General features: G+C 39.8%; 99 protein-coding genes and 1 tRNA gene (2 of these 100 only partly in view). 56 read left to right on the top strand and 44 right to left on the bottom strand.

The features are described from left to right. The 4 genes from lpxK to kdsB all read left to right on the top strand — a co-directional run. Positions 1-146: the 3' end of a tetraacyldisaccharide 4'-kinase gene (gene lpxK / locus JI723_RS13735; protein WP_272580920.1), read on the top strand. 853 nt of this gene lie to the left of the window's left edge; only the last 146 of its 999 coding nucleotides appear in the window; its start codon lies beyond the left edge, outside the window; the stop codon is at positions 144-146. A 379-nt stretch (positions 147-525) separates the two neighbouring features. Continuing rightward, complete coding sequence (locus JI723_RS13730; RefSeq protein ID WP_070924890.1) at positions 526-741, top strand: cold-shock protein; 216 nt, start codon at positions 526-528, stop codon at positions 739-741. Positions 742-884: 143 nt separating this feature from the next. Further along, positions 885-1,064, top strand: coding sequence for a Trm112 family protein (locus JI723_RS13725; RefSeq protein WP_070924889.1), 180 nt, complete (start codon positions 885-887; stop codon positions 1,062-1,064). Between the two features lie 5 nt (positions 1,065-1,069). Beyond that, positions 1,070-1,813 (top strand): 3-deoxy-manno-octulosonate cytidylyltransferase, encoded by a 744-nt coding sequence (gene kdsB, locus JI723_RS13720; protein WP_272580919.1) that lies wholly within the window; start codon positions 1,070-1,072, stop codon positions 1,811-1,813. Positions 1,814-1,901: 88 nt separating this feature from the next. Here kdsB and elyC read toward each other — a convergent pair whose 3' ends face one another. Continuing rightward, the gene (gene elyC, locus JI723_RS13715) at positions 1,902-2,729 is read right to left on the bottom strand and encodes an envelope biogenesis factor ElyC (RefSeq protein WP_272580918.1); all 828 of its coding nucleotides are present in this window, start codon (positions 2,727-2,729) and stop codon (positions 1,902-1,904) included. A 365-nt stretch (positions 2,730-3,094) separates the two neighbouring features. Here elyC and cmoM point away from each other — a divergent pair, with 365 nt between their 5' ends. The 9 genes from cmoM (at position 3,095) to JI723_RS13670 (ending at position 17,139) form a co-directional block, all read left to right on the top strand. Further along, positions 3,095-3,883: a tRNA uridine 5-oxyacetic acid(34) methyltransferase CmoM gene (gene cmoM / locus JI723_RS13710; RefSeq protein ID WP_070924886.1), complete on the top strand. Its 789-nt coding sequence runs from the start codon at positions 3,095-3,097 to the stop codon at positions 3,881-3,883. Further along, positions 3,880-5,205 (top strand): chromosome partition protein MukF, encoded by a 1,326-nt coding sequence (gene mukF, locus JI723_RS13705; protein ID WP_070924885.1) that lies wholly within the window; start codon positions 3,880-3,882, stop codon positions 5,203-5,205. Before cmoM ends, mukF begins: the two co-directional genes overlap by 4 nt. Continuing rightward, a complete protein-coding gene (gene mukE, locus JI723_RS13700) occupies positions 5,186-5,914 on the top strand; it encodes a chromosome partition protein MukE (protein WP_336193299.1) in 729 nt (242 codons plus the stop codon). Before mukF ends, mukE begins: the two co-directional genes overlap by 20 nt. Next, entirely contained in the window at positions 5,911-10,356 is a 4,446-nt protein-coding gene (gene mukB / locus JI723_RS13695; protein ID WP_272580917.1) for a chromosome partition protein MukB, read from the top strand. Before mukE ends, mukB begins: the two co-directional genes overlap by 4 nt. A 253-nt stretch (positions 10,357-10,609) precedes the next feature. Next, a complete protein-coding gene (gene aphA, locus JI723_RS13690) occupies positions 10,610-11,323 on the top strand; it encodes an acid phosphatase AphA (protein WP_070924882.1) in 714 nt (237 codons plus the stop codon). A 661-nt stretch (positions 11,324-11,984) separates the two neighbouring features. After that, a complete protein-coding gene (locus JI723_RS13685; RefSeq protein WP_337979461.1) occupies positions 11,985-12,854 on the top strand; it encodes a YadA C-terminal domain-containing protein in 870 nt (289 codons plus the stop codon). Between the two features lie 447 nt (positions 12,855-13,301). After that, positions 13,302-15,032: a L,D-transpeptidase gene (gene ldtD / locus JI723_RS13680; RefSeq protein WP_337979460.1), complete on the top strand. Its 1,731-nt coding sequence runs from the start codon at positions 13,302-13,304 to the stop codon at positions 15,030-15,032. A 566-nt stretch (positions 15,033-15,598) separates the two neighbouring features. Further along, positions 15,599-16,147 (top strand): peptidoglycan L,D-endopeptidase MepK, encoded by a 549-nt coding sequence (gene mepK / locus JI723_RS13675; protein WP_140180710.1) that lies wholly within the window; start codon positions 15,599-15,601, stop codon positions 16,145-16,147. A gap of 344 nt (positions 16,148-16,491) precedes the next feature. Continuing rightward, positions 16,492-17,139 carry an MBL fold metallo-hydrolase gene (locus tag JI723_RS13670; RefSeq protein ID WP_272580914.1) on the top strand — a complete coding sequence of 216 codons (648 nt, stop codon included), beginning with the start codon at positions 16,492-16,494 and terminating at the stop codon, positions 17,137-17,139. Positions 17,140-17,341: 202 nt separating this feature from the next. Here JI723_RS13670 and JI723_RS13665 read toward each other — a convergent pair whose 3' ends face one another. Then, positions 17,342-18,532, bottom strand: a complete 1,191-nt coding sequence (locus JI723_RS13665; protein ID WP_070924879.1) for an amino acid aminotransferase — start codon at positions 18,530-18,532, stop codon at positions 17,342-17,344. 507 nt (positions 18,533-19,039) lie between these two features. On the opposite strand from JI723_RS13665, the gene JI723_RS13660 reads away from it, so the two are divergent. Next, on the top strand, positions 19,040-20,083 hold the full coding sequence (locus JI723_RS13660; RefSeq protein WP_337979459.1) for a poly(ethylene terephthalate) hydrolase family protein: 1,044 nt from the start codon (positions 19,040-19,042) through the stop codon (positions 20,081-20,083). Between the two features lie 168 nt (positions 20,084-20,251). Here the strand turns inward: JI723_RS13660 and JI723_RS13655 are convergent, their stop codons facing one another. The 3 genes from JI723_RS13655 to pncB all read right to left on the bottom strand — a co-directional run bounded on the left by JI723_RS13655 (position 20,252) and on the right by pncB (position 24,851). Continuing rightward, positions 20,252-21,388, bottom strand: coding sequence for a porin (locus JI723_RS13655; RefSeq protein ID WP_315968970.1), 1,137 nt, complete (start codon positions 21,386-21,388; stop codon positions 20,252-20,254). 530 nt (positions 21,389-21,918) lie between these two features. Beyond that, positions 21,919-23,319, bottom strand: coding sequence for an asparagine--tRNA ligase (asnS, locus tag JI723_RS13650; RefSeq protein ID WP_272580912.1), 1,401 nt, complete (start codon positions 23,317-23,319; stop codon positions 21,919-21,921). A 317-nt stretch (positions 23,320-23,636) separates the two neighbouring features. Further along, entirely contained in the window at positions 23,637-24,851 is a 1,215-nt protein-coding gene (gene pncB / locus JI723_RS13645; protein WP_272580911.1) for a nicotinate phosphoribosyltransferase, read from the bottom strand. Between the two features lie 518 nt (positions 24,852-25,369). Between pncB and pepN the strand changes: the two genes are divergently transcribed. The 3 genes from pepN to JI723_RS13630 all read left to right on the top strand — a co-directional run bounded on the left by pepN (position 25,370) and on the right by JI723_RS13630 (position 30,115). Further along, positions 25,370-27,988 carry an aminopeptidase N gene (pepN, locus tag JI723_RS13640; RefSeq protein WP_337979458.1) on the top strand — a complete coding sequence of 873 codons (2,619 nt, stop codon included), beginning with the start codon at positions 25,370-25,372 and terminating at the stop codon, positions 27,986-27,988. Between the two features lie 294 nt (positions 27,989-28,282). After that, positions 28,283-29,293 (top strand): quinone-dependent dihydroorotate dehydrogenase, encoded by a 1,011-nt coding sequence (pyrD, locus tag JI723_RS13635; protein ID WP_140180873.1) that lies wholly within the window; start codon positions 28,283-28,285, stop codon positions 29,291-29,293. Between the two features lie 276 nt (positions 29,294-29,569). Further along, the gene (locus tag JI723_RS13630) at positions 29,570-30,115 is read left to right on the top strand and encodes a cell division protein ZapC (RefSeq protein ID WP_272580909.1); all 546 of its coding nucleotides are present in this window, start codon (positions 29,570-29,572) and stop codon (positions 30,113-30,115) included. Positions 30,116-30,209: 94 nt separating this feature from the next. On the opposite strand, the gene JI723_RS13625 is transcribed toward JI723_RS13630, so the two are convergent. Then, on the bottom strand, positions 30,210-31,322 hold the full coding sequence (locus JI723_RS13625; protein ID WP_070924874.1) for a YcbX family protein: 1,113 nt from the start codon (positions 31,320-31,322) through the stop codon (positions 30,210-30,212). 99 nt (positions 31,323-31,421) lie between these two features. Here JI723_RS13625 and rlmKL point away from each other — a divergent pair, with 99 nt between their 5' ends. The 6 genes from rlmKL (at position 31,422) to rmf (ending at position 39,679) form a co-directional block, all read left to right on the top strand. Beyond that, positions 31,422-33,530, top strand: a complete 2,109-nt coding sequence (rlmKL, locus tag JI723_RS13620) for a bifunctional 23S rRNA (guanine(2069)-N(7))-methyltransferase RlmK/23S rRNA (guanine(2445)-N(2))-methyltransferase RlmL (RefSeq protein WP_272580908.1) — start codon at positions 31,422-31,424, stop codon at positions 33,528-33,530. 12 nt (positions 33,531-33,542) lie between these two features. Further along, positions 33,543-35,450 (top strand): ABC transporter ATP-binding protein, encoded by a 1,908-nt coding sequence (locus JI723_RS13615; protein WP_272580907.1) that lies wholly within the window; start codon positions 33,543-33,545, stop codon positions 35,448-35,450. 34 nt (positions 35,451-35,484) lie between these two features. Further along, positions 35,485-36,759 carry a membrane integrity-associated transporter subunit PqiA gene (gene pqiA, locus JI723_RS13610; protein ID WP_140180697.1) on the top strand — a complete coding sequence of 425 codons (1,275 nt, stop codon included), beginning with the start codon at positions 35,485-35,487 and terminating at the stop codon, positions 36,757-36,759. After that, positions 36,756-38,405 carry an intermembrane transport protein PqiB gene (gene pqiB / locus JI723_RS13605; protein WP_140180695.1) on the top strand — a complete coding sequence of 550 codons (1,650 nt, stop codon included), beginning with the start codon at positions 36,756-36,758 and terminating at the stop codon, positions 38,403-38,405. Before pqiA ends, pqiB begins: the two co-directional genes overlap by 4 nt. Next, positions 38,405-38,962 (top strand): membrane integrity-associated transporter subunit PqiC, encoded by a 558-nt coding sequence (pqiC, locus tag JI723_RS13600; protein WP_070924871.1) that lies wholly within the window; start codon positions 38,405-38,407, stop codon positions 38,960-38,962. The genes pqiB and pqiC overlap by 1 nt, the downstream gene beginning before the upstream one ends. 546 nt (positions 38,963-39,508) lie before the next feature. After that, positions 39,509-39,679: a ribosome modulation factor gene (gene rmf / locus JI723_RS13595; protein ID WP_070924870.1), complete on the top strand. Its 171-nt coding sequence runs from the start codon at positions 39,509-39,511 to the stop codon at positions 39,677-39,679. 141 nt (positions 39,680-39,820) lie between these two features. Here rmf and fabA read toward each other — a convergent pair whose 3' ends face one another. From fabA to JI723_RS13580, 3 genes are all read right to left on the bottom strand, one after another. Next, on the bottom strand, positions 39,821-40,339 hold the full coding sequence (gene fabA / locus JI723_RS13590) for a bifunctional 3-hydroxydecanoyl-ACP dehydratase/trans-2-decenoyl-ACP isomerase (RefSeq protein ID WP_070924869.1): 519 nt from the start codon (positions 40,337-40,339) through the stop codon (positions 39,821-39,823). Between the two features lie 86 nt (positions 40,340-40,425). Next, positions 40,426-42,162 (bottom strand): Lon protease family protein, encoded by a 1,737-nt coding sequence (locus JI723_RS13585; protein ID WP_272580906.1) that lies wholly within the window; start codon positions 42,160-42,162, stop codon positions 40,426-40,428. A 181-nt stretch (positions 42,163-42,343) separates the two neighbouring features. Next, on the bottom strand, positions 42,344-42,520 hold the full coding sequence (locus tag JI723_RS13580; protein WP_081335818.1) for a GhoT/OrtT family toxin: 177 nt from the start codon (positions 42,518-42,520) through the stop codon (positions 42,344-42,346). A 164-nt stretch (positions 42,521-42,684) separates the two neighbouring features. On the opposite strand from JI723_RS13580, the gene matP reads away from it, so the two are divergent. Then, on the top strand, positions 42,685-43,143 hold the full coding sequence (gene matP, locus JI723_RS13575) for a macrodomain Ter protein MatP (RefSeq protein ID WP_070924867.1): 459 nt from the start codon (positions 42,685-42,687) through the stop codon (positions 43,141-43,143). Positions 43,144-43,445: 302 nt separating this feature from the next. On the opposite strand, the gene ompA is transcribed toward matP, so the two are convergent. Next, positions 43,446-44,519: a porin OmpA gene (ompA, locus tag JI723_RS13570; RefSeq protein ID WP_319067539.1), complete on the bottom strand. Its 1,074-nt coding sequence runs from the start codon at positions 44,517-44,519 to the stop codon at positions 43,446-43,448. A 355-nt stretch (positions 44,520-44,874) separates the two neighbouring features. Then, positions 44,875-45,396, bottom strand: a complete 522-nt coding sequence (gene sulA, locus JI723_RS13565) for an SOS-induced cell division inhibitor SulA (RefSeq protein ID WP_272580904.1) — start codon at positions 45,394-45,396, stop codon at positions 44,875-44,877. Between the two features lie 230 nt (positions 45,397-45,626). On the opposite strand from sulA, the gene JI723_RS13560 reads away from it, so the two are divergent. Further along, positions 45,627-46,229 carry a TfoX/Sxy family DNA transformation protein gene (locus JI723_RS13560; protein ID WP_318706611.1) on the top strand — a complete coding sequence of 201 codons (603 nt, stop codon included), beginning with the start codon at positions 45,627-45,629 and terminating at the stop codon, positions 46,227-46,229. A gap of 84 nt (positions 46,230-46,313) precedes the next feature. Here the strand turns inward: JI723_RS13560 and yccS are convergent, their stop codons facing one another. Beyond that, a complete protein-coding gene (yccS, locus tag JI723_RS13555; RefSeq protein ID WP_272580903.1) occupies positions 46,314-48,491 on the bottom strand; it encodes a YccS family putative transporter in 2,178 nt (725 codons plus the stop codon). Between the two features lie 122 nt (positions 48,492-48,613). Between yccS and helD the strand changes: the two genes are divergently transcribed. Continuing rightward, positions 48,614-50,668: a DNA helicase IV gene (gene helD / locus JI723_RS13550; RefSeq protein WP_319067536.1), complete on the top strand. Its 2,055-nt coding sequence runs from the start codon at positions 48,614-48,616 to the stop codon at positions 50,666-50,668. Between the two features lie 38 nt (positions 50,669-50,706). Here helD and JI723_RS13545 read toward each other — a convergent pair whose 3' ends face one another. Next, positions 50,707-51,165, bottom strand: coding sequence for a methylglyoxal synthase (locus JI723_RS13545; RefSeq protein WP_070924861.1), 459 nt, complete (start codon positions 51,163-51,165; stop codon positions 50,707-50,709). A gap of 100 nt (positions 51,166-51,265) precedes the next feature. Between JI723_RS13545 and JI723_RS13540 the strand changes: the two genes are divergently transcribed. Continuing rightward, a complete protein-coding gene (locus tag JI723_RS13540; RefSeq protein ID WP_272580901.1) occupies positions 51,266-51,679 on the top strand; it encodes a CoA-binding protein in 414 nt (137 codons plus the stop codon). Between the two features lie 54 nt (positions 51,680-51,733). On the opposite strand, the gene hspQ is transcribed toward JI723_RS13540, so the two are convergent. Next, on the bottom strand, positions 51,734-52,057 hold the full coding sequence (gene hspQ, locus JI723_RS13535) for a heat shock protein HspQ (protein ID WP_175442433.1): 324 nt from the start codon (positions 52,055-52,057) through the stop codon (positions 51,734-51,736). Positions 52,058-52,276: 219 nt separating this feature from the next. Between hspQ and JI723_RS13530 the strand changes: the two genes are divergently transcribed. Next, the gene (locus JI723_RS13530) at positions 52,277-52,558 is read left to right on the top strand and encodes an acylphosphatase (RefSeq protein ID WP_070924859.1); all 282 of its coding nucleotides are present in this window, start codon (positions 52,277-52,279) and stop codon (positions 52,556-52,558) included. 11 nt (positions 52,559-52,569) lie between these two features. Here JI723_RS13530 and tusE read toward each other — a convergent pair whose 3' ends face one another. Continuing rightward, on the bottom strand, positions 52,570-52,899 hold the full coding sequence (gene tusE / locus JI723_RS13525) for a sulfurtransferase TusE (protein WP_070924858.1): 330 nt from the start codon (positions 52,897-52,899) through the stop codon (positions 52,570-52,572). 182 nt (positions 52,900-53,081) lie between these two features. On the opposite strand from tusE, the gene JI723_RS13520 reads away from it, so the two are divergent. The 3 genes from JI723_RS13520 (at position 53,082) to JI723_RS13510 (ending at position 54,325) form a co-directional block, all read left to right on the top strand. Further along, positions 53,082-53,169, top strand: a tRNA-Ser gene (locus JI723_RS13520). A 245-nt stretch (positions 53,170-53,414) separates the two neighbouring features. Then, positions 53,415-53,663 carry a ProQ/FINO family protein gene (locus JI723_RS13515; RefSeq protein ID WP_272580900.1) on the top strand — a complete coding sequence of 83 codons (249 nt, stop codon included), beginning with the start codon at positions 53,415-53,417 and terminating at the stop codon, positions 53,661-53,663. A gap of 77 nt (positions 53,664-53,740) precedes the next feature. Beyond that, positions 53,741-54,325 carry a YcxB family protein gene (locus tag JI723_RS13510; protein ID WP_272580899.1) on the top strand — a complete coding sequence of 195 codons (585 nt, stop codon included), beginning with the start codon at positions 53,741-53,743 and terminating at the stop codon, positions 54,323-54,325. Positions 54,326-54,457: 132 nt separating this feature from the next. Here the strand turns inward: JI723_RS13510 and JI723_RS13505 are convergent, their stop codons facing one another. Further along, a complete protein-coding gene (locus JI723_RS13505; protein WP_319067535.1) occupies positions 54,458-54,679 on the bottom strand; it encodes a hypothetical protein in 222 nt (73 codons plus the stop codon). 1,146 nt (positions 54,680-55,825) lie between these two features. Here JI723_RS13505 and JI723_RS13500 point away from each other — a divergent pair. The 3 genes from JI723_RS13500 to JI723_RS13490 all read left to right on the top strand — a co-directional run bounded on the left by JI723_RS13500 (position 55,826) and on the right by JI723_RS13490 (position 59,532). Further along, on the top strand, positions 55,826-56,857 hold the full coding sequence (locus JI723_RS13500) for a methyltransferase (protein WP_337979457.1): 1,032 nt from the start codon (positions 55,826-55,828) through the stop codon (positions 56,855-56,857). Between the two features lie 128 nt (positions 56,858-56,985). After that, on the top strand, positions 56,986-57,717 hold the full coding sequence (locus tag JI723_RS13495) for an SDR family oxidoreductase (protein WP_272580897.1): 732 nt from the start codon (positions 56,986-56,988) through the stop codon (positions 57,715-57,717). A 138-nt stretch (positions 57,718-57,855) separates the two neighbouring features. Continuing rightward, positions 57,856-59,532 carry an alpha-keto acid decarboxylase family protein gene (locus JI723_RS13490; protein ID WP_272580896.1) on the top strand — a complete coding sequence of 559 codons (1,677 nt, stop codon included), beginning with the start codon at positions 57,856-57,858 and terminating at the stop codon, positions 59,530-59,532. 215 nt (positions 59,533-59,747) lie between these two features. On the opposite strand, the gene JI723_RS13485 is transcribed toward JI723_RS13490, so the two are convergent. Then, positions 59,748-60,641, bottom strand: a complete 894-nt coding sequence (locus tag JI723_RS13485) for a hypothetical protein (RefSeq protein WP_337979456.1) — start codon at positions 60,639-60,641, stop codon at positions 59,748-59,750. 562 nt (positions 60,642-61,203) lie between these two features. Between JI723_RS13485 and JI723_RS13480 the strand changes: the two genes are divergently transcribed. After that, complete coding sequence (locus JI723_RS13480; RefSeq protein WP_272580894.1) at positions 61,204-61,743, top strand: hypothetical protein; 540 nt, start codon at positions 61,204-61,206, stop codon at positions 61,741-61,743. 71 nt (positions 61,744-61,814) lie between these two features. On the opposite strand, the gene JI723_RS13475 is transcribed toward JI723_RS13480, so the two are convergent. After that, positions 61,815-62,702, bottom strand: coding sequence for a PhzF family phenazine biosynthesis protein (locus tag JI723_RS13475; protein WP_272580893.1), 888 nt, complete (start codon positions 62,700-62,702; stop codon positions 61,815-61,817). A 253-nt stretch (positions 62,703-62,955) separates the two neighbouring features. Continuing rightward, positions 62,956-63,309 carry a MerR family transcriptional regulator gene (locus JI723_RS13470; protein ID WP_272580892.1) on the bottom strand — a complete coding sequence of 118 codons (354 nt, stop codon included), beginning with the start codon at positions 63,307-63,309 and terminating at the stop codon, positions 62,956-62,958. Positions 63,310-63,384: 75 nt separating this feature from the next. Between JI723_RS13470 and JI723_RS13465 the strand changes: the two genes are divergently transcribed. The 4 genes from JI723_RS13465 (at position 63,385) to JI723_RS13450 (ending at position 67,581) form a co-directional block, all read left to right on the top strand. Further along, positions 63,385-64,167 (top strand): SDR family NAD(P)-dependent oxidoreductase, encoded by a 783-nt coding sequence (locus tag JI723_RS13465; RefSeq protein ID WP_272580891.1) that lies wholly within the window; start codon positions 63,385-63,387, stop codon positions 64,165-64,167. A 191-nt stretch (positions 64,168-64,358) separates the two neighbouring features. After that, on the top strand, positions 64,359-65,288 hold the full coding sequence (locus tag JI723_RS13460; RefSeq protein WP_070925098.1) for a Dyp-type peroxidase: 930 nt from the start codon (positions 64,359-64,361) through the stop codon (positions 65,286-65,288). Positions 65,289-65,661: 373 nt separating this feature from the next. Further along, complete coding sequence (locus JI723_RS13455) at positions 65,662-67,038, top strand: alanine/glycine:cation symporter family protein (protein ID WP_070924849.1); 1,377 nt, start codon at positions 65,662-65,664, stop codon at positions 67,036-67,038. 177 nt (positions 67,039-67,215) lie between these two features. Next, the gene (locus tag JI723_RS13450) at positions 67,216-67,581 is read left to right on the top strand and encodes a hypothetical protein (protein ID WP_272580890.1); all 366 of its coding nucleotides are present in this window, start codon (positions 67,216-67,218) and stop codon (positions 67,579-67,581) included. 147 nt (positions 67,582-67,728) lie between these two features. On the opposite strand, the gene JI723_RS13445 is transcribed toward JI723_RS13450, so the two are convergent. After that, positions 67,729-68,358 carry a TetR/AcrR family transcriptional regulator C-terminal domain-containing protein gene (locus tag JI723_RS13445; RefSeq protein WP_337979455.1) on the bottom strand — a complete coding sequence of 210 codons (630 nt, stop codon included), beginning with the start codon at positions 68,356-68,358 and terminating at the stop codon, positions 67,729-67,731. Positions 68,359-68,497: 139 nt separating this feature from the next. Between JI723_RS13445 and JI723_RS13440 the strand changes: the two genes are divergently transcribed. Together JI723_RS13440 and JI723_RS13435 are read left to right on the top strand one after the other, a co-directional pair. Then, the gene (locus tag JI723_RS13440) at positions 68,498-69,580 is read left to right on the top strand and encodes an HlyD family secretion protein (RefSeq protein WP_272580888.1); all 1,083 of its coding nucleotides are present in this window, start codon (positions 68,498-68,500) and stop codon (positions 69,578-69,580) included. A gap of 1 nt (position 69,581) precedes the next feature. Next, positions 69,582-71,096, top strand: coding sequence for an MFS transporter (locus JI723_RS13435; RefSeq protein ID WP_337979454.1), 1,515 nt, complete (start codon positions 69,582-69,584; stop codon positions 71,094-71,096). A gap of 40 nt (positions 71,097-71,136) precedes the next feature. Here the strand turns inward: JI723_RS13435 and JI723_RS13430 are convergent, their stop codons facing one another. Continuing rightward, positions 71,137-72,957: an FUSC family protein gene (locus tag JI723_RS13430; RefSeq protein WP_337979453.1), complete on the bottom strand. Its 1,821-nt coding sequence runs from the start codon at positions 72,955-72,957 to the stop codon at positions 71,137-71,139. A 109-nt stretch (positions 72,958-73,066) separates the two neighbouring features. Here JI723_RS13430 and JI723_RS13425 point away from each other — a divergent pair, with 109 nt between their 5' ends. Then, entirely contained in the window at positions 73,067-73,537 is a 471-nt protein-coding gene (locus JI723_RS13425) for a MarR family winged helix-turn-helix transcriptional regulator (RefSeq protein WP_337979452.1), read from the top strand. Positions 73,538-73,610: 73 nt separating this feature from the next. On the opposite strand, the gene JI723_RS13420 is transcribed toward JI723_RS13425, so the two are convergent. The 5 genes from JI723_RS13420 to JI723_RS13400 form a co-directional block, all read right to left on the bottom strand. Next, positions 73,611-74,615, bottom strand: a complete 1,005-nt coding sequence (locus tag JI723_RS13420) for a substrate-binding domain-containing protein (protein WP_272580884.1) — start codon at positions 74,613-74,615, stop codon at positions 73,611-73,613. Between the two features lie 39 nt (positions 74,616-74,654). Beyond that, positions 74,655-75,662 carry an ABC transporter permease gene (locus tag JI723_RS13415; protein WP_349481051.1) on the bottom strand — a complete coding sequence of 336 codons (1,008 nt, stop codon included), beginning with the start codon at positions 75,660-75,662 and terminating at the stop codon, positions 74,655-74,657. A gap of 75 nt (positions 75,663-75,737) precedes the next feature. Beyond that, positions 75,738-77,240 carry a sugar ABC transporter ATP-binding protein gene (locus JI723_RS13410; protein ID WP_070924841.1) on the bottom strand — a complete coding sequence of 501 codons (1,503 nt, stop codon included), beginning with the start codon at positions 77,238-77,240 and terminating at the stop codon, positions 75,738-75,740. Beyond that, positions 77,237-78,748, bottom strand: coding sequence for a xylulokinase (gene xylB, locus JI723_RS13405; protein ID WP_272580883.1), 1,512 nt, complete (start codon positions 78,746-78,748; stop codon positions 77,237-77,239). Before xylB ends, JI723_RS13410 begins: the two co-directional genes overlap by 4 nt. Before the next feature lie 3 nt (positions 78,749-78,751). Then, on the bottom strand, positions 78,752-79,789 hold the full coding sequence (locus JI723_RS13400) for an NAD(P)-dependent alcohol dehydrogenase (RefSeq protein WP_070924839.1): 1,038 nt from the start codon (positions 79,787-79,789) through the stop codon (positions 78,752-78,754). A gap of 212 nt (positions 79,790-80,001) precedes the next feature. Here JI723_RS13400 and JI723_RS13395 point away from each other — a divergent pair, with 212 nt between their 5' ends. From JI723_RS13395 to JI723_RS13385, 3 genes are all read left to right on the top strand, one after another. Further along, entirely contained in the window at positions 80,002-80,550 is a 549-nt protein-coding gene (locus JI723_RS13395) for a D-lyxose/D-mannose family sugar isomerase (RefSeq protein WP_272580881.1), read from the top strand. Positions 80,551-80,630: 80 nt separating this feature from the next. Continuing rightward, complete coding sequence (locus JI723_RS13390) at positions 80,631-81,659, top strand: LacI family DNA-binding transcriptional regulator (RefSeq protein ID WP_180737848.1); 1,029 nt, start codon at positions 80,631-80,633, stop codon at positions 81,657-81,659. 427 nt (positions 81,660-82,086) lie between these two features. After that, a complete protein-coding gene (locus JI723_RS13385) occupies positions 82,087-82,623 on the top strand; it encodes a GNAT family N-acetyltransferase (protein WP_337979451.1) in 537 nt (178 codons plus the stop codon). A gap of 46 nt (positions 82,624-82,669) precedes the next feature. Here JI723_RS13385 and JI723_RS13380 read toward each other — a convergent pair whose 3' ends face one another. Then, complete coding sequence (locus tag JI723_RS13380; RefSeq protein ID WP_140187150.1) at positions 82,670-83,110, bottom strand: PACE efflux transporter; 441 nt, start codon at positions 83,108-83,110, stop codon at positions 82,670-82,672. A 97-nt stretch (positions 83,111-83,207) separates the two neighbouring features. Here JI723_RS13380 and JI723_RS13375 point away from each other — a divergent pair, with 97 nt between their 5' ends. From JI723_RS13375 to JI723_RS13350, 6 genes are all read left to right on the top strand, one after another. After that, entirely contained in the window at positions 83,208-84,098 is an 891-nt protein-coding gene (locus tag JI723_RS13375; RefSeq protein ID WP_319067524.1) for a LysR family transcriptional regulator, read from the top strand. A 29-nt stretch (positions 84,099-84,127) separates the two neighbouring features. Then, positions 84,128-84,451 (top strand): YnfA family protein, encoded by a 324-nt coding sequence (locus JI723_RS13370; protein ID WP_272580877.1) that lies wholly within the window; start codon positions 84,128-84,130, stop codon positions 84,449-84,451. A 553-nt stretch (positions 84,452-85,004) separates the two neighbouring features. Then, positions 85,005-88,052, top strand: coding sequence for a formate dehydrogenase-N subunit alpha (gene fdnG, locus JI723_RS13365; protein WP_272580876.1), 3,048 nt, complete (start codon positions 85,005-85,007; stop codon positions 88,050-88,052). 12 nt (positions 88,053-88,064) lie between these two features. Then, a complete protein-coding gene (gene fdxH / locus JI723_RS13360; RefSeq protein ID WP_272580875.1) occupies positions 88,065-88,946 on the top strand; it encodes a formate dehydrogenase subunit beta in 882 nt (293 codons plus the stop codon). Further along, positions 88,939-89,598: a formate dehydrogenase-N subunit gamma gene (gene fdnI, locus JI723_RS13355; RefSeq protein ID WP_140182599.1), complete on the top strand. Its 660-nt coding sequence runs from the start codon at positions 88,939-88,941 to the stop codon at positions 89,596-89,598. Before fdxH ends, fdnI begins: the two co-directional genes overlap by 8 nt. Positions 89,599-89,789: 191 nt before the next feature. Then, positions 89,790-90,248, top strand: coding sequence for a YbaK/EbsC family protein (locus JI723_RS13350; RefSeq protein WP_070924830.1), 459 nt, complete (start codon positions 89,790-89,792; stop codon positions 90,246-90,248). A gap of 69 nt (positions 90,249-90,317) precedes the next feature. Here JI723_RS13350 and JI723_RS13345 read toward each other — a convergent pair whose 3' ends face one another. Together JI723_RS13345 and JI723_RS13340 are read right to left on the bottom strand one after the other, a co-directional pair. Beyond that, the gene (locus tag JI723_RS13345) at positions 90,318-90,872 is read right to left on the bottom strand and encodes a GNAT family N-acetyltransferase (protein WP_180355078.1); all 555 of its coding nucleotides are present in this window, start codon (positions 90,870-90,872) and stop codon (positions 90,318-90,320) included. Positions 90,873-90,880: 8 nt separating this feature from the next. Continuing rightward, positions 90,881-91,324 (bottom strand): GNAT family N-acetyltransferase, encoded by a 444-nt coding sequence (locus JI723_RS13340; protein WP_070924829.1) that lies wholly within the window; start codon positions 91,322-91,324, stop codon positions 90,881-90,883. 284 nt (positions 91,325-91,608) lie between these two features. On the opposite strand from JI723_RS13340, the gene agp reads away from it, so the two are divergent. Further along, positions 91,609-92,862, top strand: coding sequence for a bifunctional glucose-1-phosphatase/inositol phosphatase (gene agp / locus JI723_RS13335; protein WP_070924828.1), 1,254 nt, complete (start codon positions 91,609-91,611; stop codon positions 92,860-92,862). Between the two features lie 457 nt (positions 92,863-93,319). Here the strand turns inward: agp and JI723_RS13330 are convergent, their stop codons facing one another. From JI723_RS13330 to ttrS, 13 genes are all read right to left on the bottom strand, one after another. Further along, positions 93,320-93,757, bottom strand: a complete 438-nt coding sequence (locus JI723_RS13330; protein ID WP_272580874.1) for a universal stress protein — start codon at positions 93,755-93,757, stop codon at positions 93,320-93,322. Between the two features lie 307 nt (positions 93,758-94,064). After that, positions 94,065-94,631, bottom strand: coding sequence for a tetratricopeptide repeat protein (locus JI723_RS13325; protein WP_070924826.1), 567 nt, complete (start codon positions 94,629-94,631; stop codon positions 94,065-94,067). A 526-nt stretch (positions 94,632-95,157) separates the two neighbouring features. After that, the gene (locus JI723_RS13320) at positions 95,158-95,643 is read right to left on the bottom strand and encodes an AmiS/UreI family transporter (protein ID WP_140182595.1); all 486 of its coding nucleotides are present in this window, start codon (positions 95,641-95,643) and stop codon (positions 95,158-95,160) included. 3 nt (positions 95,644-95,646) lie between these two features. Beyond that, the gene (locus JI723_RS13315) at positions 95,647-96,669 is read right to left on the bottom strand and encodes an AAA family ATPase (protein ID WP_337979450.1); all 1,023 of its coding nucleotides are present in this window, start codon (positions 96,667-96,669) and stop codon (positions 95,647-95,649) included. Between the two features lie 77 nt (positions 96,670-96,746). Beyond that, on the bottom strand, positions 96,747-97,793 hold the full coding sequence (locus tag JI723_RS13310) for an aliphatic amidase (RefSeq protein ID WP_272580871.1): 1,047 nt from the start codon (positions 97,791-97,793) through the stop codon (positions 96,747-96,749). A gap of 532 nt (positions 97,794-98,325) precedes the next feature. Continuing rightward, a complete protein-coding gene (locus JI723_RS13305; RefSeq protein ID WP_337979449.1) occupies positions 98,326-98,781 on the bottom strand; it encodes a DUF1097 domain-containing protein in 456 nt (151 codons plus the stop codon). A gap of 190 nt (positions 98,782-98,971) precedes the next feature. Next, complete coding sequence (locus JI723_RS13300; protein WP_070924823.1) at positions 98,972-99,382, bottom strand: acyl-CoA thioesterase; 411 nt, start codon at positions 99,380-99,382, stop codon at positions 98,972-98,974. A gap of 146 nt (positions 99,383-99,528) precedes the next feature. Beyond that, positions 99,529-100,323 (bottom strand): PhzF family phenazine biosynthesis protein, encoded by a 795-nt coding sequence (locus tag JI723_RS13295; RefSeq protein ID WP_272580965.1) that lies wholly within the window; start codon positions 100,321-100,323, stop codon positions 99,529-99,531. 249 nt (positions 100,324-100,572) lie between these two features. After that, positions 100,573-102,105 (bottom strand): peptide MFS transporter, encoded by a 1,533-nt coding sequence (locus JI723_RS13290; RefSeq protein WP_070924821.1) that lies wholly within the window; start codon positions 102,103-102,105, stop codon positions 100,573-100,575. A gap of 402 nt (positions 102,106-102,507) precedes the next feature. After that, positions 102,508-103,728 carry a multidrug efflux MFS transporter MdtG gene (mdtG, locus tag JI723_RS13285; RefSeq protein WP_140182589.1) on the bottom strand — a complete coding sequence of 407 codons (1,221 nt, stop codon included), beginning with the start codon at positions 103,726-103,728 and terminating at the stop codon, positions 102,508-102,510. A 62-nt stretch (positions 103,729-103,790) separates the two neighbouring features. Then, positions 103,791-104,735, bottom strand: a complete 945-nt coding sequence (locus JI723_RS13280) for a Kdo(2)-lipid IV(A) acyltransferase (RefSeq protein ID WP_272580869.1) — start codon at positions 104,733-104,735, stop codon at positions 103,791-103,793. Positions 104,736-104,868: 133 nt separating this feature from the next. Then, positions 104,869-105,465 (bottom strand): tetrathionate respiration response regulator TtrR, encoded by a 597-nt coding sequence (ttrR, locus tag JI723_RS13275; RefSeq protein ID WP_070924818.1) that lies wholly within the window; start codon positions 105,463-105,465, stop codon positions 104,869-104,871. 57 nt (positions 105,466-105,522) lie between these two features. Further along, positions 105,523-107,256 (bottom strand): tetrathionate respiration histidine kinase TtrS, encoded by a 1,734-nt coding sequence (gene ttrS / locus JI723_RS13270; protein ID WP_337979448.1) that lies wholly within the window; start codon positions 107,254-107,256, stop codon positions 105,523-105,525. A gap of 239 nt (positions 107,257-107,495) precedes the next feature. Here ttrS and ttrB point away from each other — a divergent pair, with 239 nt between their 5' ends. From ttrB to ttrA, 3 genes are read left to right on the top strand one after another with little or no spacing between them, the layout of a single operon-like run. Then, positions 107,496-108,233: a tetrathionate reductase subunit TtrB gene (ttrB, locus tag JI723_RS13265; RefSeq protein ID WP_337979447.1), complete on the top strand. Its 738-nt coding sequence runs from the start codon at positions 107,496-107,498 to the stop codon at positions 108,231-108,233. Further along, positions 108,233-109,261 carry a tetrathionate reductase subunit TtrC gene (gene ttrC / locus JI723_RS13260; RefSeq protein WP_180355077.1) on the top strand — a complete coding sequence of 343 codons (1,029 nt, stop codon included), beginning with the start codon at positions 108,233-108,235 and terminating at the stop codon, positions 109,259-109,261. The genes ttrB and ttrC overlap by 1 nt, the downstream gene beginning before the upstream one ends. Continuing rightward, positions 109,254-112,340 carry a tetrathionate reductase subunit TtrA gene (gene ttrA, locus JI723_RS13255; protein WP_319067520.1) on the top strand — a complete coding sequence of 1,029 codons (3,087 nt, stop codon included), beginning with the start codon at positions 109,254-109,256 and terminating at the stop codon, positions 112,338-112,340. The genes ttrC and ttrA overlap by 8 nt, the downstream gene beginning before the upstream one ends. Before the next feature lie 266 nt (positions 112,341-112,606). On the opposite strand, the gene JI723_RS13250 is transcribed toward ttrA, so the two are convergent. Both JI723_RS13250 and JI723_RS13245 read right to left on the bottom strand, forming a co-directional pair. Beyond that, on the bottom strand, positions 112,607-113,635 hold the full coding sequence (locus tag JI723_RS13250; RefSeq protein ID WP_337979446.1) for a nickel/cobalt transporter: 1,029 nt from the start codon (positions 113,633-113,635) through the stop codon (positions 112,607-112,609). Then, positions 113,626-114,264 carry a DUF1007 family protein gene (locus JI723_RS13245; protein WP_337979445.1) on the bottom strand — a complete coding sequence of 213 codons (639 nt, stop codon included), beginning with the start codon at positions 114,262-114,264 and terminating at the stop codon, positions 113,626-113,628. Before JI723_RS13245 ends, JI723_RS13250 begins: the two co-directional genes overlap by 10 nt. Before the next feature lie 431 nt (positions 114,265-114,695). Between JI723_RS13245 and trhO the strand changes: the two genes are divergently transcribed. Then, positions 114,696-115,343 carry the 5' portion of an oxygen-dependent tRNA uridine(34) hydroxylase TrhO gene (gene trhO, locus JI723_RS13240; RefSeq protein WP_070924808.1) on the top strand. 399 nt of this gene lie beyond the right edge of the window, so the window shows 648 of its 1,047 coding nt (coding positions 1-648); the start codon lies at positions 114,696-114,698; the stop codon falls past the right edge of the window.

Raw genomic sequence — 115,343 nt, 5'->3', positions numbered from 1 at the left:
AAAAAGATGCGGTCAAATGCCGCTCTTTTGCACAAGCTAATTGGTGGTACCTTCCTGTCGCAGCTTCTTTTGATCCTATAGGTGAAAAGCAGATTTTAAGTGAAATAAAAAATATTATAGTTAATAGCAAAAAAACTTGCCCCTAATCGTTTACTGTGATAATAATATCGCCAACGTGATGTAGATCCACTTATTATGTATATAGATGTAACTCATTAATAAGTGATACATCTACTGAGTTAAGTTCACGGCCTACTTGTTAAGTTAATCCTCACATTTCTGCGTTTACTCATCAGTTTTGTCATCTAAGTGTCAAAAAATACTGTTAAGTTACAGAGAGTCACTAGTGTGTGGAAGGTCGTTAATGAATGTGTGTAATTAAGTGATTGCACATCAAAATGGTAAAAGTTTACTTACTCTTAAAACGTTTTAATAAATCGGCAATTTATCATGGGGTAACGAATATAAGAGTACTAGTACAACAATAAATAGAATTATTGTTCTTAGAACAAAAGGAGTTTTAATATGAATTTTCAATTACATATGGGTCGTGTTAAATGGTTTGATGCAAATGAAGGTTATGGGTTTATTTCGCCAATGAATGGCGGTGATGATATCTTTGTTACTCGAAAATCAATTGCAAATAAAAAAATCAAATCATTATCTGAAGGCCAAAACGTCGAGTTTTCTGTTACTCGCAATTCTGATGGTATAACGGCTGCTGACGTTATTGCTTATTAATTAAATAGTTAACAGTAATACTTCTCCTGCACCTATCCTCTCAATTCTATGCAGGAGATGTGATCCAAAAAGATTAAAGTTAACGGTGATATCGGCTTGTGTTATCCTGACCCGAAGTGAGTTAAATCCATTTGGGAGAAAACATGGATCACCGTTTACTTGAAATCATTGCTTGTCCTATCTGTCACGGTAAGTTGAGTTACAATAAAGAAAACCTCGAACTTATCTGCAAATTTGATCATCTTGCATATCCTATCCGTGATGGCATTCCTGTTCTACTTGAAACCGAGGCTCGTCAAATCTCATTAGATGAAGGGCAGTAATCATTATGTTTACTGTTATTATTCCTGCTCGTTATGCATCAACGCGTTTACCTGGCAAACCTCTGGCTGATATCCATGGGAAGCCGATGGTCGTTCGAGTGATGGAACAAGCGATTAAATCAGGGGCATCGCGGGTAATTGTTGCGACAGATCACCCTGATGTTGCTAATGCGGTTATTGAAGCGGGTGGTGAAGCTTGTATGACAAATCCTAACCATCAATCGGGTACTGAGCGTTTAGCGGAAGTAATTGATACTTATGGTTTTGCTGATGATGAAATCATCGTTAACGTACAAGGGGATGAGCCATTAATTCCACCTGAAATTATTAGCCAAGTTGCTCATAATCTTCAAGGTAGTAAAGCTCAAATGGGGACGCTTGCTGTACCTATTCATGATGCATATGAAGCATTCAATCCGAATGCAGTAAAAGTAGTGACCGATCACGAGGGTTATGCCTTATATTTTTCTCGTGCAACCATACCTTGGGATAGAGATCGTTTTGCTACTACTCAAAATACAATTGGTGATCACTTCTTACGTCATATTGGAATTTATGCTTACCGCGCAGGTTTTATTCGTCGCTATATTACTTGGCAAGCGAGTCCATTAGAAAAAATCGAGATGCTAGAGCAGCTGAGAGTGCTGTGGTATGGAGAGAAAATTCATGTGGCCGTTGCTGAAAAAACGCCGGGTGCAGGTGTCGATACACCTGAAGACCTTGAAGTGGTGAGACAGCAATTTAAATAATACATATTCATCGTACTTCAAGTTACAGTGTAGTGTAGCGCTAAGATTGAAAAAAGTGTGACTCAGTTTTTGAGTCACACTTTTTTATTTATTCAGCCTCGATAGTTTCTGGGGTTAATATAGGGGCTTCAAGTGGTTGAGTGTTATCTGGTTTTAAGTAAAACCAAATAGAACCGATCAATTCATACCAAGCGCGTTCACTGTGGCTGAAGTAATATGCCGAGGGAATGTATTTTTCCCATGGATTAAGCGAACTTTTAATTGCGAGCTGGTTGGCTGGTGCAGGTATTGGTTCCATACCTCTTGCCGTAAACATGGTGACTGCTCTAGGCAAGTGGTTGGCAGATGTTACGAGTAAAAAAGGTTCTTTACCGATAATTTTTTCAACTTCAAACGCTTCTTCTTGAGTATCTTTTGGTTCAGTTAAAGCGATAGTATCTTCTGCCGGCACACCAAGTGATTGAGCGACCATAGCTGCTACCTCAGCACTGCTAATCGCGCTACTCGCTTTACCTCCTGTAAAAATCAGTTTGCTACCAGGATGTTTTAAATACAATCGTATCCCTTCCGTCACACGAGGTAAGCTGTTATTGAGTAAATTAGAGCTTGGGCTCCAATCAGGGTTATAAGTGAAACCACCACCAAGCACGACAATATAGTGAATGTTTTCGGGGGGATTGGTCGTAATCAACTCATAGCGTTTATCAAACTGTCCTTCAACGGGGCTAAGTAAACGGTCAGAGATTGGCTGAAGCCCTAATAGCGCAATCACAATGAAGCTGAATGTCACGCAGGTTTTCCCCACTTTTTGCCAGCGAGTGAACCATAACAATAAGATGCCAATAAACCCTAAAATGAGCAGAAGAGGGAGTGGCATCAATAATGCACCAAGGTATTTTTTTAAAAGAAATAACATAAGTGGGCCTATTTTTTAGATTTATCGTCAATTTATTGTTCAGTTTACGCTATGGTATGCCAAAATAAGGCTATTATCTGTTATCATTGAGGTTTAGTTGACTTCAGCGCCTTGGATGATGTTGATACTCATCATACTTCAAGTTGCAGGGCTTTGAGTTAAGGTATGGTGACTACGCTTACCTGCAACTCTCATTATTTAGAGCTTAAGCTTAATTTTAGCTGAATTTACCTTAAATCGTATTCTGAATTTGATCTTATTTGATTGGCTATCAAAGCGACAAGATAGATACAGTCTGATTTTAGGGAGTAAGCATGAATTTAACCGACAAAGAATAGTCTATTTTTAGGATCACCGGACAATACATGGTAGACCGCAATTTTGATGATATTGCTGATAAATTTGCAAAAAACATCTATGGAACGACAAAAGGCAAAATCCGCGAAGCTGTTGTTTGGCAGGATCTCACACACTTAATTAGCCAGCAATTTCATGGGCAAACATTACGCATATTGGATGCAGGTGGTGGTGAAGGGCATTTTTCACGCAAACTTGCCGCATTAGGGCACCAAGTCATACTTTGCGATTTATCTGAAGAAATGCTGGAACGTGCAAGTGAACTTGCCGAAGCCCAAGGGATTAGCGAAAATATGCGCTTTATTCACTGCGCTGTACAGGACATCGGGCAATATATTGACCAACCTGTTGATTTAGTCCTTTTCCATGCGGTGTTAGAATGGATTAGCGATCAAAAATATGCAATTGAACGGTTGGTCGATATAATTAAGCCTCAAGGCGTATTTTCTGTCATGTTCTATAATGCTAATGGTCTAGTGATGCGAAATGCTATTTTAGGTAATTTTCACCTTGCTACGCCGCATATTCAACGCCGCCGTAAGCGATCATTATCGCCGCAAAATCCACTATTGCCGCAGCAAGTTGATGAATGGTTATCAGATTGCAAAATGGATATTATTGGTAAAAGTGGAGTGAGAGTATTTCATGATTACCTGCAAAGTAGGCAGTTACAGCAAAAAGACTTTCCTGCATTGCTTGAATTAGAACAACAATATTGTCGTCAGGAACCCTATATTAGCATGGGGCGTTATATTCATGTCATGGCGCGAAAACCGATAATAAAGGACGATTTATGAGTGATTTTTCCCAGACCGTCCCTGAACTCGTGTCTTGGGCACGAAAAAATGATTTTTCGATCTCATTGCCAGCAGAGCGTTTAGCTTTTTTGTTGGCGGTTGCAGTATTAAACAGTGAACGTGTTAATGGTGAAATGAGTGAAGGGGAACTGATTGATGCATTCCGTGAAGTTTGCAAAGGATTTGAGCAAACGACGGAGTCTTTATCTGTTAGAGCGAATAACGCTATTAATGATATGGTTCGCCAGAAAATATTTAACCGCTTTACGAGTGAAATTGCGGAAGGCAATGCTATTTACCGATTAACATCGCTAGGCATTGGGATCAGCGACTATTATATTCGTCAGCGTGAGTTTTCGACGTTAAGATTATCAATGCAGCTATCAATTGTGGCGGGAGAGCTACAAAGATCAGCAGAAGCTGCGGAAGAAGGTGGTGATGAGTTTTATTGGCACCGCTTTGTTTTTGCACCATTAAAATATTCTGTCGCGGAAATTTTTGATAGCATCGATCTGACTCAGCGTGTGATGGATGAACAACAAAATGGTGTGAAAGAAGACATTGCGGCGTTATTAAATCAGGACTGGCAGGCTGCGATTGCCAACTGTGAGCAATTACTTTCAGAAACATCCGGTACCTTGCGGGAGCTACAAGATACATTAGAAGCTGCCGGCGATAAGCTACAGGCCAATTTATTACGTATTCAAGAAGCGAATATGAATGCGCCTGAGTTCTCCGATAGAGTAGATCGACTGGTTTATGATTTACAGAACAAACTAGACCGTATTATTAGCTGGGGACAGCAATCTATCGACTTATGGATTGGCTACGATCGCCACGTGCATAAATTTATTCGTACAGCGATAGATATGGACAAAAATCGGATTTTCTCTCAGCGCCTTCGCCAATCAGTTCAACAATATCTTGATCACCCATGGGCACTGACGTATGCCAATGCAGAACGTTTATTTGATATGCGTGATGAAGAGTTAACCTTGAATGATGAAGAAGTGATGGGAGAGCTACCACCTGAACTTGAATTTGAAGAGTTCAGTGAGGTTAATGATCGACTTGCAGAGTTGATGGAATCCGAATTGGCATTCTATAAACAACAAAAACAGCCATTAGATGTCGCGCGAGTGGTAGAAGAATACTTGAAACAGTATCCACAGAAACGTCACTTTGATGTTACGCGTATTATCATTGATCAGGCAGTTAAATTAGGTATCGCAGAGGCTGATTTGGCGGGGTTACCGTCAGAGTGGCAAGCAATTAATGATCACGGAGCCAAGGTGCAGGCACATGTCATCGACAAATATTGAACAATTTATGCCAGTTAAACTGGTACAGGCATTGGCCAACCCGATATTTCCAGAGCTAGATAGCCAATTGCGTTCAGGGCGTCACATTAGCATTGATGATCTTGATAACCACGCATTCTTAATGGATTTTCAAGAGCCATTGGAACAATTCTACGCGCGTTATAACGTTGAACTGATCCGAGCGCCAGAAGGTTTCTTTTATTTACGCCCTCGTTCAACCACATTGATCCCGCGTTCAGTGCTTTCTGAGCTGGATATGATGGTGGGTAAAATTCTTTGCTACCTCTATTTAAGCCCTGAACGATTAGCTAACCAAGGTATCTTTACGGCTCAAGAGTTGTTTGAAGAGCTGTTATCGTTAGCAGATGAAAGCAAGTTATTAAAATTTGTTAACCAGCGTTCAACAGGTTCTGACTTAGATAAACAAAAATTACAAGAAAAACTAAGAACGTCATTAAACCGTTTACGCCGTTTAGGTATGGTGCACTTTATTCAAAATGACACTAACAGATTTGTGATTTCTGAATCTGTATTCCGTTTTGGCGCTGATGTTCGAAGTGGTGATAACGTACAAGAAGCTCAATTACGCATGATCCGTGATGGTGAAGCCATTTCCCTCGAAGAGGGGTTATCCTTACAGGATAACGACGATGAAGAAACAGATGATAACCAAGACGCGGCCGAAAGTGATGAGGATGAACAAGTATGATTGAACGCGGTAAATTTCGCTCACTGACGCTGATTAACTGGAATGGTTTTTTTGCGCGTACTTTTGACTTAGATGAATTAGTCACCACCCTATCAGGGGGAAATGGTGCGGGCAAATCAACGACCATGGCAGCATTTATTACCGCCATGATCCCTGACTTGACGCTATTACATTTTCGTAACACCACTGAAGCAGGAGCGACATCAGGGTCACGTGATAAAGGTTTGCATGGTAAGTTACGTCCTGGTGTGTGTTATGCCATTTTGGATGTACTGAACTCAAAACATCAACGTGTAATAGTGGGTGTTAGGCTGCAACAGGTCGCAGGACGTGATAAAAAAGTTGATATCAAACCGTTCATGATCCAAGGCGTACCAATTGCCACTGTCCCCACAGAAATACTGACTGAAGTTTTTGAAGGTCGACAAGCAAAAGTTATTCCGCTTAATGACTTAAAAGAACGAATGGAAGCTCAAGAGGGGATCCACTTTAAACAATTCAATTCTATCACTGACTATCATTCAGTATTGTTTGAATTAGGGGTGCTACCAAAACGTTTACGTTCAGCAAGCGATCGTAGTAAATATTACCGTTTGATTGAGGCATCACTTTACGGTGGTATTTCGAGTGCGATCACACGTTCATTACGTGATTACTTATTGCCTGAAAACAGTGGGGTACGTAAAGCTTTCCAAGATATGGAAGCGGCATTACGTGAAAACCGACTGACATTAGAAGCTATCCGTGTCACTCAGTCGGATCGCGACTTATTCAAACACTTAATTAGCCAAGCAACTGATTATGTTTCGGCTGATTACATGCGTCATTCTAATGAGCGGCGCATTCATCTTGATTCTGCGATGGCTGCGCGTAGCGAACTATTTGCTAGTCGCAAACAGCTACGCCAAGAGCAAGTTCGCAGTGTTGAAATTGCTCGTGAATTGAATGAACAAAATAGCTCATCATCTGACTTAGAAGCTGATTACCAAGCTGCGAGTGACCATTTAAATTTGGTGCAAACAGCACTTCGTCAACAAGAAAAAATCGATCGCTATCAGGCAGATATTGAAGAATTAACCTACCGCCTTGAAGAACAATCGGAAGTGGTTGCCGAGGCGACAGAACGTCAAGAAGAATTGGAAGCACGCTCAGAAGCTGCGGAAATTGAAGTTGATGAGCTAAAAAGCCAGCTGGCGGATTACCAGCAAGCACTGGATGTGCAGCAAACTCGTGCAATCCAGTATCAGCAAGCCTTACAAGCGTTGACGCGTGCACGTGAACTATGCCAATTACCTGAATTGTCTATCGATAATGCTGATGAATGGTTAGAAACTTTCGAAGCACGTGAGCAGCAAGCGACAGAAACTTTACTGTCGTTAGAGCAAAAAATGAGTGTTGCGGATGCCGCTCATAGCCAATTTGAACAGGCTTATCAACTAGTTAGAAATATGATTGGTGAAGTCAGCCGTAGCGATGCTTATCAACAAGCGAGGGCATTACTACGAGATTCGGCGTCACAACAACATTTAGCTGATCGTGTGCAGCCATTGCGTATGCAGCTTTCCGAGCTACAACAACGCTTAGATAGCCAGCAAAATGCAGAGCGTTTGTTAAGTGAATTCTGTAAGCGCCACAATAAGAGTTATGAACCTGATGAGCTGGATGCCTTGATGGCAGAGCTTGAAGCTCAACAAGAAGAGCTAAGTGTTGGTGTCAGCGACAGTGGCGAACGTCGCATGCAAATGCGTCAAGAGCTTGAACAAATTCGTCAACGCATTCAAGTACTCACCTCTAAAGCCCCCGCTTGGTTAATGGCACAAGAGGCATTAACCCAGCTGAATGAGCAAGCGAATGAAACTTTTGAGTCAAGTAGCGCTGTCACCGAACATATGCAGCAATTACTTGAACAAGAAAGGGAAATTACGGTTGAGCGTGATGAAGTCGCTGCTCAGCGACGTGAGTTAGAAAAGCAGATCGAACGTCTCAGCCAACCAAGTGGTGCTGAGGATGGCCGAATGCTGGCGCTAGCTGAACGACTAGGCGGTGTTTTATTGTCTGAGATTTATGATGACATCACCATTGACGATGCTCCGTATTTCTCGGCACTCTATGGACCTGCGCGCAATGGTATCGTCGTTCAAGATCTATCTGCTGTACGTAACCAATTAGAAACACTGCAAGATTGTCCTGAAGATGTCTACTTCATTGAAGGAGATCCATCTTCTTTCGATGATAGTGTCTTTGATGCTGAAGAATTTGAAAATGCGGTTTTAGTTCGTTCATCTGATAGGCAATGGCGTTTTTCTCGCTATCCAGAAGTGCCATTATTTGGTCGTGCTGCACGTGAAACACATCTTGACTCATTGACATTGGAACGCGATAGCCTAGCCGAGCGTTATGCGACATTATCGTTTGATGTCCAAAAAATTCAACGTTCGCATCAAGCGTTTAGTCGTTTTATCGGGCAGCACATTTCAGTGGCATTTGAAACGGATCCTGAAGCGGAAATTCGCACACTCAATCAAAAGCGTACTGAACTAGAACGTAGCTTGGCGCAGTTTGAAGAGCAAACTCAGCAACAACGTCAACAGTATGCACAAGGTAAGGAAAGCTTATCTGCGCTTAATCGTTTGATCCCATTAGTTGGCTTATTAATGGATGAAACGCTGGTAGACCGTGCTGATGAAATTCGTGATGAATTATCTGATGCTGAAGAAGCGGCGCATTTCCTTAACAAACATGGTCAATCACTGGCTAAATTAGAGCCAATCGTGACGGTGTTGTTGAGCGATCCTGAGCAACATGACCAGCTACGTCAAGATTACGAAACGGCAAAACATACCCAACAAACGGCTAAGCAACAGGCGTTTGCTTTAGTTGAAGTGGTTCAGCGTCGTGCTCACTTCAGTTACAGTGATTCAACGGGGATGGTTAATGAAAATGCTGACCTCAATGAAAAATTACGTCAGCGTTTGGAACAAGCAGAAGGTGAACGAAGCCGCGCTCGTGAACAGTTACGTCAGCAGCAATCGCAATCAGCGCAATTTAATCAAGTTTTAGCATCTCTACGCAGTTCATTTGATACTAAACAAGAGATGTTAAAAGAGCTCGAAGCCGAAATGCAGGATATTGGTGTTAAAGCAGATCCTGAGGCACAAGAAAGAGCACGCGTTCGTCGCGATGAGTTGCATCAATCAGTGATGGCAAATCGTAGCCGCATCAACCAATTGGAAAAACAACTTACCTTGTGTGAAGCAGAAATGGATAACCTGCAAAAACGCATTCGTAAGCTAGAAAAAGACTATTACTTGCTGCGCGAACAAGTTGTTTCGGCGAAAGCGGAATGGTGTGCGGTAATGCGTTTGGTGAAAGACAACGGTGTTGAACGTCGCTTACATCGTCGTGAGTTAGCTTACACCGATGGTGATAGTTTACGTTCCATGTCGGATAAAGCATTAGGTGCTTTGCGTTTAGCGGTTGCTGATAATGAACACTTACGAGATGTGCTGCGTTTATCGGAAGATCCAAAACGTCCAGAGCGCAAAATTCAATTCTTTATTGCTGTCTATCAACATCTGCGTGAACGTATCCGTCAAGATATCATTCGTACTGATGACCCGATTGATGCTATTGAGCAGATGGAAATTGAGTTAGCACGTTTAACGGAAGAGTTGACGGCTCGTGAACAAAAACTGGCCATTAGCTCGAAGAGTGTCGCGAATATTATTCGCAAAACGATCCAACGTGAGCAAAACCGTATTCGCATGTTGAACCAAGGCTTACAGGCGGTAGCATTTGGTCAAGTAAAAGGGGTGCGACTCAATGTTAATATTCGTGAAAGCCACTCTTTACTGTTAACTGTATTATCAGAAGAAAGTGAACTACATCAAGATCTGTTTACTAGCCAACGCTTAACCTTCTCTGAAGCTATGGCTAAGCTGTATCAACGTTTGAACCCACAAGTCGATGTGGGGCAACGTTTGCCGCAGACTATCGGTGAAGAATTACTAGACTATCGTAACTACCTTGAACTTGAAGTTGAGGTAAACCGTGGTTCCGATGGTTGGTTGAAAGCGGAAAGTGGTGCCTTGTCAACAGGGGAAGCTATCGGTACAGGTATGTCAATACTTGTAATGGTTGTACAAAGTTGGGAAGAAGAATCACGTCGCTTGCGTGCTAAAGATATCATACCTTGTCGTTTATTGTTCCTCGATGAAGCTGCGCGTTTGGATGCGAAGTCGATCGCTACTCTATTTGAACTGTGTGATCGTTTAGAAATGCAATTGATTATTGCTGCGCCCGAAAACATTAGCCCAGAGAAAGGTACCACCTATAAATTGGTTCGTAAGGTATTTGAGAATCGAGAGCATGTACATGTTGTTGGTTTAAAAGGATTTGGTCAAGAAGTAATCAATCAGCAACAGCCATCAGCGCAAGAGTAACCAGCTAACTCTTTCAGGCAAAGTTAAAACGGTGCTAAGCATAAATTAGCACCGTTTTTTTATTCTTATACTAACTGTAATTAATGAGTGACTGACTAAATAGACTATCAATATGAGATATTAGTCTCATTTTTATGATAATAAAGACATTACTATTTATTTTCTTGTGATGCATAACAAAAAATGATGCGAGATGTCTCTATAGTTTGCTTTTCGATTGCTCACTAGTTAATCAATTAATTAAGGATCACACATGAAAAAAACGACACTGACTTTAAGTGCCATTGCTTTGGTGCTCAGCTTTACCGCAACATCACAGGCAAAAGTATTAATGCCAGAAGTCGTCAGTTCTGGGGTTACAGTAGCTCAACTTGCTGAGCAGAAACCCGTTCACTGGGTTTCTATTGAGCAAATTAAAAATAGTCTTGAAGGTCAAGCTCCGATGGCAGTGGGTTTTGATATTGATGACACCGTATTGTTTTCTAGCCCAGGTTTTTACCGTGGTAAGCTAGAGTATTCACCAAATGATTTTAGCTATCTAAAAAATATTGAATTTTGGGAAAAAATGAATAATGAGTGGGATAAATTCAGTATGCCTAAACAAGTGGGTATTGATTTAGTCCAAATGCATTTAAAACGTGGTGATACCGTTTACTTTATTACTGGGCGTACTAAAACGAAAACAGAAACCGTCACCAAATATGTTCAAGAAGGGCTGGGGATCCCTGCGGATAAAATGAACCCAGTTATTTTTGCAGGTGATGAGCCGGGACAAAACAATAAAGTAAGTTGGATGCGTGATCATAAACTAAAAATTTATTATGGTGATGCAGATGCTGATATTGCAGCGGCTCGTGAATTGAATATCCGTGGCATCCGTATATTACGTGCAGCAAATTCATCTTACCAACCATTGCCTAAGGCTGGCCAATTTGGTGAAGAAGTCGTAATAAACTCGGAATATTAATTAAGCGTAAGCTAGTCCAGAAGATATCTAAGAAAAGACCCGATAGTATATAGGGTCTTTTTTTATGCTTAAGATATCAGCCTATTCTCTAAAATGTAACAAGCTTAAATCTTTTATTGATGATTGTTTTTGGATTTGTTTTTTTGGGGGATTTATTGCAATACTATTTTTCTTGAAAATTTTCATCTGAAAGTTAGCTAATTATTAACTTGATAAATCAGTAGATGCCCATTCACACATTAAATGACTAATGATCATATTTTTTGATGTATCTAAATTGATTGTTAGTTGTTTATTCTAAATTAATTGCAAATATCTTATATATTTCTTGTTCTGAGAATGAAGTTAGCTAAGTGTTGTGTGGTGATTTTAATTTAGATTATATTGACTCATCAAATCAGTTATTCTATTAATTAAATATTCTTTTTTATGCCAGAAGAAAACGATTTTAGCATTGTAATTCTATTTATAAATATAATTTTTTACTGAAATTATATTTTGAAAATATATTTTTTGATCGAATATTATAAAATAACGTTGATTTTAAAGGAGTAAAATAAGTTGTAAGAATATGATGTATTTAAAAATATTTTGAAATAAATCCATCTTGTATGATGCCAGCCTAAATTAGTAATAATCATACTTATAGTGGAATATAAAAATGAATAAGGTTACTTTAGTTGTTACTGCTGTTTCTGTAGCATTGTTAAGTCATTCTGCAATTGCAGATGTTAGCTGGGCTGGTTGGAATAATAATATTTATTCTGAAAATTCTCATGCTGATGCGGCAAAAACATCAAATAATTTAAATGTACTAGCCAAAAATGTAGACTCAGTGAATGCAGACCTACAAAATAGTAAAGCTGCACAAAATAGTATTAATCAAAACCAATCATTAATTAATCAAACTCAATCTAATATCAACCAGAGCCAAGCAGCTACAAATCAGAACCAAGCGATGCTTAATCATAAGCAGGATGTGATTAATAATGACCAAGCAGTGATTAATACTAAGCAAGATGTCATTAATAAAGATCAAGCAGTGATTAATACTAAGCAAGATGTCATTAATAAAGATCAAGCAGTGATTAACACTAAGCAAGATGGCATTAATAAAGACCAAGCAGTGATTAATACTAAGCAAGATGGCATTAATAAAGATCAAACGGTTTTTAATAATAACCAGATTGCAGTGAATAATCAGCAAAAAGTGATTAATAAACAAGTTGATAGCAGACTTAACCAGTTAGATGGACGAGTTAACTCTTTAGATCGTCGTGTTGATTCATTAAATAATGAATTGAAAAGAGGTTTAGCATCACAATCTGCATTATCTGGTTTATTCCAACCTTATAATGTTGGTAAATTTAACGTATCGATGGCTCTTGGTGGGTATAAATCAAATACGGCTTTAGCACTAGGTTCTGGCTACCGTGTGAATGAGAATATCGCATTCAAAACAGGCGTAGCATCGAATACTGAAGATTTTAAAGGTGTCAGCTATAATGCCGCTGTAAATTTTGAATGGTAATGAGTTTTTAAGTAATAATTAGTTATTATACTTAAGCTATATTTTTATGGGAGCAGGCTCAAGGCCTGCTTTTTTATGTGCAAATTAATGCCTATCCATATATAGATTGCAAATCCATTAAAAGTGTAAATGGTTCTTTTTTTCAATAATCAGAGCATTTTTTCTTTTATATATCCATTAAGCTGATTTTATGATATTTAAGTATAAAATTAGTCTATTCCTATAAAATATTTTTTAGAATTTAATACAATGTACTTTAAATAGCTTGATGTTGGATTTTCTGCAACAGGAAACAATACCTGATAAACATGAAAAGACAATGATTCGAGCGAGTAATGTCGTTGTTGTATTTCAGTGTAAAATAGCGTGACTTGAAATATGACAAAGATATGTCATCAATATAATAAAAAGAAAATTATCCATATTGTGGTCACTTAAGGTGGATTTATGGCAAATAAAAGGGCGAAAGCTCTGCGAATTTCAGTAATCTGTGGATTGTTGTCAATGCAATTTCCTGTTCTTTCTGCACAAGAGGTTGGTATTGGTCACGTGCAAACAGAGGAAGTAGTACAGCAAAATGTTATTGCAACACCTGAAATGACAATCAGTCCTAGTGAAAGCTTAGCTCAAATTACAGCAGCACTGCCCGTAGGAGTTAAACCTGTCTTTTCGTCACAGTTATCCAAAATTTATGCTGATCAACAAATGAAATTATTATGGCAAGATGAAACGGCCATTGAACAATTTCAGCAGCAGTTAGCAGAGTTAGCACTTTCTGGAGTTCAGCCTCAATTTAGTGAATGGTTATTGAGCCTTGAAAATGCTCAACTGAGTGAACTAGGACGAGATGTTATTCTTTCGGATGCCATGTTAGGGTATTTACAATACCTTTCAGGTGTTTCAGCCAATGGGCAATTTTGGCTATATCGCAAACAACCTTATAAATTAGTCGCGCCAACGGCAACACAAATAAAACCATGGCTAGACGCTGTTTCTGAACACCGCCTGAGTGAATGGATTAAAGCTCAAGCTCCACAAAATGAGCTGTATCAGCCGATGCGTAAGGAGATGTTGAAGCAGCTTAATATGAATGATGATGGTTTAGAGCTAGTCGATACTAAGACGCTAAAACCTGGCCAGTCCAGTGACGATGTGATTACGTTGCGTGAAATTTTGTATCGACAAGGTTTACTCGATGAAGCTGCGGTTGGTGAGGCATTAGATGCTTCAGCAACGGAAGCTGAAATAGCGGCAGCAACAGCAAAAGCCCGTTTATACAGTGATGAGCTGGTTGAAGCTGTTAAGAAATTCCAACTGCAATATGGCTTAGAAGCGGATGGAATGGTGGGTAAAGGGACAAAAGTTTGGCTAAATATGAAGCCTCAGCAAAAAGCTGGGTTAATGGCGCTAAATATTCAACGCTTACGTATTATTCCTGACAGTAATGGAACTGGGATTTTAGTGAATATTCCCGGTTTTTCATTAAATTTTTATCTCAACGATGAGATCATTTTAGATTCAAAAGTGATTGTTGGGCGCCCTGATCGCAAAACGCCTATTATGAGCAGTGCATTAAATAATGTTGTGATTAACCCGCCATGGAGCGTACCAACTAGCATGGCTCGTAAGGATATTGCGCCGAAAGGTAAGCAAGACCCGAGTTACTTTAGTCGCAAAGGATATACGGTTTATTCGGGTTGGGGTCAGGACTCTTTTGAAATTGATCCATATTCGATTGATTGGGAACAAATTTCTCCTGCCAACTTCCCTTATCGTATTCGCCAAGCTCCAGGTCCCACAAACTCTTTAGGCCGCTATAAGTTTAATATGCCGAGTTCTGATGCGATTTATTTACATGATACGCCGAACCACAGTTTGTTTAACCGCAGTGCAAGGGCAATTAGCTCCGGCTGTGTGCGGGTGAATAAAGCAAATGAACTTGCGTCGATTTTATTAGGGGATGCGGGGTGGGAGCAAAAGCGTATTGATGGCGCAATTAAAGAGGGCTCAACAAAGTATGTCAATATACCGGATAGGATCCCTGTTTATCTGTATTATCAAACCGCATGGGTCGATAAAGATCAACAGCCACAGTACCGAGCAGATATTTATCAATATGACAACAGCATTAATAATGCAGAGGAATATTTACCAGCGATAAAAAATATTCTGCATTAGTACATTAATTGATTTCAGGGAGACTTCTCCCTGAAATCATTCTTAAATAGTGATCAAGATGTAAACTCTAATTCATTTGAAGTATAACTAAGCGACCTGTGAACGAGTTTTTAGGCGTACACAAAATGCGGTAATTGGCGCGAGTGAATGATGTCGCTTATATCTTGATGAAAAACGAGATAACTTGAAGTTTGATATGTATATACTCAAATCTTACGTTATTTGGTTGTTATTCCCTTTCTTAAACTAAAAAAATTATTTTTCACTATCAATTAGTGATGTACTTCTCTTTTTTGATGATAATAAGTTTAATTTGCGTTTATTTACTCACTTATTTACATTTTTATACATTCAAATTAAATATCATTTGTTAGACTGGTAAATAGCGCGGGTTTTGCCCTATTTAAATAACGTATACTCTAAATAATTCGAGCTACTGTTAGGCGTCAAACGAACGAGTCGCTAGGAGCATAGAAAACTGTGTGACTGGTGCCAGTGAACGTAGTCAGTCAATAGTTCAGTAACTTGAAATATGAAGAGCATAATTAAAATCTGAGTTATTCACTATGGATATAATTGACCAAAATCGCCGCAAGTGGTTGGGTGTTGGCGCAGCAACCCTTGGGTTGAGTTTATTACCAAGTCATGTATTTGCTGCTATGACTACCCCAAGACCTAGAGTTTTGCGTTTTCAAAATATCAATACAGGTGAATTTTTGAAAACAGAATTTTTTGATGGACGTCATTATAATAAATCAGAGCTTGCTCGGCTAAATCATCTATTCCGTGATCACCGTAGTGATAAAGTAAAAACGATTGATCCTAAATTATTCGATCAAATTTATCTTTTACAGATGATGATGGGGTCAAATAAACCTATTCAACTCATTTCTGGTTACCGTTCTTTAGAAACCAATAATGCATTGCGTCGCACCAGTAGTGGCGTGGCTAAAAAAAGCTACCACACTCGCGGGCAAGCGATGGATTTCCATATTGAAGGTTTGCAGTTGAGTAATATTCGTAAAGCCGCGCTGAAAATGAAAGCGGGTGGTGTAGGGTATTATCCAAGAAGTAATTTTGTGCATATTGATACTGGCCCTGCCCGCACTTGGTAATTATTCTAATTATTCGTCATACTTCACGCCGCAGCGTTGTTGACTACGCTCGGCTACCCGAGTCACATACTTATGTATGCTCCCCGGGATATCCTCACTTGTCGCCTAGCTGCAACGCGAATTATTTAGAATAATTGTTAGCAAATTTATTTTTAGAATGATTAATTGATTTGTTTTTGTTTTACTGGTTATGTTTAAATTATTTTGAATGGCTGGTTGTGGCTGTTCCTCTTCATTTACACTCTTCTCTGACTTCGGTATGCTCCCAATAATTATTTTTATTCTTTTAGCTGTTACGCAGATGGCTTAGTGCGTATGCAGCATAAATACGGAGCAAATGTTCAATGAAATATATGATTATCCCAGTAACGCCATTTATGCAAAATTGTCACATTATTTGGGATGAAAATACGTTGGAAGCCGTGATTGTTGACCCAGGCGGTGAAGCAGAGAAACTGATCGCGGCGATTGAAAGTCGTGACCTAAAACTGACTAAAATATTACTGACTCATGGGCATTCTGATCATATTGGTGCGTCTGCAACGATTTCAAAGCATTTTTCTGTGCCAATTTATGGCCCGCAAAAAGAAGATGCATTTTGGATTGAAAATTTAGCCCAACAAAATGCGATGTTTAATATCGGCGATTGTCCTGATTTTACACCTGATTATTGGTTAGAAGAAGGGCAAACAGTAACCTGTGGTGGACTAAGTTTTGATGTATTGCATTGTCCGGGACATACGCCAGGTCATATTATATTTGTTAATCATGCAGACAAACTTATTTCAATGGGCGATGTATTATTTAAAGGTGGTGTGGGGCGTAGCGATTTTCCACGTGGAGACCATCAAGCATTGATTTCTTCAATTAAAAATAAAGTCTTACCATTGGGCGATGAATACCAATTTATATCAGGGCATGGGCCAATGTCTGATCTAGGGTATGAACGTAAAACCAATCCGTTCTTACAAGATGAGCAACCTGTTTGGTAGTAGACTAATAAAAAATGCCCCTCTGTTTGCACAAGAGGGGCATTCCTGTCATCGTAAATCTTAATCGTTATATAATACTCGTCATACTTCAAGTTGTAGCGTTACTACTGCACGATATTGACAGAGTCACTATGTATATCTATGCTCTCCGTCCATCTTTAATGGTGCTCTAACTACAACTCGAATTATTTGGAGTATAGAATTAGATTACTTTAACGATAGCGTCACACAGTGGAACCATGTTCTCAAGTGTTAGGCCTGCGACGTTAATACGTCCAGAGCTCACTGCATAGATACCAAATTCACTACGTAAACGTTCTACCTGCTCTTTTGTTAGCCCACTGAAGGAGAACATACCATTTTGGTTTATAATGAAGCTGAAGTCCTGCTTAGCGCCTTTTTCTTCAAGGGTATTGACTAGCAGTTGGCGCATACGTTTAATACGCTCACGCATCGAGGTCAATTCTTGGATCCACTCAGCTTTTAGTGCTTCATCAGACAAAATAGTCGTAACAACTGCTGCACCATGTGCTGGTGGGTTTGAGTAGTTAGCACGAATAACGGCTTTTGCTTGGCTAAATGCACGTTCTGCGTTGTCACTGTCTTTAGCGATAATCGTACAGGCACCAACACGCTCATTGTATAAGCCAAAGTTTTTCGAGTAAGAACTCGCGACGATCATTTCAGGGTTTTCTTTGGTAAAGATACGCAGACCTTCCGCATCTTCCTCTAAGCCTTTTGCAAAACCTTGATAGGCAAAATCAAATACAGGGAGTAGACCTTTTTCTGCACACAGGGTGGATAATTTAGCCCATTGCTCAGAAGTTGGATCAATACCGGTTGGGTTATGGCAGCAACCGTGCAGCACAATGACATCCCCTGCAACCGCAGAAGCAAGGCTATTAAGCATACCAGCAAAATCCATTCCATGGCTTGCTGCATCATAATAGTTATACGTGAGGACTTCTAACCCAGCGGCTTCAAAAATGTTTTTATGGTTTGGCCAAGTTGGATTACTGATCCAAACACGTTTTGCATTGGTTTGGTTAGCGATAAAATCTGCTGCGATACGCAGTGCGCCTGTACCACCCGGAGCTTGTGCAGTACGAGCACGTTTAGAGGTGACAATTTCATGATCTTTGCCAAATAGCAGCTCTTGGGTCACACGACCGAATTCTGGCATACCACTGATGGCAAGATAGTTTTTGGTGTTTTCGTTTTCTAGCAGAAATTTCTCTGCTTTTTTAACTGTGTCTAATACAGGGGTTTTACCTGATTCGTCTTTGTAGACGCCGATACCGAGGTTAATTTTATTATCACGAGGATCAGCACGGAAACTATCAGCAAGGCCTAAAATAGGGTCAGCAGGAGCAGCAGTAATTTTTTCAAACATGTTGTCGATTCCAAAGCTCAGTTGTTAAGCCGAAAATGTTGAATGCTCAGGTTAACGCGCAGAAAACAATTTGCCAACCGTTTTGCCAAAAATTGGCAAGATCTTGTGATATAGATATAAATTGTATGCAATATGACCATAAATAGCACAAAAGGCAGTGTTATTAGAAGAGCGGTTACATTTATCTAAAAATCTTATCTTGAACCCTAAAAAATGTTTATTACGAGATGCTTCTATCCATCAACATTGCTTCTTTTTATTACCAGCGATTTGTTGTGAATAGTGACTTAATCTTTGAACAACCCGTTGATTTTTTTTTAATATCCCTTCCATTTTTCATGGTTTCTTTTCTTGCGTAGCTGGTAATACTGCTAGTGGTAGTCGCTCGGAAAATACTGAACAAGATGTTTTAGAAGATATTTTTACCAAATGTACAGGTGTTCGAATTATTCAAAGAATAATAATTCGTATAGAAGATTTCTTACTAATAAACCAGTGGGTATATTTATGAAAAATAATATCAACAATGAGTTAGATCATCGTGTTAGGGAGGTGCTAGAGCAATCAGAGGTTGTAACAGATCCAATGCACCAATTGGGTGATGAGGTTAATCCTAAATCACTATTGGTAAAAGCGTATGGTTTGGCTAATGAACAATTTGCTAGAATTGTAGGGCTACATGATGTCTCTACGAACGCTGTAATGGGTGATTGCCGAGGCTTAGTAGGGCTTCTATCTAAATTAGCAGTTCCATTTTCTGACATCAAATGCAACGACTCATTTCCTTATGGTTTTGGTGATCCTATTTCTACCAGTATTTATTACCCATCAGATATTTCAAACCTTGAAAAACTCCCCGTAATCAACTTTGTGGGAGGAATTTTATCGAATCAGGGGCATTATACCGAGATGATAACGCATTGGGCTAGCTATGGATTTATTGTGGTGATCAGCTCAAATTTTATTAATTCAACTATTGCGATGCATCTGCTTGGTTTCCTTTCTTTGAGTCAAATGAATCGAGATCCTGATTCCCCTGTCTATGGGAAGGTCGATCTGGCAAATAGTATCGTTGCAGGGCACTCCGCTGGAGGGCATGCGACATTGCGAACGGCAAGTCTATCGGACGAAGCACTGGCTATGGTTGACTCTGATATCGGTATTTCAGGGGCTCTATCTATTGAGCCAGGCCCTTTAGCTATGGGAGGAACCGTGAAGAAGCCGACACTATTATTGACAGGTTTGGCAGATGTCGTCGTTCCACCTTTTACATGGCCTAGTTTATGGTTGTTGCCTTTAATAAAGAAAGTTCCTGCATGGGGAGCTACAGCGCTGACAGCAACACACTTTAGCCCGTTAAGGCCTTTGGTGGACAATGAGTTTGCTGGGATAACAACTGCATGGATCCTTTATATGGCTAAAGGGGATGCAAGTGCCAAAGAATATTTTGTTGGGGAAAACTATAAATTAGCAAAAGATACACAATTTATTCAAAATACGCTAAATCCATTGCGGGTTAGTCGTAATGCGTTGGCAAAAAATTTAAGCTAATTACGAAAAACAGGAGGTATGGGGATAGTTGGTTCTGAGGATGGAGCCTTATATTTAATAAACGATTGTTTACTGAAGTGCATTTAGTGAACAATAAAAAAGCAACGCCGAAGCGTTGCTTTTCAAAAACAGATTTCACTGCTATCTAAATTATTGTTTAAACAATAATTAGAATTGGTAGACTAGGCCCAGACCAACGACGTTGTCAGTATTGATGCCGTATTCTTTAGTGAAGTCATTGTCTTTCAGCAGGTTAATTTTGTAATCAACAACTGCAGACATATTTTTGTTGAAGTAGTAGTAAGAACCAACAGAAATATATTTAACTAGGTCTTGGTTGTTGTAACCGTTACCTAAGTTTTTACCTTTAGATTGGTTATAACCGATAGATGGTTTCAGACCGAAGTCGAACAGGTACTGAGCCACCAATTCAACGTTTTCAGTTTTGTTAGCGATCAGATCTAGGTCACCGTAGCGAGATGTATTCTGAGTTTGGCCATACATAGCTGCTAAGTAAACGTTGTTAGCGTCGAATTTACCACCAACGTTCCATGCTTGAGCACGATCACCCGTTGCACTGTAGTAAGTTTTTGCGCTAGTACCAGTACCGGTAGTTACTGAACCTGCTTGTTGGCTTGGAGTACGAGAAGAACTTGAGTAACCACCACCCAGTGTTACACCCCAACCTAAGTCATAAGCGGTAGACAAACCGAAACCGTCGCCGTTGTCTTTAGCCATACCAGCGCCAGACTTGTTGTTGTCGCCGTTTTTACCTTGATATTGCAGAGCAAAGCTCAGGCCATCAACATAACCGAAAGCATTGTTGTTACGGTAAGTTAACAGGTTACGGTTACGGCTAGTCATGAAGTTGTCAGTCTGAGCCATAGTGTCCGCGCCCCACAGTGGGAATACGTCGGTCCATGCGTTGGTGTCATAGACAACACCGTAGTTACGGCCGTAGTCGATTGAACCGAAGTCAGCAAATTTCAAACCAGCATATGCTAGACGGTTTTTGTTTTCGTTGTTGCTTTCAGACTTGTTAGTCTTAGTTTCCCACTCGAAACGACCGAAACCAGTCAGTTGGTCAGTGATTTGAGTGTCACCTTTAACACCTAAACGAACACGTGAATCGTCGCCATCTTCGCTTTTCTTGCCTTTGTCAGCAGAAGCAAAATAGTGACGAACGTCAACTTTACCGTAAACGTCTAATTTGTTGCCATCTTTGTTGTATACTTCAGCTGCGTTTGCTGCGCCGGCAGCCAACAGAGCTGGGATAACCATTGCAAGAATATTGCGTTTCATCATTATTATTACCCTCATTGGTGTTATTCGGACACCTGCCACTGCCAAAAATAATTCGCAAAAATAATTGGAACTATTTATGAGAGATTAGTGTCGTCTATGTCGGCGTCCAGTGTTCCATTGCTAAATAAATTTATCTACCCTCAAAGTGCTACAAAAATAAAGATTCTGAAACAAATGGTAACAAGGTGTTTCTAAATGTAAAAAATAGAATAAAAAATAACCACAGGTTTGACCAGTTTAAAAATAATTACAAAATTTAGGGAACTTTTTCAAAGGTCAAATTGAGCTTTTTTTGAACAAGTTGGAGAGGGATAAGTAATAGATTTATCCAAAGAAAACCGAAAAAATGATGAGAAAAGCAGATTTTTCTTAGCTAAGGTAAATGGCACTCACGAATAGGTGATTTATTGAACTATATAAGCAATAGTGTGATGCAGATAACAAATATAATAAAGGGAAGTCATTAATGAACTAAAATAATATCGGGCTATTAAGCATAAAACAGCCCGATATTGAATAGATGTTAAGAATTAGAATGCAGCATTTCTTGGGGTACGTGGGAATGGGATCACTTCACGAACGTTACCTACACCAGTGACATAAGCCACTAAGCGTTCAAAACCAAGACCGAAACCTGAATGAGGCACGGTGCCGTAACGGCGCAGATCACGGTACCACCAGTAATCTTCTTTATTCATACCCATCTCAGCAAGGCGTGCATCTAACATATCAAGGCGCTCCTCACGTTGTGAGCCACCGATGATTTCACCAATACCCGGTGCCAGAACGTCCATTGCTGCCACGGTTTTGCCATCTTCGTTAAGACGCATATAGAAAGCTTTAATATCTTTCGGGTAGTTTTTAACGACAACAGGCGCTTTAAAGTGTTGCTCAGCTAAATAGCGCTCGTGTTCGGAAGACATATCGACGCCCCAGTAAACTGGGTTTTCAAATTTCTGGCCACAATTTTCTAAGATCTTGATGGCATCAGTGTAGTCTACTTGAGCAAAATCTGAGCTTACAAAGCTTTCTAAGCGATTGATAACTTCTTTATCAACACGTTGAGCAAAGAACTCTAGGTCATCACGACGTTCATCCAGCGCAGCTTTGAAGACAAACTTCAGCATTTGCTCAGCGAGACCCGCGACATCATCAAGGTTAGCAAATGCAACTTCAGGCTCAACCATCCAAAACTCAGCCAAGTGACGGCTAGTATTGGAGTTTTCCGCGCGGAAGGTAGGGCCGAAAGTATAAACTTTGCTCAGTGCAGTTGCATAAGCTTCACCGTTCAGCTGACCTGATACCGTTAAGAACGCTTCTTTGCCGAAAAAGTCCTCACTGAAATCAACTTCGCCTTTATCGTTACGTGGCAGGTTGTTATAGTCCAGCGTTGAAACGCGGAACATTTCACCTGCGCCTTCGGTATCTGATGCGGTAATTATTGGGGTTGAAACCCAAAAATAGCCTTGTTCATCAAAGAAACGATGCAATGCTTGTGCAAGGGTGTGACGAACACGAGCAACAGCGCCGATTAAGTTAGTACGTGGGCGTAAATGTGCTGTTTCACGAAGGTATTCAACGCTATGACGTTTTGCTGCCATTGGGTATGTGTCAGGATCTTCAACCCAACCCACTACCTTCACTGCGGTTGCATCCATTTCAAAAGATTGGCCTTGGCCTGGTGACTCTTTGACGATCCCCGTGACCTCAACAGAACAACCTGTCGTTAAATGCAGTACTTCGTCGTTATAATTGGATAAATTATTATTGATGACAGCCTGTAATGGATTGAAGCAGGAACCGTCATAAACGGCGAGGAAAGAAAAACCAGCATTTGAATCTCTCCTTGTACGTACCCAGCCTTGAACGGTGACTTCAGAGCCAACCGCCACACGGCCTTGCAGTACATCGACTACAGGCGCTACGATCATAAAAATTACTCTCTTTTATATAAACGAAATAAATAATGATATTTTCACTGCGCTTAATAGGCATTTAATGCTTATTTATAGCCCAGTGAACGTATTTGTGTTCCTGAAATGCGATATATCAGGTTCGACTTTCTATGTTACTTGCAGTGGGGCAGGAAACAAGTAAAAAATCGCGACTTTTGCACTATCTTTTGCACTATAAAGGAACAAACAGGTTTAGCTATAACCTAATTCATATCTGAATAGCAAGAAGAAGTCTATTTTTGTGTGATGCCTAGATGGTAGTAAGAGGCATCACACAAGGAAGAAAAAAAGAATTAACAGGCTTTTTCCATTTTTGGTAGGTCAAATGCTTTACGTAGCTGATTGACGAACTCATCATCTTCACAAATGGTTTTACCCGGGCTATCAGAAAGTTTAGCGACGGGTTTGCCATTACACTCAACCAATTTAATGACGATATTCAATGGAATAACGCCGGGTATATTGCAGGTTAATCGCGTACCAATACCAAACACCAGATTGATGCGTTTGTGGAAATAACGATAAAGCTCTAAGGATTTTTGCAGATCAAGGCTATCGGAAAATACCAAGGTTTTGCTCATTGGATCGATACCCAATTTTTCATAATGGGCAATCGCTTTTTCTCCCCATTCAATAGGATCACCTGAATCATGGCGTAATCCTTGGTAGCGCTTCGCAAAATCGGCATCAAAATCGCGCAAGAACGCATCCATGGTGATACAATCGGTTAAAGCAATACCAAGTTGATCTGGATATTCATCAAGCCAGCTTTGTAAAGCTGCTATTTGGCTATTGGCTAACTCAGGGCTAATTTGTTGGTGAGCTTGGAACCATTCATGTGCTTGTGTCCCGACAGGGGAGAGTCCAAGTTCATGAGCTAACTTATAGTTGCTTGTTCCAACAAGGTAAGGGAATTCCTTTTTGAGCACAGACACGATCGCGGATTGTACATCATATGAAAAACGACGACGGGTGCCAAAGTCCATTAATTTGAAACGGCTGAGGTCGATATGATCCTCTTCCGCTTGGCTATAAAACACTGTAAGTAATTTTTTTAGCTGTTTTACAGCATCATCCGCAGTAATTTGCGGATGTCTATCGCGTTGAACAATTTCACTGACGAGAGCTAGTAGGGGAACTTCCCACATAATCACTTCGACCCATGGTCCACTGATGCGAATAGCTAATTGCCCATCATCAGTGGTCGAGATATCGACTTGCTCTGGTTTGAAATGGAATTGTTTCAGCCATGTGAGGTAGTCCTCTTTAAAGAAAGGTAGGCTACTTAAGTAATGGAACTCTTCCTTGGTTAGGGAGAGGTCTGCCATTAATTGCACTTGTTGGCGGATTTCATTGGCATAGGTGCCTAAAATTTCACTACTACGGCAACGGAACTCGGCAACAACCGGAACTTGGCTGTAATGGTGAAACACGGCCTGCTGCATATGAAGCTTATAAGCATCAGTGTCGAGCAGTGATGTAATAATCGGGGTAGCGTCTAGATTCATGGCGCGCAGGCGTCCTCGCGGAGCTATCTACTTATTAGCTAAATCGTTAAAGTTGGAAAAGTATACCCATTTTGCTAGAAGATAGAAGTCAAATTGATCATTCATTGCTGGTATCGCATTTCCAATTTCTTACCCAAACGATAATATTATTTAATAAACGTTAATATATACATATTGGGCCATTAAAGTATGAAATGATACTAACACGTAATTTTCTATTTAACAGCGTTATAGCATCAACGAACAAACCAATTTTTAACAATTGTTGATACTAGAGTCTAGAAATGATGAGTCATGCAGAAAATGGTTTTTAAAAGCCTGATCATAGGCAAGAGAGCTGTAGCAGCGTATAGTATGAATACTCGTATACTTCAAGTTGCAGTACTTTTTAAGGCATTGTTTTAAAACATAGTGACTAGATTCACCCACATTTCGCCTAGCTGCATCTCGAACTATTAAGAGTATAAAAAACAAAGAGAAAACTACGATATCGAATTTACGAATTAAAAAGGTTACTTATGACCCAGTTGCGACAAGCGAAATATCGTCAGGACTATCAAGCCCCTGATTACACCATCTCAGAAATTGACCTTGATTTTAATCTCGATCCTGCAAAAACAGTTGTCACGGCAGTGAGCCAAGTCAAACGACTGAATGTGAACTCTTCCACGCTTGAGCTTCACGGTGAAGATTTGCAATTAATCAGTGTTGAAGTAAATGGCCATGCATGGGCTGATTATCAAGAACAAGATAGTAAATTGGTGCTGTCATCGTTGCCTGAATCCTTCACTTTGCGTATTGTTAATGAAATTAGTCCTGAAAAAAATACCGCATTAGAAGGGTTATATGTTTCTGGTGATGCACTGTGTACTCAGTGTGAAGCGGAAGGCTTTCGTCATATCACCTATTATTTAGATCGCCCTGATGTGTTAGCACGTTACACGACTACAATTACGGCGGATCGACAACGCTATCCTTATTTATTATCAAATGGTAACCGCATTGCGGATGGCATATTAGAAGATGGTCGCCATTGGGTAAAATGGCAAGATCCATTCCCAAAACCAAGTTATTTGTTTGCGTTAGTAGCAGGGGATTTTGATGTTCTTAGGGATACCTTTGTTACACGTACTGGCCGCGAAGTGGCGCTTGAACTATTTGTCGATAAAGGCAATCTTGACCGTGCGCCATGGGCTATGCAATCGCTAAAAAATGCCATGAAGTGGGATGAAGAGCGTTTTGGCCTTGAATATGACCTTGATATTTATATGATTGTTGCCGTTGACTTCTTTAATATGGGGGCAATGGAAAACAAAGGTCTAAATGTTTTCAACTCAAAATATGTACTCGCTAAAAGTGAAACAGCGACAGACAAAGATTATTTAAATATTGAATCTGTTATTGGTCATGAATATTTTCATAATTGGACTGGTAACCGTATTACTTGTCGTGATTGGTTCCAATTAAGTCTTAAAGAAGGGTTAACCGTTTTCCGTGATCAAGAGTTTAGTTCCGATTTGGGATCTCGCTCGGTTAATCGGATTAATAACGTTAAAGTGATGCGAGCGGCTCAGTTTGCTGAAGATGCTAGCCCAATGGCTCATCCAATTCGCCCCGAGAAAGTGATCGAAATGAACAACTTCTATACGTTAACGGTATATGAAAAAGGTTCTGAAGTGATCCGCATGATCCACACGCTATTAGGCGAAGAGATGTTCCAAGCAGGGATACAGTTATATGTTCATCGCCATGATGGTAGCGCAGCGACCTGTGATGATTTTGTGCAGGCAATGGAAGATGCCTCGAATGTCGATCTTTCTCTATTCCGTCGTTGGTATAGCCAATCAGGTACGCCAATTCTTACTGTTCGCGATGAATATTTCCCAGAAAAACAGCAATATGTCTTGCATGTCAGTCAGATGACCCCGCCAACCGCGGATCAATCAGAGAAACATCCATTACATATTCCATTAGATATCGAACTGTATGGTGAAGATGGCGAGGTTATTCCATTACAACATCTCGGTAGTCCAGTAAACTCGGTTTTAAATATCACCCAAGAGTCACAAAGTTTTACGTTTGATGTAGTCACAAGTCGTCCCGTACCTTCTCTGCTACGTGAGTTTTCAGCACCAGTAAAATTGGACTATCCATACAGTGATGAGCAACTGGCATTTTTAATGCAGTACGCCAGCAATGAATTTTCTCGTTGGGATGCCGCTCAGCAATTGATTAGTAATTATGTGAAGATCAATGTCGAGCATTATCAAGCAGGCAAAACACTGATATTGCCTGAGCATGTTATTGATGCGTTTAGAGCTGTTCTACTGAGCGATAATATTGATCCTGCTTTAGCGGCGTTGATTTTAACTTTGCCTTCCGAAAATGAGATGGCGGAGTCTTTCCAAATCATCGACCCAGATGCGATTCATGCTGTTGCTGATTTTATTGCTCACCAATTAGCGGTAGGAATGGCTGATGAGTTTTTAGCGGTTTATCAGTCAATCCAAATTGATGGTTACCGTGTTGATCATCAAGATATTGCTAAACGTGCTTTACGTAATGTGTGCTTGCAATACATTGCGGCAGGGGATGATCAACCACTCGCAGATAAACTTGTCTCTAAACAGTTCTATAGTGCAGATAATATGACAGATTCATTAGCGGCATTGACCGCAGCGAGTGAATCTCAATTGCCATGTTTAGCTGAGTTAATGGCTGAGTTTGATGAACGCTGGCATCATGATGGCTTGGTCATGGATAAATGGTTTACCTTGCAAGGCAGTCGTCCAGCTGCTGATGTGCTGGAAACAGTGCGTAGCCTGTTAAATCACCGCTCTTTCACCATGAGTAACCCAAACCGAGTCCGTTCATTGGTTGGTGCATTTACTTCAGGCAATCCAGCAGCATTCCATGCACTGGATGGTAGTGGTTATCAATTCTTGTATGAAATCTTAGTCGATCTAAATACGCGTAATCCACAGGTGGCTTCACGACTGATTGAGCCTCTGATCCGTTTGAAGCGTTTTGATGAAAAACGCCAAAACTTGATGCGCAATACTTTAGAACAGCTAAAAGGTCTAGATAATCTTTCTGGTGATCTATTTGAAAAAGTCACTAAAGCGCTTGAGAGCTAAAGTCGTTTAATTGCGCGCTGATATCAAACACCTCTGAGAAATTTCTCAGGGGTGTTTTCTTTTTAATCAATTCGATAATGTTGAGATGAAGATCAAGGGTATGTGGTGATTCGATTGCTTAATTCATAATAAATTGATCTTTTCATAGATTAAACAGGCTTAGATAGGGTAATCTATGTCGCGTTTTATCGGATGAAAATGTATCCCTGTTAAAATAGCCTCGGCAAATTAAATTTTGGCGGGTGTTTTGACGCGCGGAGCATTGTGTCTTTAATCGCTAATAGGTTATCAGATATGCTATATCACCTTGCCCGCAAGGCTCTATTCCAGTTTGATCCAGAAAAAGCCCATGAACTGACTTTTCGCCAGCTTCAGCGTTTGAATAATTCTCCTTTTAAATGTCTTCTGCGCCAATCTGTCGCAACTAAACCCGTTCAATGTATGGGGCTTTCATTTAAAAACCCACTTGGGTTAGCCGCCGGTTTAGATAAAGATGGTGAGTGCATTGATGCTTTTGGTGCCATGGGTTTTGGTTTTGTTGAGATTGGCACTGTGACGCCTCGTCCTCAATCAGGTAATGATAAACCTCGATTATTCAGGCTTGTAGAGGCTGAAGGGTTGATCAACCGTATGGGATTTAATAATAAGGGTGTAGATAACCTTGTTGAGAATGTTAAAAAATCAACTTACGGTGGCGTAATTGGAATTAATATTGGTAAGAATAAAGATACGCCAGTTGAACAAGGAAAAGATGATTATTTAATTTGCATGGATAAGGTTTATAGCCATGCAGGTTACATCGCAATTAATATTTCGTCGCCGAATACACCGGGTTTACGTACATTACAATATGGTGAAGCATTAGATGATTTATTAAGTGGAATTAAGCAAAAGCAATTGGAATTACAATCAAAATACCAAAAATATGTTCCTGTTGCAGTCAAAGTTGCACCTGATTTAACCGAAGAAGAAATAATACAAGTGACCGACAGTTTGGTTCGCCATAATATTGATGGTGTTATCGCGACAAATACCACTTTAGACCGTTCTTTAGTGCAAGGGTTAAATCATTGCAACGAGGCGGGGGGATTAAGTGGGCGTCCAGTGCAGCTTAAAAGCACCGAAGTGATCCGGATAATTTCTCGTGAGTTAAATGGTCAATTACCAATTATTGGTGTGGGTGGAATTGATTCATTAACTTCAGCCAGAGAAAAAATGGAAGCAGGGGCTTCATTAATCCAAATTTATTCAGGTTTTATATATAATGGGCCAAAATTAATAAAAGATATTGTGAACCATATATAGTTAACTGTAAATTTACCTAAAGGGGGCTTTATTTGTGCCCCCTTTTCTTTTATATTGATATAGAGTCGATATTTTATACTCACAATAGTTCAAGTTAGGGTATGGCAAGTTAGATTTAGAATAGTAGTATTAAGTATACGTTGAAGACGCTTGATAACATTCATAGCCTCTATGTTTCAACATACCATTATTTATGTTTAGCTGTACCTCAAATTATTTAGAGTATATGCAGTTATAAAATATTTTTTACTGATACATCAAAAAAAGGGTTCGTATATGAAAATAAAACCCGATGATCACTGGCGGTGGTATTTTGATCATGACCATGATCGGGTGATGTTAGATCTCGCCAATGGCATGATATTTCGCTCATGTTTTCCAGCAAAAATGTTAACTGCGTTTGCGCGTACTGAAATGCCTTTTAGTATTGAGGATGCTGGTGAATTTTATATATTCGATGAGCAAGCGAAAAGGCTAAATCTGTCAAATGAAGAACGAGCAGAATTAGTTTTAAATAGCTTGGTCGCCTTTCGCTTTTTAAAACCACAAATGCCAAAGAGTTGGTATTTTTCGTCCTATCATGACATCACTGAGCCTACTCAAGGTCAACTTATTCAAGTCTGTTTAGAAAACACCAGCAATATTGCCACTTTTATTATTGCTGAAGCAGGCGCATCGGCGAGTTTATGTTTACTTGCAGAGTCACAATTAGAATTACCAGATCGCACATTACGCTTTTGTGATCCAATTAAGATCATGAACGATCGCATGATGCAATATAAACGTAAATCTAGCGGGCTAGTTTATGGCAAAGTAATGTAATAGATCACTCATGATCGAATTGTATTTTTTTAGATTTTATAAGATCAATAAAACCATCATTAAAATAATAATTAATTTATGATGGTTCTTGGATTTATTTTAAAGATAATTTAATTGCACTTTTGGGTACACAACTGCATGCTAATATATAGCCATTATCTTTAATTGCACTTTGTTTTAACGGTGTCACTTCACCTTCAATGAGTTTTATTTGGCATTTACCACAAATTCCTGCGCGACATGAATAAGGTAGCGATACTCCTTTTGATTCGAGCTGCTCAAGGATAACTTCTTGATTATTTCCTTCATATTCTTGATGCTCAAAAGTTACTGTTACCGTACTTAGCGGTGTTGCCGCTACAGGATCTGCATCAGTTTCTCTTTGCCTCGGTATATATTGATTGGGTTGTTTTGTCTCAAGTACCGTCACCTTATCGCCAACACGTATAACCCCCGTATTATTGATAATCACATTCTGCCCAAAATCAACATCGCCATTTTCTTGAGTACGAAAGGTTTGCAAAGTGGCTAATGGTTCACTATTTGGGTGTTTGATGCCTTTTTCTGGACTAACGGTTGTTAGAATACAACGACTACATGAACGATCTAAGGTAAACACAACGTCACCGATCTGGATTGTTTTCCATGTATCTTCTTCGAAAGGCTTGGCTCCCGTGATGATCAAATTACCGCGAAATTGCTCTAGTTTGACACTGGCGGGGCAACGTCTCTGTAATTCTTGCACTGAAGCTTCATTGATCAATAAAAATGGATAGCCATCAGCAAAAGACATTGGCACTTCAGGCATAGTTTTAACACGACGTGATAGTTGAGGGCTTAACCAGCGAAGTTGTACGGGCTCATCAAAGTAGCCACTTAACCAAGTATTAATGGCTTCTGGGGCTATCAGTGCATGAAAATGATTGCCCCAAACTTCAGTTGGGCTCTGATTCTGATCAAAGTCCTGATACAATACCGTCACACTTTCACCATCTGGCGCTTTGAGATACAGACCATTATTTAACATTGCTGGTGTAAATAGTAACATTTGCGGGTATTTTCTTGCGGTGATGAATTTACCTTCAGGTGTTGTTACCATAAAATTACGGTCAAATATTAGCCCGCTAGTATCTGCGTAGGCATGGGATAGACGGATCCCTCTCATAGACTTGACTGGGTGTGTATAAAGGCGCGAAAGCGTTATCATTTTTTAATCCTTATAATTGTTGCTGAGCAACTTTATGACAAGTGCATAAGATTAGCTATAATGCGCAACAATTTTTCATCCAAATTGGTAAAAAATACTATGAATTCTCTGTTTGCCAGCACAGCTCGTGGCCTAGAAGAACTACTGAAATCTGAATTAGAGGCTCTGGGCGCTAGCCAGTGCAAAATTGCACAAGGGGGCGTTCATTTTCAGGCTGATGAACGGGTGATGTATCAGAGCCTGCTGTGGAGCAGGCTGGCATCCCGTATCTTATTACCATTGAATGAGTTTGATGTTTATAGCGACTTAGATCTGTACCTAGGTGTGCAGGCTATCGATTGGACAGAAATTTTTTCTGTCGATGATACTTTTTCAGTTCATTTTAGCGGAACCAACGAAGAAATTCGTAATAGCCAATATGGGGCATTAAAAGTCAAAGACGCGATTGTCGATTGTTTTGTTCGCAAAATTGATCAGCGTCCTGATGTGGCGCGTCAGCAACCCGATATTCGTGTGAACGTTTATTTAAATAAAGAAAAAGCTAGCGTTGCACTCGATCTTAGCGGTGATTCATTACATATTCGTGGTTATCGTGATCTAGCGGGGCAAGCGCCATTAAAAGAAAACTTAGCCGCGGCGATTATTAACCGTTCGGGTTGGCAAAAAGGCACACCATTGGTCGATCCTATGTGTGGTTCAGGAACATTAGTGATTGAAGCGGCAATGATAGCGGCTGATAGGGCTCCGGGTCTACATCGCGAGCACTGGGGGTTCTATGCATGGTCAAAATATAATCCTGAACTTTGGCGCGAGCTGACCACTGAGGCACAAGTCCGTTTTCGCCAAGGCTTGAAAGAAACCACTTCACGTTTTTATGGTTTTGATATAGATAAGCGTGTTCTCGATATGGCACGTGCTAACGCACGTAGAGCTGGTGTACAGGAGCTGGTTAGCTTTAATCAAGGTGATGCAGCAATGCTGGAAAACCCAGTCACAGCGGAAGTAACAGGGACCATTCTTAGCAATCCACCTTATGGTGAGCGCTTAGAAAGTGAGCCAGCACTGATTGCTTTACATAGCCAATTAGGCAGAGTTGTTAAAGCGCGTTTTCCGGGGTGGCGTTTATCTATCTTTAGTGCTTCACCTGAATTATTAAGCTGCTTACAATTACGTTCTGAACGCGAATTTAAAGCGAAAAATGGTCCGTTGGATTGCGTACAAAAAAATTACCTATTAGCTGAAACACCATCAGATACTGTCGGTGAAATCTCACCCGATTTTGCCAATAGGCTACGTAAAAACCATAAAAAACTGAGTAAATGGGCAAAACAGCAAGGTATTGACTGCTATCGCGTTTACGATGCTGACTTACCTGAATATAACGTTGCCGTTGATATTTATGGTGAGAAAGTGGTGGTTCAGGAATATGCTCCACCCAAAACAGTGGACGAACGCAAAGCACGCCAGCGCCTATTTGATGTGATCACCGCAACGATGAATGTGTTACAACTTTCATCGAACCAATTGATTTTAAAAACACGTCAGCGTCAAAAGGGTAAACAACAATATGAAAAATTGGCTCAGAAAGATGATTTCTTTTTAGTCAATGAATATAACGCAAAAATGTTGGTTAACCTGACAGACTACTTGGATACAGGGCTGTTTTTGGATCATCGCATTGCTCGTCGTATGTTAGGGCAAATGAGTCACGGTAAGGACTTCTTAAACTTATTCTGTTACACAGGATCTGCGACGGTACATGCAGGGCTCGGTGGTGCGAAGAGTACCACTTCTGTTGATATGTCACGTACCTACTTAGAATGGGCTGAGAAGAACTTACAGGCGAATGGGTTAACGGGACGTCAGCATCGATTGATCCAAGCTGATTGTTTGAATTGGTTAGCGAATAGCAATGAGCAGTTTGATCTGATTTTCATTGATCCACCAACGTTTTCTAATTCAAAACGTATGGAGGGTACTTTTGATGTACAGCGTGACCATATTCAGTTGATCACACATTTAAAACGTTTGTTACGTAAAGGGGGAACTGTCATGTTTTCCAATAACAAGCGTGGTTTTAAAATGGATCTCGCAGCACTCACTGAGTTAGGGCTACAAGCAGAAGAAATTACCGCCAAAACTCGCTCAGAAGATTTTGCTCGAAACCGTCAGATTCATAACTGCTGGTTAATTCGCCATGCAGCGTAAAGGATAATATCAATGGCTTTAATTAATTTATCAGGTGCATACCTTGCGTTTAGCGATGCGCCTTTGTTGGATAACACTGAACTTCATATTGAAGAAAACGAACGCGTTTGTTTAGTGGGTCGTAATGGTGCAGGTAAATCGACGCTAATGCGAGTGTTGACGAAAGAGCAGCCATTGGATGATGGACAACTTCTTTATCAACAAGATTTGATTGTGGCACGCTTACAGCAAGACCCTCCTCGTAACGTTGAAGGGACTATTTTTGACTTTGTCGCTGAAGGTGTTGCAGAGCAAGCGGGTTACCTTAAAGACTACCATCATGTTTCTAAATTGGTTGAAGAAGATCCAAGCGAAAAGAATTTAAATAAACTGGCTGAATTGCAAGATGTGCTTGATAACCTAAATCTATGGTTATTGGACGCGCGTATTAGCGACGTGTTAAAAAAGCTTGATCTACCTGCGGATGCACAGCTTTCTTCATTATCAGGAGGCTGGTTGCGTAAAGCAGCGTTAGGCCGTGCTTTAGTCAGTAACCCACGCGTATTATTCCTTGATGAGCCGACTAACCACTTGGATATCGAAACCATTTTATGGTTAGAAAACTTTTTGAAAGATTTCCAAGGTAGTATTGTTTTTATTTCCCATGACCGCTCATTTATTCGCAATATGGCAACACGTATTGTTGACCTTGACCGAGGAAAGCTGATGTCTTGGCCGGGTAACTACGACAATTATCTGATTGCGAAAGAAGAAGCACTGCGTGTTGAAGAGATGCAAAATGCAGAATTCGATCGTAAGTTAGCTCAAGAAGAAGCGTGGATCCGTCAAGGTATTAAAGCAAGACGTACGCGCAATGAAGGCCGTGTTCGTGCGTTAAAAGCATTGCGTGTTGAGCGTTCAGAGCGTCGAGAAGTATTAGGCAGCGCCAAAATGCAGGTAGAAGAAGCGGCTCGTTCAGGCAAAATTGTTTTTGAACTAGAAAACGTTAACTACCAAATTAATGATAAAGTGCTAGTTAAAGACTTTAGTGCACAAGTTTTGCGCGGTGACAAAATTGCATTAGTCGGGCCAAATGGTTGTGGTAAAACCACGTTACTCAAGCTGATGTTAGGTGATTTAAAGGCGAGTAGCGGTAGAGTGCATTGCGGAACTAAATTAGAGGTTGCTTATTTTGACCAACATCGCGCGGCGCTCGATCCTGATAAGACGGTGATGGATAACCTTGCGGAAGGTAAGCAAGAGGTGATGGTAAATGGTAAACCTCGCCATGTACTCGGTTATCTGCAAGACTTTATGTTCCCACCAAAAAGAGCCATGACCCCAGTTCGCGCATTGTCAGGTGGAGAACGTAATAGGTTATTGTTGGCTCGATTATTTTTAAAGCCAAGTAACTTACTTATTCTTGATGAACCGACCAACGACCTTGATGTTGAGACACTAGAGCTACTCGAAGAGTTGGTGGATAGCTATCAAGGTACTGTTTTATTAGTTAGCCATGACCGTGAGTTTGTTGATAATAGCGTCACAGAATGCTGGATTTTTGAAGGCAATGGTGTGATCAACCGCTATGCAGGGGGGTATTTTGATGCCCAGCAACAAAAAGCACAAACCGTTAGTTTGAAAAATTTACAACCAAGTAAAATAGCGGACGAAGAGAAATTGCCGAAAGGAAAAGAACCTTCAAAGCGAAATAATAAGATAAGCTATCATTTACTACGTGAACTAGAACAATTACCATCGAAGCTGGAACAACTTGAAGGTGAAATTGAAGCACTGCAAAATTTGGTTGGTGATGCAGACTTCTTTAATCAGCCTCATGATGTGACCGAAAAAACCTTGAGTGCATTGGCTCAAAAAGAGCAAGAGTTAGAACAAGCATTCGACCGTTGGCAAGAGCTGGAACTATTAAAGAACGGATAGTTCTCACACTAGGAAATAAAAGGGGCGGATCACCTTGTGCTCTCATGAGTCTCACGAACATGTGTTATGTACACAGTGTGACATGCTTGTTGCGGTGCCTGAATTAGAACAGGGCACCAAAGCAACCTGTCCACGTTGCCATACGACGCTTGTTTCAAAGTGGCGATATCCGTATAAGCAACCTGCTGCATATGCATTTAGCGCATTAATAATGCTGCTGATTGCTTGCCTGTTCCCATTTGTCAAAATGGGGGCGGCAGGTATTGAAAATGAAATCTCACTTTTTCAGATTATTGAGATCATCTCTACCACTCGTTATAGCGGGTTAGCGTTATTTTTCTTATTCTTTTCATTAGTGATCCCTGCGTTTTGTATGGTAACTATCATACTGCTAGGGCTCCAAGTACACATCCCTAAGGGTCTCAAAGTTGGGATGAGCCGCATATTGTTCCAAATGAAATCATGGTGCATGGCGGAAATCTTTTTAGCGGGTGTATTAGTTAGCTTTGTTAAATTGATTGCTTATGGTGATATCGGTGTTGGATTGAGTTTTTTGCCATATTGTTTATTTTGTATGCTGCAAGTTAGGGCATTTCAATGTCTTGATAGGCACTGGTTATGGAATAAAATTGAAGCAGCCCCAAAACTGAACCAAAAACTTGAAGTAGGCAAAACAGGTATTAGCCAAAATTTAAGACTTTGTTTGGTTTGTACTGCTATTTTACCTGCTGAACAATCGCAATGCCCGCGCTGTCATGCTCGAGGCCACGTACGTAGACATCAGAGCATACAGTGGACAGTTGCTCTGTTGTTGACTTCATTCCTCCTTTATATCCCTGCAAATGTGTTACCCGTTATGACAACACATATGTTAGGCAGTGATATGGATTCTACTATTATGGACGGGGTGATTTTATTGTGGAGTGATGGTTCATATCCTGTCGCATTAATTATTTTTATTGCCAGTATTATGGTTCCATCGCTCAAAATGATCGGCATTGCATGGTTATGCCTTGATTCACAAGGCTACGGTAATCGAGACCCACATCGTATGCATTTTATTTACGAACTCGTGGAATATGTGGGGCGCTGGTCAATGATTGACGTTTTTGTGATTACCATTTTGGCCGCATTGGTTCAAATGGGCCAATTGATGAGTATAGTCCCTGCACAGGGCGTTATTTTCTTCGGTGTCGTCGTTATTTTAACGATGTTTGCTGCGATGACCTTTGATCCTCGATTGACATGGGATCGCTGCGAAAAGAAAAATGCGGTAAAAGCTGTTGAACAAGAAGGAGCCATTGGGTGAGTGAACATGAAGCACCACAGGCGAATGCCAAAGTCAGTAAACTGAAAAGTTGGTCACCTGTTTGGGTGATCCCCATTGTCACTGTATTAATCGGTGCGTGGATCCTTTTTTATCACTTTAGCCATCAAGGGCCTGAAGTTACGTTAATTACCTCTAATGCGGAAGGCATTGAAGCAGGTAAAACTAAAATTAAGAGCCGCAGTGTGGATATCGGTATTGTTGAAAGCGTGACGCTAGATGACAATTTTAGCCGAGTGGTGATCAAAGCACGCCTCAATAGTGATATGAAAGATTTGCTGCGTACAGACTCTGCTTTCTGGATTGTTAAACCAACGATTGGCCGTGAAGGTGTATCAGGGCTGGGAACCTTGCTTTCAGGGGTTTTCATTGAGTTACAACCGGGAAATGCGACAAAAGAGCACAGTGAGTTTACCTTATTAGATGCTCCACCTTTGGCGTCTCCTGATGCTAAGGGGATCCGTGTCGTATTAGTGAGCGATAGGGCTGGGCAACTAAATGCAGGTGATCCTGTATTATTTAGAGGCTATCGCGTTGGTTCGGTTGAAACGAGCGACTTTGATATGAAAAATCGCGATATGCGTTATCAACTCTTTATCAATGCGCCTTATGACAAATTGATTAGCTCAAATGTCCGCTTTTGGAAAGACAGTGGGATTGCATTTGATATGTCATCACAAGGGATCCACGTTGAGCTAGGTTCAATTACTACGCTATTAACTGGTGGTGTGAGCTTTGACGTTCCGCAAGGTTGGGTTCCAGGTGAAGGGGTTAAAGAAAATACAGAATTTAAACTTTTTGATAATCAAAGTAGTATCCAAAATTCCCTGTATACCGAGTATCAAGACTTTGTCCTGTTCTTCTCGGACTCAGTCCGCGGCCTCCAACCGGGTGCACCCGTTGAGTTCCGTGGGATCCGTTTAGGTACCGTGGCACAAGTCCCGTTTTATACCGAAGGGCTTGACCAGAAGTTAGATAATGACTTCCGTATCCCTGTATTGATCCACATCGAACCAGAACGTTTCGCTAAAGACGTTGGTGCTGATTTCAATCTAAAAAATGAACTGAAATTGGCAATGAAAGATGGATTACGGGCTTCATTAAAATCAGGGAACTTACTCACTGGAGCGTTGTTTGTTGACCTTGATTTCGTACCTAATGTGCCTGAATACAAAGGACCAGATAAGATTGCTGGCTATAAAATTATTCCTACTACTAGCGGTGGCTTAGCGCAAATTCAGCAGAAAGTGATTTCTGTATTGGATAAAGTCAATAGCATGCCAATTGAGCCAATGTTGAATCAAACAACACAAACGTTAGCTGAAGGGCAAAAAACCATTAAAGAAGCGCAGGTCATGCTCTCAGAGCTAAATAAAGTGATGGGTAGCAAAGAATTCCAAAACTTGCCGCAAGATCTGCAAAAGACCTTAAATGAGATGAACCGTGCAATGCAAGGGTTCCAGCCGGGGTCTCCTGCTTATAATAAGATGGTTGATAATATGCAGCGCTTAGATCAGGTTCTAAGAGAAGTTCAGCCATTATTGCGTACTTTGAATAATAAGAGTAATGCATTGGTATTCGAAGCTGAGCCAACGAAAGATCCTGTACCTAAAGGAGTGAAAAAATAATGCGATATTTGGTATCGATATTGGTTTTAATGCTGGCGGCTTGTAGCAGCACCCCTGAAAAAATGTATTACCAATTGCCGGTGAAAGCACCGGCAACACAAGCAGCGGTAATCATGGGGCAGCAAAACCAAGTTTGGTTACAGCGAGTGATGTTAGCGGATGTTTTGACATCGAATGGTATCACTTACCAAACCTCAGATGTGAGCTACAATAATGCCAGTTCTCATTTATGGGCTAGTCCCTTAGAACAGCAACTTGGCCAAACTATGGTAAGTGAACTCTCTTCAGCATTGCCAGGGCGTTTGGTGTCATTACAGCCATTGCAAAATTCGCCAGATATACTGGATATTACGTTAACCAGTTTCAATGGACGTTATGATGGCAAAGTGCTAGTTCAGGGATTCTGGACATTATCGCATGGTAAAGAAGTCGTTCGTCGTAATTTTGATATTCAATTAGAACAAAAAGAAGATGGTTACCCTGAATTAGTCCGCACTTTAGCCAGTGGGTGGCAGCAAGTTGCTGATGAAATAGCGAAAGAGGTTAGCAAATTGTAATCAAGACCTAATGCTATCTTCTGAATCATTTAAGATGTAGCAGTGCGACAAGTGAGCGAGTCGTTGGAAGTCTAATAACAATGTGTGGTGCGGTGAGTATCACCTCTTATACCTCAACGAAAAACGCTGTAACTTGAAGTATGACGAATATAGATAAATACACCTCATGTTTTCATTTAACTGAGGTGTATTTTTTTTGTCTGATTATTCAACAGGTAACTACTCATATATGAATCTTTTTACAAAAAAACAAAAATTATATTATTAATATCATATAGTTGTCTTTTTTTGAAAGCCTGAGTCACATTTATAACATTTATGACGTTTATATGAAATTCTTTACTTGATTTTCTCGTCGCCCAGCGTTATTTCTATAGTGTACCTAAATGAAATGATCCCCAACAAAACTTCGAGTGCCATTAGCGGTAAGCGAAGCTATCTATAGGACATCAGTAAGGTGACTAAGCATAATTTAACTGCTAGCTCGAAGTCTCAGGGGCATAGGTGCTGTTTTCTTTTCCATTTAATCGATGAGGGAAGTAAGGCATGAAAAGACAGAAACGAGACCGTTTAGAAAGAGCATTATCAAGAGGTTATCAAGCAGGTATTGCAGGACGTTCAAAAGAGTTGTGTCCATATCAAGCAGTGGATGCACGTTCGCATTGGTTGGGAGGTTGGCGTAAAGCCATGGAGGACAGGGCAATTCTTTCTGCATAGTCTTTTTTGAGAGTGCAGAACAACTATACTAACCTGTTAGAAAATCCGATTTAAAAACGGTTTTTTTAATCCCCTTAAACAATTTTTAAACCTCCGCAAAGGCGGAGGTTTTGGCATTGGGCGCTTAATTTGAGTATGAGATTAAAACGCGCTGGTGTCTTTAAATAAGCCAACCTTTAAATCATTAGCGACGTAAATAACTTTACCATCAACTAATACTTCACCATCGGCAAGACCCATAATCAACTTACGATTAATTACTCGTTTAAAATTAATGCGATAAGTGACTTTTTTAGCAGTTGGAAGAACTTGACCTGTGAATTTAACTTCACCTACACCAAGTGCACGGCCTTTGCCTTCACCACCAAGCCAGCCTAGATAGAAGCCAACTAACTGCCACATAGCATCAAGACCTAAGCAACCCGGCATGACAGGGTCATTAACAAAGTGACAGCCAAAGAACCACAAGTCTGGATTGATATCCAGCTCAGCTTCAACATAACCTTTATTAAAGGTGCCGCCATCTTCAGTCATTGTAATGATGCGATCCATCATCAACATATTTCCAGAGGGCAATGGAGGCCCATTCTCACCAAATAATTCGCCTCGTCCGGAAGCTTCTAAGTCAGTTTTTGTGTAGGAACTTCGTTTATCAACCATGTTCTTCTGATAGCCTTAATTATGAGTAAGGGTACAGGATAGCTTACACTTGTACGCTGAACAACTCCGATCTGATATTTTTTTCTTCAGCCGAGCCATTTTAGGAACCAAGGTAGTTTTGGCTTTTCTGGCGAATTTGCTTGGTTTATACGTTCTTGAATTAGAGCTAACAAGTGTACGTTGTCGCCTTCAACTTGTTGCTCAAAATAAGGCTGTCGAGTGAGTAAGGTAATCGCTTGAGCAACATGTTCAACAGGCCAAATATGAAATTGACCTTCTTTAACCGAATTCGTCACAGCTTCATTGGTACACAGATGGCGAACATTTGCCATTGGGATGATCACCCCTTGATTTCCCGTTAGCCCACGTTTAGCACAAATATCATAAAAACCCTCGATCTTCTCATTAACGCCACCAATCGGTTGGACATAACCGAACTGATCAACGGAACCGGTCACCGCAATTTGTTGATCGATAGGCTGAAGTGCTAGTGCACTAATGAGAGCACATAGCTCAGCGAGTGAAGCGCTATCACCATCTACCTCACCATATGATTGCTCAAAAACAATTGACGCTGAGAATGGCTGAGGTTGCTCTAATTTTAGCTCATAATTTAAATAGGCTTGCATGATCATCATGCCTTTAGCATGAATATTTCCACCGAGTTCAGCTTTGCGTTCAACATCAATGAATTCACCATCACCTAAATGAGCAACACAGGTGATACGTGAAGGCTCACCTAATGCTTCTGGGTAACCTGGATACTGTAAAACAGATAATCCGTTGATTTGGCCTATGACCTCGCCTTCTGTTTTAATGAAAACTTGCTCTTGTAAGATATCATCTTGAGAGCGTTCAGAAAGGAAACTATGACGCCACAAACGGTTTTCTACGGCTTGAGTAAATGCCTCATGACCCATGATATTATCTGTCTGATAATGGGAGGCATCCGTTAATCTACGTGTTATCCAATGAGTGTCTAAGGGTAAATTAAATTTATCTTCACAAAACCGAGTGGCTTGGTGAATAAGTGCAGGCCAACCATCAGCACTAATCTCAGGAAGCTGATTTGTGACAATAATTGATTTGATGTAACGCATCCATAGCGTCAATTGTTCTTCATCATCAAAGAACATGACAGGCTCATATTCACCGTAAAGAGCGTTATCAAACAGATTTGAATGCGTATATTCAAACTCTTCGAGTTCGAGTCTATCACCAACAATGATCAATTTTAGATCAAGTGGCTGTGGCTCAATCTCTATTGGAAGAGGTTGAGTATCCGAAAATGGTAGCCATTCAAGTTGGCGATTCGCAACCATGCTTTGTAATCTCTGCCACATTAGAGGTTGAGAGACTAGCGCCGCCGCCGACAAAATTAATACACCACCATTAACATGGTGTAATAGGCCTGGAATGAGTTGTCTTGATGGGGTAACGTAGCCAAACAATTGCTCAGGTTCGATCCAATGACGGTAAGCGATACTTGTACGGCTTGAAAAGCGTCCATCAAGATCAGAGCACCATTTAAATGTTTGCTCGTTATCGGTAAGCTGATAGTCACCATTAATTGGCGAAAAATGTGTCAGTAAAGGGCTGATTGCTTCGGCAAATGTCTGTAGATAACCTTCACTTTCATCGGACTTGATAAACATAAATCGAGTCCTTGCGTTTTCTTTAATAAAACGCGCAATACTGTCAAACAGTCTTGGTTGGATTTCTGACAAAGTCGTGGGTGTCAGGGTATCTGAGGAGACAAAATTAGCCTGATACGGCATTAAGTCGGGGGTTAGGCCTTGCCATGTTAGTTCTTGACTGATCACTATAATTTTTCTGCTATTAATATGATTATAAGTAAAATGCCTGTCGGTGAGCAGGGCGCGTGTGCCTGAATCCTGTTTGGATATTTTACATTGTTTTCAGGTCAATTTGTTACCCATTGGGCAAGGTTGCTATATTAGCGTTTGAAAGGCAATCTTGCAGCAATAATTGTCGAATAATCGGTTAGAATAAAGAAAATAACAGTACGACGGGAAATGACATTGGCCACGTTAAACCAATAAGTAGCGCACTGAGTAGTCTCATAAAAATATTAGGATCTTTTGTCAGGAGTAGTGTTACAAGCGCAGAGCATACACCGCCTATCCCGTATACTAGGAGTATGCATTCGAATGTGGACATGCTTAATTTATTAAATTGTTAACAGATGACGGCGGATTGTACACTATTTTGTGCTTAGTTGTTATCTTCTTTGTGGATAGTAAGTTGAATATTGTGGTTTGATTGTGCACTCTATTCTAAAATTGCTAATATAGAATTAGGATTGATATTCGTCGGGAAAATATATGAAATATCAGCAGCTTGAAAATCTGGAATGTGGCTGGAAATGGGAATATCTGGTCAAAAAATCTAGAAATGGTGAAACAATCACCCGCTATATCGAAAGAAGTGCGGAAGAAGAAGCCATCAGTTCACTACTGAAAATGGAAAACCAGCCCACGGATGTTCTAAAGTGGATTTCATTGCATATGGATCCGCAATTAGATAATCGGATGAAACAAAGCATTCGAGCTAGACGGAAACGCCACTTTAACGCAGAGCAACAACATACTAGAAAGAAATCAATCGATCTCAATTTTTCAGTATGGCAGCGTTTATCTAACCTTGCCGTAAAACGTAATAAAACACTATCTGAGACGATCATCCAGTTGATCGAAGATGCTGAACATAAAGATAAGTACGAAAGCCAGATGAGTTCGTTAAAACAAGACCTTCAAGCGATATTAGGGAATAGTAAACAATAATTATTCAGATCATGATGGTGTGTTGCAACGATCGTCAATGATCAGTGTGGCTTTTTATTCTATTATTGCTTCCTCCACTTTCTAATGAAGGGGTAGTATCTATACCTACCATACTTCAATTGTCGAATTTTTCGTATAGCCACTACGTGAAATTGCCTCCGCCATATAGTTTTCAATATAACGAGTGATTGATTGGATTTTTGTCTAGACGAACTGGTATATATTGAATCGTAGGGATAAAAAAAACCCCATCGAAATGGGGTTTCTGATATTCAGTCTGAAATTCAAACTAGGGCTAAGAATTAAGCACCTGGTTGAGTTACAACTTCAGTTGTACCTTGAATTTCGATTTCAACGCGACGGTCTGGAGCCAGACACTCGATCAGAGCTGCACGGCCTTTAACGTCGTCACATTTGTTACCAGTTACTGGATCTTCTTTACCACGACCTTCAGCAGCGATTGCACTTGCTGGAACGCCTTTAGATACCAGGTAATCAACTACTGACTGAGCACGTTTTTGTGACAGTGGCAGGTTGTAGTTTTGTGAACCGATACGGTCTGTGAAACCAACTACCAGTACGCGACCTTGAGTTGGGTCGATGCTGCTCAGTTCGTTATACAGTTCGTTCAGCGCTTGCTGACCTTCTGGTTTCAGAGTTGCTTTGTTGAAGTTGAACAGAACGTCTGAACGCAGAGTGAAACGCTTGTTCTCAACAACTGGAGCTGGCTCAACAACTGGAGCTGGCTCAACAACTGGAGCTGCTTCTTGGTTGAAACGGTATGCTAGACCAACGCTCAGCATGCCATTGTCAGGACGTACGCCTAGGTTGTCTTTATCACCGATGTTGCTAACCCATTGGTAATCTAAACGAGTTGCCCAGTTTGGAGTGATTGCATATTCAACACCCAGTGCGTATACAGGAGAAACGCCAGTGTCGTTTTCTTTGTATTTATCAAAGCCTTCTTGGTTAGCTTTAACGTCTGTACGCCAAACCATACCACCTAAACGAGTGTAAACGTCTAAGTCATCCATTACTGGATAGCTCAGTTTGGTAGTCAGAGACACACCCATAGATTTCAGGTCGCCGCTGTTACCAGCACCTTTGTATTTCATTTTACCAAACCAGTCATAACCAAGCTCAAAGCCCATGTACTGGTTGTATTGGTAACCTGCGTATGCACCAGCACCGAAAGTATCACGATCAGTGCTGTTACCTACAGAGTCAGTACGGTCAACTGGTGTGAATTTGGTATCTTCATAGTGAGACCAACCCAGTTTAGCACCTGTATACCAAGTGTTGTCTTTTGGAGCTGCCTGCGCAACAGTTGCGAAAGCTGCTACTGCCACTGCTACTGCGATAGCTGTCTTTTTCATTTTCTACGCCTCGTTATCATCCAATATAGGCATGGCTTCAATGAGCCTTATTATTCGCCATTGGTTTAAAATACTTGCTAGGTTTCGCTGACATTATCTACAAAAATTTATAAAAAGTAAAAAATAATGCCATAACCTTAACAAGCTAAAGTCTACAACGAACTTAAAAAGATACAAGTAGAGGCAGCAAAAATCGTTATAAAAAAACTTTTTTTAGTGGATAAATCAGAGAGATAACCGTAATCACATTCTGAGTTGATTATAATCTATCCCTTTGATCTCAATTATTTTTTCGGCGATTTCCTAGACTGATTTATCCAAATGTCAAATTTACTAAGAATATTCTTAATCTTGGCTAGTGATAATAGTTAGAGTGAATTTTTAGGTTATTTTGCTGTCCAGAATGGATACCCGCGATATTATGTGTTTTTTGTGGGCGCATAATAAAACCAATAGAATGACCTTCTTGCGCTGCATTTTGTAATCGACAAAAATCCTGCTCACTTAATTCTGGAAGCCAACCTAACACTACACTGTAATTACCACTTCTCAGTGCTTTTTCCATTGCCTCAATAGTTGTGATTGAAGCCATATTATTTAACTGCATGATTTTATTAGTAGGCAAACCAGATTGCTCTAGCCAATGACGGCTCAGCTTTTTATTCGGGCTTAACCAAAGCAACCAACGTGACTGTATACCGAACTGGCGCAACATAGGCAGTAAAATACAATCCATAATAGGATGTTTTTCATCATAGATGAGTTCACTCACCATACCTTGCTGTAGCGCATTACCCGTTTGGGTTATTGAAGACATTGTTTGAGCATAGTGGTTTACAGAATGTTCAGTTATTTTATTCCAAGAATAGATAGCCATAATTCACCTCGCCAACAAAACTGTATGTATGTACAGTAACTGTATATTTATCCAATATCAAGCCTATTTTTTCAAAGCGCTTCGCAAGTTTGTTGTTTTTATCTGCAATATTCTTGGAGTTTTTGGTGGATTCTCTCAAAATATCTATTTGCTAATTGTCTGTTAAATTTAGATATTTATAGTTACAACAAGGATCAAGATGGATGAATACTCATAAGGAGTTTGGGTGTATGTCTTTAATGGAAAAAAATGATTATTGGTTAGATCAACTATTAAAACGTTTTGGGGAAATTAAACGGAAGAATCATTTTGGCGGTGATTGTCTCATTATTGATAACGCAATTATTGGTCTTATATTAGAAGGATGGTTTTATTTAAGGGGATGTTTGTTCGCGAGAAGTTACTTTGAATCTATTAACTTAGAACGCTTGATTTTCAGTAAAAAGGGTATCCCACTTGAGTTACGTTACTATCGTGTTTCAGAGCAAATTTGGCACAACGAAGAACTGTTAATGCACTGCATTGACTTAGCTTATCGTTCCGCGCTTGAGGAGAAGAAGATAAAGCTATCAATGGTAACAAGGATCAAAGATCTTCCTAATATGAATATGTCGGTTGAAAGAGCGCTCGGTAAGATAGGTATCCATAAAGCGGAGGATTTACGTGAAATAGGGGCTAAGGCTTGTTTTCTAAAATTAAAACAATTTGGGCGTTTTCCTCCAAGTATTAAATTATTAATTGGATTGGCTGGGGCGATAGAAGGTTACCATAGTGCTGTTTTACCAACACCAATTAAACAAGAGCTAATTAACTGGTACAACAGCGTAGGGTGATTTTAATCGGTATTGAAAGAGTGGGGGCCAAGATCATCATATAAGGCAATTTTGGCTCCCGCTCATCAGTTTTATTTCTATGCGTTATGCCGTATTGGTTTCACTTGAAGAACTAAGAGGCGCATTAATCTGTTTAATCATGGATTTAATTTCAGGGATGAGTTCAAGCAATAATCTTGTTTGCTCCATAATTAATCCAGTTTTTTCATCGTCACTCGCAGTAATATTGTCAATTCGGTGAGTAATGCTTTCACGTAAGCATTCCGACTTTTCTTCTGAATGGGCATCTAATGTGGCGATTTGCAGTGATGTTTCAACATAACAGATTGCATCACTTAAAATAGCAAGATTTTCTTCATTGTGTATTTGTTCTCGGTGAGCACCAAATGCGGAAATATAACTCAGCAAAGTATGATTAAGGCATAGAAGCCTAAAAGCTTGTTCCTGAGTTACTTTGTAGGATTTAGGGTCGGTTGCCATGTTAGAAACGACAGAGGCAAACTCTGCATCATTGTTATGTGCATCACGGCGTGCTACTCGGTATTCAAGGCTATTATCTTTACCTTGATAGTATTGTTGTAAGATGGCATCTAAGTAGCGACAGTTGCTATCCATGGTTTTTTGTACCACTTGTGGTAATTGGCGAAATTTCCAATCAGGCCAAATAAAGCTCACCGCCAAAAATGCGATAAAGCAACCTATTAAAGTATCGATAATGCGAGGAAGTGCGACTTCAAACCCTTCACCTAATAAATTAAAGCAAAAGAGGACTAGTAAGGTAATAAACAGTGTGGCTTGTGCATACTGACTACTGCGGAAAACAAAGAACAGTAATCCTGAGATCACGATTAGTGTCAGTTGCCCTTCCATTGAAGGGATAAAGTTTAACAGCGGTAGCCCAACGAGGATCCCAATAATGGTTCCTATAATACGTAAAGCTAGGCGTCGTTTGGTGGCGTTATAATTGGGTTGACAAACGAATAGGCTAGTTAAGAGGATCCAGTAACCTCTTTCCAAGTCAAACAATTGAATAATGCCATAACCTGTACATAGCAGTAGTGACATCCTGACTGCGTGGCGAAATAGTGCCGATTTAGGGGTTAAATGATGTTTAAAACGCGCCACAATATCACTGAAGCCAGATAGTGATTCATCTGATAGTTGTTCAAGCTGTTTTGTATTTTGTTGTCGTGAACTTTGTTCAAGACTAAGCCCTCTCAACTGTACATCAATTCCTTTTAAATTCTTGAGTAGGTTATAAAGGGCTTTTACCTCATGAAAATCAGGTGATTGTTGTTTTAAGAGCTGAAGTGAGTTTTCAAGATAGCTGAAAGTACCTTCGAAGCGCGGGTTATGTTGATAAGGTTTACGCCACAATACTGATTGTGCGACTTGTTGGCAGGCCCTTGCTTGCATGGTCAGTAAGCGCTGAAAACGAAATAGAATATCACTATGGCGCAATGTGCGACTCAATTGCTGATATTGAATATGGGATGAGCTGGCTCGCTCGTGAATATCTTGTGCAACAAAGTAATATTGTAATGTAGTACGTGTCCCTTTTTGTCCTCTATCGCCTTTTAATCGACTGAGAAGCGCTATTTTAGCTTGATTCATGGTGTTGACTAACGCGCTATTAACAATAGCTAAATCATAGATAGATTGTTGATAACCATCTTCTAAGTCTGGGTCAAATAAATTTGCTTTGGCATCTAGGTAGGCTGCGAGCTGTTGATAGCATTGAGTAATTGCATCTTGTAACGGGCGAACAGGAAAGAGAATATGACCAATTAAAGTCAATAAATTGTACCAAACTGCACCCGTTAGCAGTAAAACAGGTTGTTGATACCAAGTATCAAAAATGGGAACACCCAACATGGTATAAATAGCAATCAATAAAGCACCAAAGGCAATGGTCGCATAGCGTTGCCCCAATGCACCTAGCAATATAAAGCCGCAAGTTGAAAGTGCTAACCCAAAAAAGAACAAAATTGGGTGAGGAAAAAGTAGCTCAATTGAAACGGATGCGATAAAAAAGCATAACAGGGTAATGACAAGGTTTTTTAAACGGCCAGTTAGTCTATCATCTAAGTCAGTGAGTGCCGCGGCAACCATACCTAACGTGAGTGGTATCGTGACTTTAGGATCTTGACCTAATAACCAAGGGAACAGTGTCGTCCCTGTCAGGGCAATCAATATTCGGATATAATATAAAGCATGGCTGTTATATAAAACACGACGATAACTGGTAAGCAGCGTTAACACAAAGTACCTCAGAGGCAAACATTCCCTAGTCTATATAGGATAGCCTGTTTGCAAGTAATAAAAAACCGTCTGAAATCAAGCAGCCATCATTTTCATTATTGGATAATTCAGGTGCAAGGTGTATGGAACTGAAATCAACACAGATTGGGCAGCGCCTGGCTCAGCATCCCTATAATCGGGTACGCTTATTAAATGCAGGCATTGAGGTAAGTGGTGAAAAACATCAGTATCTCATCCCTTTTAACCAATTAATTGATATTCGCTGCAAAAGAGGGATTGTTTGGGGAGAGTTGGAATTTGAATTGGCGGACGAGCAAGTTGTCCGCTTACATGGAACGGAGTGGAAGCAAACACAGCGTTTTTATCATTATTTAAATGATAAATGGCAGCTATGGAGCCATGAAATGAGCGAAATTAGTGCTCAAGTGCTTGCAACGCTCGCAAACTCTATTCAACAACAAATACAACAAGATAAATGGTTCAGTCTACGTGAATTAGCATCATTTCGTCACAATATCACCCAACAGTTTTCATCCCTTCCTTTACCGTTGGCTCGCGTAAGCCAATTTGAAAACTGCTCTGCCGCTTATCAGTATTGCTTACAATGGCTGAATAACGGTGAAAGTTGTCGCCAACGGACTAATCAACAGTGGTGCGATTCAATACTGTCACGCTACAGTGAATTTTTCGAACATGTTGAAACATCGCCACTTAACGCTAGCCAAGCACTCTCCGTTATTAACGGTGAAGATAATGTTTTAGTTCTCGCAGGCGCAGGAAGTGGGAAGACGTCAGTACTTGTTGCAAGGGCTGGATGGCTGCTTTTAAGAGGGCTAGCAAAAGCAGATCAAATATTATTACTTGCATTTGGTCGTAAAGCCGCACAAGAAATGAACGAACGTATTCAACAACGTTTACATCAAGATGATATAGAAGCAAAAACCTTCCATGCACTAGCCTTACATATTATTCGTGAAGGTAGCAATAAATCGCCGGTGATCAGTGAACTAGAAACGGATACACAAAAACGAGGGGAGCTATTGCTTAACGAGTGGCGTGAGCAGTGCGCGAGTAAAAAAGCACAAGCAAAAGGCTGGCGTGAATGGTTGACCGAAGAGCTACAATGGGATGTGCCAGAAGGTGAATTTTGGCATGATGAAAAAATCAGTAAAAAAGTTGTTAGCCGCTTAGAACGTTGGTTAGGCTTAATGCGTATGCATGGCGGTAGCCAAAAAGAGATGATCGAATCCGCTGATGAGCAGTATAAAGATCGCTTTCAAAAGCGTATACGATTGATGTCTCCATTATTAAAAGCATGGAAAAACGCCTTAAAAGTTGAAGGTGCCATTGATTTTTCAGGATTAATTCATCAAGCAATTAATTTACTTGAAAAAGGTCGCTTTATTAGTCCATGGAAACATATTTTAGTCGATGAATTTCAAGATATTTCGCCATTAAGAGCTAAATTATTACAAGCGTTGCGTCAGCAAAATAAACAAACCGCACTATTTGCCGTCGGCGACGATTGGCAAGCCATCTATCGTTTCAGTGGCGCTGAGCTGGATCTCACGACATCTTTTGAACACAATTTTGGCGAAGGGGCTCAATGTGCTTTAGATACCACCTATCGTTTTAATGAAAGGATAGGGGAAATTGCCAATAGCTTTATTTTGCAGAATCCTACTCAGCTAGATAAACCTTTAAATAGCTTAGTAAAAGGGAACAAAAAATCAGTTATTTTATTATATGAAAACGCACTAGAACGCTTATTAGATAAAATGAGTGGCTACGTCACGGATGATGAAACTATCTTATGTTTGGCTCGTTATCATTACTTACGACCTGACATTTTAAATAAAGCAAAAACACGTTGGCCAAAACTCAACATTGAATTTATGACAATTCATGCATCTAAAGGTAAGCAAGCTGACCATGTGATCATTTGTGGGCTCAATCAAGGTAAAGATGGGTTTCCTGCTGCACCTAGAGAATCCGTGATGGAGCAGGTATTGTTACCTAAGCATGAAGAGTTTGAGCACGCTGAAGAACGACGGCTTTTGTATGTGGCAATGACGCGTGCAAAACAGCAAGTATGGTTACTTTATAACCCTGATGAACCTTCAGACTTTGTCGAAATACTGAGGCAACTAGGCGTTCCTAGACAGAAAAAGCCATAGTGATATGGTGCCGAACAGATGAGTCGGCACCTCAATTTTTATTTTGTACGTTCTTGTAGATAGTGGTGGTAGTCAGGGATCACAATATCTATTTCACCCTTAAAGTAAGGGGAGGTGATGATAAAATCTGCCGTTGCAGCATTAGTCGCTACAGGAATATTCCAAACCGTTGCTAAGCGTAATAATGCTTTAACGTCGGGATCATGAGGAACGGCGTTTAACGGATCCCAAAAGAAGATTAGCACATCAATTTTTTGTTCAGCAATCATAGCGCCAATTTGTTGGTCACCACCCATTGGACCGCTTAGCATACCTGTTACATTCAGCCCAGTGTGATGGGTAAGCAATTTAGCGGTGGTACCCGTTCCAAATAGTTGATGTGGCTTAAGTTGTTCACTATTTTTTGTTGCCCAAGCGAGTAGTGAAGACTTACAGTGGTCATGGGCAACAAGAGCTATGTTCTTAGGGGTTTTTATTGTACGAGTGGTTGATTCCATGATGTTCCCTTAAAATTAGCGTGGCTCAATCGAGCTACTATGCGGCATCAGATATATCATATTGTGAGTTAATAGTTTACTGATTTTGGGAGATATTTTGATGACTAGTCAAGAAATTGCAGAAATATTACGTAGCGTTAACACGATTGCACTGGTTGGGGCCAGCGATAAAAAAGATCGGCCAAGTTATGAAGTGATGGAGTATTTATTGGAGCAGGGTTATATCGTGATCCCTGTTAGTCCTAAATTGGCAGGTCAAACTTTATTAGGGCAAACAGTGTACGCTAAATTAAGTGAGATCCCACAACCTATTGATATGGTAGATGTGTTTCGTAATGCTGAAGCAGCGGTAGGAGTCGCCCATGAAGCGGTAGAAGCGAGAGCGAAAGTTCTGTGGTTACAAAAAGGGGTTGTTAGCGAAGAAGCTCAACAGATAGCACTTGATGCGGGTATGCAATGTGTTATGGATAGGTGCCCAAAACAAGAGATCCCAGCGTTAGGGTTAGAAAAATAACCAATATGCAGTAAAGCAGCGATATTGCTGCTTTACTGTAAGTTTGATAATCAGTTAGTTACGTAGGCGTGGTGCTTGTAATTGTGAGCGAATGGATTCTGCCAATTCGTCCATAGAGGGTTGCTCTGGATGGTCATCAGCGGCTTCATATGTAATTTGGGCTTCTGCCAAATAGGTATGAATTGCATCGCCGTTATCATCCTCCATTACAACATGATACCAAGGCAGATCACGTAATGCGCTATTTGCTGCAATATCGTCGTCATCGTGTGGTTGTTCGAGCGAGTATTCTGCATCAACATCCACGACAACACCTAGGTAGCCGAGTAGTTTATGCCTAACTTGTTGCCCTATACCATATTTACTGGTGATCATCATAGCCACCTCCTAAAAGCCTTGCTTATGCTATAACTCTATATTTGGGCAGTGTTCCGCGTTTTCAAGCCAATGTATGGACAAATACTCATAACGCAATACACTGTCTTATATGTAACATGAAAAGCAGTGCCTCAGTCTCAGATTATCTGTTCGGTGAAAAAAACACAACAGTAATAAATAGCACATTAATAATTAGAGTACTGATAATGGGGGATAAAAATGACAGCAACAGGTGGACGTTTATTTTATATCTATGGTCGCGTTCAAGGTGTAGGCTTTCGCTACCAAACCTATCATTGGGCAAATCAAAACGGCATTAAAGGCTATGTATGTAATCGCGATGATGGAAGTGTTACTTTGGCCATTAATGGCTCAGAGCAAGACATTAGTTTTGTCGAAGAATGGCTAAATGCAGGTGGCCCCCCAGGCGCAAAAATTGACCATTATTTCAGCGAAAATTGGCAAACAGATAAAATAGCGGATTTTTCAGTCCGCTATTAACTGCTGTACAATTAGATACATTTTACGGGTTTAGGGAGTCCCGCGAGCTTAGTTGCTTGCTTAGCTGGGCCTTTAGGGAATAGTCGATATAAATAGCGGCTATTTCCTTTTTCCTCTCCAAATTGTTGAGAGACAGCTTTCACTAACATGCGGATTGCGGGGGAAGTATTAAACTCCAAATAAAAGGCACGAACAAAGCGAACGATTTCAAGGTGTTCTTCTGTCAGAGTAATGTTTTCTTGCTCTGCAAGTAGAGGGATAAGCGCTTCGCTCCATTGTTGGCTATCAATAAGATAGCCCTGAGAATCAGTCTCAATTTCTTGACCGTTAAAAAGCAACATACACATTTCAACCTAAACAAAAATAGACTGCAAATTTAGCAAAAAATAGTCAATAACCCAAGCAACCCGTTAGATATGTTGATAATTTAGTCCATCAACACACTAAGCGCCTATTTTTATAGCAATTGACATGATAAGGGGTTTACATCCAACGCTCAGATGTTTATAGTGCACGTCATTGCGGAGGGGTGGCCGAGCGGCTGAAGGCAGCGGTCTTGAAAACCGCCGATGGGAAACCATCCGAGAGTTCGAATCTCTCCTCCTCCGCCATCTTCACTTCTAGTAACGTCTTCCAAAGTCTTCCAATCCCAAGTAAATCAAGCATTCCACCAAAATCTACTAACATATTTCTAAATCTATATAATTTGTTGTATAGGTTTCTGTAGAGAAATTCTCTCTACAATTTTCCTATATAATATTAATGAGTTATAAAGCGAATAGATATGGCATATCAAGCGTGCCAAGCCAAAAAAAATCCTACACGCTGGCGGATGGTAATGGGCTATCTTTATTAGTTGAAATTAGCAACTCCAAAGGCTGGTATCAAGGAAGCCATGATTGCTGAGGTTAAAGAGAAAGGTTTGGATATCCGAGAGAGCCGCATTAAACAGGGATTACAGTCATACATTAGTCGCAAGGTTTATTTGAAAGTCCTTACTTTGGTTGGCAATCGGTTTGATATGAACGAGCAATCTAACGGAGAGGTTACACCAGAACAACAAGCTATAGCAGAACAAAAACTGGCGAAATGGAACAATAAATAATAAATTGCGTTTAAACATCCAGATTCATTGTTGATTCTGGTACTTACTTTCTATGATTAATTAAGGGATTAATATTGATGAAGAGCCGTTATCAAATTCAGTTTTCAGCATCGAGATTAGAAGCAGAGAAAATACGAAAATTAATACAACAGCCAGCAACTGCCATTATAGATAAAGAAAAAATGCCATACAGATTATTCACTAAGCTATGGAATTTATTTTCTATAGCATCGATTGTGCTGGGCGGCGCATTGTTAATAATTGGTTATGAGGCTTATTCGAAGTTGGATGAGTTTTCAGGTCTTAAAAATATAGGTTTTTTGTGTTTTTGTGGCTTATTAATTTCTTTGATATGTTTGTATATTACATTTCGCATAGAGCAACGTTACATAAGAAAAAATGAGGAAAAAGAACAAAGTAATCCCGATAGATTAGTCAAGGTTAAAATTAACAGGAAATATATAGACAGTATTACGAAAGAGACTCTAGTTAGAATGTTTTGGTCGAATATAGAAGAGTGCTATATCGAGGAAGAGTACATGTTTATTTTTGCTTTTGGTGGTGAAGGAACCGTTATCCCTGCAAGAGTTCTATCAGAGGGGGAGTTTAAAGAGCTACATCAGTTCGTAATGGAGCAAATAGCAAGTCATAAATCTAAATAAAAATATCGCCAACGCATAAGCCGAGGCGGCATATAGCTAGTTTTCCTACACGTTAGTCATTAACTTCCTCTTTCAACATTTTCATCCTTCACTACTTTGGACTGGTACTGGTAATACTGTCATCGCAGCATATCAGAGTTGTTCAAAATAACTAAAAGCTACCATTAGCTCATTTTCATTTTTTGGTTTATTCAAGTCTACACCTGTCGCTTTTATTGTGATTTTAAATAGCTCCTCTCGTGTTATATCAAGTCTAGCCGAAACATGATTAGCGCAGCTTCTAGCATGGGATGCTCTTTGATTTAAAGGTAATTCAGGATTGAGGACTTTTGACCGCGAGCTATTGTGTGACATACATTAACTCCAATAATTTTAGCATGAAGTATTGTAGCATGTAGCATTAAGAAGCTCTAAATCAAGGGGCGCCATTGATAAGGTATTTACTCCATAATTCAGATAACTACTCTTAATAAATATCAATTAGTTACTGTAAATAAAAAAGCGACGATCACGTAGCCTTGGTGATTCACTTTTTATCAAAAATAGTTCTTTTTAGTAATGATTTTTTAATGAAACTAATGTTAAATTTTAACTAACATTTTATTATTAATGTAATAGTTATTATATGGCTGTATTTTTATCCACTAATGAGAGCATCCTATTTATTCTCATAATATTTTTTATTCTAAGTGCTTCTAGTACTATTTTATAGGCATTAAATTTATCAGTGAATTAAAAATAATGTTAAAAGATGTCAGTAATGATGGTAGCGTACAAAGAATAAACTAGTCTCTTTTATCTTAATATGACTTATTTTTGAAACTATTTATTATTACTTCTAACAAAACTAATTGATTAATCATATCAGTGTTTTTTACCAAGCCAATTCTTGTAATAAATCCTAAATTAATAATCTTTGTAAATATTAACTCTATTTAGAGTTTCGTAGGTGAATTAATTAACTTTAAGTCATAAACTATAACTTCATTTTTATATTTTATAGGTAAAACTATTATCAATATAAATAATGTCAATTTGTTATTATTGTTATGGTTAATTTTTGAATTTATTAAAAATATGAGATTGAAAGAGATTTAAATAAGGATTTATTTCTCTAATTAATTGTTTTTAAATGATTAAATTTATTTGTGTAAATTAATTTCCATTACCTTGACTTTATATGAAAATAAACCAGAATGAATGATGCCCATATATGAATATGTGAATGTTAAATATATTCATGATGATCATTCTCTAGATGAATTTATTTCAATAAGATTTGTTTCACTATGTTATTTTTTATGTTAAAGGTGTGTGTGAATGAACGATGAGCCTAATCCTCTATTTCTTTATTGAGAGTAATAAAAATAATGCTTTGTAAAGAATATTAAGCTTATTTTTAAATGTTAATGTATCTCAATGAAAATAAACGTAAACACGCATCTTTTACCGTACATTAGGTTCATCTAATTATTTTTTAATACTAAGAGGAACAATTACATGTTAAATGATGATACTTACATATCTAAAAATGAAAGTGCGGCGGTTTATTTATTAGAACAAGCAATGGGATTTACGTTTCAAGCATCATTGAGAGTAGCTACACTTTTAGATATCGCTGATAAGTTAAAAAATGGTGCTAAAACAATTGATGAGCTTGCAAAAGAAGCGGATGTTAATCCTAAACAACTTTTCAGAGTTATGAGAATGCTGGCTGCTAAGGATATTTTTGCACAAACGAGTGATGGTAAATTTGAGTTAACCCCCGCAGCTGAATTTCTTCGGACCGATCAATTTCATTCATTACATGATGCTGTTCTTATGCTGACAGATAAAACATTTTGGGAACCATTAGGTAATTTAATTCATAGTTTACGTAGTGATATTCCTTTTAGAGATATGTTTGGGGAGTCTTTTTATGAATATTGGGCAGACAAAAAAAATTATGAAAATGGCTATAGTTTTCACACTGGGATGTCTTCAATGTCTACAGTTGAAAACTATTTTCTAACTCAGCGGTATGACTTTCCTGATAATTCGACAGTTGTCGATATTGCCGGAGGGATGGGCGGATTATTATTAACGGTTTTACAAAGTAATAAGACTCTACATGGCATATTATTCGATCAGCCTGAAATTCTAAAAAAACATCGGCTTGATGACTTAGATGATTCTACAAGATGGGGAATTCAAGCGGGGAACTTTTTTGAATCATGCCCTGAAGCAGATTTCTATCTATTAAAATATATCACTATGGATTGGCCAACGGATAAAGCACAAAAAATATTACAAAGTTGCCGTAATGCGATGAATGACAACTCTAAATTACTTATTTTAGAGCCTGTTATTCCAACTGGTAATCACTGGCATGGCGGTAATTTAATAGACCTATTACTCTTAGCAAGTTTTGATGGTGGGCAGACTCGTAGTGAAGCAGAATTGAAAGCATTACTTGATAGTGCAGACTTAAAACTTAATCGAATAATTGATACAGGTTGTTATGTGTCGATTGTCGAGGCAATTCCTAAATAAAAATCCAAATAAATCTGCAAAATATATATAGGTAGAAATTGTAATACAATCTTACTGATATATATGCTTGGTTAATATATAACGAGCAGTAATAATCATTTACTGCTTAAATAATTAGGAGGTGCAAGATGGAAGCGATTGCAGGTAAAGTCATTATAATTACGGGAGCAAGTAGTGGTATTGGTGCATCTACGGCTCTTTATCTTTCAAGTAAAAAAGCAATAGTTGTGTTAGCAGCACGCCGAGAGGAGCTTCTAGAAAAGTTGGCACAAGCTTGTGTTGGAAAAACTCTTGTTGTGCCGACTGATGTGACTAAATATAGCGATGTTAAAAATTTAGTAAATACAACACTTTCTCAATTTGGGAAAATTGATGTGTTAATTAATAATGCCGGCTTAATGGCTATTTCTCCTCTAAACCTTAGTAAAGTGGATGAGTGGGAAAAAATGATTGATATTAATATTAAGGGACCTTTATATGGGATTGCCGAAGTGCTTCCTATATTTGAAAGACAAAAAAGTGGCCATTTTATTAATATATCTTCCGTAGCGGGCGTAAAAGTATTTAGTCCAGGAGGAACTGTATATAGTGGAACAAAATTTGCTCTACGCGCTATATCGGAAGGTCTACGAAGTGAAGTTGACAAAAATATTAGGACAACAACAATTTGTCCCGGTGTTATCGATTCCGAATTAAAATTTGGCAGTAGTGATCCTACAAGCTTACAATCAATAATTGATTTTTATAAGCAAGCTATCCCACCTGATTCTATTGCACGAGCTATTGCTTATGCTATTGAGCAACCGGCAGATGTAGATATTAATGAGATTATATTACGCCCCACGCAACAAGAATTTTAACTTTATTATAAATAATCTTTTAATTGTATTAATGAAGTCAAATTTAATAGGCTGGCCTATTAAAAAGTATCAGGTAATTGTCGGATAGTTGAAATCGATTTTATATCTCATTGCACTCTCATTTTAGTAGGTATGATAATGAAGAAGAGTTATACTGTAGCAGATTATCTTTTAGATCGGCTTGCTCAAATAGGCATTCATCACTTATTTGGTGTTCCGGGCGATTACAATTTGCAGTTCCTTGATCATGTTATCAGTCATCCTCAAATTGATTGGATTGGTTGTGCAAATGAACTTAATGCATCTTATGCTGCTGATGGCTATGCTCGTTGTAAGCCTGCATCTGCGATGTTAACCACATTTGGTGTCGGAGAATTAAGTGCAATCAATGGAATTGCGGGAGCTTATGCAGAATATCTTCCTATTATTCACATTATTGGCGCTCCAGTATTACAATTCCAGCGAGATGGATTATTGTTACATCATTCCCTTGGTGATGGTGATTTCGAACATTTTTCTCGTATGGCAAAAGAAGTCAGTGTTGCCCAAGCTTGCCTAACGCCAAGTAATGCAGAATCAGAAATAGATAGATTAATTACGATTGCTTTGAGTGAGCATCGTCCTGTACATTTGGTCATTCCTTGCGATGTAGCGATATTACCGCTCGAGTCTAAACCAGCGCCGTTGGTATTACCAACAAACGTTTTATCAAACACATCGCTAAAAATGTTTATTGAATCCGCACGTAAAAAACTCACAGGCACAAAAAAAGTATCAGTACTTGCGGGTTGTCTTGCTGAAAGACTTAATGTACAACCATTGCTACAGCAGTGGATGGATGAAGTGGCACTTCCTCATTCAGCTTTGCTTTTTGGTAAAGGTGTATTCAATGAAAATCATTCTAATTATGCGGGAACTTATATAGGAGCAGCAAGCGAAGTTGAAATAAAAAATCTAATAGAAAACGTTGATGTTACAATTAACATCGGGGTGTTATTTATTGATACAGCAACTGCGGGCTTTAGTCATAAATTACCAACTGAAAACTGTATTAGTATTCACCCTAATGAAGCTAGAGTGGGGCATCAAGTTTTTACTCAAATACCAATGGAAGATGCAATTAAAGCTCTTCACCAATTAACATTATCTCTTGTGCAACAATGGTCATTACCAATAATTAATCCACCATCGTTGTCGCCTCCGTTATTTCAGAGCAGTAAATCCAAATTGGATCAGCGTTCTTTTTGGCGTGAAATTCAAAAATTTATTCGGCCAAATGATATATTATTTACCGATCAAGGCACTTCATGTTTCGGGGCGGCTGAACTCATATTACCCGAAAATTGTAAATTTGTGATCCAATCTTTGTGGGCATCTGTTGGTTTTTCCTTAGCAGCTACTTTTGGGGCTCAACTTGCTGAACCTAATCGTCGAGTCATATTGTTAATTGGTGATGGAGCGGCACAATTTACAGTGCAAGAACTAGGAACTATGTTAAGAAATGGATTAAAGCCAATAATATTTTTAATGAATAATCAAGGTTATACTGTTGAACGTGCAATCCATGGTCCTGAACAGGTATACAATGATATTACCGCATGGGACTGGACACTATTATTTAAAGCATTCGCAAATCAATATCCGGCATTCGTAAGACGTATAACGGAGACAGAACAATTGAAATGTGCTTTAGAGGAGGTGGCTAATTGTAATCAACTCGCTTTTATTGAAGTGATTTTACCTAAAATGGATACTCCGAAAATATTAGATGATATTTCTATTGCCTTAAAGAATAATATGGTGGAGCAGAGATAGATTATTGTTAATATGTTGGTCTTGTATATTCGTCTATTGATGATAATGTTTATTTTATAGGGATTAACAAAATAGGTATGATTCACTTTGGTTTATCTCTTGTTAAAACTTCACTGATTATTTCAAATACTATAATCGAATAATATCGCCAAATAAAGGCGATATTATTCGAGTGATATTTTGTGAGTTTAATCGTGCTATAATTGTTTCGGTATTTAATTAATTCCCACAATGAAAGTTACACCATGAGCATTATCGCTAGATAGATATCCGATACCAGCCTTTATCTTAAATTCTGTATTACTAATGTTTATAGGCGTTTCTAATGCTAATGATGTATTATTTATAAACCCAAATGACAAATCTCTGTAGCTATTACCATAAAAACCACCAATGTCATTAGAGACGATGATGTCAAAAGATTTCCCTTTAATATCAAAGGCATTTGCCATGGTGTATTCACCACCTGCGGACCAAATGCCTATATTATTACTTATTTTTATATTGCTTTTATTGCCGATGCTTTCCATGAACATATAGGCAACACTTGTATGAAGACTAATATTATCTCCATTGCTTAAAGTGTTTTTATTTACTATCCCTATTTTCGGGGTTATATGTAAAGTGTTTATATCCCAATCTAAGAGTTTAGCTTCACGAAGCCCCGCTTTTACATCATCTTCACCGTAGAATGATGATTTATTTTGCATATTTGAATAGCCAAGCTCAAGTTCACCTTCTAAACTATAGTTTTTATTTATGCTGTATGTTAATTGTGGAGATGTAGTCAGATTTAAGATATCCCAACGGGAACGAAGGCTATTTGATGAATCAATATCTATGACTTCTGATTTTACTTTAAGATAATTTCCTCGTATTTGAATATTGAAAGCGTAATCGCCATCAGTATAAATATTTTTGAAGGTATAGGGTAATGAATACTTACTGTAATCAAGGCCGTCTGAGTATAATGTTGAAGCGCTAATGTCATTTGTTGAAGACAAAGCAATAAGTTTAGCGTAACCCGCTGTTAAAGCTTTATCACTGAGCGCGTCTGGTGAAAACAAGGCAACAAAAGGAGAAAAGTAAGTCAATAGAAAGCGTTTCATTGTAGTACCAGTATGAGCTAATTTTTGATTATTAGACTCGATATTATAATCTTTTACAGTTGAAATTATATAATAAGTATCAGAGTAAATATGTTTTTAACACCCGCTTAAGTAGAATTATAAGTTTTACTGTCTATTTTGTAAGGTGAGACTATTAAAACCAATAGGGCTTGTTGTTAGCATGTTTTACTTAAGTTACTAAAAAGAAAAATAATTGTTATTGATTGTTATCTGTTTTTTGGTGTGTGTCAGCAGACAAGTGTACATGAGACTGTCGATTAATTAGTAAATTTATTAATAATAATATTCTTGATTCAAACGTTTAAATTAGTTTGTTTATAGAAATTAATACATCGTTAATTAGCTTTAACATGATTTTTTAACTAATTAGTTCTGTTTTTATATATTGATTTAATATCATATTATCATAATTAAATATTATGGTTGTTTTTTTAGTCTTAAATAATTAAAGAACAAAAAATGCTAGAACAATTTTTTATTTGGGATTATCTTATGTTGATAAGTAATCCCAAGTTATTTTTATTTAAAATTAGGAGGCTTTATGCCATTACCAGAGCGTTTAAAACCAATAAAAATTAACCGTTCAATTATGAAGGATAAGCTTGATTTACTCGAGCAAATTACGATTAAGATTGACAGTGGTGCTAAAGAAGATAATACAGAACTTAATCTGATGATGAAAAACTGGAACATCCAAACAGCTAAAATTTATGAGTTTTCAGATTTTCGTGATTATAATTCATGGACAAGCGCTAAAGAGTTTACAAAGATGGCATTTAATCAAACTAAATATATAGACGACCTTACCTATGAGGAATTGATCGCTATTATTGAGTTTATATGTAACGCGGAAGGGAATGAATCTGAACAATCGTACGCTCTTGATTTACTTGAGATGAATTTTGATGCTAATCCATCAGATTTAATATATTGGCCTAATGAGTGGTTTAATGACGAAGATGTCGATGATTTATCATTTGAAGAGGTTGCCGCTTATCTTATGCATAGGTCTCAGCGGATATTGCCAGATTCACCTAAAATCATATTAAGATATCCTATCCCTGAAAAAATTGATGGCTAATGATTATTAAACGGTGAATTACGACATTTCACCGTTAATCTTTATATTTGCTGTGTTGTTTTTAGAAGCTTTCAAAGCTTGATTGTTTTTATGCCAATCATAGTCGCCTGTCCACCCACACTAACACGACTAATTTCATTTTCTTTCGTATCTATGATGACTTGGATTAAAGAGGAACAGGTCATAGCTCGACCCTGTTCAAATTGAAAATGTGTTTCTTTGGGGAAAACATTTTTAACGAGGTAGCATCCTAAAGCGCCACTAGCACTACCAGTTGCAGACTCTTCATCTATACCGTATAGCGGTGCAAAGTTTCGACAATGTGCGGTGATGGATGGATCATCGCTTAATTCAAATACATGAAAACCGATAGTATTAAACTCACGGCTTAGCTTTGCGAGTGCCTTAAAATTAGGTTGTAGTGTATCCAATTGGCCCGTTTGTATTGGGACGATAATATCAGGTAACCCCGTTGAGATAATGCTTACAGGTAAATTGGTTTCTGTAATGACATTTGGGTGCATTCCGAAAGCCGCCGCAACATCTTTTATATCAGGTCCTTGCCGCATGATAGGTAAGGTTTGTTCCATGACGATATTATTAGGTGTAATGACGACATTGAGAATACCTGCTTTCGTTTTTTGCTTGTAATTACCTGAGTTAAGTAAATTGAGTGAGTTTAGAGTAAAGAAAACAGCTAAAGTTGCGTGTCCACAAAAATCGACTTCGCCTTCAGAGGTAAAAAACTCTACGTTGAAATCGGTATCTTCGCCTGAATAAACAAATGCGGTTTCAGAGAAACCAACTTGACGAGCGATCGCTGTTTTTTGTTCGATACTTAGTTTAGGTGGATAAAGAACAACTCCTGCGGGATTACCTCCGGAATTATTACGGGTGAATGAGTTGACAAGATGAACTTTGATTTCATTTTCAGCTAAGTGTGTTAGCGCATTTGGCATCGTTTGTTCTCATATTATGCCTCGATATTGTTTAATGGATATGCAAGGCCGATTGTGGGTGATAGAACAGAATATTTCATCGTTCGGATGATTACTAAAGCCTTTCTATCATTTTTTGAATGGAAAATCACTCTATAACCTAGGCAATCCATATTTTGCACTATATAAAATGCTATATATATCAAACTGATGTAAGATAGGGTGCTTGTTAGATTGTCTAATAAGACGGCTTTATTGACTAGCTGTATTTTAGTCATATCAGATTTTGATAGTGCTGAATTTTTAATTTTAAATTGGAAAGGTGGTCATTTAGAATGTGTAATTGCTGTTCCAGATACTCATAATGTTTAATCAGTAACTCCATTCTTTGTTGCGCTGTTTTATCGCCTAATTCTCTTAAATTTGCATATTGTTTGATCTCTTTTAATGGCATTCCTGTTTCTTTCAAACGAATAATAAATTTCATCCATTCAACATCATGATTGGAATAGAAACGATGATTATTATTTTGTCTCGCAGGATTTAATATACCTTCTTTTTCATAGTAGCGTAGCGTGTATATGCTAAAACCTGTTAACTCTGAAAATTCGCTAATAGTATAGTTCATTTATTTTCCAAAAAGTGTTGACCTAGAGTTAGCTCTATCCCCTATCGTTTAGTGACTTTATCAAAAGGAGGTAATATGAAACAACAACATTATGCAGTGATAACGGGGGCTAGCTCAGGAATCGGTCGTTCAATCGCTAAGGCATTCGCGAAGAAAGGAATGAATATTATTGCCGTTGCTCGCAGAGATAACTTATTGGTTAAATTAAAGGATGAGATTGCGGGTATAAACCCAGATATTAAGGTGATAGTTAAAAAGTGTGATTTATCGTCGACGGAACAAGCGATAGCATTTTATCATTCGCTAACTCACTACCAAGTACAGGTATGGGTGAATAATGCAGGAATGGGATATTACGGCTCAGTTTCAAGCCAACCGGTTGATAAAATCCAAACAATGCTTAATTTGAATATCCAATCGCTGGTTATTTTATCGAGTTTATATATCAATGATTATCGTGATATTGCAGATACTCAGTTAATCAATATTAGCTCAGCAGGAGGGTATACGATTGTACCAAATGCTGTGACTTATTGTGCCTCAAAGTTCTTTGTCAGCAGTTTTACTGAAGGTTTAGCGAGAGAGCTTATTGCCGAAGGCGCTCAATTAAGGGCTAAAGTTTTAGCACCAGCAGCAACAAAAACCGAGTTTGGTCAAGTCGCTAACAATGTGGAACACTATGATTATGATGTTTCATTTGGTACATATCATACCAGTGAACAATTGGCTGAGTTTGCCATGGCGCTATATGACTCAGACAGTATGACGGGGTATGTCGATAGGGAAAGTTTTAATTTCCAATTAGTGGATGGCAAAATGCTGAATGCGTATAACAGCAAATTTAATCAGAAATCATAACAACCTCAAATATCGCCTGAATAATGAATCAGGCGATATTTACTGTTTTTTATCCAAATAAGAATGTCTCTTTTGGTGATTAAAAAAGTATTATCTATTAAGTGGTTAATATCAATGAAGTTGGGTGTTCATTGTATTATAGTGGAACCATTATCATGAAAATGAAAAACAATGGAAAAGGTATAACCCCTATGAAATATCAAGATGTCACTAAAACTCCAGGAGAGAATTCATATTTCCTCGTTTTTAATATTGTTGATAAACAAAAGCACCGTGATCAGTTGGTCTCGTTTTGTAATAATTTATCCGGTCTAATTCGCAGCATGAGAACGCGTTTCCCCGCACTTGAAACTAGCTGTGTGATGGGATTTGGTGCCGATGCATGGGAAAGTTTATTTCCTCAATTGGCTAAGCCACAACAACTTACTCCTTTTAAAGAAATAAAAGGTAGCCGTCATACGGCTGTTTCCACACCGGGAGATTTATTTTTCCATATTCGGGCGTTAAATGTTTCTGCTTGTTATGAATTAGCTTCCATTATTAGTCAGCAGCTCGCTGGTATGGTGACACATGTCGATGAAGTACATGGATTCCGCTATATGGATGGGCGCTCGATCATAGGTTTTGTTGATGGCACCGAGAACCCTGAAATGGAAGATGAGCGTGTCGATTATGCTGTTATTGGTGATGAAGATGAACAATTTGCAGGTGGTAGTTATGCATTTGTTCAAAAATATATTCATGATATGAGCGCATGGCAAAGTTTGAGTGTAGAAGAACAAGAGAAAGTAATTGGTCGCCATAAATTTAATGATGTGGAATTGACTGATGAACAAAAAATACCGAGCTCGCACAATGTTGTGACTAATATTAAAGATGAAAATGGTGATGATTTAAAAATTGTTCGCGCCAATATGCCATTTTCTAATCCTTCTAAAAATGAATACGGTACTTACTTTATTGGTTATGCAAGGTATTTTTCAACGACGCTTCGTATGTTGGAAAGCATGTTTCTTGGCAGTGAAAATGGTGCCACCGATGAGTTGTTAAAATACAGTACCGCTGTTACAGGGACACTATTCTTTGTTCCATCACCATCAATGTTAGATGATATTGAATAAGCCATATTTATTTTGTTCTGAGGTTATTTGTTAACCTCAGAACCCATTTAACAGGGATTCAACTATTACCGCTCTGAATAATTCGAGGGGGAGCTAGGTAATAAGCGAACAGATCGCTAGGAGCCTAGAAAACTAGACGACGGGTGAGGGTAAAAGTCGTTAAGAACGTTGCAACTTGCATTATAACTCGTCTGATTTAAACCCCAATGGTAACTCGTGACATTTCTCACATTCCTTCATCTCAACTGAACTTTTAGCCGCTTTTTTCTCGCATATATTGCGTTTATCGTCTTTATTAAAGTTTATAAGTAAATGTTATCAATTTGTAACCGTTAAATAAAGAGCGATATAAATAATAAGAAGAGGGAAACGAATGGACTTGATTACGACATGGTTAGGTGAGTTAAATGGTATTGTATGGGGCGTTCCAATGCTCATTGGGATCCTCGGTGTTGGCATTTATATGCAGATCCGATTAGCCTTTTTACCTATTCGTAAGCTGGGGACTGGCTTTAAATTACTTTTCCAAAAAAATGGAGAACGAGGTGAAGGGCAGATTTCACCATTTAATGCCTTGATGACTGCTTTGTCGGCAACAATAGGCACAGGAAATATTGCTGGTGTTGCGACTGCGGTCGTGATGGGGGGACCAGGTGCGCTGTTTTGGATGTGGATCACGGCACTCGTTGGTATGGCGACTAAATATTCAGAAGCTGTACTTGCTGTGCGTTTTCGTGAAGTAGATAAATATGGCCAATATGTTGGTGGCCCTATGTATTACATCAAGAACGGTTTAGGACCTAAATGGGTTTGGTTGGGCACTTTATTTGCTTTTTTTGGTGCCTGTGCCAGTTTTGGTATCGGCAACACAGTGCAAGCTAACTCTGTCGCCGATGTGTTAGAGAGCAATTTTGGTCTACATAAATGGCTAACTGCTGGAGCGCTTGTTTTATTGGTTGGCGCTGTTTTAATTGGTGGATTACGTCGTATTTCTGATGTTGCAGGTAAGTTAGTCCCATTTATGACCGTTGCCTATTTTGGGGCTGGTTTATTGGTTTTAGGACTTAATTTTAGTGAGATCCCCACTGCATTTTCTTTAGTTGTAACTTCAGCATTTTCTCCTGTTGCTGCACAAGGTGGTTTTGCCGGAGCCGCGGTATGGGCTGCTATTCGTTTTGGGGTAGCTCGAGGCGTATTTTCGAATGAAGCAGGTTTAGGGAGCGCACCAATTGCGCATGCTGCTGCGAGAACACAAAACCCGATCCGCCAAGGGTTAATCGCGATGTTAGGTACCTTTATCGATACTATCATTGTCTGTTCTGTCACGGGGTTAACCATCATTATTACTGGTGGTTGGCTAACGGCAGAAACCGGTGCAACATTGACGGCATCATCTTTCCAATCAGCAATACCCGGTGGTAATTATATTGTCGCGATTGCGTTAGCTATTTTTGCATTTACGACCATTTTAGGGTGGAGCTTTTATGGTGAAAAATGTGTTCAATATCTATTTGGTTTAAGGGCGATTAAGGTATTTAGAGTGTTGTGGTTGATTGCTTTACCTATCGGCGCGACGCAGTCACTGGATTTTGTTTGGTTGTTAGCTGACACCTTGAATGCCATGATGGCGATCCCGAATCTTATTGCATTGTTAATGCTAAGTCCTGTTGTATATCGACTGACTCGTGATCATATTAAAGATGTCAACGCTGATAGTATTGATATGGCAAACAAGCTATATGAGAAGTAAATAGTTAGACGAAGCTTCATAGGATTATGGAGCTTTGTTTATTTACCAAAAATAGTTCCACATGAATAATTAATCATCGGAAAATTTTGCAATTGATTGGGCAACATGTTTTTATAGAGACAATACCCTGATTTTATAAGTAAATATTGCTCACGATTTTGAATGTATGGAGCCATAATGATAAAAAAAGCGTTTACCATCACACTGCTTCTTGCTGTATGTTTTCCGGTCTTTGCGATGAAAGAGTATCAGCTTCAATGCCCTGAAGGGGAAAAAATGACGATACTCCATACTAACTATTTGATCTCAACATTGAAGAGAGGCTCACTCTTTATTCTTTCTCACCCAGCTATTCGTCATAGCGATAATAATGTTAAGTATAAAATTTACAATTTCCTAAATGGAGAGTCATTAGTCAAAACAACGGGGAATAACAAGCACTATTATTTTATTTATAAAAATGGTGATAGGGTAGAATGTAATAAGCTAAATGAAACCGAGCTAGAGATTACCAAACTACCCATTGTGCACAATATTGGTTAAATTATCGACACATTACAGTCACAGTGAACCATGAGAGCAATACACCATTGTTGCTTATTTTTTCTGTCTATAGCATTAAGTTACCCTAATTGGTGTGACAATGTGGCTTGAAGTTAGTGGCTCAATGATACTGGTGCATAATGCTATTTAACCCTTGTTCGTTAGTCCATCAATAATCAGCTTTAGCCCATCTAAAAAACGTTCGTCATAGTTATTGGCAAATAACATTTCTTTAGCTTCCCATGTATGGGGAAATTTCTCTTTGGATAACTGATCAAATTCAGATTCTTTATTAATAAAATCGCTGTCTGCTGAGAATGTAGCCGCTTGTTGTTCAATGCAGCACCCAAGAATGAAATAAAATACTGTCATGGTACTACTGGCAGCGCTTTCTACAGGTATCCCAGCTTGCATAAATGTTTTAATCAATGCGTTGTTAATACGTAATACATTGTCAGAAATAATATAAGTACCCGCAAAGACACGTGCGCCATCTCGATGCTTTAATAGAGCGTTTCTAAGTTGAGACGTTATCTTAATTAGGTTCGTTGACCAATCATCTTCGTATTGAAAATCGACAGCGACCATGGCGACAATATGGTCGGCCATTCCTTCGACGAGCGCTTGCTTATTATTGAAATGCCAATACAGTGACGCCGCTTTGATGTTAAGAGCATCAGCAAGCTTTCGCATCGTTAAGCCTTCAATTCCTTCAGTTTCTAGCAGCATTAATGCTGTTTCTAATACCTGTAAACGGGTAATTTTGGGTGTTCTCATAAAAAGTCTCATTTAGTCCTTTATTCCCTAACGATGTTAGTTTAACATATTTAAATAACCTAACGATGTTAGATTATGAATTTTTTTATTTAGGCAGAGTTGCTCAAGCTAATGATTGAGTCGTATTGAGGTTAATAAAATGACGACAAATGGATCTAAGCCTTTCTCACAGAAAATAATTTCTTTAACACCTTGGCTCAGCGTGTTATGCATTGGTGTTTTTATTCTGTTTACCACCTTAAATTGGGATAAATGGTTAGGGTCTAAACGCTATCAAGAGTCGAATAATGCGTACATTAAAGCCGATTCAGCCATATTGAAATCACGTATGACAGGTTATGTAGCTAGTCTTTTGGTCGATGATTATCAATTTGTTCGCCGTGGAGATGTGATCGCGAAAATTGATAATCAAGAAGATGTTTTCAAACAGAAAATAGCCAAAGCCAATTATCAAAAATCTGAGCAACAGTTGAGTAATTTAGCAGGAGAAATCAAGGAACAAGAGCTGACGATTGAAATGCTATTTAATCGCTACCAAGCTGCAAAAATTGAAGTTGAGCAAATGAAGCGTAGCCCCTTATTACGTAAAGCATTAATCAATAGTGGTGCAATAACCCAGCAGAATTACTTGGATGCTAACTCGGACTTACAGCGCTTAATTAAGCTAGAGCAAGCAGCAAAAGCACAATGGGAGCAAGCTAAACAATCAAAAACAATATTAAGTCAGCAAAAGGAAATACGGATTGCTGAGCGAGATATTGCATTAGCTAATTTAAAACAAGCAGATACTCAATTATCTTATGCAACAATAATCGCTCCATTTGATGGGCAATTGAATAAGGTAAAACTCAATATTGGTAGTTTTGTGACGTCAGGTACTGAAGTGGTCACGGTTACTCCCAATAAACAGCCTTACATTATCGCTAATTTAAAAGAAACACAGTTAAAGAATGTTCATACCGGTCAAGCGGTATCTGTCAAAGTTGATGCCTTTCCGGATGTTTTATTCAGCGGGGTTGTGCGTGATATAGGTGCTCAGAGTAGCGGTGAATCCGCATTAATTCCTGCTGATAATAGCAGTGGGAATTTCACTAAAGTCGTCCAGCGTATTCCTGTTTATATTAGTTTTTTATCTGAGCAAAGTGATTTAAATAGACTGAGACCCGGTATGTCTGTTGTTGTGAATATTGATACACAAAGTATAGCTCAAAAAGGTAAGTAAAATGTTCTTGAGTTTATTTTACGGAGCAAAAGAAACAAAACCACTATTTGCGGTTATTTCTGTTTTTCTTGGTGCTGTTTTATCAACATTATTTATTCGTATGTTTTCTCTTTCATTAGCAGATATTCGAGGGGTATTTGCATTCGATATGCAAGAGGGAACATGGATTAATGTTTCATTAAATTCAGCGCAGCTAATTAGTATGACATTAACGCCTTGGTTTATGGTCACTTTAGGTGCTGAAAAAATTCTAATGTCTACGAGTGCCATTTTATTGGGTATTTTTTTAAGTACACCTCTTTTAGGTGGGTATTATGGCTTTGAAGTATTAATTGTGATCCATTTTATTTTAGGCTTATGTTTAGGGGTCTACCTTCCGATGACCATTTCATTAGCTTTAAGAAGCTTACAACCTAGTGTTTGGTTAATTGTTATGGCGGCATACAGCTTAAGGGTTTCTTTGGGGATGGATGCCGGAGTTGGAATTTCCGGCACTCTTGTTGATACATTTAGCTGGCAATGGCTATATTGGGTATGTGCTTTTTTCGCTGTATTGATATTTATTTTTGCTTGGAAAGGTATACCGTTAAGTAAAGTTAATTATGCGCTACTATCTGAAACCGATTGGGGCGGTATGGCGCTGAAAAGCTTAAGTTTAGTTTTATTATATGTCGCTGTTGTTCAAGGTGAAATGTTGGGGTGGGAGAACTCTGGGTTTATTATTTCATGTTTAATTAGTAGTGTTATTTTATTCGGTATTTTTATTTGTAGAGCATTATTTTTCGATAAAACTTTTGCTCAGCCTCATTGGCTGGCAAATCGCAATCTATGTCTTTGTTTTATAATTTCGTGTTTATATGGTTTTTTAATGCTAGCGAATTCGTTATTTGTTCCTTCATTTTTATCTTCTATTGGGGAATTAAAACCACAGCAAATTGGCGAGGTCACTAATATTGCATTTATTGTATATCTACTCTTCAGTCCTATAGCTGTGTGGCTGGCTAAACGAATTGATGCTCGGTTATTGATGACAGTAGGTGTTGCACTCATAGGATGCAGCTGTATTTTAGGTATGCAAGTTGATTATCAATGGCGAGTGCATGAGTTTATTCCTTTGATGGTGATACAATCGATAGGTGAGTGTTTAGTTTTAATCGGTTTAATTGCGTCATTTGTTGTCAATATGCAACCTCAATTTGCCTTGCATTTGGGCGCTTATGTTTCTATCGCAAGGGTATTAATGCCAGCTATTTCAGGGGCATTAATGAATACCTATTTACGCATTTCTTTTGATGAACATTTTGACGCCAAAAGAGCATTTATCCAAACCGGTGAGCAAAAGTTACTTTCTGAAGACACAAGTTTGACGCTTTTATCGCTGATAAATCGGGAAGCCTACGTCGGTTCCTTTATTAATGGATTCAGTTTGACGTTTATTATTGTTATTATTGCACTGATACTTATTCTATTTTTGAAGCCGCTGCCAAAGAATAACATTGTTCCTCACAATGAGTAAATCTATTGAATAAATATAAGGTGTTATTTATTGATTAATACTAAGGCATTTTTTCATCCAACAGTTTTTTTAAATGCACTTCTAATTGAGTAAGTTCGTTGTTTCTTATCTCATTTCGTTTTAGCTTTTTAAAAATAGCCGCAATTTTTAATGGCTCAAGCCTGCCTTGTTGAATACGCCTTTCAAGTGCATGGAGTGCTCTTTTTTTCGATTCATGATACGAATATCGCTTATGTAATATCAGTAAATTTAGCCAAATTCCGTGCCGTGTTGTAAAAAACGCTAATGTCGGCTCAGGATGTTGTTCATTTTTGCGTGCCAGCAATAATCCACTAAATAGTCGATGCATAAACTGGGTGGTTGAGGCTTTATTTCCCTGAATTAATCTATTGATACCTTGTTGGAATTGTTGCTCTGCAAGATACAATAATTGTCGATAACGTTTTTTAGGGCTGGTGGGATAAATCCATGCAAAAGCAACCATTGCGACTAATGGGCCAGAAACAATCGCGATCGCGTTGCCTATACTTTGTGCAAATGATAGCGAGTAGGGATAAGTAGGTTGCAGCAAAATGAGTGAAACCATAATGTAATCAAAGGCGATGAGGATCAGCTTATTATGGGAAAAAATAATCACACCACTGATTATTACAGGGATGATGAGAAAGGTCATTTGCCATGAAGAAGAAGCAAAAGGCCATAAAAGCCACGTACAAATTAATGCGGTAATGGCTCCAAGAAATTGCCCCGTAAAGATATTTTTCATAAATTTTGCGGGGTAATCTAATGAAGCAAACAAAGCTAGCATGACCGATAGACCGAGAGTGAGATAGGCCAAGGCTTGCCATTGCGTCCATAACCATAAAAGTCCTATTACGCCAATGGTAACAAATGAACGAAAAACAGTGTGCCATGCAGAAATTCTATCTTGATGGAGTTTTAATTTATCAATTTTCTTTATTCGTTTGATGGATTTCTCTTGCGTTACATAGTAAAGCGGGATCAATAAGGTTTTTAGGAGGCCATTGGGGCAAAGAGAGAGTATTTGCTTCCACTGTGTGTTTGTAGGTTCTTGGGGTGGAAAGTAAAAAGGTGCAATCGTTAGATAATTATCTAAGTGCAGTAGTATTTGGCTTTGTGAAATCAATTTTTGACGTGCTTTAGCGACTTGTTTACGGTGGTAACGCCAACCAATTCGGTTCGCTTCTAACATCTCTTCGTAACTTGTCATAAGTTGCCACAGTTGCTCGATAACCTGTTTTTTCACTGGTTTTTTCAATTCGAGTACGTCATGAAGGATTTGGTAAAACTGAGTATTTATTTGATCTCTAAGAGCAATGATGGGTTCTTGTTGACGTTTAGGCGTAAATAAAAAGTTAAAAACAACCGCTGAAAGTACGCCAACAAGAATAGTCCAAAGCCTATCCCATGCGACAGCAAAGAGGTTATTGGTATCATGGATACTGAGCATACTGACCATGACCGCTGAATAACCGGCAAGTAATGTGCCATAAGCAACAAAGCCTTTTTGCAGTTGACCTATACCACTACATCCACCTAACCAAATGGCAAGGCCAAGAATAAATAATAAAGGGTGAATTAAATTTAAATGAAGCAAAATCACCCCTGCAAGGACACCACTGACAGTACCTGCAAAGCGCCACCAACTTTTTTCTAATAAATTTTCACGCCAAGGTTGCGCAGATGCCCAAACCGTCATCGCTGCCCATTGTGGATGAATCAATTCTAAATATTGAGCGATAAAAAGTGCCGCAATAGAGGCACATGCGGTAATGACGGCAAAACGAAAGCGCGCTGCGTTAAATCCTAAGCGGTGCAGTAAAGTTGTATTTAGTGACATAAAATATGGGTAATTTTCGGGGTGTTAAATGGGGTGTTAGTTGATAAAATCAACCAAATGCCAGCTGATTATCGACTAATTGGTTGATAAAATCAACTAAAGAGGTGTTATGCGTACAGAACAAGCCCGAGTATTTGGCGTGATAAGTCGAGCCGCTCATCATTATATGAAATGGATGGGCGAGCCATATGGAATTAATGCGATTGAATGTTTGATGATTTTACATATCCATCAAAATGATGCTTTGACTTTGGAGCAAATTTCTAAAGCAATGGTAGTGGATAAATCCGTCACGACGCGAGGTGTAGGGAAATTTATTGAAAAAAAGTGGGTTGAGAAAACGAATAGTCAGATAGATAAGCGTGCGTACCATGTTTCTCTAACGGAGCTTGGCGCAACCATTGTCAGCGAATTAAACCATAAGTTAGATAAATGGAATGATTATTTAGCCGCCGATTTATCGGAGGAGCAGGCTGAGCAACTATTCCATTCACTTGAAAGTCTCACCAAGCGAGCACTTGAAAGTTCAGTGAATGATTTTCCGTTGATATGTGCAGATACAAAAGCATTAGAGAAATAGTGGCTATACTGATGAATATCACCGCCTTAAAATCAGGCGGCGATATTGTGTATCAATGAGATATGATAACGGCTTATTTACGTGCGTCTAATAGCTGTTGAGCATTCTCTTTGGTTACGACTGTCCAAGGAATTTGGTAGCGCTGATCTTTACCATCATTCCATTGCAGTTGATCTGCATATTGTTTCCAAATCGCTGATTTTGGCTGATAGCTATCGCCTTTTACTGATTTCATTGCGATATCGATAGAGCCTTGCATTTGTGCATTAGCATCTTGCAGAATGGACACCATTTCACCGTCCTGAACCGCAAAAATCGCATCAGAAACGCCATCAACACCAGCAATGGCAAAGCTGTTTACTTCAAGGCCCGCACCTTTAATAGCTTCGATAGCACCTAAGGCCATTTCGTCATTTTGTGCAATAACACCGTTAATTTTTCCACGGTGTTTTTGTAGCCAGTTTTCCATCAGTGGCATCGCTTCTGCCCGTGACCAGTTTGCGGTTTTGCGTTCTAATACTTTGATTTTTCCTGGGCCACATTCGGCAATGGCTTTATCGTTACCTTCACCACGTTGGATTTCACCGCTTCCCCCTTTAGGGCCTTCGATGATCACTACATTGCCTTCACAGTTCATTTTTTCCAGCACTGCTTTAGCTTCCATGTAGCCACCTAGAACGTCATCAGAGACAACTTCAGCGGTCATTTTGTCGGTATTTAGGCGGGCGTTAGTGACAATTACAGGAATTTTGGCTTCATTTGCCATGGTGACCACATCAATATTGGCCTCATAATCCATTGGGTTGATAATGATCGCATCTGTTTTAGTTTGAATTGCTGTTTCAGCTTGGTTATTTTGTACCATTGGATCATAACGGCCATCGTAAACGGTAATGATGGCTTCGCCGTCTTTAACCGCAGGATGCTCTTTTGCCGCTTTCTCCATTAACTGGACGAATTCAGCCTTCATGCCATACATCAAAATGGCAATTTTTACAGGCTCTTCTTTAGCTGCGAGCGCCATGTTACTCATCAACAATGCAGTGGTAAGAGTTGCAATTTTAGTCATTTTTTTCATTATTATACCTTTCACAGTGAGGGTTCAGTGTTGTTTTAATTAATCACGTCTTTGTTTACGTGAAGGGTCGAGCAGTACAGCGATGACGATTAATGCACCTTTAATAATTTGTTGGTAATAGGATGGAACACCTAATAAATCCAAACCATTGTTCATAACACCAATAATTAATACGCCGAAGAAAGTACCGACTAAGGTGCCGACGCCGCCAGACATACTGGTTCCACCGATGACGACAGCGGCGATAGCATCTAATTCATACGCGCCACCAGCACTCGTTTGTGCAGAGCCAGTTCTGGCGGTTAAGATCAAACCAGCGATCCCTGCTAGCGCACCACAGAGTGTATAAACTAATACTTTGACTTTGATCACGCTGATCCCAGATGTTCTAGCACTTTTGGGGTTACCTCCCACAGCATAAACATAGCGGCCAAAAGTGGTCTTATTCAGCAGGATCCAAGCGAGAGCGAAGATAACAATCAGCAAGACAACAGGGACTGGGATATCAAAAATATAGCCATTACCTAGCCATCTAAAATCGCTATTCAGTTGCGAAACAGGGTTACCGTCGGTGGTTAACAGTGTTAAACCACGTGCCGCAGATAGCATCCCCATGGTAACGATAAAGGGTTGAAGGTTAAATTTAGCTAAGATAGTGCCGTTGATCAGGCCACATATGATGCCAATGCCTAATGCGATGATCATCGGCACCATAACCGCATTAGCAGTATCACCGATGGAAAGCCCTGCGTTGGTTGTGGCGAAACGCGCAGCAACAATACCACTAAGAGCAAGAACAGAACCGACAGATAGGTCGACCCCAGCGGTGATAATCACAAAGGTCATGCCAATCGCCAATATACCGTTAATAGAAATTTGGCGTAACACAATCATCATATTGTCTTGGCTAAGAAAATAGTTGTTGGTCCATTCTCCACGAGCAACTTGTACTTCGCCAATGACTGCGACGATAAGGCAAAGCACAAAGAAAGCCATGATAATTCCATACTTATGCATGTTTTTCTTGTTGCGGGCGAGTAAAGACATCCCCGGTGTTGGTGTAGAGTAAGTAGTAGTCATTGTTTTTCTCTTAATTCTTTTAGTAAAAACGATGTCGATAAATTAAACAGCAAGCTTCATTAATTCTGTTTGGGTGGCTTCAGCTGCGGATAGCTCACCGGCAAGTTCACCGTTACGGAAAACAATTATTCGGTCGCTCATGCCAATTATTTCGGATAGCTCGGAAGAAACCATGATGATCCCTTTACCTTTCAAGGCAAATTCAGACATAAAGCGATAAATTTCTTTTTTGGCTCCGACATCAATGCCTCGTGTCGGTTCATCCAATAACATCACTTCAGGATCAAGCAACGCCCAGCGACCAAGGACGACTTTCTGCTGATTTCCGCCACTGAGATTTCCTGCAAGCTGTTCAGCATCAGGAGTTTTAATATTAAACAGTTCGATCATATCGATGGAGCGAGCTTGCTCTTTCTTTTCGTTGATAAAACTGGCTTTGCTGATGGCTGAAAATGAAGCGATATTAATATTTTCACTAATCGAACGACCTAACATGAGTCCTGTTTCTTTGCGGTCTTCCGTCACATAAGCAATACCGGCTTTGATAGCATCTTGAGGTGAATGTTTGCCTAATTGAGTATCATTGATTTTTATGGTTCCAGTCGTGGCATGTTCAATACCAAAAATGAGGTCAAGGAACTCACTGCGACCAGAGCCAACTAATCCATAAATACCTAATATCTCGCCTTTTTTAAGGGTTAGATTGATCTGTTTTATTTTATCCAGCCAACTCACTTGTTCGACAGTTAACAGCGTTTCATTGGTTGGTTGATTAAATTTGGCGAATTCATCCTTAAACTCACCGCCAATAATGTGCTCAATGAGCTGTTCACGCGTGATATCAGCAATGGCACCTTCAGTAATAAAAGTCCCATCGCGGAAAATGGAAAAAGTATCAGCGATTTGAAATATTTCAGATAAGCGATGAGAGACGTAGATGATCCCTTTACCTTTTTGCGCTAAATGCGTGATCACATCGAAAATCTTTTGTGCATCTTCTTCACCAATGGCAGACGTTGGCTCGTCCATAATAATAATATCTGCATCAGCATGAGAAAGTGCTTTAGCGATTTCCACCAATTGTTGCTCGGCAACGCTGAGATTACGGACTTTCTCTGTCGGTGATAAATCAAAATGTAAATCGGCCATTAAATCAGCGGTGAGTTGATTCATCTTTTTAAAATCAACAAACCCTAATTTTTTAGGCTCACGACCTAACCAAATATTTTCAGCAATAGTCAGATCAGGGATAGAACTAAGCTCTTGTTGAACGATAGCTATACCAGCATTGAGCGCATCTTTAGGCTGTTGAAAATGGCAATGTTGGCCTTTAACAATGATGTCACCTGAATCAGGCTGAATGAACCCCATTAGGATACTTAAAAAGGTTGATTTACCTGCGCCATTACCACCACATAATGCGTGAATAGAGCCTTTTTTAAGACTAAATTGTGCATTTTTGAGAGCGACAACTGGCCCAAATGATTTTTTAACCCCGGTAATATGAAGAAGTTCATCTGCCTGAATGTCCACTGAGTTTGTCATATGGCCACCTCTGGATATTCAGTTTGTAGTAAGGAAAGATAATCTTGGTACAGCGCCTCGTAGGATGAAACATGAGTATGATCAGGTTTGACTAATGTGCTTTCATCAAGATGAACAAATCGTTGGCAAATTTGTGCTAGCAATTCTGTTTTATCATCTTGTTCCGTTAGCGTGTCACACCAGATGGCTTGTATTGCAGCGCCAAGTGCAGCGGCTTCACTGTTAGTGACACAAATAACCGGAGAATTCATGATATTGGCAACAATTTGACGCCATTTGGCACTTTTGGCTCCACCACCAGTTAAGCGAATTTCATTGGCTTGGATGCCTTGCTTACGGAATAAATCAATACCAAAACGTAAGCCATAAGTGGCACTTTCAACCACTGCAAGGCTGAGGTTATGTGCATTTAAATTATTACTATCAATATTATGGATACTGGCTTTCGCTTGAGGGAGTTGAGGAACACGTTCACCATTAAAAAATGGCAGCATTTTCAATCCATTGGCACCGGGAGCGGTTTGTTCTAACGCATGATTAAAGCCATTCAGATCCAGATTCAAAAAGTTTTGAATCGTCGTCGTCGCTGAGGTGACATTCATCGTGCAAATCAACGGTAACCAACCATTGGTTGATGAGCAGAAGCCTGCAATCATTTCAGAATCAGCAATAATTGGCGTATCTGAATAAGTAAATAATGTCCCTGATGTGCCTAAACTCATGGTGATAATACCGGGCTTTATATTCCCCGTGCCAATAGCCGCCATCATATTGTCACCGCCACCTGAAGCGACTTTGGTTTGATGAGAAATGCCAAGTCTATCCGCAATATCAGGTAATACCGTACCAATACAGGTTTCTGCCGTGACTAATCGCGGTAGTGCGTGTTGTAAGCGACCTGAATCATCAATTAAATTGATGGTATGTAAATCCCATTCACGAGAACGAATGTTTAATAGGCCAGTGCCAGATGCATCACCATATTCAGCAACACGTACACCTGTTAACCAAAAGTTAAGGTAATCATGTGGTAACAGTACGGTATCTAGCTGCTCCCACAATTCAGGGTGATGCGTTTTTAACCATAAAATTTTAGAAATGGTGTAACCCGTTTGAGGCATTAGCCCCAGCTGAGCGAGAGCACCTTGTGTTCCCCCTAACGCATCAATAATCATTTGATTTTCTACGGCTGTTTCTGTGTCACACCACAATTTCACTGGCGCAATAACGTGTCCTTGTTGATCAAGCGGCACAAAACCGTGTTGTTGGCCTGATACTGAAATCGCGGCAATCTGCTTACCATCGATTTCAGCATTATTGATGGCTTGGCAAAATGCACTTTCTAAGGCATCCGTCCACCAAGAAGCATGCTGTTCACGGCGCCCAGATGCTTCACTAATCAGCGGGTGTGACGCAAAGCCTTCGCCCAAAATTTGTGCGCTTTCGCTATCAACGATAACGACTTTGGTACTTTGTGTACCGCAATCGATCCCAGCATACAGTGTCATTGATTACTCCATTTCCAGCACAATTTTAATATCGGTTGGGCGGCCTTCAGCAGCACGCTCATAGGCTTCAACGCTATCTTTAAATTTATAGGTTGCTGATAAGAGTGGTTTTACATTCAGTTTGCCTGAACTGAGCAAGCGAATAGTGCGAGGGTACATGTTTGCGTAGCGGAAAATGGTTTTAAAGGTGATTTCTTTCGCTTGTGCGGAAACGATATCCAGTGGTGCTGGGTCAATTGGCATACCGACTAAAACGGCAATAGCACCGGGAGCCATATGTTCCGTGATATTGGCAATAACGGCTTTAGCACCACTGCACTCAAATAGTACATTTACGCCATTACCTTCAGTTAATTCACTGACTTTATCTGCGATGGCTTGTGTATCTTTACTGTTGATCGCGTGTAGCCCTGGATATTGTTTAGCAACTTCTAATTTTTTATCAAACAAATCACAGATAATGACATCAGAGCAGCCGCCTGCCAGCGCAGACAATGCCGTAATAATGCCAATAGTTCCTGCACCAATCACTAAGGCAATATCACCCGGTTTGATTTCGGCTTTAGTTGCAGCCTGCATACCAATAGCCAGAGGTTCCACCATCGCACCTTCTGCAAAACTGACATTTTCAGGTAACTTAAAGGTGAATGCAGCAGGGTGGATAACACTTTCCCGTAAACAGCCATCAACGGGTGGTGTTGCCCAGAAACGTACCGCAGGATCTAAGTTATAGAGACCCGCACGAGACTGTGTAGATTGTAGATTTGGGATCCCTGGCTCCATACACACGCGATCGCCAACTTTTAAATGCGAGACATTTTTACCGACGGCAGTAATGACCCCAGAGGCTTCATGACCGAGGATCATGGGTTTTTCGACCACGAAGGGGCCGATACGACCATGTTGGTAGTAGTGAACATCGCTACCACAAATTCCAACAGTATGAATTTTAATTTCGACATCATCCTCTCCAAGGATTTCAGGACTTTGCCAATCTTGAATAGAAATTTTTCCTGCTTTTTCGAGTACTAATGCTTTCATGATCACCTCTATCTCATTTTTATGGTATCGATATCATTTTAATGATGCGGATATTAGATCGAATTTTATTATTTTTATGTGATGTAGGTTATAGTTTCATTAAATGAGTAGCTTTTTTGTAACGATAAGCGGAAAAATGGGCTGGTTGATCACATTTTTTGTGATTTGAATACCGTTATAATGTTATCGGTATCATTAAGGAGAGTCGCAGCATGAATAAAGATAATTACCGCCAACAAGTGATAAACTTTTTACAACAGGCACACATAACTATCACTGAAGAAGAAAAAGCGCGGATTGAAATTGCCAGTTTTGGTTTACCTGATTATCCACGTTCTGGGTTGCAGTTGCTAACTTATTGTAATAATGAACGTTATTGTGCGAAAGAGCTGGTGCTATTTCCTAATCAAGTCTGTCCTGAGCATCGACACCCTCCTTTTGATGATTCAATAGGTAAGCAAGAAACGTTTCGTTGTCGTTGGGGGGAAGTATATCTTTTTGTCGATGACCCAACACTCAGATTAAATCAAAATGATTCAGGTGAACCTATTTGTGCTAAGCCTGAAGGGGATGAGCAATGGTATCAATGTGATCGCTTTATTTTATTAAAAGCAGGCGATCAGTATACGATAAAACCTAATACATTACATTGGTTTAAGGCCGGTAGTATGGGAGCGGTTGTTTCTGAGTTTTCCAGCGAAAGTCGTGACGAATTAGATATTTTTACTGATCCTCGCGTGCGGCGCTTGGAAGGTGTTTGAGTTATTGAACGGATTTTGCATGACTGAAACGATTAAATGATACTATAATGGTATAAAATGATACTTAGTTTAATGAGGAGATGAAATTGGCCGATCATAAGTCACAGAAGGTGACACTTGAAAATGTCGCGGCACTTGCAAATGTCAGTAAAATTACTGCATCCCGTGCTTTTTCACAGCCAGACAAAGTTCATCCCGAAACCTTAAAAAGGATTTTAGAAGCAGCAGATAAAATAGGCTATGTGGTAAATACAGTGGCACGTAGCCTACGTGCTAAATCATCAAAGACTATCGGTATCGTTACCCCTGATATGGGAAACCCATTTTTTGGTGGATTGGCGAAATTGATGACGCAAGAAGCTTATCATGTAGGTTATGACACGTTGGTTTTTGATTCTTATGAATCAAAAGAAAATGAAGCACGTATCATTGAAAAACTGATCGGGTATAACGTGGACGCCATTATTTTGTCTGTTGTTTCATCTGATCGCTTTTATAAGCCTGCTTATTTTAGGCAACTAGAATTATTAAATATCCCAGTTATTTTAGTGGATAGGGAAGTGGACATTAAGCAATGTAGCGGCGTTTATATTGATAATTTAGATTGTGGTTTGCAAGCAGGGCGCTTTTTGCAATCGCAAGGCGCAAAAAAAGTCGTGATCGTTTCAGGTCCTGAAGATTCGAATGTTGCTAGAGACCGAGTAACAGGTTTAAATGCAGCACTGCAAGGCAGTGTCGATAAAGTTGATATTTTATATGCCGACTTCCTGATGGACGAAGCCTATAAGGTAACAGATAATTATCTGCAACATCATAAAGCCCCCGATTATTTTGTTGGTTGTAATAACCAAATCTCTTTAGGGATTATCAAGGCTTGTATAAAGCATCAAATTTCACTACGTGATGATGTGGCTTTATTTAGCATTGATGAAGTGTCTTATTCATCAATATATGGTTTTAATTTCCCTTGTATTTCTCACGACTTACAAGAAATTGCTTGGCAAGTGATCAATATGGCGGTGAGAAGAGCATCTGATGATACGGCTAAGCCTGCTAAAGTGATTGTGCGTGGGAAATTGACAGCAATATCACCAGAACATGCTTTATAAAGAGTACAGTTTTTAACTTATACTCTAAATAATTCAAGTTGCGGGTAGGCGACAAGCGAAGATAGTCGCGGAGTATAGATAGACTATGTGACTCGGCTAGCTGAGTGTTGTCACTTATACCTTAACAAAAGCCCTGCAACTTGAAGGATGACGAATATAACTTTTTATTCAGTGTCATCGTTTATATTAACCTTAAATACGCTTATCGCTTTCAGAGAATGGGGCGATTGAGGTTAATATGAACCCATTGCCCATCGAATAACTCGCTGAAATTAAATATTTCGGGTAAATGTGCGTCTATGGTAAAGCGATATTAATCAACGCTGGCCAATTCACTGTAGAGATTATCAAGGCACTTCTTTTTCATTGACGATAAGTGAAAACTTTTATAATCACTGTCTTTCTCTCCACTCTTCATAGGTAAGTTATGACTATAAAATACCGTTTTTTGCATACCTCTCAATTAACACCCCGTGAAAAAGAAATGCTATTTAGTTTGCTAGTAGAAGGCTTTGATAATGATTTTAGCGACGATGACTTTCAACATACATTAGGTGGTATGCATGTTATTGCCTATGACCAACAAAAAATGATTGGTCATGTTGCTATTATACAGAGAAATATGGTCATGAATAATGAACCCATTTCAGTGGGTTACGTTGAAGCGATGGTGGTTGAGCAAACTTATCGTCGCCAAGGAATTGGTACTCATTTGATGCAACACATCAACGAGATCATTAGTTCATGTTACCAGCTAGGGTTGTTATCAGCTTCAGAAGAAGGGCAGCAACTTTATTCTTCTGTGGGTTGGAAGGTGTGGAAAGGCAGCTTATTTGAGCTAAAACAGAGACAATATATGCGCTCCATTGAAGAAGAGGGCGGTGTGATGGGGTGGTCAGCGAATGAGAGTATTGATTTCACCGCTTCATTGTATTGCGATTTCCGCGGCGGAGACCAGTGGTAAATTAGGTCATAGCCATCCTTATTCGGATGGCTATTGAATTGGCCTATTAATGGCTATGTTCTTGTTGTGGCAAAGCTGATGTAGGGAGCCCAAATATTTTGTCGAATGCCCAGTTAAAAAAGAAAGTATAAATAGGAATAAAAATAATTAGCGCAAAATCGAGTATGAGTGCTTGTAGCAAGCTAATTGATAGCCACCATGCAATTAAAGGGATCAAAAAGATCACTAAAGTTAATTGAAATAAAATCGCATGAACAAATCGACGGCGAAATGTTCGAATTCTTGATTTTTGTTTCGATTCCCAATATTCAAAAGCAACATTGAAAATAAAATTCCAACTAACGGCAATGGTAGTAATCACCAAAGCCAAGGGGCCTGTAGTGCCCGCTGAATTCCCCGAAAGAAATGCCAGTGCTAATGATGAAATAACCCAGCCAATGACTTCATAGGCGGTAATAAAAACCACTTTACGTTTGATACCTTGCATTTTATATCCATTATTCTGTGCTGTGAGAGCTGGTAAGTTAAGTCAAGATTAGTGATAATAAAAGTTAACTACTATCAGGATTATTGAAAGGTTAACGATGCCATTTAATAGTGAAAATTTAAGTATATTTTTAACGGTCATAGAAAAAGGTTCATTTTCAGCAGCAGCGCGATCGCTGCATAAAGTGCCTTCAGCGGTAAGTATGGCCATTGCTAATTTAGAAGCGGAGTTAGGTTTTTTACTATTTGAAAGGCATACACGTGAGCCAAAACCCACGGAGAAAGCACTCGCTTTAGTGCCTTACGCTCGCAATATTGTGGATAATTTGTGGCAGTTAAATATTTTTTCTCGTGAATTAACTGAAGGTGTTGAAAGCACATTAACCATTGGTGTTGCCGAAGGGATAAACCCAAATATGCTGTTTGAAGCACTAAAAATAATTAGCCAGCGCTACCCTTTAATGCATGTGGAATTAATCACTGCGGCACAAGATGATATTTTCCCCCTGCTGTATGAGCACAAAATTCAATTAGCGATGGCGTTTGGTGGGTTATCGGTGAATTCACAGGAGCAGTTTTATTGCATTGGTTATGAGTCTTTAGTTGCAACTATTAGTGCCGATCACCCATCAATTGCTCACAAAACAGGCTTGTTTATCGAAGATTTAGTGCAAACACGGCAAATTGTGATCAGCAGTTTTCAGCGTCAATTAAGTGACATTCGGTCGGTGGTTGCAACAAATTTTTGGCGGGTGGGAAGCTTTACTATGGCTCTAGGTTTAGTGAAAGCAGGTATGGGGTGGGGAAATTTACCCATTTCTTTAATCAAAGATCAACTTCAGTCTGGTGCGCTAAAACAGCTGGAGTTTAAAAATACCCCAAATGGTTTGGAACTTCCCATTCATATTACCTGTTTAAAAGGTCAGGTATTAAAACGGGGCGCACAGGAATTGATTGAGTTATTAAAAACCAATAATTCGGCAAGATAAAACACAGTAATTTGATAGAGGGTAAATTTATGTCATTAAAGATTATTGGTTTATTTTTCTTAACTGCATTGGCTGAAATAGCGGGATGTTATTTCCCTTACTTATGGATGAAAAAGCAGGGAGGAATATGGTTATTATTGCCCGCTGCATTATGTTTAATCATATTTGTTTGGTTGCTGACATTGCACCCAGAGGCAAGCGGCCGTATTTATGCAACTTATGGTGGAATTTATATCGCAACGGCATTGATATGGCTACGTGTTGTTGATGGCGTATCATTAACCACAACCGATTGGCTCGGTGCCATCGTAGTATTTATTGGCGCAGGTATTATTATTAGTGGTTGGAAGTAGCTAACACTATGAATTTATAATTTTTTATGGTGGTAGGGATTGTTTGCGGCTGACGACATACTTATATATGCACAGTACTATAAATGTTTATCGCTCAGCCTTATCTCAAATTATTTAATATACGTATAAAATATAATTATAATATTATTATTTCTTTTTAGTTAAGCTTAGGAATGATTATTTATAAATTAAGCTAAATTCTATTTTTTGATTTTAATTCCTATTTTGTGTTTTATAAATTTATGGTGGATTGATCTGTATCAATAATGAGAAATATTACCTAGTTGGTGGTATTTTAAAAAGAAAATTAACTACTCAAATAATATTAATTTACTATTTATTTTCACCTTCATTGATTTTAGGCAATATATTATTATCATGCGCTGATATTCTGCGACCGATTTATACTCGTTATACTTCTAATTGCAGGGTTTTGACGACGCTCCGCTAGGTGGGTTTCATTATTTATTTTATTTCCCATCTATCTTTGCTTGTCGCTTATCTGCACCTCGAATTATTTAGAGTATATAAAACAAATATAAAGAGGGAAGCAATGAACGTCAGTCGCAGAAAGTTTTTTAAAATCTGTGCCGGCGGGATGGCAGGTACTACTGTAGCTGCGTTAGGTTTTATGCCTGCAACGGCAATGGCCAATGTACGTGAATATAAATTACTTCGGTCTAAAGAGACTCGTAATACTTGTACTTACTGTTCTGTAGGATGTGGATTATTAATTTATAGCATGGGCGATGGTGCCATGAATGCTAAATCGGCTATCTTCCATGTTGAGGGTGATCCTGATCACCCAGTCAACCGAGGTGCACTGTGTCCGAAAGGCGCTGGTTTACTTGACTATATCCATAGTGAAAATCGCTTACGCTATCCTGAATATCGTGCACCGGGCTCTGATAAATGGCAACGTATCAGTTGGGATGACGCATTTACTCGCATCGCTAGATTGATGAAAGATGACCGCGATGCCAACTTTATTGAAACAAACGATCAAGGAACCACGGTTAATCGTTGGCTCTCCACAGGGATGCTGTGTGCATCAGCGGCGAGCAATGAAACCGGTATGCTAACCCAGAAATTTGCCAGATCACTGGGGATGCTGGCAGTTGATAACCAAGCGCGTGTCTGACACGGACCAACGGTAGCAAGTCTTGCTCCAACATTTGGTCGCGGTGCGATGACCAACCACTGGGTTGATATTAAAAATGCCGATGTGATTATTGTCATGGGCGGAAACGCTGCGGAAGCACACCCTGTTGGGTTCCGCTGGGCGATAGAAGCGAAAAACAATAATGACGCAACCTTAATTGTGATCGATCCACGCTTTACGCGCACGGCATCAGTTGCTGATCATTATGTTCCTATTCGTTCTGGTACTGACATCACCTTCTTGTCAGGCGTTTTGCTGTACCTGATTGAAAACAACAAAATCAATGCCGAGTATGTTCAACACTATACTAACGCAGCATTGTTGGTTAGGGATGATTTCAGCTTTGATGATGGTTTATTTAGTGGTTATAACGCAGAAAAACGCGCTTATGATAAAACGACTTGGAACTATCAATTTGATGAAAACGGTTATGCATTACGTGATGATAGCTTGCAACATCCTCGCTGTGTTTGGAACTTACTCAAACAACACGTTTCGCGTTATACACCTGAAATTGTAGAGCAAATCTGTGGTACGCCAAAAGATGACTTTTTAAATGTCTGTGAGATTTTGGCATCAACCAGTACAGCAGATAGAACGACCACTTTCTTGTATGCATTAGGCTGGACGCAACATACTGTTGGTGCTCAAAACATCCGTACTATGGCAATGATCCAATTATTGTTAGGTAATATGGGCATGGCGGGCGGAGGCGTTAACGCATTACGTGGTCACTCAAATATTCAAGGTTTAACCGATTTAGGTCTGTTATCCACCAGCTTGCCGGGTTATTTAACCTTGCCTTCTGAAAAATTGACTTCTGTCGACAGCTATTTGGCAGCAAACACACCGAAAGCGACGTTACCTAATCAAGTTAACTATTGGAGCAATTATCCAAAATTCTTTGTCAGCTTGATGAAGTCTTTCTACGGTGATGCGGCTCAAAAAGATAACCAATGGGGTTATGACTGGTTACCTAAGTGGGATCAGGCTTATGACGTGATGAAGTACTTTGACATGATGAGTAAAGATCAAGTCAATGGCTATATTTGTCAAGGATTTAACCCAGTTGCTTCATTCCCTGATAAAAACAAAGTTGTCAGTTGTTTAAGTAAACTGAAATACCTAGTGGTTGTTGATCCGTTGGTAACCGAGACCGCAAACTTCTGGCAAAACCACGGTGAAATGAATGATGTAGATCCTGCTGCTATTCAAACTGAAGTTTTCCGTTTGCCATCGACGTGTTTTGCTGAAGAAGATGGTTCGATCGCTAACTCAGGCCGTTGGTTACAGTGGCACTGGCAAGCTGCGGATGCACCCGGAGAAGCACGTAATGATGGGCAAATACTCACAGGTATTTTATACAAAATTCGTGAGCTGTATGAGCAAGAGGGGGGCAAAGGCCGTGATCCATTAATGCAAATGCGTTGGAACTACAAACGCCAATTCCACCCTGAATCAGAAGAAGTCGCGAAAGAGAACAATGGTGTTGCATTGGTCGATTTGTATGATGCTGATGGCAACTTGCAAGCCAAAAAAGGTGAATTACTCAGTTCATTTGCGCTATTACGCGATGACGGCTCTACGGCTTCGTCTTGCTGGATCTATACCGGCAGTTGGACAGAAAAAGGCAACCAGATGGCAAATCGTGATAACAGCGATCCATCAGGCATCGGTAATACATTAGGTTGGGCATGGGCATGGCCGCTAAACCGACGTGTCATTTATAACCGTGCATCTTGTGATACTCAAGGTAGACCGTGGGATAAAAAACGCACCTTAATTGAATGGAATGGTAAAAAATGGGTCGGTAATGATATTCCTGATTTTAATACCTCTGCGCCTGAAGTCGGGACAGCGCCATTTATTATGCAGCCAGAAGGTCTAGGGCGTTTATTTGCGATTGATAAAATGGCAGAAGGGCCGTTCCCTGAGCACTATGAGCCTTTTGAAACACCACTGGGCACCAATCCATTACATCCTAATGTGATTTCAAACCCAGCGGCACGGATTTTTGAGGAGGACAAACAACGCCTTGGAAATCACGAACAGTTCCCTTATGTCGGCACCACCTATCGCTTAACTGAGCATTTCCATACATGGACTAAGCACGCGCGTTTAAATGCGATTGTGCAACCTGAACAATTTGTGGAAATCAGTGAGACGTTAGCGAAGGCAAAAGGAATAGCCAACGGTGACAAAGTTAAAGTGAGCAGCAAACGTGGTTTTATAAAAGCGGTTGCCGTGGTGACTCAACGACTACAAACCTTGATGGTCGATGGTAAACCGATTGAAACGGTTGGCTTACCGATCCACTGGGGCTTTGAAGGTGTAACACAAAAAGGTTTTATTACCAATACGTTAACACCATCAGTCGGCGACGCAAACTCTCAAACACCTGAGTATAAAGCGTTTTTAGTTAATATCGAGAAGGCGTAAGGGAGGGAACAAATGCAATCTCAAGACATTATTAAACGTTCCGCGACCAACAGTATTACGCCTCCGCCACAGGTGCGTGATGACAAGTTTGAAGTTGCAAAACTGATTGATGTGACATCCTGTATTGGCTGCAAAGCCTGTCAGGTTGCTTGTTCAGAGTGGAACGATATTCGTGATGAAGTAGGTCATTGTGTTGGGGTTTATGACAACCCAATGGATTTGAGTGCCAAATCATGGACCGTGATGCGATTTAGTGAAACCACTGAAAACGGTAAGCTCGAATGGCTGATCCGCAAAGATGGCTGTATGCATTGTAGTGATCCTGGATGCTTAAAAGCCTGTCCTTCCGCGGGTGCCATTATTCAGTACGCCAATGGGATTGTGGATTTCCAATCTGAACATTGTATTGGCTGTGGCTACTGCATTGCGGGTTGTCCATTTAATATTCCACGGCTGAATCCGAAAGATAATCGAGTGTATAAATGCACCTTATGTGTGGATAGAGTCGCGGTAGGGCAAGAGCCTGCGTGTGTGAAAACTTGCCCAACAGGCGCCATTCATTTTGGTACGAAGAAAGAGATGTTGGAGTATGCAGATGAACGCGTCACTAAGCTTCAGAAGCGAGGCTTTAGTAATGCGGGGATCTACGATCCACAAGGCGTTGGCGGCACACACGTTATGTACGTGTTACAACATGCGGACAACCCTCAGCTCTATCATGGATTACCAAAAGATCCTCAAATAGATACACCGATTAACCTTTGGAAAGGGGTTCTCAAGCCACTTTCAGTGGTAGGCTTTATTGCCACTTTTGCCGGTCTAATTTTCCACTATGTAGGAATTGGGCCAAATAAAGAAGTGGATGATGAAGAGGAGAAAGACGATCATGAGTAAAAAGAGCAAAATGATTGTTCGGACAAAATTCATTGACCGTGCATGTCACTGGACAGTGGTCATCAGCTTCTTTTTAGTGGCTTTGTCAGGGATAGCGTTATTCTTCCCGACATTAAAATGGTTGACTGAAACCTTTGGTACACCGCAAATGGGGCGTATTCTTCATCCATTTTTTGGTGTGCTGATCTTTGTTGTGCTGATGTTTATGTTTTTTCGTTTTGTTAAACATAATATTCCAGACAAGCAAGATCTACCTTGGATTAAAAACATTGTTGAAGTGTTAAAAGGCAATGAACACCATGTGGCTGATGTGGGGAAATACAACGCAGGGCAAAAAATGATGTTTTGGAGCATAATGAGCATGATTTTTGTTCTGTTGGCGACAGGGATCATTATCTGGCGTCCTTATTTTGCCCATCTATTCCCTATGTGGTTAGTGCGTTGGAGTTTATTGATCCATGCTGCTGCTGCAATTATTTTAATCCATGCGATATTGATCCATATGTATATGGCATTTTGGGTAAAAGGTTCTATTAACGGCATGATCGAAGGAAAAGTGAGTCGCCGTTGGGCGAAAAAACACCACCCGCGTTGGTACCGTGAAGTTGAAGCCAAAGAAGCAAAAGCTGAAACGCAAAAGAATAAATCTTAGGAATTAAACTGAGAGATATAAAGCCATTGCTGTCAAAATGAAGTGACCCCCAATAGTTGGACAATCAATTACTGGGGGTTTTTTATTTAATTTGATGATTTGGTGCTATTTGAAATTTTTTCAATACAAAAAAGACGGGAGGTAAGCTAAAACTAATAGTTACTTGCAAATCATAATGAAAGAGCATCACGATGAGTATTGAATCCGTTAGAAAATTTATTGCCGAACATGCCCCTGATATTGAAATTCTTGAAACAGATGGTGTGACTGCAACAGTTGAACAGGCGGCGATTGTCCATAATGTTGAACCAAATCAAATCGCGAAAACCTTATCCTTAAAAGTCAAAAATGAGGTTGTGCTGGTGGTTTGCGCTGGGGAAGCAAGGCTAGATAATCAAAAAGTTAAGCAAGCTCTCGGGGCTAAAGCAAGGATGCTAAGAGCGGATGAAGTCGTTGAGTTGACGAGTCATCCAGTAGGTGGGGTTTGCCCTTTTGGGCTACCAGAAGCATTACCTGTATATTGCGATGTATCGTTACAACAATATAGCGAAGTATTGCCGGCAGCTGGCTCAGTGAATAGTGCGTTGCGGATTTCACCACAGCGTATATTAGAACTCACCAAAGGAGTTTGGATTGATATCTGCCAATAAGGTTATCTAAAATGGCTTTAATTTGAATGACCATCGACTACCAAAGATAAATACCTTTAGGGAGCTACATTAGCTCTCTATTTCAGGATTCTGTAGCCGATATAACACATGTTCACTCAGCCAATGACCTTCCGGAAGTGCTGGGTGATTAAAATGTTCTGCGTCTTTATGCATCCCCAATTTTTTCATCACAGCCTCTGAAGGGGTATTGGACACAGCAGTAAAAGCGACTAATTCTTTCAGTTTTAGCTGTTCAAAGGCAAATTTGATCACAACTTGAGCGGCTTCGGTTGTATAGCCTTGACGCCAATATTCGGCGCGCAATCGCCAGCCAATTTCAGTACAAGGTGAGAAAGGAAACAGATATCTAGGAATATTTAGCCCAACAAATCCAATTAATTCACCCGTTAATTTTAATTCAACAGCCCATAAACCCCATCCACCTTGCGAATCGAACCTTGCCATTATTTGTGACATTAGGTGATCGCTTTGCGCTTTATCTAATACAGAAGGGAAATAGCGCATCACCTCTGTAGAGCTGTTCATTTTAAAAAAAGCAGGCTTGTCTTGTTCTGTCCAGCCCCGTAATCGCAGGCGAGGTGTTTCTAATTCAATAATTGACATGGTGCTCCTCATTTTATTGATGGATTTAGTCTTAGATGTAGGATTGGAAAAGGATTACCCTCACCGTCTTTTTCAGAGCGAGCGAATTGTTTAAACCCCATATATTGATAGAAACCAACTGCTTGAGGATTTTGTTCATTCACATCAACTTCAGTGATACCTAGTTCTTTAATGGCGAAATTCAGTAATTGTTTACCTGTTCCTTTGCCGCGATTAGCCTGAGATATAAATAACATTTCAAGCTTATTGCCATCAACACCTAAAAAGCCATCGATGCGATTATTATTGAGAGCAACATAGACTGTAAGATGTGGCAAATATTGTTCAAGGATAGCGACTTTTAATTGTTGTAGTATTTTTTCAGGCAAGAAGTCGTGTGTTGCTCTGACTGATGATTCCCAAACATCAATAATTTCATGATACTGAGAGGGTATTGCGGGTAAGATTTTCACGTAATTTTATTCTTTTGTTAATTGAAAAAACATCTTAAAGCGTCTCTAATTAATGTCAATAGCAGGCTCACTTCGTAACAATAACCTCATTTATAAATAGGCATATTAGATGTTAATACATTGATAAGTCTATTTTTGAGATATTAATCGCAGAAAAAAAAGTGAGTTACTTCATGATAAGAGGATGACATATTTATCACTGTATCGACTCTATTGGTTATTTTTCTCAGAGAGTTGCTGATATTGAATAACTGTAAAAATATTAAAATGGTAGGGGTATCTCGATGAAATATAAGGTTTTAACATTTTGTTTATCCGCCGCATTATCAGCACCGATAGCACCCGTTCTGGCAAGTACAGATAATGCTGAAAATATGCAACTCGAACAAGTCTTATTATTAAGTCGTCATAATTTACGGACACCAATTGTTAATACAGGTATTTTGACTGAAGTCACAGATAAAAAGTGGCCTGCTTGGGATGCGCAAAGTGGCTATTTAACGACTAAAGGCGGTGCACTTGAAGTGTATATGGGACACTATTTCAGAGAGTGGATTGATCAAAATAAACTTGTCTCTGATGAACTTTGCCCAACAGATAATGAAGATCTGTTTGTTTATACTAATAGTTTGCAAAGAACGATTGCCACCGCTCAATTCTTTACCGCAGGTGCATTTCCGGGCTGTGCAGTAAAAATTCATCATCAACCTGAAATAGGTAAGATGGATCCTGTATTTAACCCAATTATTACTAATGATAGCCCTGAATTTAAGCAAAAAGCACTTGCTGCAATGGCTGAGCATTTAAAAGGACTTGATCTTAAACCGGGTTATGATGAGTTAGATACTGTTCTCAATATTAAAGATTCACAGAAATGTAAGGCTGATAAGTTATGTGAGCTCTCATCACAGGATAACAGTTTTATTATTGAAGCGGATAAAGAGCCAGGGGTAGTGGGCTCACTTAAAATTGCGAACTCTGCTGTTGATGCCATTGATTTACAGTACTATGAAGGTTTTCCAGCGGATCAAGTGGCTTGGGGACTTGTTAATAGCGCTGATAAGTGGAAGAAGCTTAATACGTTAAAAAATGGCTATCAGGAAACGTTATTTACGCCAAAATTAATTGCTAAGAATGTCGCTCACCCTTTATTAAATTATATCAATAAAGGTTTTACTTCCGCGAGTAAAGGTGAAACAGCTAAGTTTATTATGTTAGTAGGCCATGATTCGAATATTGCATCGTTATTATCGGCTATGGATTTCAAACCTTATCAATTAGCGGAACAATATGAACACACACCAATTGGCGGTAAATTAGTGTTCCAACGTTGGCATGATAAGAGTGATAAAAAAGATTATGTTAAGGTGGAATATGTGTATCAAACCGCAGATCAGCTAAGAAATAATAGCTATCTCTCATTAGAGACACCGCCAAAACACGTCACTTTAGAAATGAAAAATTGCCCAATTGATAAAAATGGTTATTGTTCTTGGGAAGATTTCCAAAAGGTGATGAAGTCCGCGCTAGAGCAATAAGTGGTTTTAAATGTAGTTGTTAGCCCGCCTGAGTAATTGGCGGGCTTTTCATTGTTAGTATACAGGGAGGCACATAGACAACTTGAGGTAGTATGATGGGAACTTCAGGAAAAAAGTACCTAAAAGTCAGAAAAAACCCTGCTAGATAGCAGGGCGTGAAAGCCACGAAAATGTTTATGAGTCTCTAATCTAACCTATAATCTTATGTAATAGTCTTATAAATTGTGTGTATTTATTATCTCTCGATTTGTTCGTTTTAAGATGATCGCAAAAAGTTAAATGACTGATAATTCCGCTAAAGAGACTATTTTTAGCTATGCCGCTGACTGTTTAAGTTGCAGTATCTTTCGTAAAGTCATAGATAGCATATTTACTCATGCTCTATAACATATTGATGTACGCTCTAATCATTGCATTAACTTATTGCTTAGCTGCATATGAAATTATATGTAGAGGATTAACGGATCACTAAAACCGATGTTTTGGCATAACGTACGACTGAAGCCGCATTTGATCCCAGTAGATAGGTCGACATACTTGGATGGCGAGAGCCAATTAAGATGATGTCAGCGCTAATTTCTTCTGCAATAGCTAAAATTTCATCTTTAACTGAACCGACTGAAGAGGTCACGTGAATTTTATCAGCGGGGAGTGAGAAGCGTTTTACTTTCTCTTTTAACTCGTTAAGGATGATCTCAGCTTGTTTTTCATCATCAGGGAAGTCGCCTGGTAGTATGGTGCCACCGTAACGTAGATAGTTTGAAATGGGTGCTGTAACGGCAAGAAAATGAACGTTTGCATTGTTTAATTTTTGGATGGCTTCAACGTGAGGGATAACGAGGTCCGTCAAGGCATCTTCGGTTACATCAATCGGAACTAAAATAGTTTTGTACATACATCCTCTTTTTTGTCTTTTATTTTATACTCGTCATACTTCAAGTTGCAGGGGTGTTGACTACGCTCAGCTTACCGAGTCACATAGTTCATCTATGCTCCCCGTCTATCTTCACTTGTCGCCTACCTGCAATTTGAATTATTTAGAGTATATAAGTTTAGAACATTTCATTGTATATTGAAATTAATCATTAGTATTTTCAATATAATGAGTGTTTATAAAAAGTAAAAAAGAAACGGATTATGAGGGGAGAATGGAACAGATATAACCACCGTGATCATGGTAATCACAGTGGTCATCATCACAATTATTTTTTACAAGCTTCCTTTAGGCCACCTTTGCAGGCTTTGTCGAGGTATTCGGCCGCTGATTTATCACTTAACTCAGTGCCTTCACCGTTTTCATACATTTTACCTACTTGATATTGCGCTGGTGGATATTTTTTATCTGCTGATTTTTTAAACCAATCGAATGCCACAATGTAGTTTTGTTTAACACCAATACCTTGGTAATATATCTGTCCCATATAGTTTTGAGCCTCAGCATTACCTTGTGTTGCGGATTTTTCAAACCATTGGATAGCCGTTTCGATATTGGGCTCAACACCATGGCCATTCAAGTACATATCACCTAAAAATAGCTGCGCATCTGAGTTTCCTTTATTTGATGCCATAGTTAGCCATTTTTTGGCTTTAGGGTAGTCTTGCTTTACTTCATTACCAAGATAATAACCAATACCCAACATAACTTGGGCTTTGATATCCCCTTTTTGCGCTTCTTTTTCAATCAATTTAAGGGTTTCGTTTGATACGGCCGCAAAGCTTGAATGAATAGAAAGGATAAAAAATAGAATTAATGAGTAAATTTTATACATAGCAATATTAAAATCTTATTGAGTCCATCGATTAGCCGGTTAGTTTTATTGTTACATACGCTTGGTATTGGTATTTTTACTTAATTTCATCACGTTTCAATTTACAGCTCTTTTGATAAGGTATAGTGACTATGTGCATTCACATGGCCTCCTATCGTTCCTAGCGGCTTATTTACTTATTGCCTAGCTGCCAATATGAATTATTTAGAGCATTGCTCTGTACACTTTTAACGGATGATGACTACACCTTAAATAACTTATTAAATATATTAATATCATGTTTTAACAAGCATAGCGATGTTAACAGTAGCTAATATACCGAGTAACAACCTTATTTTGTTGTAAATACTCTACGACTACAGAGATAGAATATCAATGTGTTTTAAGCTTTTTTATATAATGTCGTTAGACTTAGTTATCTATTGTAACAATACACTATAAAAGTGTTTTTTATTGTGAAAAACATATGAAATATCTACTAATTTAAAGTGTATATAGCTTGGATTTTTTAAGTGACATATTGTTATTACCAATTATTGGTCACCATCATCAACCCTGGAATAGTGCAAGTAGCAATACCTATTATTAGGGTTAAATTTCCTAAGTATCTGATTTTTTTATTAAGTGAAAAGACGCAGAAAAATAAAAACCAAAGCACAGCCCATAGCAGCCATAATGTAACCATTCTAAGATCTGAATTTGTATAATAAGCATAAAATAAAGCATTAAAGAAAACAAATAAGCAATACCAACCAAATAATTTTCCCGATAACGAACAGATTTTTACTAAGCTGAGAAAGATATAGGTGAACGTAAATAACATAGATTGTGCAATGGCCACATAGTCAGCACTTTCTTTGGCATTTAGCATTAATACAATATTTCCAATGAGGCAGAAAAAGCCAATAATGCCATTAAAAATCCCCGTTTCTTTATCATCATATCCTTTGATTATCGAGATACCATTTACAATTAAAACACTGCCGATAAAAATGAGTAATATACCGCCCATATATCACCTCTTGAGGGTCAATTGGTTATCATTTACGGTAAACTCGATGTATTCACTATGTTTTCCCTTCAAGATTATGTTGGCGACTAAAGGCTCTATATGCACTTTAAACACTCGCTTTATATCTCGGACACCATAACGACGATCACACATTGAATTTATTTTTAATTTTGCTGCATTATCTAATACGACGGTCATAAAAGACCGAGCGATCCTTTTATTGAGCTTTGATAATTCTAAGTCGATAATTTTGATTGCCTGCTCGGAATCAATTTTCTTAAAACTGATTTTCCGGTCAATACGATTAATAAATTCAGGCTCAAAGCGCTGTTCAAGCTGCTTAAGCATTTTTTGTTGTTGAGACTTTGAGTTAAAAAGTTCAAATAATGTTCGTTTCTCGTTCAGAATATCTTTTGAGCCTAAATTAGACGTCATAATAATAATCGCATTTCTGAAATTAATATTTTTTTGCCCATTAGCGAGACTCAGTTCACCAGTATCAAGAATGTTGAGCAACGTTCTAATCACTTCTTTGCTCGCTTTCTCTATTTCATCAAACAGGACGATACTAGGGGTACTATAACTTCCAGCTATCTTATCGCTATCAAATAAAGAATAGGATTCTTTACTGCCTGAATAGCCTGGTGGAGCACCGGATAGGGATGCGGCATAATGATCTTGGGACAAGGTATTCATGTTAATACGGCAAGATAAATTTTTGCCATTATTGAGCGCTTTTGCTAAAGCAATAACGGTTTCTGTTTTACCTACACCTGTTGGCCCCAAAAATAGCAAGGTGCTAAGTGGTCTCTCCGGATCAAATATATTGGCTTTAATACAATACAACACATCTTTCAATTGTTTTAATACATCATCTTGCCCAATAATCTGTTTCTCTATCGATTGGATAACGTTATCAGGATCAAAAGTAAAGCGGAATCCCTTTAAGTCATGTTGTGACGGCTGGGTGCCGCTATTTTTTTGAGGGGGATGATTTGATGCCAACATGTCATTGATAAAAGGCATAGTTTATTCCTAAATAACAGCGATATTAGTAGTCACTCTTTAATATATGAAGAGTGACTACTTTTCATTAATTCGTGTTAACCAACATCTTTGGTTTTATTTCCGCTGGTAGGCAAATCATAAACTTGGCATTCTGAAACCCCAACAGTATCACGTGTGATGGTTTCCACTTGCTCTCGCGTTTTTTCTGCATCTAATACCCAACTGCGATAAAATTCAAATGGACATTCAGCTAACCCTTTATCACCATCACCTGAATTATAAATACCTGTATAGCCACGATGTAAAATCTTAAAGAGATGATTTTGTGATTGGTCATATTTGCGTGCATCACGAATTTCAGTCACAGAAAGTTGAGCATATTGAATACCCATCTCTTCTTCACCACATTCGCCAAGCGTTCGACCATCAAAGCCAATGATTGCAGAGTGTCCAAAGTAGGTATATACGCCATCAAAGCCTGTTCCATTCGCGACAGCAACATAACAGTTATTTGCCCACGCCATGGTTTTTGCCATCAAAATTTGTTGTTCTTTAGCGGGATACATATAACCTTGGCAGCGAACGATCAGTTCAGCGCCTTTCATTGCGCAGTCGCGCCATATTTCAGGATAGTTGCCATCATCACAGATAATTAAGCTAATTTTTAACCCTTTTGGCCCCTCTGAAACATAGGTTTTGTCACCGGGGTACCAGCCTTCAACAGGACACCATGGGATGATTTTGCGATATTTTTGAACAATATTGCCGTTGTCATCAATTAAAATCAGTGTGTTATAAGGTGCTTTTAAAGGATGATCTTCATGCTGCTCTCCTGTAATGGAAAAGACTCCCCAAACTTTGTTGGCTTTACAGGCAGCAGAGAATATTTGTGTTTCATCACCGGGAACAGTAGCCGCTGTTTCCATCATTTCTTCATGGTCATACATGATCCCTTGGGTGCTATATTCTGGAAAAATAATCAGGTCGAGGCCCGGTAAACCTGTTTTTACGCCAGTAATGACATCTGATATTTTTTGCGCATTTTCAATGACGTCTTTACGACTATGTAAGCGAGGAATTTTATAGTTCACTACAGCAACACCGACGGAAGTAGGGCTACTCGATATATCACCATGTCTCATAATGTTTCCTTAATATACTCGTTATACTTCAAGGTGCAGCGAATGCTAAGGAACTGCGGCTACATTTTTCACTGATTAAAGTGTGATTAGTGCTCCAATTACTCACTGCCTTGTGACTTAGCTACGCCATGAGCCAGTTAAAAATAGCGTGTTTAGTAATCGTTTAAAGACTAAGTAAATATAGCTAGTTGAGAAGGTGGGGGTGAACGTAATGTATTATTATGTGATTCTGATCACTATAGAATGATATTATTAGTAACCATTTGATTATATTGCTAAATATTTTGCTTTTTAAGTTTAAACCATATTTAAATTGGTGGTAAATAAGAAAAAAGCCAGCATTAAGTATTCTAATTATGATGGTTTTATTTTGATTTATTCTATGCTGTCACAAAGAGGTAATAAATAATCTTGCCATGAGTCAGACGGGGTGATTTTTTGCAGTTATATTTTAAGCGGTGGGTTGTTGTTTGTATTGACTCAATCCTAGTTGAAATGGCTGAGTAATATTTCAAGGCAACAACCCCAGTGTTTATTTCAGCTTCTCAGATAGCCATAAGCCGCTTTTTTTCATTGAGAAACCAAATAACACGCCAATTAATAGCGATGACAAAGTCACAGGCCAATCACCCTGAGCAGCAAAGATGGCGCAGGCGCCAATAAACGTGCCGGGTATATAAGAAAGCCATATCTTTTTAGCTTGAATACACATAATAAAGGCCACAATGCCAGTGATCAGGTATTCAACAAAATTAGGGATATTGTCGAGTAGGCTATTGCTGTGGATCATGACCAGTCCCCAAACAACTCCGCTCGCAATCGTCAACAACGTAATTAATACTCCTTTGTAGCCTTCTTTTGGGTAGGCAAAATAAGAGGTACAACCTAAGAAGCCTGCCCAACCAATTAATCCTAATGAGTTTGCTAGCCACGCCCAAACAGCGGAAAGTATTGCAGTAGTTAAAGAAATAGAAAAAAGTATTTTCACAATGGCACTTACAATGATTAAGTCAAATAGAGCAATGGCGATGCCATGCTGTTATCACGTATCGAGTTCTCGAAGGGCGGGGATTCTATCATTAGCGTGTGCTGTAAAAAAAGCACTTGGATCAATATATATTCAGAATGCTAAAGAGTATGTGGGATAAACTGTTTTGTTTACCCCAATGAGATAATAGTTACTGCGGTTCAAACAGCGGGGTTGGTTTACCGTTATCATCAACAGCCACAAAATTAAATTGCCCGTGGATCACCTCTTCACGCCCTTCACAATACATATTTTCTAAAAAAATAGAGACATTCACGGTTAAACTAGTTCGACCTACACGACTGACTTTGCCTACCAGTTCGACAATCGTTCCAGAGGGAATGGGGTGAGTGAAATTAATTTTTTCTGTCGAAACCGTGACTAAACGTTTACGAGAAAAACGTGTTGCTGTGATAAAAGAAACTTCGTCCATCCATGCTAACGCTGTGCCGCCAAACAAGGTGTCATGGTGATTGGTGGTCGTCGGAAAGATAACTTTGGAGACACTGGTAATCGAATTTTCGATTTTTTGGGTGATGAGTTCATCAACTTCAGAACGCATGATGTTGCCTTAGCCTTAATAAAAAACAATAGGCCGTCAGTGTAATACGCTTTCAAAAAAATTACACTGACTAGGCTCGTTATCGTTCAAGTTACAAAGACACTCCGTTAGCCAAGCCATCGTTTTTCACCTAGCGGCACCTCGAATTATGTAAGATGGATGTAGCCAGTCAAAAACAGAGTTGCCTCTCCGGTTAACTTAACGCGTTCACCTTCAATAGAGCATCGCATCATGCCCCCACGAGCAGATATTTGATTACCTATTAATTGCGTTTTATTTAATTGCTTAGCCCAAAGAGGCGCTATCGCACAGTGTGATGTGCCTGTAACGGGATCTTCATCGACGCCTTTTGCGGGGGCAAAGTAGCGTGATACAAAATCCGCATTTTTTTCATCGCTGGCAGCGGTGATCGTTAATCCTGCTAAGGGTAGCTTTGCCATAGCCAGAAAATCAGGTTGGCAGTTAGCGACTTGAGTTGCATCATTTAAAAAACAGATGTAGCGATCTTTAGCGAGCCACAAAGAAGCAATCTCAACACCTAAGATTTCAGCTAGTTGAGGGTAATCGGAGACGGCAACTTGTTCGGTTTCCAGAAGCGGGAAATCGAGTGTAAAACCATGCTGATCTCTATAAACGGTTAATTCTCCCGAAAGGGACTGGAAGGTAAAAGGGGTAATTGGTAACTGCTTAAATTGATGGAGTACAAACGCACAGGCGAGGGTGGCATGACCACACAACTTAACTTCTTGGTTGGGGGTAAACCAACGAATATGGTCATCAACTAAGAATGCGGTTTCTGAGAGATTAATTTCTGCGGCGATCGCCATCAGTTTCTCATCGGCAAGCCACTCTTCTAATAATACGATAGCGGCAGGGTTACCTCGGAATTGTTGATTAGTAAAAGCATCGACATAGTAAACAGGAAGCGATATACCACTCATCATGGAGTTCCAAAAAAGAAAGTAGGGAAGGAAAGTATATACTTTATAATAGTTAATCGTCGAAATAAAAAAACACCCGATAGGCTCAATGGCGTATCGGGTGTTGTTATATACTCGTCATACTTCGCAGTGTATATGGTGATAGCGGGCATTCGTGCTAGTCACCGTGTTTTCTATGTTCCTAACGACTTATTCACTGATCACCTAGCTGCATCTTGTATTATTTCGAGTATCAAGAACGGCTATAAGTTATTTTGCTTTTGCTTCATTGGCATCAGCATTTTTCAGCATTTTTCTAACAGGGATAATCAATGCAGCTAGCACAATTGCACAGATAACTAATGCCATCGAAACGTGAGAGAACAGCTCTGGCATTGAATTCAGTTGTTCTTTATTGATATTCCCTCCCATGATACCTGCTGCAAGGTTACCTAACGCACTTGCACAGAACCATAGCCCCATGACTTGGCCACGCATTTTTTGTGGTGCCAATAAAGTCATTGTGGCGAGCCCAATAGGGCTTAAGCATAGTTCACCGAGCGTCAGCAACAGAATACTGGAGACTAGCCAGAAAGGTGATACACCAGATTGAGTCGCTAATACTTGGTTTGCTGCCATCATCATCACCGCAAAACCGCCCGCAGCAAATAGGATACCAATTACAAACTTAGTCATACTGCTTGGGTTTAGGTTGCGCTTAGCAAGAGAAGGCCAGAACCAGCTAAATACAGGGGCTAATAGAATAATAAACAGGGCGTTAATCGACTGGAACCAAATTGTTGGGATCTCGAATGAACCCATTTGGCGGTCAGTATAGTCACGAGCAAAGATGTTAAATGAGGTCGGTTTTTGCTCAAACGCGGACCAGAAGAATGCGGCTGCAATTAATAATATCAGACAAGCGAGTAGGCGAGAACGTTCGCTACTGTTAAGGCCTGCAAAGAAGAACATGAAAACAAAATAAATGGCAACACAGGTTGCAATGATATAAGCAGAGCTTTTGGCGATAGTGGAAGCATTAAATGGAATAGTGCCGTTATCAATTAAGATAACCAGTACTGCAAGTAGTGCCATGGCAACGGTAACCCATTTGCCAACATTTTTACGTTCAACCGTTGGGCGGTTCCAAGTGGAATCTAAGCCAACCTCTTTATCATAACGGCGCATCTGTGGAATAGCGTAAAAACGGAAAACCAGCAGGGCAATTAACATACCGATACCACCGAGGCCAAAGCCTAGGTGCCAGCCATATTTTTCATGTAATGGACCGATGATCAGCGGAGCGATAAATGACCCCATGTTGATACCCATATAGAACAGCGAGAAACCGCCATCACGACGTGTATCTTCTTTCTTATACAGTGTACCTACCATAACGGTAATACAGGTTTTAAACAGTCCTGTACCCAGAACGATTAATAGTAATCCAACGAAAAAGAAGGTATTACTCCAAAACGCAGACATAGCAATCGATAAATGGCCGAGTGCAATGATCAGTGAGCCGTACCAAACTGCTCTGCGTTGCCCTAACCAGTTGTCAGCTAACCAGCCACCGGGTAGTGATGTGATATAAACCCCACCCGCAAAGATACCGACGATAGCGGATGCTTGCTCAATAGGTAGGCCCATGCCGCCTTGCAGTAGTGCTGCGCTCATAAACAGGATGAGCAGTGGGCGCACACCATAAAACGAGAACCGTTCCCACATTTCAGTCAGGAATAGTGAGCTCAGTGGGTATGGATGCCCAAAGAAGGTTTTTGTTTTGGTCGCAGAAGTATTCATCTGTAACTCCGATATTTATTTTTGATTTGGTTGTGCTTGAAAAAACGCCTTAGAAAGTTGAAGGCGCCAAAATATATAGATATGTTAACGTCATTCTGTAAACATATTTTTAACATACATTATTATAAAAACACTTATAAACAGAATATGTTTATGGTGAAAATGGTATTTTTAAGGTGAAAAGTCGATATCAATCGCATTTCTCACGATAAGGTAGGCGAAGATACAGGAATTCTATTGACATGAAAAGAGTCGATTATAAAACTAGCATAGCGTTCAAAAACATGATGTTAAGTTATGTTTTTTGCTGTTTTTGCATAAAATGCTGTTATACCTACAATAAATGAGGGAAATGAATAAAGAACAAATAGAAAAATAACGTTTCAGCTTTTATGCAAAAAATTAAACAGAAGGTGTTTTGCTGCTGCGTGTTTGGCGTTTGATCATATACCATGAATAAATCAGGTTGAATAAAACTAAAGCCGCAGTGAAAAAGAAAACGGCTCGGAAACCATAGCTTGCCGCGACAAATGAACCCATCAACGGGCCAGTAACATTACCGACATCACGCAATGCTTGGTTGTAGCTGAAAATTCGCCCTGTTACCTCATGGGATATATTATAGATAATTAAGGTTTGTACCGCGGGCAGTAATGCGGCATTGAGTGCGCCAAGTAAAAAACGTAAAGCACCTAGCTCCCAATAGCTACTGACAAGTCCCATCGGGAACAACACAAATATGGAAGCCCCTAATACGGCTAAGAGGACTTTTTCAGGGCCTATGCGGTCACTGAGTTTCCCTAATCGCGGCGCACTGAGTAAGGCTGCAATACCGGGTATCGAGGCAATGACACCACTGATAAAGGCGAGATTCTCTATTGAATCGGATAGATCACGGATGTAGAGGGTGATCACAGGGTTAATCGACCCCATAGCAGCTTGAATGATCATGGTAGTGAAAAACAAGCTGATGACTAAATTTTTGTTTTTTAGTGAGGCAAAAACTTGTTTGGTATTGAGTGCATCTTTACGTGATACAGGGGTAAAACGTTCTCGGACGTAAAATAACGTCACAAAAAAGCAGATAAACAGTACCGTTGCCGTGATAAAGAATACGGGGCGTAAACCATATTGATCGGCAAGCAGTCCGCCTATTAATGGGCCAATAAGAGCACCACTGACGGCACCTGTAGCTAAAACACCCATTGCCCAGCCGCTTTTCTTCACCGGAACTTGGGTTGCAATTAACGCATTGGCATTGGGAACAAAACCCCCTAGCAGACCAAGTATTGCCCTGAGTGCAAGTAATTGCCAAATATTTTGTGCGAAGCCGATTAATACCATCACAATTGCCATGCCTAATGCAGAGCGTAGCAACATCAGCTTTCTTCCCTTGCGGTCGGAGAGCCGCCCCCAAAATGGCGCAGCAATGGCGGAAAACAAAAACGTAATACTGAAAACGGCGCCTGTCCACAGGTTTAATGAACTGTGATCGGTGACTCCCAGCTCCTCGATATAAAGCGGAAGAAAAGGCATGATGAGGCTAAATGCGGCACCCGTTAAGAAACAGCCAAACCACACCACATACAGATTGCGTTTCCAATAATTGTTTTTGGTTAACATAGACTCCTTACTTATTTTAAAAAACTCACGGCTGTTAGATGATTAACAGCCGTGATGTGTGATTAATGATGAATTTTATCTAAATCGCCATACAAAGAGGGTTCTCCTTTGGGACGAGTTTTAAACCGCCTATGTAGCCACATATATTGTTCAGGCGCCCTGAGAATTTCCGTTTCGATGATTTTGTTCATTTTAGTGGCAACAGCCACTTCATCTTTAATTGGGAAATCATCAACAGCGGGTTGAATTAACAGCTCGTAGCCTTTACCTGCGGGGAGACGACGAAGGGTAAATGGCACCACTAAGGGCTTGGCTAAGCGTAATAGAATGGCTGAACCATTAGTGGTTGCTGCATTCGGTACGGCAAATAAAGGGGCAAATGAGCTGTTACGTGGGCCGTAATCGTGGTCGGGAGCATACCAAACAATTTCACCTTGTTTCAAAACCCGGACCATGCCTTTCACATCTTTGCGATCGAGCATATATTTGTTAGCACGCAAACGACCGCGTGTTTGTATCCAGTCGAGTAGTTTATTGTCATTAGGGCGATACACACCGATACCAGGGTTGAGCATACCAAATGTACGGCCTCCCATTTCTAACGTTAAGAAATGAATACCTAATACAATAATACCGCGCCCCGTTTCTTGCGCAGCTAGCATATTTTCACGGCCTTCAACTCGGCACCAACGGCGAATACGCCATTCAGGCCAGAACCATGCCATACCCGTCTCAAAAAGCCCCATACCGACAGATTCAAAATTTTTATCGATATAACGTTGGCGTTCTTGTAGGCTCATTTCAGGAAAACATAATTCTAAATTGCGATCGGCAATTTGAGCTCGTTTTTTTAAGAATCGTTTTGATAGCAAGCCTAGACGAGTACCGATCCAATATATCATCGGATAGGGCAGCAGTATCAGTACGTAAAGCAGGCCGACCCCGAGCCAAGTTAGCCAGTAGCGTGGATGTAGTAAACTTTTATTAAACTTTGGCGCTTGTATCATTGTTTTCCAAAAATCAGGTTAATATTTTGATTTATCTATTTGTTGTAACAGCCATTAATACTCTGATACCAGTCACCCTTTGATGACTGAATGGATACTAAAAAGTAATCAATGGTTATCTTATTATAACAAACTATTCATTCAATAATTTGGCTGTTTGTAACGTGCTGATTAACTCAGCCATGTTTCGCACATCCATTTTTTCCATCACCCGTGAGCGATGTACTTCTACTGTACGCACTGAAACGCAAGCCACATCGGCAATTTCACGATTGATCAGCCCTTGTAAAACGTATTGGCAGATCTCTTTTTCTCTTGGCGTTAGTGTTTGATAGCGTTGCTGAATAAGATATCTTTCAGTTGCTTGAATGGTTTTAATTTTTGCTTGTTCGAGTGTTTTTGCCAATTGTTGGCTATCAATAGGTTTTTGTAAGAAATCAACCGCACCCAATTTGACCTGTTCTACCGCCATAGGAATATCACCATGGCCAGAGAGGAAAATCACAGCTAAGGTGCTTTGTTGCTCTTTAAGTAATTGATGAACTTGGCGGCCATCCAGTTTCGGCATACGCATATCGAGCAATACAACACCTTCTTCAAAAAGATTGGCTTGCTGAATAAATTGTTCGCTGTCATTCCAAACGACAACATGATAGCCGAGGGTTTCAAGTAGGAATTGGCAAGCATCTGTGACATCAGGATCGTCATCCACCAGATGAATTAGCGTCATAGTTAGTCTCATTACATTATGATTAATGGGCATTATCTCATATTAGCGCCGTAAATGTTACACCTCTAGAGTATAGGGAAAGATCAGCGTCACTCTTAGGCCATTTAAGCCTTCTTCATTGATGTTATTTTCAATGCGAATATCACCGCCTTGGCTTTGGATCAGTCGTTGGCAAATCACCAACCCTAAACCTAACCCCGCTTTTTTCGTGGTCGAAAAGGGGGTAATACCTTGAGTGAGTTGCTCTGTATCCATACCGCCCGCATCATCTTGTAGGACGAGTAAAAAACGCTCAGGCGCGAGATGAAAGCTAAATTGCAGTGTATTGGCTCCAGCCTGTAAGCTATTGCTAATCAGGTTTGATAATAACTGATCGAGCAAAGTATCAGGAAGTTTGAGTGAGATGTCCTGATTGTCAGGTAAAATCAATTTTACCTGTGGGTACTGTTGTGAAACCCGCAGTAATTGCCAAATATGTTGAATAGTGGCTAAAACAGGCTGCTGATGTAGTGGTAATGCCACTTCTTGGTGAGGTTTACCTGCCCAGAGCCGCAAATTGCGAATAATGTCCGCACCACGTTGTGCTTGGCTGTCAATTTTAGTCAACGTACCGATAAGAGGGTGCTCAGCCGATTCTTTGGTGAGGCGCAAAATACAGCCTTGTGCATAGTGGCGGATCGCAGAAAGTGGTTGATTAAGCTCATGGGCAAAACCTGAAGCCATTTCCCCTAAAATATTCAGCCGCTGCGCTTGTTCAAGATTGGCTTCTTGTTGTCGTAAACGATTATGTGCTTCTTCCAGCTGGCGGCTACGGCGGCGCACAAGAAATGCGATCCAAATGTGGTTAATACCCAATAAAATAAAAAATAATGTGACTATGGTTATGGTGATTTGATGCTGGATCACCCAACTCACGATGTCTTGCCAAATTTGCCGTTGTCGTGGATGTTGATTCACATCGCGCAATAGGGTTTCAACTTGATTAACCGAAGCGGGAGCTCCCCAACGCATTCTTAAATTATCGGAAGACAGTAAGGTTTTGGTGACTTTATCGACAAGATTATCAGGCACATCGCTAAGAGCAGCAAATGACCAATTAGGGTATAATTCAGTGCTGGTTTTACAGGGCAAGGCGCTGTCATGTTCAATCAAAGGGCGAAATTGTGTTTTATCAATTAAACCTTCTTTATCCATGTTTTCTAACAAGCAAACAGGGATAATTGCCGCGGAAAGAGAATGGTCACGTAAAGCATACAGTAGAGCATCCGCAGGGAAACCAAGAAATTGCATACGAAAATCTTTCTCTGCATCGTAACCCATATCTCTTAATACTTTATAACCTAATAGATATCCCCCAAAAGCATCAGGCGAAATTGCCCCCACTTTCTTACCTATCAGATTTTTGGCTTCAGTAATGTCGCTGTCTGCACGCACTAAAATCAAACTGCCAATAACATTGCGAGTTGCGCTATCTGGCTCTAATGAAGAGCGCAAAGAGAGTAGCCAACGTAGGTGGTAGCGACTATCGAGTTGAATAAATTGTGCAGGGTTGGTGAGCAAAAAATCAATTTTACGTTCTGAAATCGCATTGCGCATTTCATCAAGATTCAAAGGGAGTAGGGTGAAGTGTTCATCAGGTAACGATTTATTCAGTGTATCGGCCAGTATTTGCCACTGCGATTGGGTTGAAGCTGCTCCGCGTAGCGCTAGCACACCAATTTTCCATTCAGCAGCCATGGCAGGAAATGACCATGCGATGACCATAACTATCATTAATCGATACAGAGACATAGGCGTATTTGAGTTATTCGTTGCGTTAGATCAAGTTAATTACGGGTATGTGGTAAACCACAATAGGGTGGTTCTCCTGCCCCTCATACAATACAAGTAACTAAAGATAACACACCGTTTTTAAAGAAAAATAAAAATTATTGTGGTTATCACAAATAGATTGCAATAACGGCCAATAAAGCCTGTAAAACTAAAACTTACCATATTTATGTATTAGCAATGTCCTACTGGAGCCAATTATGGATCTGAGTAAACGAAAATTTCTACAACAATTAGGGGCAGTCACTGCGGGAGCATCGTTGATCCCGATTGCTGAAGCAGGGCTAAACTTCTCCCCAACTCGTCGTGAAGGCAATCCTGAAAAGCGTTATGGGATGCTGATTGACCTACGCCGTTGTGTTGGATGTCAGTCTTGTACTGTCAGTTGTGCGGTGGAAAACCAAACACCACAAGGGCAATTCCGTACCACAGTCAACCAATATCAAGTCTCCTTAAAGGGAGAGGAAGGTTTCACGAACGTCCTGCTACCACGCCTATGCAATCATTGCGATAACCCACCTTGTGTACCTGTTTGCCCAGTACAAGCAACGTTTCAACGCGAAGACGGCATTGTGGTTATTGATAATGAACGCTGTGTGGGTTGCGCTTATTGTGTACAAGCATGCCCATATGACGCGCGTTTTATTAATCACACGACACAAACCGCGGATAAATGTACTTTCTGTGCACATCGACTTGAAGTTGGCTTGTTACCTGCCTGTGTTGAGTCCTGTGTCGGTGGTGCGCGTATTATCGGTGATTTAAAAGATCCTAACAGTACTATTCGCCAAATGCTGACGGAACATGAAGCAGAAATTAAGGTGTTAAAACCTGAAAGTGGCACCTTGCCGCAAGTGTTCTATCTCGGTCTGGACGATGCTTTTGTTCAACCGTTGGCTGATAAAGGGCAACCCGCATTGTGGCAGGAGGTGTTCTGATGAGTGAACAAGTGAGCTATATTGCAGAAATAATGGCACAACCCCAAGAGTTTTTTTGGTTACCTTGGGCGGTTCAATACTTCTTTTTTATCGGTATTGCGGCCTGTGCAACACTGTATGCCTGCTACCTACATTGGCAAGGTAAGAGCGAAAATAGTCGCTTAGAGATGATAGCCGTGTTTATCACGATAACGATGGGGATCACGGCACCTTTAGCTTTAACCGCTGATTTACATCAAACTGCACGTGTTTGGCATTTCTATGCCTATCCAACGCTGTGGTCATGGATGTGGTGGGGTTCAGTATTATTACCTTTATTTACCACATTCACCGGTCTTTATTTTATCGCTTTGTTAGTGAAGTTTATCTGGAAAAAAGAGTTTAAAGCCACACGTTGGGTTGCTTTATTATCCGCACTTTCAGCGATTGGTTTACTGCTATACACAGGTAGAGAGGCATCAGTACTGATTGCGCGACCTATTTGGTTTAGCTGGTGGATCCCTGTCTTAATGTTCTTAAGTGCAATGCAAGCGGTTCCTGCTCTGATTGGCTTAGGGGCTCGTCGTGAACCGCAGTATCAGCAACGTTTAGCCCGTATGCAAGTGATCACCTTATTACTACTGGCGGTTTGTTTTGCGCTATGGTTATCAGGCGACACCATTTCAGGTATTGCTGTGCGCCATCAAGTTGATGTCGCGAGTCCTGGTTGGTGGATGTTAATGGGGATCTGTGCCTTGTGGTTAGTCTCACTGGTGATGTCAATCGGTAACTTAAAATCAACACGCCCGATGGTTTATATCACTATCACTGCATTAGTGGCGATGGGGCTAACGTGGAGCTTACGTTGGGTGTTCTTAATGGAAGTTCAGGCAGTGCCGAAATATAGCATTTTAGTGAATCCTTATCATTTCCCGATGGGAACAGATGGATTACTCGCACTGTTTGGAACCTTTGGTTTGTGGATCGCATTAACCATTATTATTCGTGAAGGTGTTCGTTGGTTTGCTAGGAGAGTGCAACATGGCTAAATTCTCAAGACGTCAATGGCTTAAAGGTGGTTTAGTTGTTGGTGGATTAGCACTGTTCGGCGCTGGCTACCGTGATGTAGCGAAGCGTGCTGTGGATGGCCTAGCGAACGGTACATCAGGTAAAGTGACCTTAGACCGCATTCATGGCAACTCGTTACGCCCAGAAGGCCAAGCCAACAGTGAATGGAAAGAAAACCCAGAACAAGTGGTTGCGATGACCCAGTGCTTTGGTTGTTGGACGCAATGTGGTATTCGTGCGCGTGTCGATACAACGAAAAACGAAGTTCTGCGCATAGCAGGAAATCCATACCACCCTCTGTCACATGAAAAACACTTCCCATATGGTATGCCTTTAAAAACGGCATTTAATAAAATGGGTGGGGAAAGTGGATTAGAAAATCGCTCAACGGCTTGTGCACGTGGTGCAACACTCATGGAAGGTTTGACTAGCCCACTACGCATACTTGAACCCATGAAACGTGTGGGCAAACGTGGTGAAGGTAAGTGGGAACGCATCAGTTTTGAACAATTAGTCAAAGAAGTGGTTGAAGGCGGTGATCTATTTGGTGAAGGTCATGTTGATGGCTTACGTGCCATTCGTGATCTGGAAACACCACTGGATCCCTCACAACCAAAGCTTGGTCCCAAAGCTAACCAATTATTAGTCACTAACGCGGGCGATGATGGTCGTGATGGATTTATTCGTCGCTTTGCACAAAATGCATTTGGTAGTAAAAACTTTGGTGCACACGGCTCATATTGTGGTTTGGCTTATCGTGCTGGCTCTGGCGCGTTAATGGACGATTTAGATAAAAACGCCCACGTTAAACCTGATTGGGATAACGTTCGTTTTGCGTTATTTATCGGTACTTCACCAGCACAATCAGGTAACCCTTTCAAACGCCAAGGACGTCAACTTGCTTCTGCGCGTTTACGCGATAATTTCAATTATGTGGTGGTTGCACCTGCGTTACCATTAACCACGACGCTCGCGAATGACCATGGGCATTGGGTTCCCGTGCAACCGGGAACGGATGCAGCCTTAGTTATGGGGATGATCCGCTGGATCATTGAAAATGAGCGCTACAATGCAGCTTATTTGAGTGTACCCAGTGAAAAATCAATGCAAGCCGTGGGTGAGAAAAGTTGGACGAACTCAACGCATTTAGTGATCACCGATGACAATCACCCACTAGCAGGGCAATTATTGATTGCTGCTCATCTTAATGGCCAGCCTATTGACGATGAAGCAAGTCAAAAAGCTTACATGGTTCAAGATGCAACAGGTGAATTAAAACTGGCTGATGATGTGACTAACGCCGAATTGTTCGTAACGCGTACCATCACGTTACACGATGGCAGCGAAGTGACGGTGAAATCAAGCTTCCAATGTCTAAAAGATGCCGCAGATAGAATGACGTTGGATGAATATAGCCAACGTTGCCAAGTGCCAGTGAAAACTATTGAATCTTTAGGACGTGCATTAACCTCCTATGATCGTAAAGCTGCGGTCATCTCTCATGGTGGCATGATGGGCGGTAACGGTTTTTATACGGCTTGGTCGGTGATCATGTTAAACGCATTAATTGGTAACCTGAACCTAAAAGGTGGGGTATCGGTTGGTGGTGGTAAATTTAACGGTGAAAGCGATGGCCCACGTTACAACATGGCAAGCTATGCAGGTAAAGTGAAGCCAAAAGGGGTTGTGTTATCACGCAGTAATGAAGTTTATGAAAAATCGGATGAATTTAAGGCGCGGATCGCGGCCGGTGAAAAACCGTATCCAGCAAAAGCACCTTGGTATCCGTTTGCGAAAGGGCAATTAACTGAACAGCTGGCTTCTGCTTTGATGGGGTATCCGTACTCATTGAAGGCTTGGATCACCAATATGACTAACCCTGTCTATGGTATTGCGGGGATCCGTCAGGTCATGGAAGAAAAGCTTAAAGATCCAAAGCATCTGCCATTAATTATCGGTATCGATGCCTTTATGAACGAAACCACCGCATTGGCAGATTATATTGTACCTGATACACATAACTTTGAGAGCTGGGGGTTCAGTGCTCCGTGGTCTGGTGTACAAGTAAAAGCGAGTACAGCACGTTGGCCAATTGTTGAGTCACGTACTGCGAAAACGGCGGATGGACAACCCGTTTCAATGGAAGCTTTCTGTATCGCCGTCGCTAAAGAACTTAACCTTCCGGGGTTTGGTGATAACGTCATTGAAGATATGGATGGTAATAAATATCCGTTAAATAGTGCGGAGGATTACTATCTACGTGTCGCGGCGAATATGGCATGGATGGGCGAAAAACCTGTGCCAGAGGCGGCAACGGAAGATATTCAAATCAGTGGTGTTGAACGTATTTTGCCAGCCATGAGCAAAACATTAAAGCCAGAAGAAATACGTCGTGTGGCGTATATCTACACACGCGGTGGACGTTTTGCTCCTTATGAAAAAGCGTGGGATGGTGAGGCGACAGGTCCGCAATGGAAAAAAGGATTACAAATCTGGAACCCAACAGTTGCCGTTAACCGACATGCAATTACGGGGGAACGTTACAGTGGTTGCCCAACCTATTACCCACCACGTTTAGCAAATGGTGATGATATCAACAAAGTGTTTCCACCTGCGGAATGGCCATTAAAGCTGATGTCATTTAAGTCACATGTGATGAGTAGCTCTACCACGATGATTGAGCGTTTGCGTCATGTGAAACCCACGAATATGGTTGCGATACACCCTGATGATGCGCAAAAAATGGGGGTTAAGCACGGTGATTGGGTCAAAATTACCACACCGGGTGGTTATGCAGAGGCACAAATCAGTGTATTGGATGGAGTGATGCCTGGCGTACTGGCGATTGAGCATGGTTATGGACACAAAGAAATGGGCGCTAAACAGCACTATCTTGATGGTAATCCATTGCCAATGAATGCAGCAAATGGCTCAGGAATTAACTTAAATGACTTAGGTTTTGCTGATCCAACCCGTGAAGTAGCGAATACATGGTTAGATTGGGTATCAGGTGCTTCGGTAAGACAAGGCCTACCGGCTAAAATTGAGCTAATTGGCTAATATACTCATCATACTTAAAGTTGCAGGGCTTTGCGTTATGAGATAAGGGACTACGCTCATCGAGTTATAGAGCGTATCTATGCTCCCCCGACTATCTTCACTTGTCGCTTACCTGCAACTTGCATTATTTAGAGTATATAAACAGTGATCGAAAGCAGTACTACGCCGCCGATCACTAAATAATTAAAAAGTTGACATTGCGCTTATACGATGTGGCTACCTCATCGTAGTTTCAGGAGGGGGAGCCCTCCTTTTTTTATGTCTCTTTATCGAGAGCGAGGCGCGAGCAGCGGAGAAACCACTTCATTGAGTATGAGACTTTGATACATCAATAGGCCCAATAAAATAAATATCACACCTGCGCAGAGGCTAATTGCGATCCCCCAATAGGGAGACCATGTAAAGCCCTTAGACTTTACCATCTGAGTGGCTACATTTCGCATAGAATAGACAAACAATGCGATAGCGCAAATGGTTAAAGCGGTACCCACTGCCATGGCCAATGCTGCTAGTATTCCCCATTGATACACTCCAATAACATAAGAAAACAGCAGGACTAATAAAGCTCCAGAGCATGGCCTTAATCCCATAGATAGCACCACAATAGCTTGTGTTTTGAGATTGGTGTGTAATTGATGATGAGCGAGCACATGTTGATGCCCACAACCACAGATAGGCTCTACATTGGATGGCGGTTTAATTACTGCATTTGGCTTTGTGCTGTTGAGTACGGAAACCGACTGAATTTTTAACACGGAGGCCGCTTTTTTTTGACGAATTTTCCACCCTTGTCGCAGTGCTTTAAAACAACACAATACACCGAGTAGGATCACGAATGCATAGCTGAGCTTTTCACTGTATTGGCCAATCATGTGTAAGTGGCGAGTAGATAGCTGAAAGATAATTAAAATCACTGATACCAGTACGATAGCAACGAGTCCTTGAAGTAATGAGGCCAATAGGCTTAGGACAACACTCTGTTTTAGTTGGGTCGGTTGAGTGGCAATATATGTGGTAATAATCAGTTTGCCATGCCCTGGGCCAATAGCATGCAGTAATCCATATAAAAAACTAACCCCTATTAACAGCAATCCTGCGTGAAAAGGTTGCTCTTGAGTAGATTGCAGTAGTTCAGTTAGCGATAAATTGAGCTGACGTTGCCATATCACACTCGTTTTTAACCATAATGGCCAATATTGATAAATTTGATAACTGACACCTGCAATCACAACCAGTAATAAAACTGAACCCATTATTTTTAAACGAGATGCATTAATCGTTTGAATTACTGACATTGTATTTTTACCTTCTGTGCAAACTGTAGCCCCAGTGTTTCATCCTCTTCGGGGGATTGGTCAATATCCAAAGAATAGGCATAAAAACGTAGCTCATCGGTAACATCGGGCTCATGTAAGGTGATTTTACATTGTGTTTTAGGCACTTTTGCTGAGTGGAGCGCTTTTTGATCAGGGTAAGTCATACTGACAAAAAAAGTAGGGTCGTAGGTCATAAATTCAATATTGGCACCTTCAACTGGAATGGGGTGCTTTAGTTGTGCGGTGAATGAAAAAATGAGCTGTAATCCATCTCGTTGCAAGCGGTAATTGCTAGGTAATGTTTGAAAAGCTATTTTTTTGCCTTGCGAATAGAAATCGGTGAAATAGTTTTGGGCAAGGATATTTGCCATAATAGCAGCGGCTTGGGCTCGCCATTTTGGTTCGTCCTCTTTACTATTTTTAAGCTCATAGGCGATGTCTGCGGAAGTCATCGGATCCATTTTCCATGTAAATGCCAACCCAACAAATTGGTGTTCTTTGATCTCTGGGGTAACCTGCATATCAATAAAACTATGAGGGTGAGCAAAGCTTTTTGTGGTGAATATCAAACTGAAAAATAGAAATAATATATTGAATTTCATCATCATAGATTAAACAGGTGTGGCGATAATGGTATTGAAGGTTAAATGTTATAATATAACTTAATTTCAATTTGAAATAAATTCAATGATTATTTATCAAAGTGTATAGGGAAAGCGTGCCAACCATAAGGTATTCATTCAATACCTACTTCAGCGCTTAAGATACGAAAATATCATCTCTATTGCCCAGAAGTGTAGCTTCTCAGCCTAGATCATATTTCAGCTCTTCGACATAAATGGTTGGAGATCCTGAAATCAGTCAATATTGCAGATACTGTTCTTCAATTAAATCATTAACAAAACCATTTAATATAAAGGGTTTTTTCTTAACAAAATAACAGCGATAATATTGTTAATGCTTTAGTGTGGACACTTCGTGGACACAATATGCTTTAAAGTTATAAATATTAACTCGTTACAAAGGAAAAGAGAACACCATGCCAGTGTTACATAACCAAGTTTCAAATAAAATTCTAAAAGAACGTATGTTGGCGGAGACCGAACCACGTACGACGATTTCATTTTATAAATATTTTAATATCCAAGATCCTGATGCATTCAGAGATAACTGGTACAAACAATTTAAAGAGCTGAATGTTTTCGGGCGTGTTTACATCGCGAAAGAAGGGATTAATGCGCAAATCAGTGTACCTGAATCTCATGTTGAAGCGCTACGTGAACTCATTTATACCACCAGTCCAGAGCTAGATAATTTACGTTTGAATATTGCTATTGATGATGATGGTAAATCTTTCTGGGTTTTACGCATGAAAGTGCGTGAGCGAGTGGTTGCTGATGGTATTACTGATGAGTCATTTAACCCAGCGAATACTGGGAAGTATCTCAAAGCTCATGAAGTTAATGAGATGATTGATGATCCTGAGACCATTTTTGTTGATATGCGTAATCATTATGAGTATGAAGTTGGTCATTTTGAAAATGCGCTTGAAGTGCCTTCTGATACCTTTAGAGAGCAACTTCCAATGGCAGTTGAAATGCTACAACAACAAAAAGATAAAAATATTGTGATGTATTGCACGGGCGGTATTCGTTGTGAAAAAGCCAGTGCTTATATGTTGCATAAT

The sequence above is a fragment of the Providencia manganoxydans genome (assembly GCF_016618195.1).
GTDB lineage: Bacteria > Pseudomonadota > Gammaproteobacteria > Enterobacterales > Enterobacteriaceae > Providencia > Providencia manganoxydans.
This window is presented reverse-complemented; position numbering and strand designations above follow the sequence as displayed.

Bases quoted from the DNA above. Each gene is read 5' to 3' on its own strand.
- JI723_RS13730 (WP_070924890.1), top strand. From the start codon at position 526: ATGAATTTTCAATTACATATGGGTCGTGTTAAATGGTTTGATGCAAAT.
- JI723_RS13725 (WP_070924889.1), top strand. From the start codon at position 885: ATGGATCACCGTTTACTTGAAATCATTGCTTGTCCTATCTGTCACGGT.
- kdsB (WP_272580919.1), top strand. From the start codon at position 1,070: ATGTTTACTGTTATTATTCCTGCTCGTTATGCATCAACGCGTTTACCT.
- elyC (WP_272580918.1), bottom strand. From the start codon at position 2,729: ATGTTATTTCTTTTAAAAAAATACCTTGGTGCATTATTGATGCCACTC.
- cmoM (WP_070924886.1), top strand. From the start codon at position 3,095: ATGGTAGACCGCAATTTTGATGATATTGCTGATAAATTTGCAAAAAAC.
- mukF (WP_070924885.1), top strand. From the start codon at position 3,880: ATGAGTGATTTTTCCCAGACCGTCCCTGAACTCGTGTCTTGGGCACGA.
- mukE (WP_336193299.1), top strand. From the start codon at position 5,186: ATGTCATCGACAAATATTGAACAATTTATGCCAGTTAAACTGGTACAG.
- mukB (WP_272580917.1), top strand. From the start codon at position 5,911: ATGATTGAACGCGGTAAATTTCGCTCACTGACGCTGATTAACTGGAAT.
- aphA (WP_070924882.1), top strand. From the start codon at position 10,610: ATGAAAAAAACGACACTGACTTTAAGTGCCATTGCTTTGGTGCTCAGC.
- JI723_RS13685 (WP_337979461.1), top strand. From the start codon at position 11,985: ATGAATAAGGTTACTTTAGTTGTTACTGCTGTTTCTGTAGCATTGTTA.
- ldtD (WP_337979460.1), top strand. From the start codon at position 13,302: ATGGCAAATAAAAGGGCGAAAGCTCTGCGAATTTCAGTAATCTGTGGA.
- mepK (WP_140180710.1), top strand. From the start codon at position 15,599: ATGGATATAATTGACCAAAATCGCCGCAAGTGGTTGGGTGTTGGCGCA.
- JI723_RS13670 (WP_272580914.1), top strand. From the start codon at position 16,492: ATGAAATATATGATTATCCCAGTAACGCCATTTATGCAAAATTGTCAC.
- JI723_RS13665 (WP_070924879.1), bottom strand. From the start codon at position 18,532: ATGTTTGAAAAAATTACTGCTGCTCCTGCTGACCCTATTTTAGGCCTT.
- JI723_RS13660 (WP_337979459.1), top strand. From the start codon at position 19,040: ATGAAAAATAATATCAACAATGAGTTAGATCATCGTGTTAGGGAGGTG.
- JI723_RS13655 (WP_315968970.1), bottom strand. From the start codon at position 21,388: ATGATGAAACGCAATATTCTTGCAATGGTTATCCCAGCTCTGTTGGCT.
- asnS (WP_272580912.1), bottom strand. From the start codon at position 23,319: ATGATCGTAGCGCCTGTAGTCGATGTACTGCAAGGCCGTGTGGCGGTT.
- pncB (WP_272580911.1), bottom strand. From the start codon at position 24,851: ATGAATCTAGACGCTACCCCGATTATTACATCACTGCTCGACACTGAT.
- pepN (WP_337979458.1), top strand. From the start codon at position 25,370: ATGACCCAGTTGCGACAAGCGAAATATCGTCAGGACTATCAAGCCCCT.
- pyrD (WP_140180873.1), top strand. From the start codon at position 28,283: ATGCTATATCACCTTGCCCGCAAGGCTCTATTCCAGTTTGATCCAGAA.
- JI723_RS13630 (WP_272580909.1), top strand. From the start codon at position 29,570: ATGAAAATAAAACCCGATGATCACTGGCGGTGGTATTTTGATCATGAC.
- JI723_RS13625 (WP_070924874.1), bottom strand. From the start codon at position 31,322: ATGATAACGCTTTCGCGCCTTTATACACACCCAGTCAAGTCTATGAGA.
- rlmKL (WP_272580908.1), top strand. From the start codon at position 31,422: ATGAATTCTCTGTTTGCCAGCACAGCTCGTGGCCTAGAAGAACTACTG.
- JI723_RS13615 (WP_272580907.1), top strand. From the start codon at position 33,543: ATGGCTTTAATTAATTTATCAGGTGCATACCTTGCGTTTAGCGATGCG.
- pqiC (WP_070924871.1), top strand. From the start codon at position 38,405: ATGCGATATTTGGTATCGATATTGGTTTTAATGCTGGCGGCTTGTAGC.
- rmf (WP_070924870.1), top strand. From the start codon at position 39,509: ATGAAAAGACAGAAACGAGACCGTTTAGAAAGAGCATTATCAAGAGGT.
- fabA (WP_070924869.1), bottom strand. From the start codon at position 40,339: ATGGTTGATAAACGAAGTTCCTACACAAAAACTGACTTAGAAGCTTCC.
- JI723_RS13580 (WP_081335818.1), bottom strand. From the start codon at position 42,520: ATGTCCACATTCGAATGCATACTCCTAGTATACGGGATAGGCGGTGTA.
- matP (WP_070924867.1), top strand. From the start codon at position 42,685: ATGAAATATCAGCAGCTTGAAAATCTGGAATGTGGCTGGAAATGGGAA.
- ompA (WP_319067539.1), bottom strand. From the start codon at position 44,519: ATGAAAAAGACAGCTATCGCAGTAGCAGTGGCAGTAGCAGCTTTCGCA.
- sulA (WP_272580904.1), bottom strand. From the start codon at position 45,396: ATGGCTATCTATTCTTGGAATAAAATAACTGAACATTCTGTAAACCAC.
- JI723_RS13560 (WP_318706611.1), top strand. From the start codon at position 45,627: ATGTCTTTAATGGAAAAAAATGATTATTGGTTAGATCAACTATTAAAA.
- helD (WP_319067536.1), top strand. From the start codon at position 48,614: ATGGAACTGAAATCAACACAGATTGGGCAGCGCCTGGCTCAGCATCCC.
- JI723_RS13545 (WP_070924861.1), bottom strand. From the start codon at position 51,165: ATGGAATCAACCACTCGTACAATAAAAACCCCTAAGAACATAGCTCTT.
- JI723_RS13540 (WP_272580901.1), top strand. From the start codon at position 51,266: ATGACTAGTCAAGAAATTGCAGAAATATTACGTAGCGTTAACACGATT.
- hspQ (WP_175442433.1), bottom strand. From the start codon at position 52,057: ATGATGATCACCAGTAAATATGGTATAGGGCAACAAGTTAGGCATAAA.
- JI723_RS13530 (WP_070924859.1), top strand. From the start codon at position 52,277: ATGACAGCAACAGGTGGACGTTTATTTTATATCTATGGTCGCGTTCAA.
- tusE (WP_070924858.1), bottom strand. From the start codon at position 52,899: ATGTTGCTTTTTAACGGTCAAGAAATTGAGACTGATTCTCAGGGCTAT.
- JI723_RS13510 (WP_272580899.1), top strand. From the start codon at position 53,741: ATGAAGAGCCGTTATCAAATTCAGTTTTCAGCATCGAGATTAGAAGCA.
- JI723_RS13505 (WP_319067535.1), bottom strand. From the start codon at position 54,679: ATGTCACACAATAGCTCGCGGTCAAAAGTCCTCAATCCTGAATTACCT.
- JI723_RS13500 (WP_337979457.1), top strand. From the start codon at position 55,826: ATGTTAAATGATGATACTTACATATCTAAAAATGAAAGTGCGGCGGTT.
- JI723_RS13495 (WP_272580897.1), top strand. From the start codon at position 56,986: ATGGAAGCGATTGCAGGTAAAGTCATTATAATTACGGGAGCAAGTAGT.
- JI723_RS13490 (WP_272580896.1), top strand. From the start codon at position 57,856: ATGAAGAAGAGTTATACTGTAGCAGATTATCTTTTAGATCGGCTTGCT.
- JI723_RS13485 (WP_337979456.1), bottom strand. From the start codon at position 60,641: ATGAAACGCTTTCTATTGACTTACTTTTCTCCTTTTGTTGCCTTGTTT.
- JI723_RS13480 (WP_272580894.1), top strand. From the start codon at position 61,204: ATGCCATTACCAGAGCGTTTAAAACCAATAAAAATTAACCGTTCAATT.
- JI723_RS13475 (WP_272580893.1), bottom strand. From the start codon at position 62,702: ATGCCAAATGCGCTAACACACTTAGCTGAAAATGAAATCAAAGTTCAT.
- JI723_RS13470 (WP_272580892.1), bottom strand. From the start codon at position 63,309: ATGAACTATACTATTAGCGAATTTTCAGAGTTAACAGGTTTTAGCATA.
- JI723_RS13465 (WP_272580891.1), top strand. From the start codon at position 63,385: ATGAAACAACAACATTATGCAGTGATAACGGGGGCTAGCTCAGGAATC.
- JI723_RS13460 (WP_070925098.1), top strand. From the start codon at position 64,359: ATGAAATATCAAGATGTCACTAAAACTCCAGGAGAGAATTCATATTTC.
- JI723_RS13455 (WP_070924849.1), top strand. From the start codon at position 65,662: ATGGACTTGATTACGACATGGTTAGGTGAGTTAAATGGTATTGTATGG.
- JI723_RS13450 (WP_272580890.1), top strand. From the start codon at position 67,216: ATGATAAAAAAAGCGTTTACCATCACACTGCTTCTTGCTGTATGTTTT.
- JI723_RS13445 (WP_337979455.1), bottom strand. From the start codon at position 68,358: ATGAGAACACCCAAAATTACCCGTTTACAGGTATTAGAAACAGCATTA.
- JI723_RS13440 (WP_272580888.1), top strand. From the start codon at position 68,498: ATGACGACAAATGGATCTAAGCCTTTCTCACAGAAAATAATTTCTTTA.
- JI723_RS13435 (WP_337979454.1), top strand. From the start codon at position 69,582: ATGTTCTTGAGTTTATTTTACGGAGCAAAAGAAACAAAACCACTATTT.
- JI723_RS13430 (WP_337979453.1), bottom strand. From the start codon at position 72,957: ATGTCACTAAATACAACTTTACTGCACCGCTTAGGATTTAACGCAGCG.
- JI723_RS13425 (WP_337979452.1), top strand. From the start codon at position 73,067: ATGCGTACAGAACAAGCCCGAGTATTTGGCGTGATAAGTCGAGCCGCT.
- JI723_RS13420 (WP_272580884.1), bottom strand. From the start codon at position 74,615: ATGAAAAAAATGACTAAAATTGCAACTCTTACCACTGCATTGTTGATG.
- JI723_RS13415 (WP_349481051.1), bottom strand. From the start codon at position 75,662: ATGTCTTTACTCGCCCGCAACAAGAAAAACATGCATAAGTATGGAATT.
- JI723_RS13410 (WP_070924841.1), bottom strand. From the start codon at position 77,240: ATGACAAACTCAGTGGACATTCAGGCAGATGAACTTCTTCATATTACC.
- xylB (WP_272580883.1), bottom strand. From the start codon at position 78,748: ATGACACTGTATGCTGGGATCGATTGCGGTACACAAAGTACCAAAGTC.
- JI723_RS13400 (WP_070924839.1), bottom strand. From the start codon at position 79,789: ATGAAAGCATTAGTACTCGAAAAAGCAGGAAAAATTTCTATTCAAGAT.
- JI723_RS13395 (WP_272580881.1), top strand. From the start codon at position 80,002: ATGAATAAAGATAATTACCGCCAACAAGTGATAAACTTTTTACAACAG.
- JI723_RS13390 (WP_180737848.1), top strand. From the start codon at position 80,631: ATGAAATTGGCCGATCATAAGTCACAGAAGGTGACACTTGAAAATGTC.
- JI723_RS13385 (WP_337979451.1), top strand. From the start codon at position 82,087: ATGACTATAAAATACCGTTTTTTGCATACCTCTCAATTAACACCCCGT.
- JI723_RS13380 (WP_140187150.1), bottom strand. From the start codon at position 83,110: ATGCAAGGTATCAAACGTAAAGTGGTTTTTATTACCGCCTATGAAGTC.
- JI723_RS13375 (WP_319067524.1), top strand. From the start codon at position 83,208: ATGCCATTTAATAGTGAAAATTTAAGTATATTTTTAACGGTCATAGAA.
- JI723_RS13370 (WP_272580877.1), top strand. From the start codon at position 84,128: ATGTCATTAAAGATTATTGGTTTATTTTTCTTAACTGCATTGGCTGAA.
- fdxH (WP_272580875.1), top strand. From the start codon at position 88,065: ATGCAATCTCAAGACATTATTAAACGTTCCGCGACCAACAGTATTACG.
- fdnI (WP_140182599.1), top strand. From the start codon at position 88,939: ATGAGTAAAAAGAGCAAAATGATTGTTCGGACAAAATTCATTGACCGT.
- JI723_RS13350 (WP_070924830.1), top strand. From the start codon at position 89,790: ATGAGTATTGAATCCGTTAGAAAATTTATTGCCGAACATGCCCCTGAT.
- JI723_RS13345 (WP_180355078.1), bottom strand. From the start codon at position 90,872: ATGTCAATTATTGAATTAGAAACACCTCGCCTGCGATTACGGGGCTGG.
- agp (WP_070924828.1), top strand. From the start codon at position 91,609: ATGAAATATAAGGTTTTAACATTTTGTTTATCCGCCGCATTATCAGCA.
- JI723_RS13330 (WP_272580874.1), bottom strand. From the start codon at position 93,757: ATGTACAAAACTATTTTAGTTCCGATTGATGTAACCGAAGATGCCTTG.
- JI723_RS13325 (WP_070924826.1), bottom strand. From the start codon at position 94,631: ATGTATAAAATTTACTCATTAATTCTATTTTTTATCCTTTCTATTCAT.
- JI723_RS13320 (WP_140182595.1), bottom strand. From the start codon at position 95,643: ATGGGCGGTATATTACTCATTTTTATCGGCAGTGTTTTAATTGTAAAT.
- JI723_RS13315 (WP_337979450.1), bottom strand. From the start codon at position 96,669: ATGCCTTTTATCAATGACATGTTGGCATCAAATCATCCCCCTCAAAAA.
- JI723_RS13310 (WP_272580871.1), bottom strand. From the start codon at position 97,793: ATGAGACATGGTGATATATCGAGTAGCCCTACTTCCGTCGGTGTTGCT.
- JI723_RS13300 (WP_070924823.1), bottom strand. From the start codon at position 99,382: ATGCGTTCTGAAGTTGATGAACTCATCACCCAAAAAATCGAAAATTCG.
- JI723_RS13295 (WP_272580965.1), bottom strand. From the start codon at position 100,323: ATGAGTGGTATATCGCTTCCTGTTTACTATGTCGATGCTTTTACTAAT.
- JI723_RS13290 (WP_070924821.1), bottom strand. From the start codon at position 102,105: ATGAATACTTCTGCGACCAAAACAAAAACCTTCTTTGGGCATCCATAC.
- mdtG (WP_140182589.1), bottom strand. From the start codon at position 103,728: ATGTTAACCAAAAACAATTATTGGAAACGCAATCTGTATGTGGTGTGG.
- JI723_RS13280 (WP_272580869.1), bottom strand. From the start codon at position 104,735: ATGATACAAGCGCCAAAGTTTAATAAAAGTTTACTACATCCACGCTAC.
- ttrR (WP_070924818.1), bottom strand. From the start codon at position 105,465: ATGACGCTAATTCATCTGGTGGATGACGATCCTGATGTCACAGATGCT.
- ttrS (WP_337979448.1), bottom strand. From the start codon at position 107,256: ATGTCTCTGTATCGATTAATGATAGTTATGGTCATCGCATGGTCATTT.
- ttrB (WP_337979447.1), top strand. From the start codon at position 107,496: ATGGATCTGAGTAAACGAAAATTTCTACAACAATTAGGGGCAGTCACT.
- ttrC (WP_180355077.1), top strand. From the start codon at position 108,233: ATGAGTGAACAAGTGAGCTATATTGCAGAAATAATGGCACAACCCCAA.
- ttrA (WP_319067520.1), top strand. From the start codon at position 109,254: ATGGCTAAATTCTCAAGACGTCAATGGCTTAAAGGTGGTTTAGTTGTT.
- JI723_RS13250 (WP_337979446.1), bottom strand. From the start codon at position 113,635: ATGTCAGTAATTCAAACGATTAATGCATCTCGTTTAAAAATAATGGGT.
- JI723_RS13245 (WP_337979445.1), bottom strand. From the start codon at position 114,264: ATGATGATGAAATTCAATATATTATTTCTATTTTTCAGTTTGATATTC.